Raw genomic sequence first — 115,343 nt, 5'->3', positions numbered from 1 at the left:
GTAATAAAAAAGCATCAACGGCACAAATTCCAATTGCTAATGGTCCATGTAATTCGGGTTCTTCATTTTTCACAAAATGAAGCTCATAAGGAATATCAGCAAAATCACATTTAAGTTCAGAATATAATTGCGAATTTTTATAATCTAATATATCCGACACGATTTGATAAGCCGGCGCTAAATTTTTGAAAATTGATGCTGCTTTGTCTGCATCATTAATATCTTTTAAGACTTTTTGTTTAATTTCTGGGGTGTCATCTTGTACACTTGGATCAAAAATAGGATCCATTTTTTCGATGGTATATTTGTGATGAACAGGTATGTCATAACCAGCATAAGCACCGCCAACTAAGAATTGAGCCGTAGATACTGTTCTTTGAAGGCTATTTGCATAAACATATATATCAGGATTCTCTGGTGAGAGCTTAATATTTCGTTGCTCTAGCCATTGTGATAGATAATGTCCAAAAAACGTTTCTAAAACGGCCCCTCGTGTTGTTAGATAACCATAAGTATGATCCCAAATTGGCCATTTAAAAGGGCTTGATTTTTCTAAGAACGCTATCGTGTTTTCTAATGGAGTACGTATGCCATGGCGACTTAGTATAACGACTTTGTCTAACTGATATTGAGTGTTGTTCATTTAGTTATCCATCCTTGTTCATGCAAATAAGTTAAAATGAAATCTCTTTGCCCTTTGATAATTGTTTCAGCAATTTTATCACTCCAACCACTTGCTTTTTGATTTGTCTGTCGATGACTATAGTATTCACTCATTTGAGTATCGTATTTTGCTAATAGTTGATCATCTATTGGTTGATAGTTATTTTCAAAAAACACTAATTCTTTCGGTAATCTTGGTTTTATTTCTGGATTTTGATCAGGATGACCGATACAAAGCCCAAATAAAGGAAGGACATATTTAGGTAATGCTAGTAATTCGGTAACTTTCGAAATATTATTGCGTAATCCACCAATGAAAACTGTCCCTAAACCTAATGACTGTGCTGCAATAACGGCGTTTTGCGCCATAAGTGCCGTATCGATACAGCCAACTAAAAGCTGCTCAGCTTTTTCAAGTGGAATAGTTGAATCAATTTGAAAGTGGCGATTAAAATCGGCACAGAATACCCAAAATTCAGAAGCTTGATTAATATAACTTTGCTCTCCTGAATAATGTGCTAGCTTTGAACGATTATCGCTGTCTGTAATTCGGATAATTGTGGTGCATTGTAGAAAATTAGAGCTCGGAGCCGATTGTGCCGCTTGAAAAATTGATTCCAACTGTTCATTAGTCAGTGGTGTTGATTTGTAAGACCGAATTGAGCGGCGCTGACAAATTAAATCGATTGTTTCATTTTGCATATTGGCTCCTAGGCACCATTATTTTTTTATAAATTGCAAATCCCAAACACCATGCCCTAGATTTTGCCCACGTTTTTCAAATTTGGTAATAGGTCTGTCATCAGGTCTCGGGATATAGTCATTTGTTGTAGATAAATTTTTAAACCCATCAGCTTGACTTAATACTTCAAGCATATGCTCAGCATAATGTTGCCAGTCAGTAGCTAAATGTAATACACCATTAACTTTTAATTTTTCATGAATTAATTTAACAAATTCAGGTTGAATAATTCTGCGTTTATTGTGCCTTGCTTTATGCCAAGGGTCAGGGAAGAAAATTTGAACTTTATCTAATGATTCATTAGGTATCATATTTTCTAATACTTCAACTGCATCATGACACATTACTTTTAAATTGGTTAATTTATTTTCTTCGATTGCCATTAAGCAAGCGCCTACGCCAGGTCGATGGACTTCAATACCTATAAAATTTTTGTCTGGCGAGGATTTTGCCATCTCAATCAATGATGCACCCATACCGAAACCGATTTCTAGAAGCAGCGGTTTGTCATTTTCGAAAGTGATTTGTGAGTGTGCATTATATTCAATGCCATATATAGGCCATAAATGAGTTAAAGCCTGTTGCTGCCCTTTAGTTAAGCGGCCTTGTCTCAATACAAAACTACGTATTGTTCGTTTAGATTCTGTCTCTTGATTATTCGTTTTTAATTGTTCACTCATTGTGTGTCTGCTGTTAGTATTAAATGATTTATCAAGGTAATTATTCACCTTTGTGGTACAGTATTTTAACCGATTTTTAATCTACTTCAAAAAAACATCATATTAACTTATATTTCTATATATTATTGTGATAGATATAAAATATTTGTAATAATTTTTTATAATCTAGTTGAGGATGATCTGTAAATGATTATATAATTATCACTCCGATTTAACCGATTACGTTTTATGTAATCATGATTACATGCTTGAGGATTTCTCGTGCCTGATATGAAGCTTTTTGCTGGTAACGCCACACCCGAACTAGCAAAACGTATAGCTAATCGTCTTTATACTTCTCTTGGTGATATTATTGTTAGCCGTTTTAGTGATGGTGAAGTCAATGTCCAAATTAATGAAAATGTCCGTGGTGAAGATGTTTTTATTATCCAATCAACTTGTGCGCCTACAAATGACAATTTAATGGAATTATTAGTGATGATTGATGCGATGCGTCGAGCATCTGCCGGTCGTATTACTGCTGTTATTCCTTATTTTGGTTATGCAAGACAAGATCGTCGAGTGCGTTCAGCCCGTGTACCTATTACAGCTAAAGTTGTTGCAGACTTTTTATCAACTGTTGGTGTAGATAGGGTTTTAACGGTTGATCTTCATGCTGAACAAATTCAAGGCTTTTTTGATGTACCTGTTGATAACGTATTTGGTAGCCCTGTAATTTTAGAAGATATGTTACAACGTGATTTTGAACGCCCAATCGTGGTATCACCAGATATTGGTGGTGTTGTTCGTGCACGTGCAATTGCAAAACTTTTAAATGATACTGACATGGCCATTATTGATAAACGTCGTCAACGTGCAAATGAAGCAGAAGTGATGAATATTATTGGTGATGTAGCCGACAGAGATTGTATTTTAGTTGATGATATGATTGATACTGCCGGAACACTTTGTAAAGCGGCTGATGCATTGAAAGCTCGTGGTGCAAAACGTGTTTTCGCTTATGCAACTCACCCTATTTTCTCAGGAAAAGCGGTAACTAACATTAAAGATTCTGCCATTGATGAAATTGTAGTTTGTGACACAATTCCATTAACAGCAGAAGTGAAAGCATTGAAAAATGTACGCCAACTTACATTATCAGGTATGCTTGCTGAAGCAATTCGACGTATTAGTAACGAAGAATCAATTTCAGCAATGTTCCATCAATAATCTTTTTTTCTGAATTAGATAAATGCCCCTTCTAGGGGCTTTTTTGCTAATAATAATTGACGACAGACTATTATGACAACAATTAAACTTATTGTAGGTTTAGCTAATCCAGGTAACGAATATGCTGCAACTCGCCATAATGCAGGAGCTTGGTATGTAGATCTTCTTGCTGAACGTTATAACCAACCGCTAAAAATTGATCCTAAATTTTTTGGATATAGCTCACGGATTAATATTCATGGTCATGATGTCCGTTTGTTAGTACCAACTACCTTTATGAATTTAAGTGGTAAAGCTGTTCAAGCAATGGCTTCTTTTTATCAAATTCAGCCCGATGAGATATTAGTTGCTCATGATGAGTTAGATCTTAATCCAGGTATTGCTAAATTAAAATTTGGTGGTAGTCATGGCGGTCATAATGGATTGAAAGATATTGCAAATAAACTTGGCAATAATTTGAATTTTTATCGGTTAAGAATTGGTATTGGACACCCTGGTGATAAGAATAAAGTCGTTGGTTATGTATTAAATAAACCATCTAAACCAGAACAAGATTTAATTGATAAAGCAATCGATGAATCAGTATATTGCACAGATATCTTACTGAAAGATGGAGTAGAAAGTGCAATGAATCGTTTGCATTCATTCAAAGCTTAAATTTGCTAAGATTAATATTTTCTGTATTCAACTAAATTAAAAAAAATCCACCTGATTAACAGGTGGATGACAAATCACGTATTCATTCCAGACTAAGAAAATAAGTGAGTAACGTTACCACCTTTTTCAGCAATTTTCTTCATAACTTCTTTAATCAACCATGTATTCATTGCTGCTGTATCGTCTGTACTACCGGTATAATTAAGTTCAGTTGCTAATTTTTTACGTGCATCTAAACTGTTATCAATACCTAATAATTTCAATAAATCAACAATTGATGTCTTCCAGTTAAGTTTTTCAGGAAATTTTTTAGCTAAATTATCTAAAATTGACATCACATCGATTTCAGAAATTGGGTTTTTATTTTCTGATGTATTTTGTTGATTTTGTTCAGTATTACTATTTGTGTTGTTACTTGATGTGTTGCCTTTAACGGTGTCAGTGATTTTATCAACTTGCTCTTTCACTGCATCTTTTGCATGACCTACAGCGGCTTGTGCGCTTGGAAATATTTTAGAAAAAATATTATTTAAGATACCCATTTTACACCCCTTATGTTTAAACTGCTTATTAAAAAACTGCTTAACGATATAGATGTAGAAAATATCCCCTAAAGTATAGCTGTTAAATATAAATTGTGTCAAAGCAACAATGAACCAATAGCATTTTTTGTAATAATACTATTAGGGTTTTAGAAATATATTTTTATTCAATAGCTCATATTTTCAAATTAATTAAAGCTATCGACAATCAAAAAACTTATTATACCAATTTGAGAAAGTATTGTGATATACATCACAAATTCAATAAATAACTCAATACAGCGACTAAAAATAATAGTAGTATTTGGTTCACCAATTATTGGTTATATTTTATTTGAATAAATAATTGGATAGACAGTAAAATTTCTTTCTTTAATATGATGTTTTTTAAGCAGTGCTTATTCGGCTATCTTTTTGGTGTTGCTTTAAATAAAAAATATCGATAATAAATATTTAAAATCATGATTTTAAATAAAGACATTCTAACTATATAAGAACAATAGCGTGTATATCACGCTATTTTTATGTTCAAATTAAAAAAGCCCAATATTATGGGCTTTTCTAGTCAAAGGCGATTAGTCTTTATTCAAAAAATGCACGTCTAATCGCATATTCAACGCCGCGAATTTCTGCCAAACCTCTTAAGCGTCCTATTGCAGAATAACCTGGATTGGTTTTCTTTTTAAGATCGTCAAGCATTTGGTGACCATGATCAGGACGAACTGGTATTAAACGTTTGATTCCAGCTTTTTTACGTCGTTCTTCTTCAGCAATAAGCACTTTAATTACGCCATACATATCAACATCACCTGCTAAGTGATCACCTTCGTGGAAAGATAATGGATTATCTTCACGAACTGTTGCGCGCAAATGAATAAAGTGAACTCTATCAGCAAATTTTTCAGCCATTGTAACTAAATCATTATCGCTACGAACGCCATAAGAACCAGTACAGAAGCAGAATCCGTTATGAATGCTATCAACTGTTTCTTTTATCCACTGCATATCTTCAATAGTTGAAACAATGCGTGGTAAACCTAAAATAGGTCTAGGAGGATCATCAGGATGAACGGTCAGAACAACGCCAACTTCTTCGGCAACTGGAACGATAGCTTTCAAGAAATAAGCATAATTCTCACGTAATTTAGCTTTATCAATACCGTCATATGTTGCAAGATGCGCTCGAAATTGATCTAGTGAGTAACCTTCTTCGGCACCTGGTAACCCAGCAATAATATTTCCAACAAGTTTATCTTTATCGGTTTGCGTCATATTTTCAAAATATTTTTTTGCTGAAATCTGATCTTCCTGTGAATAATCTTTTTCGGCATTAGGTCGTTTTAAAATATGAATATCAAATGCAGCAAAAGCAATTTGATCGAAACGTAGAGCTCTTGAACCGTCTGATAATTCATAACCTAGATCGGTGCGAGTCCAGTCTAATACTGGCATAAAATTGTAACAAACAGTATCAATACCACAAGCGGCTAAATTACGAATTGATTGTTGATAATTGGCAATATGTTGTTCAACGTTGCCAGAATGGGTTTTAATTTCTTCGTGAACAGGAATACTTTCAACAACTGACCAAGTTAGACCTTTGTCTTCAATCATTTTTTTTCGTTTTTTAATTTCGTCGATTGTCCAGATTTCACCATTGGGAATATGATGTAAAGCTGTAACAATTCCTGTTGCCCCTGATTGTCTAATATCGTCCAATGATACAGGGTCGTTAGGTCCAAACCAACGCATTGTTTGTTCCATTTAAATTCTCCTCAAAGATACTTCATTTACAAAATTATTCTAAAATGAAGATCCATAAACAATGCATATTTGTTTCTATTGGTTAACGATAGTGACCGGTATAGAGTCAAATAAATAACCATCAAAATTTGGATCTTCACTGTCAGAAACAGTCATTAATGTTTGTTTAACATTTTCTAAGTGCTGCCACATAGCATGGCGTGCAGCCATTGCATCTTTCAACTGTAATGCCTGTAGAATTTTTTCATGATCATATAACCATTTTTTTCGATAACTATGATCGGTTATTCTACTTTGTAGTTGGTCCCACATTTTACTTGATGAACGTTTTGTCCATAGATCTTCTAATAACCGCTCAAGTATTGAGTTCTTTGTGGCTCGAGCTATTGCAATATGAAACATTTCATCAGCACTATAGTCATCAAGTACATCTTGTTCTAAAATTTGACGTTCTTGTTCTAATATAGCTCTTAACTCTACAATATCAGCTTTTACAATTTGTGAGGCAGCAAAAGCGGCAATATTACTTTCAATTAATTGTCTCGCTTGTAATAATTCAAAAGGACCAAAATCCTCTTCTTCTATTTCCCTGTCTTTTTCAGACAAGAACTCGCTTGGTAAACTAATTACATAAACACCAGAGCCTTTTTTTACTTCAACTAATTTTTCAAGCTCTAACATAATTAATGCTTCTCGAACTACCGTTCTGCTAACATCAAAGGTCTCAGCAATATCTCTTTCTGGTGGTAGACGGTCACCAATTTTAAAAGTTCCACTTTTTAATAACAATTTTAACTCATTACCAATTTCTTGATAGAGTCGTTTGCCTCTTGGCATAATCTATAATCCTCAGAATACTATTAAGTTTATCGAAGATGATTATACGCTAATTATTAAACTCCTCTAAGTTAATAATAAAAGAAATCCATTACATCTTTAAATTGGTTTACCAATATTGTCGGCCATTATAAAGATTTTAGCAAACATCCCTATAAAATAAACCAAAAAATGTGACGTGAATCACAAAAATTGAAAAATAAAGATGAAAATTTTGTCAACAAATGAAAATATGTCTAACCAATAAATATTGCAGTTAGTTAATTACGGTGTATAAAATGTTGAATTTATTAGAAATACCACAATCAATCAAAAATAAACCTTTATACAATAGGGAGAAAATGACCGCTCGTATTGTACATATAGGTTTTGGTGCATTTCACAGAGCACATCAGGCACTATTTACTGATCGTTTATTGAATAAAGGTAATAGTGATTGGGCTATCTGTGAGGTAAATATTGTTGGTGGTGAAGAGTTAATCAATGATATTAGAAAACAAGATCATCTATATACAGTGCTTGAAAAAGGCGCGACATCTAAACAAGCCTATATTATTGGAAGTGTAAAAGAATCATTACTAGCACCAACAGACGGTATTGAAACAATTTTAGAAAAAATGGCTGATCCTATTGTCGAAATTGTTTCATTAACGGTAACTGAAAAAGGTTACTGTATGTTGCCTGGTGGGACTGGTTTGGATTTGAATAATGAATTAATCAAAGCAGATTTAGCTTCTCCAAGTAAACCTATGTCAGCACCAGGTGTTATTGTTGAAGCTTTATATAGAAGAATGCAAAGAGGATTGAAATCATTTACGGCCTTATCATGCGATAACATGCCAGAAAATGGTTTAGTTTTGAGGAAAGCTATTTTAGATTTAGCAAATGCTCGCGATCCAGAGCTTGCTAAATGGATTGAAAGTAATACAACTTTCCCTTGTACAATGGTTGACCGTATTGTTCCTGCTGCAACATCTGAAACCTTAGAAGAAATTCAAGATGTATTAGGTGGAATGTATGATCCGTGTGGTATTGCTTGTGAGCCATTTATTCAATGGGTTATTGAAGATAATTTTGTCACTTCACGACCTAATTGGAACGAAGCTGGTGCTGAATTTGTTGATAATGTAGTGCCATATGAAGAAATGAAACTTCGAATGCTAAATGGTAGCCATTCATTTTTAGCCTATTTAGGTTATTTAGCTGGTTATGAGCACATTAATGATTGTATGAATGACGAAAATTATAAAAAAGCGACTTTATCGTTAATGATGCAACAGCAAGCACCAACCTTAAATGTTCCACCGCATGTTAATTTACAACAATATGCTGAAAAACTTATTGAAAGATTTAGTAACCCATCCCTAAAACATAGAACATGGCAAATCGCTATGGATGGTACACAAAAACTACCGCAACGCATACTTGATTCTATCCGTTGGCATATTAAACATAATTCTGATTTTTCATTACTAGCTTTAGGGGTAGCTGGTTGGATGCGATATGTTGGTGGTATTGATGACCATAAACAAGTAATCGATATTCGCGATCCAATGGTTGATGAGTTGAAAAAACTTGTTGCTGAGAGTGATGATGGGGTAGAAAGAGTTAACTCGTTATTAAGTTTAGAAGCTGTTTTTGGATCAGATTTACCAGCCAATTCATTATTCAGAGAAAAAATAGCAGAGCATTATCTTTCTTTAATGAAAAAAGGTGCCAAACAGACTATTAAGGATTTAGCTTTATAAATTGGAAAGAAAAACAATGAAAAAATTCTTAGATGATAACTTTTTGTTACAAACTGATGCGGCACAAAAGCTTTATTTTGATTACGCTGAAGATCAACCTATATACGATTATCATTGCCATTTACCACCAAAAGATATCGCTGAAAATAAAAATTTCCGTAATTTAGCTGAAATTTGGTTAGCTGGTGATCATTACAAATGGCGAGTGTTACGGACAGCTGGAATTGATGAAAAATATATCACAGGTGATGCATCTGACTATGAAAAATATCTTACTTGGGCAAAAGTTGTTCCTTTAACGCTTGGAAACCCGATTTACCATTGGACTCATCTAGAGTTAAAAAGACCATTTGGTATAAAAAATATTCTTCTTAACGAAAAAACAGCTGACAAAATTTGGTCTGAGGCTAATGATAAATTAGCGACTGCTGAATTTTCAACCAGAGGTATTTTGACACAAATGAATGTCAAAGCAGTAGGAACAACTGATGACCCTATTGATTCACTTGAATATCACAAACAAATCGCTTTAGATGCTTCATTTAATACTAAAGTAAGACCAAGTTGGCGACCAGACAGAGTTTTTAAAATAGAACTAACAGGCTTTGTTGATTATATTGTTGAATTAGGAAAAGTAACTGATATTGAAATTAATAGTTTTGAAAAATTACTTTGTGCGTTAACCAAACGATTAGATCATTTTGAACAACATGGTTGTGAAGCTGCAGATCATGGCATCGAAATTCTCCGTTATGCTGATATTCCTTCGGAAAAACAGCTTGATCAAATAATAGTAAAACGTCTTGCTAATCAGTCCCTTTCTGAACTGGAAATTGCACAATTTAGTACAGCAGTACTTGTTTGGTTAGGTAAGCAATATCATAAACGAAATTGGGTTATGCAATTACATTTAGGAGCTTTGCGTAATAATAATCAACGAATGTTTAAAATACTTGGTCCTGATGCTGGGTTTGACTCGATTGGCGATAGCCCCATTGCTGAACCACTTTCTTCATTATTAGGTATTTTGGACTTAACTGATGAACTGCCTAAAACTATTTTATATTGTCTAAACCCTCGTGATAATGAGGTCTTAGCGACTATGGCTGGTAACTTTCAAGGTTCAAATATTGCAGGAAAAATTCAATTTGGTTCAGGCTGGTGGTTCAATGACCAAAAAGATGGAATGGAACGTCAGATAATGCAACTTTCTCAAATGGGATTATTAAGTCAATTTGTCGGTATGTTAACTGATTCCCGTAGTTTTTTATCATTTACAAGACATGAATATTTTAGACGAATTCTTTGTAATATGGTGGGGAATTGGATGGAAAATGGAGAAATTCCTGAAGATTTTGACTTAGTTGGCAACATGATTAGAAATATTTGTTTTAACAATGCAAATCATTATTTTTCTAAATAACACGAATCAACAATAAATAAGATGAAGGAAATAAAATGAGAACAATTCCAAAATTTCGGTGGTACATGATTTTACTTGTCTGTGCTATTACAATAATCAATTATCTTGATCGAACGGCATTAGGAGTTGCCGCGCCGACAATTTTAGAAACCACAGGTATTACTAAAGAGCAATATTCTTGGATTGTTAGCGCATTCCAGTTAGCGTATACGATAGGTCAACCTATCATGGGCTTTTTTATTGATACTATAGGTCTAAGACTTGGGTTTGCTATCTGTGCGGTAATTTGGGGATTAGCAACCATGGGTCATGCATTGACAGGTACATGGCAAGGTTTAGCTTTCATGCGCGGTGTAATGGGCTTTAGTGAAGCATCAGCTATCCCAGCAGGAATAAAAACTGCCTCTATATGGTTCCCTGCAAAAGAAAGAGGGATCGCATCAGGTGTGTTTAATATGGGGACATCTTTTGGTGCTATGTTAGCTCCCCCTCTAATCGCTTGGTGTATTTTATTCCAAGGTTGGGAATTTGCTTTCGTTGTTTCTGGTTCGTTAGCATTAATTGCTGCTCTTGCTTGGTTTATTTTTTATCGTGACCCTAAAGATTCAAAAATATTGTCTCCTGAAGAAAGAGAATATATTGAAGCAGGTCAAGAAAAATATTTAGACAATGATAAAGAAAAAGTATCTTTAAAAACGATCCTTACTCAGCGTAATTTCTGGGGTATTGGTATTGCACGTTTTCTTGCAGATCCAGCTTGGGGGACAATCAATTTTTGGGTGCCAATTTTCTTCGTTGAAACATTACACTTTAGTTTAAAAGAAATTGCTATGTTTGTTTGGCTACCGTTTTTGATGGCTGATCTAGGCTGTTTAGCAAGTGGTTTTGTTGCGAAGTTTTTTAATGACCGTGGAATATCATTAATCAATTCAAGATTGATCACCTTTACCATCGGCGCTGTGTTAATGATGACCATTGGTTTTGTTAGTATTGTTGAAAACCCATACTTAGCGGTATTTTTAATCAGCCTTGGTGGTTTTTCACATCAATTGTTATCTACTGTTGCATCAACTTTAGGCGGCGATTTATTTAAGAAAAATCAGGTTGCTACAGCAGTTGGGATGGCCGGTGCTTGTGCTTGGACAGGTCAATTAATATTTAACCTTTTCATTGGTGCATTTGTAGGCATAATTGGTTTTGGTCCTTTCTTTATTGCATTAGCTTTCTTTGATGTAATCGGTGCAATTGTGCTTTGGACATTTATTCGCGAGAACCAAGTTAATCAAAGTACCACTAATTAATCATAACTAGATAACTAACAAATAATTAATAATAGCTAACATAGGTAGGATCAAAATTTTTGATTCTACCTATTTTTTTGAAATTGAATAATTATTTTAATTAGCCTTATTATTTATTTCATTTTTAATAGTTCAAATAATGTGTAAATATTATTTTTTTACACGACTTTTTTGAATAGATCAGGTAAATTATTGAGTATTGAGTTATTTATATTAAAAATAGATTTGTTTTAATTTTAGCAAGAACTAAGGATGAGCCTAATTCATGCGTGATAATGAGCCAAAAATGTTGACCAGCCTTTTGTCACAAGGGGCTCTATTATCCCAAATAAAAGAAAGGACATTAGCACTGAGTCAATTAACGAAGGTTATTGATGAATTGCTTCCAGCACCGTTGAATCAGCAATATAGAGTTGCAAATTATCGTCAAGGTATTCTTATTCTTGAGATCAGTTCTGCTAATTGGCTTACACGAATAAAATACGAACAAAGTAATTTGATTTCAGGTATACGTCAAAAAATCTTACCTTCGTTATCCTCTATTCAATATAAGATTAATCCCACTATTGCGACAAATAACTCACAATTAGTTAATTTTTCAAATAAGAATGCTAAAATTAATAATGTGATTACGATTCAAACAGCAATATATTTAAATGCTTTGGCAGAGCAAGCACCTGAAAAACTAAAAAAACAATTGATAAAACTTGCTAACCATGCAAAATAAGCTAAACAATATTTAGAAATAATAAATGAAAAGATACAGGAGTGAAATATGGATAAAAGTATGATGACCTATATTATCATCGGCCTAATAATTGGTTTTATTGTGGGTATAATTTTCATCAATTTTGTTTCTCAAAAAGGACGTAAATATGCCAAAGTTAAACGCGAATTGGAACAAGCCCAAGAAGAATTAGCATCTCAAAAACAGATGATGGTTAAACATTTTTCTCATAGTGCTGAAATATTGGATAATATGGCCAAAGATTTTCGTCGCTTATATCAACATATTGCTGAAACTTCTGGGCAATTTGTAACTTCTGATGATATGCCTATGATTGATTTAGAAGCTGTCAATAATGATATCAGTGTCAAAAATGAATTAACACTTGAAAAGCAGCCTAAAGACTATTCTGATAATCCTTCAGGATTATTCAAAAATGATGAAGTGAAATCTTAATTAATTTTCAACATTTCTTAGTTTTATTAGGCTATTTATGTTTTAAATATCAAATTTCTTAAATAAGAGAGTTTTATGATGAGTCATTCTTTACGAAAACCAAAAAAATTATTAAGTATAATTGCATTAAGTTTAGGTTTAAGTTTAGCTACATTATCTAATGCCAATGCGGCATTCCCATTTTTACCAACGGATAATAACCAACAACAACCATCGTTGGCACCAATGTTGGAAACCGTTTTACCTTCGGTAGTAAGTATTAAAGTTGAAGGTACTGCTCAAATGCAAAATAATATGCCGGAAGAATTTAGACGATTTTTCGGCTATCCGGATAGTCAATCTAGGCCTTTTTCGGGATTAGGTTCTGGTGTCATTATTGATGCTGAAAAAGGTTATATTGTTACCAATAATCATGTAATTGATAGTGCCGATAAAATTACGGTAGTAATAAATGACGGTCATGAATATCAAGCAAAACTAATTGGTAAAGATCCACAAAGTGATATTGCTTTATTAAAAGTGGATAATGCAAAAAAATTAACCTCAATCAAACTTGCTGACTCAGATAAAACGCGAGTTGGTGATTACGTTGTTGCGATTGGTAATCCATTCGGTATCGGTCAAACTGTTACTTCAGGTATCATTTCTGCGTTAGCTCGTAGTGGGTTAAGTATGGATGGCTTTGAAAATTTCATTCAAACTGACGCGTCAATTAACCAAGGTAATTCCGGTGGTGCTTTAGTTAACTTAAATGGTGAACTAGTTGGGATAAACACTGCTATTATTGCGCCAAGTGGGGGTAATGTAGGAATTGGTTTCGCTATACCTAGTAATATGGTTAGAAGTTTGACGTCTCAACTTATTGAGTATGGTGAAGTTAAACGAGGTGTTTTAGGTATAAAAGGTAATGAATTAACATCAGATATTGCTAAAGCTTTTGACCTTGAAGTACAAAAAGGTGCTTTTGTTAGTGAAGTTATAGATGATTCTGCTGCAAAAGAGGCAGGAATTAAATCTGGTGATGTCATCATTTCTATGGACGGTAAACCGGTTGATAGTTTTGCAGAGTTACGCGCAAAAATCGCGACAACTGGAGCTGGTCGTACAGTTAAATTAGGTTTGATTCGAGATGGCAAAGAGATTTCTGTTGAGGTTAAATTGAAAAACGGTGATGCATCCAGTACCGAAGCAAAATCTTTACATCCAGCACTTGAAGGTGCAACACTTGTTAATGGTGATATAAAAGGACAAAAAGGTGTATTAATTGAGAGTATTGTTAAAAACTCTCCTGCTTCACGTTTAAGTTTACAAGAAGGTGATCTTATCACAGGGGTCAATAAGTCTAGAGTTAATAGTATTTCTGAACTACGTAAAGTGATTGATAGCAATCCTTCTGCAATCGCTTTAAATATTGTCCGAGGAGATAGCCGTCTATATCTTATCTTACGCTAAGTAATTATATAGCTAAAAATCGTCGATGCTTTGCATCGACGAAAACTTCATTTTAACCATCAGTTAGATATGATAGAATCCTATCAACTATTCTCATCTTTATAATAATAATTATGCTTAAAAAGTTTCTTTGGCCAATATTAATTGGTGGTGTGTTAGCGATAGTATTACTCATTATTTTCCCTTCTTTAAGAAATGGAACACAATCAGATTTTTCCAGATCTATTTTTAATGAAGAACCTATGAGTTATTCTGACGCGGTTAAGATTGCTGCTCCAGCAGTAGTAAATATCTACAGTCGATCGATTAATTCTGTTCCAAAACAATCACAAGATGGCCCAATTACACCGCTAGGTTCTGGTGTAATTATGAGTGAGTATGGCTATATCATTACCAATTATCATGTTGTTGATGGAGCTGAACAAATTATTGTTGCCTTGCAAGATGGTCGAATTTTTGAAGCATTACCTGTAGGTTCCGATAAGTTGGTTGATATTGCAGTGCTTAAAATAGAGGCAACTAATATCCCGGTCATACCTATTAATTCTAAACGAGACCCCAAAATTGGTGATGTTGTTTTAGCTATTGGTAATCCATACAACATCGGTCAAACGATTACCCAAGGTATTATTAGTGCGACAGGGCGTGACGGATTAAGCCCATATCGTCGACAAAACTTTATTCAAACTGATGCATCAATTAATCATGGTAATTCAGGTGGAGCTTTAGTAAATACTAAAGGTGAGTTGGTAGGCATTAATACATTAACATTTGCTAAAAATCTAGGTAATGATGTTCCTGAAGGAATTGGTTTTGCCATCCCAACAGCATTAGCCGTTAAAATAATGGATAAATTAATTCAAGATGGGAAAGTAATTCGAGGTTATATTGGCATTGATGGGTTAGAATTCGCCCCAACGCAAAATCCTAGTGATTTACCGAAGGTATTAGGTATATTAGTTACCAATGCTGAAGGACCTTCATTACAGGCCGGCGTTGAAGCAAATGATATATTAATTATGGTTGATAATAAACCAGTAAAATCCATAGTAGAAACTATGGATCAAATTGCAGAGTTGAAACCAGGAACAATCGTCCCCATATTAGTTTTGCGAAATGGAGAAAAGATTGAACTTCAAGTAACTATCGGGCAATTACCGGTTTAGATTGGTCGATTATTACTTGATTATCTTTCATATAGGACGTATAATTCGCACCCTTATCATGTTATTTAACACTCGTATGGTGTATAGATTTTGCGATTAAGCCGTTTATATAGCGATACGAACAAACTTTAGAGGTTTATTATGAAAGAAGGTATCCATCCAGAATACACTGCAATTACAGCAACTTGTTCTTGTGGTAACACAATTAAAACTCATTCAACTATTGGTCATGATATTCATCTTGACGTATGTGGTGAATGTCACCCGTTTTATACTGGTAAACAACGTGATGTTGCAACTGGCGGACGTGTTGATAAATTCAAACAACGTTTTGCAATGGTTGGTGGTAAAAAATAGTTTTACTAAACTAACGTTGTCAAAAAGGCGCTTTAAGCGCCTTTTTTGTATCTATTATTTTATTTTAATTCAATCATTCGTCGATTAAATCCGGATCGATGCCTAAATCTCTCATCATTTTTTGTGCTTGTTGTGGAATTCCATCATCACGATCTTTCTGAAGATCTTCATCACAAGGGAGTGGTTGACCAGTATAAGCGTGTAAAAAGGCTTCACATAATAATTCACTATTCGTTGCATGACGTAAATTATTGACTTGTCGCCTTGTTCGCTCATCAGTTAATATTTTAAGTACTTTCAACGGAATTGAGACTGTAATTTTTTTTACTTGTTCACTTTTTTTACCATGTTCAGCATAAGGGCTGATATAATCGCCGTTCCATTCCATCATATTTTTCACCAAATCACATCACAAATAATGTGGGTAATTTTAGCGTTTTTTTTATTTAGCTGCAATCTATACACCAAGATAGTTAGACGTCTAGACATGTTGACGTCTTTTTTTATTGTGCTATTCTTATACAATTATTAGATATATAAAATGCTTGGTAGGAAGGTTGTTATGGCTAGTGATTCTAAAAATCTAAGACAAGGTACTAATTTTAGCCAAGGCACGATAGCTGTTCGTGGTGGAATTAATACAGATGATCAATTTGGTAGCGTAGTTCCTGTTATTACGCCTTCAACATGTTATCGTTATGAAGAGTTTGCAACACCGAGGAAGTTTGATTATGGTCGCAAATCCAATCCAAGTAGACGATTAGTCGAAGAAACCGTTGCTAAATTAGAAGGTGGGGCGGATGCTATTTTAACTAATTGCGGTATGTCTGCAATACATCTAATTAGCGTTGCCTTACTTAGTCCAAATGATGTTGTTGTTGCGCCTCATGACTGTTATGGCGGTAGTTATCGATTATTTAATAGCTTGAGTCAAAAAGGCTATTTTAAAACAAAATTTGTTGACCAATCTGATTCTGTTGCTTTGAAAGAAGCACTTAGCTTAAAACCTAAATTAGTCTTAATTGAATCACCAAGTAACCCTTTGTTACGAGTTGTCGATATAGAAGCGATCACTCGACAAGCTCATGAGGTTGGTGCTTTGGTTTTAGTCGATAACACTTTTATGACACCAATTTTACAAAAACCATTGGAGCTTGGTTCTGATATTGTTAGCCATTCTTGTACTAAGTTTTTAAATGGCCATTCAGATTTACTCGCTGGAATATTGGTGTTTAAAGATCAACAATTAGCAACGGATGTACTATGGTGGGCCAATAATATCGGAACATCTACTTCGTCATTTGATAGTTATTTGTTATTGCGTGGTTTAAGAACGCTAGCAGCAAGAGTTAAATTACAGCAAGAAAATGCGCAAAAAGTGGTAGAATTTTTAGAAAATCACCCTAAAATTGCAAAAGTTTTTCATCCATCATTACCTTCAAATCTTGGACATGATATTGCGAAAAGACAACAAAAAGGTTTTGGTTCACTGCTAAGTTTTGAATTAGCAGGTGATGCTAATGTTATGCCGAAATTTTTAAATGCTCTCAATATATTTACATTAGCCCAATCACTTGGTGGTGTGGAAAGTTTAATCTGTCATCCTGCAACTATGACTCATTCAGGAATTAGTGCTGAAGCACGTAAAACCGCAGGTATATCCGATCAATTATTACGTATTTCGGTTGGTCTTGAAGATATCAGTGATCTTCTTAATGATTTAGAACAAGCACTAGCTCAAATCTAAATTTTATCTGCTAATCAATAGGATTGAGAAATAATTGATTTTATCAATCCTATTTTCCTTTACTTTCATAATAATGCACTATTTTACTTTTTGACTAACTAAAGTGGTTAAATTAGTGTTTATATTTGCCTCAAAAACCCCGTTCCTCAACTCAAAAATTCAATATCACTCCATATCTATAAATCATCTAATTTACATTAAAACTGAATTATTATCAGGCTAATACAGTGATGTAGTTCATATTTGAAGTTATGACAAGAGATTAGGCAAACAATTATTTCCAGTATAGCTGTTTGTTTCAACAACTATCATGATGGGCTTTTTTAAAGCCCATCCCTGTTTTTAATCTTTAATACCATTATCTTTGATGACTTGCTGATACCAATAAAAACTATCTTTTTTAATTCGATTAAGTGTTTTTAAGTCATGATCATCTCGATCAACATAAACAAAGCCATAACGTTTTTTGAAACCTTGATGAGAACTTAGTAAATCAATTACTGACCATGGACAATATCCAAATAGTTCAACCCCATCTTCAATTGCATCATGACAAGCTAATATGTGCGATTTGATATAATCAATTCGATAATCATCATGTACTTTATTGTCAGCAGTTAATGTATCTGGAGTACCTAATCCATTTTCAGTAATAATTAATGGTAAATGATATTGACGATAATATTCATTTAATACTAGTCTTAACCCCATCGGGTCAATTTGTGCACCATAAGTAGATGCGGTTAAATTTGGGTTTTTCTCAATTTTGAAATAACCATATAGATCGAAATCAATATCTTTTTCTTTAGTGCCAAATGGATGAGCATCATCTTCCGGTAAATAGCTTGCGACTAATGTTCGATAATAATTTACGGCAATAAAATCAGGTTTAGCTTTTTTTAATATTTCGGCATCTTCTGGTTGTGTAATAGGGTAGATACCACAACGTTGCAAATAATGTTTGTAGTATCCCGGATAATCACCAAAACAGTACATATCTAGGGCATAATTAGTTTTAAAATTATCATTCATTTTAGCTGCCCAAACATCCATTGGTTTATTACTTGCAGGATAGGTCATGGTGGATGATACCGCTGGTCCTACTTTGCTTCCAGTAATTAGTTCATGACAATCATTTGTTGCCATCGCATGAGCAACAAACATGTGATAATCCATTTGAGCTCTCACTTTTTCTGTGTCGGCTGGTGCGACTTTGTACATGTTCATTCGTTCATTAACACGAATCATCAAATTTTGTTCATTATTGATTTGCCAGTTTTTTACCCGATCACCAAATGCTTTATAGCAGACCTGAGCATAGCGTCTAAACGCATCGACACAACGGCGGTCTTGCCAACCATTATATTTATCAACTAAGGCAAATGGTAAATCAAAGTGATAAAGAGTAATAAATGGAATGATATTATTTTTGATTAATTCGTTAATTACTTGATTATAAAAATCAATTCCAGCTTGATTTATTTCACCGTCCCCATCAGGAATAATACGTGCCCATGATATTGAAAAACGATAAGTTTTTAATCCCAATTCTTTAAACAAAGCAATATCACTCTCTACATGATGATAGAAATCACTGGCAACTTTGCTATCGGCTTGCACTGCAGAGCGTTGAAATGAGTTATAATCAGCAACGGTCATCCCTTTTCCATCAGTATCCCATCCACCTTCAATTTGAAAAGCAGAAGATGATGCTCCCCACCAAAAATCCTTAGCAAAAGCTTTCATATATTAACCTCTAAACTTGAATAAATAATAAATTGTCTTTTTTATTGACGTGACCTTTTTGACAATATTCTATATTTTTATATTGATCTGAATTAGCAACAATAATCGAAGTCGTTAAATCGAATTCTTTTATTTTATCAATATCAAATGAAACTATTTTGGTTCCTTTTGTAATGTGTTGACCTGCTTGTACATAGGATTGAAAATATTTACCTTGTAATTTAACGGTATCAATTCCAATGTGAATCAACAGTTCAATACCATTATCTAATGTTAGACCAATAGCATGTAAAGTAGGGTAGAGTACTGATACTGTACAATCCGCTGGTGCAACTATTTCTCCTACCTTAGGATAAACCGCGATCCCTTTGCCCATCGCTCCTGAAGCAAATACTTCATCTTTGACTTGATTTAAGGCAATGACCTCACCCTCAACAGGCGATAGAATAGTTGTATCAGTGGTTAATGGAGTTTGAATTGTTTTTGATTCTTTTTCGTTTGGTATGTCATTAAATCCAACAATCATTGTCATAATGCATGAACCAAAAAATGCAAAGCCTATACCAATTAAATAGCATAAGAACGCTTTTGTACCTGCTTCCGCATAAACAGGTATTGTTAATACCCCTTGGTTGGCAAAGGCTGTACCATAAGATCCTCCCCAACCCATTAATCCTCCAGCAAGTGCACCACACACAACCGCACAAATCATTGGTTTTTTCAATCTTAAGTTAGCGCCATAAATCGCGGGTTCGGTAATGCCGAACAAGGCTGTGATTGTTGCCGATGCGGCAACGGTTTTTAAATTTTTATTTTTGGTTTTGAAAAATACACCTAATGCGGCTCCAGCTTGTGAAAAGTTTGCCGCTCCAGCGAAAGCAAGTAAGTTCTGGCGTCCAGTTTGAGCTACGTCATTAATGCCGATTGGTACAATAGCACGATGTGCGCCAAAGATGACTAAAATACACCATATACCACCAATAAATGCACCTAATAAAATAGGGCTAACACCCATAATGTAGTAATAGATCCAGTTTATAAATTCGCCAATATAGATGCCAATAGGACCGAAAATAAGTAAAGTAGCTGGTATCATGATAAGTAATGAAAAAGTTGGCACCATGATAATTTTTAATACTTCAGGGATAATATATTCCAAAAATCTTTGTACATAACTTAAAATAAATACCGCTAATATAATTGGGATAACGCTAGACGTGTAACTTGCTTTGGTTAATTCAATGGTAAACAGAGTGACTTCAGTTTTACTAGCCATTAAATTGACAATTGATGGATAACATAATGTTGCACCAATTATCATTGATATAAATTCATGAGCTTTAAATACTTTAGCAGCGGTATAGCCAAGTATTATTGGCATGAAGTAGAAAACTGCATCTGATGCCGCATGTAAAATCGTGTAGGTGTTATAAGTTTTGATATCAGTTTGATAGTAATAATTACCTATCATAACCGCTATAGCTAAAATTCCCTTTAACATACCTGATGCTGCAATAGCTGGGATGATTGGTGTAAAAATAGCTGCAAAAGCATTAAGTATTTTTACCCCTAATGAAACTTTAGGTTCCGTTTGATTTCTTTGTTCTAACTCGCCAATTAGAGGGAGGAGTTGCTCATAAATTTTGGTGACTTTATTGCCTAATACTACTTGGTATTGTCCACTACTTTCAACAACGGAAATCACACCTTCTGTCTGTAATAATTTTTCGCGATTAGCTTTTTTACTGTCATTTAATTGAAACCGTAAGCGAGTAAAGCAGTGTGTTAAGTTGATAATATTCTCTTTACCGCCGACTAATTCGAGTATTTGCTGTGCAATTTTTTGATAGTCCATTATTTTCTCCATTACTTAAAGAATGGTTATTCATTGATAAAAAAGCTTAATACACTAAAAATTATCATTATTATATAAATCATAAAGTTAAGATATTTGAATTATGAATTTAGTAAGATCAATTTTTATCACTTTTTAATTCACTTCAAGCTAGCATACTTTAAAAAATTAGACAAGTTTGTCATAATTATTGCTAAATAATTTATTTAGATATATTTTTAGAGCAAAAAATTATCAGTATTAAAATTGTGGATAAATGAAGTCAGCCAAGAAGAAGTCTTATTTATTGTTGTGTATTGTGTTTTTTTTCTGGTATGCACAATATATCTATATTCCTTATCAAACCCCTTATCTTGCAGCGATAAATATATCGACTACTATGATCGGAATGGTGGTTAGTGCTTATGGGTTTTCGCAATTATTCTTAAGATTGCCGGTTGGTTTATTAGCCAATGTAAAAGAGAAACATAAAATTTTTATTGTATTAGGCACCTTTTTTGCCGGAATTGCATCGGTGATTCGTATTATTGAACCGAATGGAACTGGTTTTCTCGTTGGTAATATAATTTCAGGTTTCGCCAGTGCAATGTGGATCTCTTTTATGGTGCTCTTTTTAGGTTTTTATCCCAAATCTAAAAAAGGGTATGCAACTAGTTTAATTATAATGGTTAATAATCTAGGTGTGTTTTTAGCCTTTTTAACAAGTGCATTATTGTATGATTATATTCATATGGTAGGAATTTGTGTGCTTAGTTGCTTTAGTGGGTTATTGGCTTTTATTTTAGCAATAAAGCTAAAATATCCGGAAAAGATCCATCATGATTTTAACTATCATCTTTTGTTTAGCGCATTATGTAATCGAAAATTATTGTTTTTCTCATTTCTTGCTTTAATTCAACAAGGCATTCAAATGTCTACCACAATGTCTTTTACTAATCAGATATTGAGTGATTTAGGGGGAAATGCCTTTTTAATTGGCATTTCTTCAATTGTCTATATGTTATCTTCAGTTCTATTTGCTAAATTGGGGGCGACTAAGTGGATTAATCTGATGAGAATTTCAAGCTGGGTAATTTTATCTTTTCTATTACTAGCACTTTATTGTATTTTAGTACCTCAGGTCTCTTCTGTTTATATTATTCTTCTATTGCAAATTATCCCTGGTATAGGGACGGGTATACTATTTTCGTTTTTAAATTTTGAAGCGATGATAGATGTGCCATCATATGCTCGTTCTGCTGCCATGGGATTATTTCAAGCTATTTATGCACTAGGTATGACGCTATTTCCAATTATTGTTGGAATAATTAGTTTGAAATGGTCGATGATAATCGCCTATTTTGCCTTAGCCGGTATAGCAATAATAGGCGCAATTTTATCAATGATTTACTGGTTAAAATTTAGAAAGCAGGCCACTTAAAATTTTATATAGTGAGCACACTATCTTATTAGTTAAATGGTTTTACTATTGAAATTAAGCCTAATAATCATTAGGTGATGCTTGTGCAAGTACTTCGCGATTACCATTATGACTTGGCGCACTTATAATCCCTTCAACTTCCATTTGTTCTACTATTCGAGCAGCGCGATTGTAACCAATTCTAAATTTGCGTTGGACGCTTGATATTGATGCTCGACGGGTTTCAACCACAAATGCTACTACTTGATCGAAAAGTGGATCGAGTTCTTCGTCGGTCATATCGAAGCTATTACCTTCATTATCATCAGTTGAAACTGTTACATTCTCGATATATTTAGGTGTGCCACGCGCTTTCCAATCTTGCACAACTGCATGAACCTCTTCATCACGAACAAATGCGCCATGAACACGTATAGGAATTGAGCTGTTTGGTGCTAAATAGAGCATGTCACCCATACCTAGAAGTGATTCAGCCCCCATTTGATCTAAGATTGTACGTGAATCAATCTTGCTTGAAACAGTAAATGCTATTCGAGTTGGTATGTTGGCTTTGATTAAACCAGTAATCACATCAACTGATGGGCGTTGAGTCGCAAGTACTAAGTGAATACCAGCTGCTCGAGCTTTTTGTGCAAGTCGTGCAATGAGCTCTTCGACTTTTTTTCCAACGGCCATAATTAAGTCGGCGAATTCATCCACCATAACCACAATATATGGAAGTTTTTCAAGCGTTGGCATTTCAAGATCCATACTATCAGTGGGTTTCCAAAGAGGATCTGGAATTGGTCGTCCCATTTCTTCGGCAAGTTTGATTTTTTCGTTAAAACCAGCAATGTTACGAACGCCCAATGCTGACATCAATCGATAGCGACGCTCCATTTCATTAACACACCAGTTAAGAGCATTAGCCGCATCTTTCATATCAGTTACTACTTGAGTCAATAGATGAGGAATCCCTTCATAGATAGATAGTTCTAACATTTTAGGATCAATCATTATAAACCTAACATCTTCAGGTTGTGATTTGTATAAAATGCTTAATATCATGGCATTAACACCTACTGATTTACCTGAACCGGTCGTTCCTGCAACCAATAAATGTGGCATTTTAGCTAAATCTGCAACCACTGATTGTCCTGCGATATCTTTTCCTAATACAATTGTTAAAGGAGATTGTGCATTTTTAAATTGTGGACTATCTAATACTTCTCTGAAATAAACAGTTTGTCGATTTTTATTTGGTAATTCAATTCCGACATACGGTTTACCTGGAATAACCTCGACCACCCGTACTGAAGGCATTGATAATGAGCGAGCTAAATCTCGGTCAAGTGTCGAAATTCTTGCTGCCTTAATGCCTGGTGCAAGTTCAATTTCGAAGCGAGTAATAACGGGGCCAGGTAAATAATCGACAACTCTAGCTTTTACTCGATAATCAGAGAGGCTTTTTTCGATTTGCTCTGACATTGCATTTAATGCCGCGTGATCAACTTCAATTCGAGTTGTTGGTGGTGGCGTTAATAAATTTAACGAAGGTAACGGTGTTGTTGGTTTAGGTAAAGGCTTATCATTGCGTTTTAGCAAAGGATGAATAAGGCTTTCTTCCTCATCCTCATCCTCGTCCGTAACTTCTTTTATTTCATTTTTAGTTTGTTGTTCATTTGATTCGTTTACTACCTCATTTTGATATATGTCATCAATGAGAGGGTTTTCTTCTTTAAGAAGTGATATATCAACATCTTCGGGTATCTCAAATTCGGCTGGAATATCATTAGTATTATGATATTCAGGTGTAATACTTGGTGATGTTTCCGCTAAAGGTTCGATTACAATTGGATCAACTGAATCTTGAGATGCAATATGATTTAGATTAATTTTTGGCTCATTATGCTCCATAGTGAATAAAGGTTTACTTGGTGCATCGGCAATAGCGTATTTATCTTCTTCAAAAGGTTCTAAGGCCTCACGACTATTAATTTCTCCATCAGATTCTGTTGAACTCATATCACTCGTGGTGCTTTCATTCATATTTTTCAAAATAGTTTCCATTCGCGCTAAAATCGCGTCAGGATCCATTTCTTTTTTAGATATATCTTTAGTCGGTTGGTTAGTTTCGTTAGGAGATGTATTTGCCTCAATAGATTGCAATAATTGAGCAGCAGTTTTTATAAATACTTCATCATCTTTTAATGAAATAGGTTTAGTTGTACTAATATCTGATTCTGTCGCCAATTTGGTTGAGTCAATATTATCACTACTATCAACATCAATAGGTAGATCAAATTGAGGCTGTTTTTCTGTTGTTAATTTGTCTTCTTGCTTCGAATCAGCTGGTTGTGAAACTTTATCCGGAGTAAATAACCATTTTATTGGTGACAGGATGAACATAACTAAAGCACCAATTTTTTCAAACAGATAAAGCCAAGAGAAACCAGTTAAAAGCGTAATACATGCTAGTGTTGTTGCAAGCAAAGCTAGAGAGGTAGCTAAGCTACTCATAACAGGTAGAAGGCTTTCAATTACTATCGAACCTAAATAACCACCTGCTTGGAATTGTTCTGGATCGCGAATATTAAGAGCAAAAAAACCACAACAACTAAGTACAAAAGCTAAAATGCCGATAATTCGGAAAGAAACACTAAAATAGTTAATAGGATCACTGGCATGGCGGTAAAAGTAACCCATTAATTGTAAACAAAAAAAGATAATAATAACCGGTAAACTATAGGCGATTAATCCAAAAAACTGAAATAAGATATCAGAAATATATGCACCAATATAACCGCCTAAGTTGCTAATAGGATAGTGCCAAGCTGTACGTGACCAGCCAGGATCTGATGGGTTGTAAGTAAACAGTGATAAAAATAAGTAAACAGACAGGCCTATTAATGATAATAGAATTAATTGTGCAACAATCTGTCTTCTTGTAATTTTAGATTTTTTCAAACACGTACCTAAAAACTATCTTAATTAAAAATTTTGAGTATTTTATCATAAATTGAACCTACTCATAGCGTGAAAGGTGTATAAAAACTAATTTATTAGCAACTATTAATTCGATAGCGTTAAGGTTTGATTAAATCTTTTTGCATTCAACACGTAATGTTGAGCATTTTTAATATTTGCTTGAATTTCTTCATCTGTGAGTTTACGAATAATTTTAGCTGGAGATCCCATAATCATACAACCTTCCTCATAAGGTAGACTATGTGTAACTAGTGAGTTTGCACCTACTAGGCAGTTTTTGGCAATTCTAGCATTGTTTAAAATAGTACTTCCCATACCAATTAAACTATTATCCTCAATATTACAACTATGCAAAATAACATTATGGCCAACGGTGACATTCTCACCAACAATACAGGGAATGTCAGTTTCTGTATGAATAGTACTGTTATCTTGAACATTACTATTTTTACCAATATGAATAGTTGCGATATCACCTCGCAAAACTGCGTTAAACCATATAGATACGCCTTCTTCTAAAATAACATCACCAATGATGTCTGCTGATTTAGCAATAAAACACTTAGAATTAATTTGTGGTTTTAGATTTTCTAATTGATAAATCATGGTTAATTCCTTTTTATATTTTTGACACTCAAAAACAATCCAGCCGCAAAAAAGTTACAGATAACCATTGAGCCAACCATTAGCCATTCTGTTAAATTATTCGTAACAGTTGCTGTATTATGAGTTGAAACGAGTGTTGAAAGTAAGACTCCGATAGCGCCAGCGACGGCAAAGCGGATGGTGCCTGCAAGCGAGGAGGCTGTGCCTGCTATATGAGAATAATAATCGAGTATTACAGCCATGCAATTACCACCTATGGTTGAAATACAACCGATATAACCAGCAATACATGCCACTAAAAAGACAAAACCTAAGTCAAATATACTCACTGTAGCCATACCTATGGCTGTAATAAATTGGAGGAGTAAGCCTAACTGAATCATCTTAATAGAACCAACCCGTTTTACAATACGGCTATTGAGTGTATTCATTGAAACCATGACCATAACATTAATAGCAAAGTAATAGCCGAAATTGGTTGATGCAACACCATGTAAGTTCATATAGACAAATGGTCCTAAACTTAGAAATGAAAATAATCCGGCTCCGGAAAATGCACCAATCATCATGTAAGTAAACACTTGTCTATGTCTAAATAGGGCAATGAAGTTGCTTAAAATTCGAATTATACTGAATTTATCACGTTTGGATTTGGCTAATGTCTCAGGGATATTGATTGTTACTAATGCAAAACAAATAATCGCCATTAAGCAAAGTGCATAGAAGTTAGCTTGCCAATTGAACCAATAAAGAATAAAACCACCAATAATCGGTGCGAGTAATGGGGCAACATTCGATATCAATGTTACAAAAGACATCATTTTAGAAAAATCATCACGATCGCGATAGATATCTTTCATTAATGCATTAATAACAATAGTGGTTGCTGATGCTGCTATTCCATGAAAAAATCGGGCTGTGATTAACTGATTTATATTAGCAGCAAGACCACAACATAATGCTGCAATTATGAAAATAATTAGTCCAGCAGTTAAAACTTTTCTTCGTCCGTAACTATCGGTGAGTGGACCAAACAAAAGCTGACCTAATGAAAATCCTAATAAATAGAAACTGATTGTCAACTGCACAGTTGAATCGGCGACATTAAATTTGTTCGCAATAGTTGGCATACTTGGTAAATACATATCAATAGATAATGGCATTAACATTGAAATGAAACCAAGAATAAAGATAAGTGCTTGTTTAGAAACTTTAATTTCTACTTGTGGTTCTTGTGTTTGCACGTTGTCATTCCTTTGGATACAAAGTTACTAAGTTTTAACTATAAAACCTAGTAAAAGAAAACATTAGTTAAGAATCAAACGGCTAATTTAACGAATTGATCTCATCTTGAGTAAGAGGGCGGTATTCGCCCTCAGGTATATCAAGAATAATATTGCCAATCTGTTTACGATGCAACTGGGTGACATGGTTATTTACAGCTGCAAACATTCGTTTCACTTGGTGATATCGACCTTCACTTATTGTAAGTTCTGCATGGTAATCATCAAGGATAACTAATTTAGCTGGTTGAGTAAGTGTTTTTTCACTTTTTAGCTGAATACCTTGTTTAAATATCTCAATAAGATCATTATTAAGAGGTTGCTCAACGGTTACCTGATAAACTTTTTCACAATGATGTTTAGGAGAAGTAATGCGATGTGACCACTTACCATCATCAGTTAATAAAACTAGCCCAGTGGTGTCTAAATCCAGTCGACCTGCTGAATGCAGCTTTTCAGACATAGGTTCATCAATAAAATAGAGGATAGTTGGGTGATCAGGATCATCAGTAGAACAAACATAACCTTGTGGTTTATTGAGCATGAAATAACGATTTTCGGTAATAGGTATAATTTCGAAACCATCATATTCTACAATTTGATCATCTGAGATATGGTAAGCACCTGATTTTACAACAGCTCCATTAACAGTTACCTTTTGGGCTTTCAGTTCTTTATTGACTATTGTTCGGCTTACCCCTAGATGGTGAGCTAGAAATTTATCCAGTCGCATATTCAAATACTATTCCTATAAACATGGTGTGTAAATATCAAAACGATGATTTTTAGTTTTAATTTCCGCCGTTGGTTTTTGATTGGCTAAAAATGGTGCATAATCAGGGCGTTTAACCACAACGCGTTTTTTAGCTAATCGTCTTGCGGGTTCAAGTAGGCTTTCTGCATCGAGATCGTTACCAACTAATTGTTGAAAAATTCGCATCTCTTTTTTCACTAATGCACTTTTTTGTCGATGCGGAAACATCGGATCAAGATAAACAACGTCAGGTTTTTCTTGATGTGAATTGAGCCCAAGTAAACTTGAATTATAAATTAAATGTAACAGCTTTTGTAATTGCTGACCAATGATTGGATCTTGATAAGCACGATTAAGCCCATCTTCTAACAAGGCAGCAACAACAGGATGTCGCTCAAACATAGTAACATGGCAACCAATAGAAGTTAATACGAATGCATCTCGTCCTAATCCAGCTGTTGCATCAATAATAGTGGGTAAATAATTACCTTTAACGCCAACAGCTTTAGCTATCGCTTCACCACGACCACCACCAAATTGACGACGATGAGCCATCGCACCAGACACAAAATTAACCGCGATTGCACCTAATTTAGGTTCATCAGTTTTTTGTAACTCAAGTTGATTGTTTTGATTAACGAGAGTAAATGGAAGATCAGGATGCTCGAATAACCACTGCTCAGCTAACTTTTTGAGCTGAGCAGTGTTAACTTTAGTGGATACCATAGTGACGAAGTAATGCCTCAAGTTGCGGTTCACGACCACGGAAATTTTTGAATAATGTCATTGGTTCATCACTGCCACCTTGAGATAATATATTATCCAGGAAAGCATTACCTGTATTTGCATTGAAGATGCCTTCTTCTTCAAAGCGAGAAAACGCATCAGCAGATAAAACTTCAGCCCATAGATAACTGTAATAACCCGCGGCATAACCTCCTGCAAAAATATGACTAAATGCGTGAGGGAATCGACCCCAATCTACGGTTGGTACTACTGCAACTTGTTCTCTGACTTGTTTTAAAGTTTCTAAAATATCAGGTGTTTTTTCGCTATGTAATTTAAAATCAAATAAACCAAATTCTAACTGACGCAGAATAAATAATGCAGCTTGGAAGTTTTTGCTATCAAGCATTTTTTCTAGCATTTCTTGTGGTAATGGTTCGCCAGTTTGATAATGACCTGAAATAAATTCTAAAGCTTCAGGCTGCCAGCACCAATTTTCTAAGAATTGACTCGGTAATTCAACGGCATCCCATGGAACACCATTAATACCAGCCACTGATGACACATCAATTTCAGTTAACATATGATGTAGTCCATGACCAAATTCATGGAATAATGTGGTTACCTCATTATGAGTAAATAATGCTGGTTTATCACCGATTGGTCGATTGAAATTACAAGTTAAATAGGCAACAGGTTTTTGGATATGGCCATCAGCAAAACGCATTTTACCAATACAATCATCCATCCAAGCACCACCTCGTTTATGTTCACGAGCATATAAATCAAGATAAAAGCTACCTTTTAATTCACCATTGGCATTATATAAATCGTAAAATTTTACCTCAGGTGCCCAAACTTCAACATCATTACGCTGTTTTGCAGTAATGCCAAAAATACGACGAACGACTTCAAATAATCCACTAATAACTCGCTCCTCTGGAAAATATGGACGAAGTTCTTCATCATTGATGGTATAAAGATGTTGCTTTTGTTTTTCGCTGTAATAAGCGATATCCCATGGTTTGATATCACTTGCACCAAAATACTCATAAGCATATCTTTTAAGTTCGGTTAATTCTTTTTCACCTTGTGGTTTAGCTTTGGTTGCTAAATCGGTTAAAAATGCGGTAACTTGCGTTACAGTTTCAGCCATTTTAGTTGCTAATGACTTATCGGCATATGTGTCAAAACCAAGTAACTGAGCAAGTTCAGCTCGAAGCGATATAATTTGTTTAATGATTTCTGTATTATCCCACTTACCGGCATTAGGTCCTTGGTCAGACGCTCGAGTATTGTATGCTTGATAGAGTTCAAATCGTAAATCTCGATTATCGCAATAAGTCATTACCGGTAAATAACTTGGAATATCGAGCGTTAATAACCAACCATCTTGCTCTTTTGCCTTAGCTTGCTCTTTAGCTGCGGCTAAGGCACTTTCAGGCATTCCGGATAAATCTTCAATATTCGTGATTAATTTTGACCAGCCCATAGTGGCATCTAATACATTATTACTATATTGAGATGATAATTCTGAAAGTTTGGCAACAATTTCACCATAACGTTTTTGCTTATCATCCGCCAATCCAATACCCGATAATTCAAAATCCCGCAATGCATTGTTGATTACTTTTTTTTGTGCTTTGCTTAAATTTTCGAAGTGGTTGCTATCTTTAAGTTGTTTATAGGCGTTATATAGTGGTTTATGTTGTCCTACCCAAGTACTGTATTGAGATAGCAAAGGTAAGCAAGCCTCATATGCTTCACGTAGTTCTGGGCTATTTTTTACTGAATTAAGATGACTAACCGGCGACCATGCTCGGCTAAATTTTTCATCCATTTCATCAATGGGTTGAACAAGATTATCCCAAGTGTATTCACTATTTTGTTCAAGCACAGATTCAATCGTTTTACGACAATTGTTTAATGTCTCTTTAATCGCTGGTAAAACATGCTCAGGTTTGATTTGTGAAAATAGGGGTAATGATGAATTACTTAATAGTGGGTTAGTCATTCTGGAATACCTTATGCAATGATTATGTTTATTTATAAAACATGTGGCTAAAAAAACTTTATTCAAGTTTCTATGTTCATGGAGGGTGATTATAAACCCATTAATTTTCGCTCACGTTGCCATTCAGTTGGTGTATAGGTTTTGATTGATAATGCATGGATTCGATTATCATTAATAAATTCCGCTAATGGTGCATAAATAGCTTGTTGTTTTTTTACACGACTTAATTCAGCAAACATTTCACCAACGGCAATAACTTGAAAATGGTTACCGTCATTTGTCATTACATGCACATCGTCAAGGTTAAGTGAATTTTTTAATTTAGCTATAATTTCTTGTTTATCCATTATTTAAACTCAGTATTAACTATTTTATAAAAAAAAGTTGAGGAACGGGGTTTTTGAGCTCTCAAATTGCATCATTTTTAATGATTAATCACTGTTTGCAAATCATAAAGCTCAATTAGTGTTTGTAATTGTGGGCTGATCCCAGTCAATTTTACATTATATTGATTACAAAAATAGACAAGCGTCGCGAGTCCAGAGGAGTCAACCCGTGTTACTTTAGATACATCAATATGGCTTACATTGCTTAATAGTGTATCTTGAGCAATCCATAAATCATTTAAAGAGTGAAAATCAAGTTCACCGATTAAATTAAGTGCATTTTGTTGTTTTTCTGCTTGGATTCGCGACATAATGAACTAACCTTTTTGTTTAGCGTTTGGATCAATTTTGCGATTGGATAGATCATTTAATTGTTTGGTTAATGCATCTATTCCATTTTGGCGAAGAATAGCTGCCCATTCGTTTTGTTTAGTTGTAACCATGCTTACTCCTTCAGCTGTTAAGTCATAAGCTTTCCATTCACCTGTTACTGTATTTTTTCGCCATTGAAAATCGATACGAATAGGTTGTTGATTTTTATCTGGCTGATTTAAAAGCACGCGAATTGAAATAAGTGATTTGTTAGTTAAATCTTTTGGTGCCTCAACTTGGTAAGTTTGACCGTTGTACATAGAAAGTGCTTGAGCAAAAGCTTGAACTAAATAGTTTTCAAAAGCTTTGAAATAAGCTGTTCGTTGTGCGTCAGTTGCTGATTTATAAGCATCACCTAAAATTAATGCGCCTGCATATTTAACTTGGACATAAGGCAATAAATCCGCTCTTACAATATCTTTAAGTTTATTTGGATTTGACTTAATTGATGCTGATTGAGCTTTCATCGTACTAAATATTTTGTCAGCAGCAACTTGCATATCGTTATAAGGATCGTTTGCAAATGCTGAAGAACTTATTACTAATGCAAGTACTAAAAAAAGGGCTTGTTTAAATTTGGTTAACATAGTTACTCCTTACTATCATTGGTATCTTGTTTTTTATCTGATGATCCGCCTGTGCTATATAAAAATTGTCCAATCAAGTCTTCGATCACCATGGCTGGTTTAGTATTGTTAATGACATAACCATCTATAAGATAAGCTGGTTTATTATTACTATTACTCGTTGTTGTAGTGGTATCAGAGTCTAATGAATCAAGTTCGTGTTCAATGCTTTGATCTAACCCAAAATTGATATCAATAAATTGTTCACCTAATAGGCCAGAAGTTTTGATTGAAAGTGAGCTAGAACTTGGAATTCTATTATATTGAGCATCTAAATCCATAGTGACATAAGGTTTATACGTTGCACCTTTTTCTGATTTAAGACTAATATTACTTACACGACCAATCACTACACCGCCAATTTTAATTGGTGATCTTACTTTTAATCCACCAATGTTATCAAATACAGCATAAACACGGTAGGAGTTATGACGAGCGAAAGACGTTGGATCGGTAACTCTAAAACATAAAAATAGCACTGAGCAGATAACCAGCACCATAAATAACCCTACTGTAATTTCAACTTTACGACTCATGTTTAATGACCTCAATTACTAAACATTAATGCGGTTAAAATAAAATCTAACCCCAAAATAACTAATGATGAATAGACAACGGTGTTCGTTGTTGCCCGACTGATTCCTTCTGATGTTGGCACACAATCATAGCCATTAAATAGGGCAATCCAAGTACTAGCGATTGCAAATGCAAAGCTTTTAATAAAACAATTGCCTAAATCGTGCCACCAATCGACATTACTTTGAATGGATGACCAAAAAAATCCTGCATCAATACCTTTCCAATCAACACCTACTAATACACCACCTAAAATGCCAACAGCGACAAAAATTGCTGTTAGAAACGGCATACAAAAAAATCCAGCCCAAAATCGTGGCGCGATAATTCGTCTTAATGGGTCGATCGCCATCATTTCCATGCTTGATAATTGTTCGGTGGCTTTCATTAGACCAATTTCAGCAGTTAACGCTGAGCCGGCACGGCCTGCAAATAGTAATCCTGCTACTACAGGCCCAAGTTCTCTCAACAGCGCAAGTGCGACTAGCATCCCCAAACTGGCTTCAGCACCAAAGGTGGTTAAAATGAAGTAACCTTGTAGTGCTAGTACCATTCCTATGAAAAGACCGGATACGATAATAATTGATAGCGATTGTACACCGACAAAGTAAAATTGTTTAACAAGTAATGGGAATTGTTTGCTAAATTGAGGTTTACCGATAAGTGCACCAAATAGCATTACGCCTGAGCGACCTAGCATCGCGATAATATTGATTATTGATCGCCCAAGTTTTGCAATTAAGTTTAACATTAGTTTGCACCTCTACTTAGGTCTAATTTGTAATCATCCGCAGGATAATGAAATGGTACTGGGCCATCGGCTAATCCTTCAAGGAATTGTTTTACTCGTAAATCATCATTATTGCGTAATTCTTCAGATGTACCGCCAGCAATAATATGTTGTTCAGCAACAATATAGGCATAATCGGCAATACTTAATACTTCACTAACATCATGGCTAACAACAATACAGGTTAATCCAAGTGATTGGTTAATTTCAGATATAAGTTTGACAATTACGCCCATGGATATAGGATCTTGCCCAGCAAAAGGTTCATCAAACATGATTAAATCAGGATCGAGTGCTATTGCTCTGGCTAATGCTGCCCGCCGTGCCATTCCACCAGATAGTTCTGAAGGCATCATGTTAGCTGCACCACGAAGTCCTACTGATTGTAATTTCATTAATACCAAATTATGTAAAATAGGTTTTGGTAAATTAAAATGTTCTCTTAATGGATAAGCAACATTATCAAATACTGATAAATCAGTAAATAGAGCCCCAGATTGGAATAACATACTCATTCTTTTACGGACTTCATATAACCTTGAACGAGTCATACTAGGTATATCTTCACCATCAAATAGAATTTGACCTGATTGTGGCTTAAGTTGCCCGCCAATCAGTCTTAATAGTGTAGTTTTACCTATTCCCGATGGCCCCATAATTGCGGTAACTTTGCCTTTGGGAACCGTCAAGTTCATATTTTTATAAATTGGACGAGTCCCACGATAAAAAGACATATCGTGTATTTCGACCAGATTTTGTTGTAATGTGTTGGTCACAATGAGTTCCTACACTACCATAATTAAATGTCGGTTATTTTACTTGATTATTACAAATAAACAAATGTATTAACCAAGTAGCTGATTTAGTGATGGTAATCATAAAATATGCTGAATTTATTTGTTCGTCATTTTATGCTAAAACTTTTTTAATATTTTAACTATATGAGAATATTGAATTATATTTATTGATTTTTTGTGGTAAATAGTGGCGTTTTGAAATAAACGCCAGTATAAAGTGTTGCAATAGGGTTTTATTATTTGGGATCATTCGTGTCTTGCCTTGCGTGCCAAATAATTACCAATGCTTTGTACAATTTGTATTGCAATAACTAAGATCACAACACAGATATAAATGACGGTATCATCAAAACGTTGATAACCTTGCGAATAGGCGACATCTCCAATCCCACCTGCGCCAATAGCCCCTGCCATTGCTGTTGCCCCAATCAAACCAATTGTGGCGGTTGTGAAAGTTAAAATCAATGAACTAAATGCTTCTGGTAGCATAAAGTGCCAAATAATTTGTACTGGCGTTGCGCCCATCGATTCAGCTGCTTCAATAATACCACTTTTTACCTCTAATAATGAGTTTTCAACAAGCCGAGCAATATAAGGAGCAACATAAAAAGTTAAGGGCACAATTGCTGCTGTCGTACCGATTGATGTGCGAACTATAAAGTAAGTAAATGAATGAAGTGAAAAGAGTAAAATAATAAAAGGTAATGAGCGAACAAAATTAATAATTGGGTTAATAATCTGATAAACCCGTTTATTTTCGAGTAAACCAGATGGTCGGGTGGTGACTAAGCATATCGCTAATGGAACGCCGATTAATGCGCCTAATATTAATGAAAAAACAACCATATATAATGTGTCTAATGATGCTTGTGCATATTGCTCAACGGTTACTCTGGTTAGAAAATTAGTATTTATATAATTGATAAAATCGTTGACTATTTCCATTAGTTGTTCTCCCAATGTTTGATTTCTGTAACGTTAACCCCATTTTCGCGAAGAAATTGCACCGATTGTTCTATATTATTATCACTTCCTTTTAATTGAACAAACATACTGCCTAATACCGTTTTTTCGATTTCAGACATATGGGCAAATAAAATATTCACTACTACTTTCTGCTGTAAGATCAATGCATTCATAACTGGCTCTGAGGCCGAACGACCTAAAAATTCAAGCTTAAACAACTTAATATTATGTTTATCACCCTCAATTTTTAACAGATTTTCAACAACACCTTCAGGGATTTGGTCATTAATAACTGAACTAACAAATTTTTGTGTGGTTTTATGCGTTGGATGACCAAAGACATCAAGTACATTGCCATGTTCGATAATTTTACCTTTTTCCATAACTGCTACTTTGTGACATATTTGCTGTATTACATGCATTTCATGGGTAATTAGAACGACAGTTATTTTATATTTATCATTAATTTTTTTTATTAATTCCAAAATAGCTTGAGTAGTTTGTGGATCGAGTGCCGATGTGGCTTCATCACAAAGCAAAATATCGGGATCGTTCGCCAAGGCCCGAGCAATTCCAATACGTTGCTTTTGCCCACCTGATAGCTCTTTAGGATAGCTATTAGCTTTATCGCTTAATCCAACAAATTCGAGCAGTTCATGAACTTTCTGTTTAATCGTTTGTTTATCTTTTTTGATGAGAACTAGAGGGATCGCAACATTTTCATATACGGTTTTGGATTCAAGTAAATTGAAATGTTGAAAAATCATGCCTATTTTACGGCGAACTTGGCGTAATTGAGAGTTTGATAACTGATTCAATGGTTGGTTTTGAATAACAACATTGCCTTGAGTTGGTTTTTCAAGAAAGTTTATCAGACGAACTAGCGTACTTTTTCCTGCACCACTATAACCAATAATGCCGTAGATATCGCCTTTTTGGATAGTTAAGTTGATGTTTTGTAATGCTTGGGTGGTAACTCCATTTCGTTCGTATTGTTTCGATACATTTTCAAATTTTATCATTATGTGATACCTATCAATGTTGTGCTACTTCAATTAATCCTTGCTTAGCGAGATTGGCTAAATAGTTGGCTGCTGGCATAATCATGTCAGTATTAACTAAAAATTTTGGATGATGTAAAGCATAAGGGCTTTGTGAACCAAGATTGATAAATGCGCCAGGTACATGATGCAAATAGTGGGCAAAATCTTCACCACCAAGTTGCGGTTGAAAATCAACAACGTCATAACCTTGTTGTTTGGCAATCTTTTGACAAAAATCGACCCACTTAGCAACATTTATGATTGATGGCGGGCCATCAAACCATCTCAACTCTGCTTTGGCTCCCATGCTAAGTGCAATATTTTCAACAATGCTTTTTAATTGTTGTTTGACTTTTAACCTTATATCAGGAGTTAGCGTTCTTACAGTGCCTTCCATCTCAACAATTTCAGGAATGACATTCCATGTGTTCCCTCCTAAGAATTTTGTAATGCTGACAACCACAGCATCAAGACCACTTATTGTACGACTTGATATTGTTTGGATAGCACTAATAATTTGTGAACCAATAACAATTGGATCAATACCTGACTCAGGTCTTGCCGCATGGGCTCCAACACCTTTTATTGTGATTTCAATTCGGTCAACGTTTGCTGAAAAGGGGCCAGCTCGTGAAGCCATTTGGTTAATGGTTAAATTAGGATTATTGTGCATTCCTAAAATAACATCAACGCCATTAAGCGCACCAATTTCTATGAAATGTAATGCACCACTAAAATTTTCTTCAGCGGGTTGAAAAAGTAATCGAACCGTTCCTTTCAAATGCTCTTCATTGGCTTTCAATAAGTAAGCTGCTCCCATTAAAACAGAAGTATGCAGATCATGACCGCAAGCATGCATTACTCCTTTTTGGGTTGAACGGTATTGGCAGTCTGATTGTTCAGAAATGGGTAAGGCGTCAATATCGGCTCTTAAGGCTAAGACTGGTGAGCCTGAACCAATTTCAGCAATAACACCAGTTTTTGCGCCTAGCTCTAATATGCGAATATTCGCTTTTTCTAAGTAATACCTTAATTTTTTGGTTGTTTCAAACTCCTGATTTGAAAGCTCTGGATTTTGATGTAAGTCGAGAAAAAGCTGCTCGATAATAGGTGCAATAGCTTTTGTCATGGTAAGTCCAATTGATAAAAATATTGATATTTTTAAAGTAGCACAGCTGATATTTTGGCTCTAATAATCGTTTTTTATAACTTATTCCAAAAAGTTATAAGATAGAATTACATGGAATAAATGAATTATTTTTTATGTGTTAGAGTAGTTTTAAAATTTACATTTCACTGAGGATAGTTCAAATGAAAATGAGGTTCATCAAGCAAAAATTAGTTAATAATGTTGTGGTGTTAGCTTTATTTAGTTCTCTTTTTTTAATTACAGCATGTGATAACTCATCATCGAAAACCGATAATCAAACTAAAAAAGAGATCAGTATGGGCGTTTCACCAGGACCGTACAATGATCTGTTTAATGATGCGGTTAAACCAATACTAGAATCAGAAGGCTATAAAGTTAAGTTAGTTAATTTTCCACATTTATTAGAATCAGATGTGGCATTAAGTGAAGGCAGTATTGATTTAACGGTAGCTCAACATACTGCATATATGGATGTGTTTAATAGTCAACGCAAAGCTCATTTAAAACCAGTGGTGCATGTACCTTCGGTTCCCGCTGCAATATTTTCGAATAAGTATACGTCGATAAAAAATGTTTTTCCGGGTGCTAAAATTGGAATTCCTCAAGATGCATCAAATGCAGCACGTTCTTACAACTTGTTGGAAAAAGCTGGTTGGATTAAGTTAAAACCAAATAGTAATCCAATTATTGTCGGCAAAAATGATATTGCCGAAAATATTGCGGGTGTTGATATTGTAGAAATGGATTCAGCCAATATTCCAAGAGTTTTAAATGAGTTAGATTTCGCCGTTATTCCTGGCAGTATCGTTTATTCCGCTAATATTGACTCGAAAAAAGCACTTTTGTCTGAAACAATTATTCCTGATTTAGAAATTATGGTTGTAGTTAATGAAGGTAATGAAAATAGTCAATGGGCAAAAGATATAAAGCGTATTTACCAATCACAACAATTTAAAGATTACATGCAAACACATAATCAAAATGGTTATTGGGTTATGCCACAAGAATAGTGATCATTTAGCCCGTTTAAATGCGGGCTTTTTAATATTTAGGCATACTGGTATCAACAGTTCTAGCCCAAGCGTCAATGCCACCAGTTAGATTGTAGAGAAAATCACAATCAAATCCATTTTCAACCAAGTAACTTGCAACGTTAAGACTTCTTACACCATGATGGCAATAAATAATAATATCAATTTCATCAGGGATTTTATCTAAATAAAGTGGTATGAGATTCATAGGAATATGTATTGCTCCCGCTATTGCACAAATTTCTACTTCATTAGGTTCGCGTACATCAAGTAAAAAAAGCGGTACGTTATTATCGATCTGTTGTTTTAGTTGTAAAGGTGTTATTTCTTTTATTATTGACATTATTCAAACTCATTCTATCTAAAAAAAGTTGAGGAACGGGGTTTTTGAACGCAATTTTATGTGTTTTTTATTAAAAATCCCATCTTGCTAACGAGTAACAAGATGGGATTTTATTATGCAGCTAAAGCCTTACTAATTTTTTCGTAAAGATCTTTAGATAAATTATTCAACTTCAATAAACTTTCTAAAGCGACTCTCATTTTTTTCTGACGATCTTTATTAAAACGTTTTAGACGGATAAGTGGATCAATGAGTCGTGATGCCACTTGTGGATTTTTTTGGTTTAACTCTGTTAATATTTCTACTAAGAAATGATAACCACTACCGTCTTCTGCATGGAAAGCGACAGGATTATTATTTACAAAAGCACCAATTAGGCTTCTAATCCGATTTGGATTATTCAGTGAAAATGAGCGGTGATTGAGTAGTTTTTTTACTGTTGATAATACATTTTGCTCAGGGCTTGTTGCATTCAAGGCTAACCATTTATCCATAACCAAACCATCTTGATGCCATTTATTATCAAAATCGACAAGTAAAGTATGACGGCAATCAAGCTGTGCTTTTACCGCTGCGGTAAGTGCAGCTAATGAATCTGTCATATTATTCGCTTGTTCATATTGTTTTTTGACTAAGGCATCTACTTGTTGTTTATCATTAGCATATGCCAATAATGACAAACAGCAGTTTTTCAGCATACGTTTGCCGATATCTGAATGTTCAATATGATATTGATCTGTTTGATTATGATGATAGACCGCTGTTAACTCATCATAAAGTTCATTAGCAAATACACCTAATAAGAATTGGCGTACTTGATAAATAGCAATCGGATCAACAACATCAAACAGATTTGCTAATTCATTCTCTGAAGGTAATGTTAATATTTGTGCAATAAGTGCAGGCTCAACAGAGTCTGATAATAGTATTCCTCTAAAAGCATCCAAAACAAGTTCAGAGAAAGTCATAGGTAGATTATGTTGATAATTACTGACATTTAAACGCACATATTTTGCTAATAGCATTTGCGCAGCATCGTAACGACTAAAAGCATTACTAGCATGTTGCATTAAGAATATAAGATCACCATCTTGGTAATCGTAATTGAGTTTTACCGGTGCTGAGAAATCACGCAATAAAGATATAATTGGTTTTTCACTAATATTATCAAATACAAATTGTTGTTTTGCTTGTGTTACATTTAATACATGATGTATAGATTTGTTTTGATATTGCAATCTAATCACTTCGCCATCATGTTGATAAAGTTCAATATCTAATGGAATATGTAGTGCTTGTTTTTGGCTTTGATCTTGCGTTGCTGGCGTATGTTGCTCAACAGTTAGGGTATATTGATGATTTTGAGGATCGTAACTGTCAGTTACTGTTAAAATTGGGGTGCCCGATTGGCTGTACCATAATTTGAATTGTGTTAAGTCAATGCCTGATGCATCTTGCATAGCAGCAACAAAATCATCACAGGTAGCAGCACTTCCATCATGTCGTTTGAAATAGAGTTTCATCCCTGCTTGAAAGTTTTCTTCACCTAATAATGTGTGCATCATACGTATAACTTCTGCACCTTTTTCATATACGGTAACAGTATAGAAATTATTCATTTCAATTACTTGTTCAGGGCGAATAGGATGAGACATAGGGCTGGCATCTTCAGCAAATTGTACGGTTCGTAGTAGTTTGACATCATTAATACGTTTTACTGATCTAAGTCCTTGGTCAGAAGTAAATTCTTGATCTCTAAATACAGTTAATCCTTCTTTTAAACTAAGTTGGAACCAGTCTCGACAAGTAACGCGATTACCAGTCCAGTTATGAAAATATTCGTGACCAATTACGGATTCAATTCCAATGTAATCGTCATCTGTCGCGGTTTCAGGTTTAGCTAAGACATATTTAGAATTGAAAATATTTAGTCCTTTATTTTCCATTGCGCCCATATTGAAGAAATCAACAGCCACAATCATGAAAATATCTAAGTCATATTCTAAATCGAAACGATTTTCATCCCAGCGCATGGCATTTTTTAAACTAGTCATAGCCCATTGAGAACGCTCTAAATTCCCTTTATCTACATAAATTTCTAGATCAATTTTTCGATTAGAACGGGTTATAAAGTGATCTTTTAATATATCAAAATCACCAGCTACTAATGCAAATAAATAGGCTGGTTTAGGAAATGGATCTTGCCATTGAACCCAATGTCTACCGTCGGCTAGTTCGCCTTGTGAAATGCGGTTTCCATTAGATAATAGAAAAGGATATTGTTTTTTATTGGCAGTAATTCGAGTTGAAAAACGAGCTAATACATCTGGTCTATCAAGGTAGTAAGTGATATGACGGAAACCTTCTGCTTCACATTGTGTACAAAGTGCATCACCTGAAACATATAGTCCTTCAAGTGCGGTATTATCAATTGGTTTGATTTCGTTGACGATGGTTAAAGTAAATTCAGATGGAACATTTTTGATGATTAATCCGGTTTTTGTGATTTGATAATCACTCCAAGGTTGCTCATCAATATTTATTGAAACTAATTTAAGTTCTTCACCGTCTAAAATTAAATCGTCAGCTTGAGGATTTTTATTAATAACATGACTACGAGCGATAACTGTAGTTGTTTCTGCAGCTAAATCAAAATCGAGGTCAATATCAGTAATCGTGAAGTCGGGTGTTTTATAGTCATGACGAAATTTAGCAATTGGTTGGATATCAGTTGTACTCATTTTTCTTTGCCTTCTAAAGTGATGCGCTGATCATGTATTTGAATTCATCAAAATAGGTCTTAATTACTTTCATTTATTAATCAGATAAAAGTAAATGAATTATCAATATTAATCATTTTGGAATAGATATGGATTAATTTATCAAAATATCTTTATTGGCTATTATAGCGTATTAAAAATAATCTTATTAGATAATTAATCTATATCTTAATTATTATTCTGCTATAATCTCCAGAATTTTCTTGAAAGAACTGATAATAGATAGACATGTTACCCGCAATAATTACATCAATATTAGATACTGATGCTTATAAATTGCATATGCAGCAAGCTGTTTTTCATCATTATCCTGATGTGACTGTGAATGCACAGTTCCGGTGTCGTAGTGATGATTTACTAGGTCAGTATGCTGATGAAATTGCTCACCAAGTTAAATTAATGGAGTCTCTAGCTCTTACTGAAGATGAGTTCGCCTATTTGTCGCATATTTCTTTTTTTAAACCAGATTATTTAAATTGGCTAAAAAATTGGCATTTTAATAGTCAATTGTTAACGATTAAAAATGAAGATGGTCAGCTAGTTATTCAAATTGAAGGTAAATGGGTTGATGTGATTTTGTGGGAAGTACCATTGCTTGCAGTAATTAGTGAGATTGTTCATAAAGATCGTTCTCCTAATATTGGTGTTGATCAAGCACTGGTAAGACTTAAAGATAAATTAGCAATATTTGATACTAATGATATCGATATATCTGGTTTCAATTTGATGGATTTTGGCACACGAAGACGTTACTCTTTTGCTGTACAAGAAGCCGTTGTTAGTTATTTGCAAAACCATTTTAGCAATTTTAATAGTACTAGTAATTATTTATTGGCATATCGTTTAGGATTGACACCAGTTGGTACTCAAGCACATGAATGGTTTCAAGCTCATCAGCGTTTAAGTACCAATTTACAAGACTGCCAGAAGACGGCACTACAAGTTTGGTTAGATGAGTATCCACATGATTTGGGTGTTGCATTAACTGATTGTATTACGATGGATGCATTTTTACGGGATTTTGATTATTATTTAGCCTCTCATTATCAAGGATTACGCCATGATTCAGGCGATCCGATAGAGTGGGGCGAAAAAGCGATTCGTCATTATCAGCAATTAGGAATTGATCCTAAAACAAAATTACTGGTTTTTTCTGATAGTCTAAACTTTGATAAAGCGCTTAAAATTTATAAACACTTCAATAATCGAGTAGAATTATCATTTGGTATAGGCGGTTTTTTAGCTTGTGATATCCCGTCTACAGAGTTTAATACCAAATCGTTGAATATTGTGTTAAAACTGACTGAATGCAATAATCAACCTGTAGCTAAATTATCAGATAGTCCTGGTAAAACGATTTCGAAAGATTTGGCCTATATTGATGAATTGAAAAGAACGTTCAAAGTCAATCATTAATAATAAAAGTAGATTATTAATGCTAAAAATTAAATAAGTAAAATATCATTAACCGGTATTATTAATCATAAAGGAAATTTTTATGATTAGTCATTTTAAACTTATATTACTTTTAATAATATTAACTATATAGATAATAAAATAGAGATGGATAATTAAAATGAATTCAGTTGCTCCTATTGTTGACGTGTTACAAGGCAAAATTGCTGTTGGTAGCACTATTTCTGTTCAAGGCTGGGTACGAACTCGCCGTGATTCGAAAGCCGGTATTTCATTTCTGGCTGTTTATGATGGCTCATGCTTTGATCCTATTCAAGCTGTTATAGAAAAAGATCTACCAAATTATGAACAGGATATTTTACGTTTAACTACTGGCTGTTCAGTAAAAGTAACAGGAAAAGTAGTTGAATCTCCTGGTCAAGGTCAAAAATATGAGTTGCAAGCAACAAATGTTGAAGTTTATGGTTTTGTTGACGATCCTGAAACTTATCCTATGGCTGCTAAACGTCACTCAATTGAATATCTTCGTGAGGTTGCACATTTACGTGCTAGAACCAATATTGTTGGAGCAATCACTCGCGTGCGACATACATTAGCCCAAGCTATTCACCAATTTTTTGATGAACGTGGATTCTTCTGGTTATCAACACCAATTATCACTGCATCAGATACTGAAGGTGCGGGGGAAATGTTTCGAGTTTCAACTCTTGATATGTTAAATCTACCTAGAACAGATAATGGAAAAATTGACTTTGATAAAGACTTTTTTGGTAAAGAAGCCTTTTTAACCGTTTCAGGTCAACTCAATGCAGAAACTTATGCTTGTGCACTTTCTAAAGTTTATACTTTTGGTCCAACATTTAGAGCTGAAAACTCAAACACTACTCGCCATTTAGCCGAATTTTGGATGATGGAGCCGGAAGTTGCTTTTGCCGATCTTAACGATAATGCAAAACTCGCCGAAGATATGTTGAAATATGTTTTCAAGACGGTACTAGAGAAACGTGCTGATGATATGCAGTTTTTTGCTCAGCATATTGATAAAGAAGCAATCAATCGTTTAGAAAACTTTATTAATGCTGATTTTGCTCAAGTTAATTACACCGATGCCATTTCTATTTTACAAAACTGTGATGCAAAATTTGAAAATCCTGTCAGTTGGGGAATTGATTTAGCCTCAGAACATGAACGGTATTTGGCTGAACAACATTTTAAAGCGCCTGTTGTTGTTAAAAATTATCCTAAGGATATCAAAGCATTTTATATGCGTATGAATGATGATGGTAAAACTGTTGCAGCAATGGATGTATTAGCGCCAGGAATCGGCGAGATCATTGGTGGTTCGCAACGTGAAGAACGCTTAGATATGTTAGATAAACGTATGGATGAGTTAGGTCTTAAAAAAGAAGACTACTGGTGGTATCGTGATTTACGTCGTTATGGAACTGTACCACATTCAGGTTTTGGACTTGGTTTTGAACGATTGATAGTGTATGTCACTGGAGTACAAAATGTTCGTGATGTGATCCCATTCCCAAGAACACCTCGTAATGCAAATTTCTAAAATTTGCTCAAATTATCAACTGACTTTTTGTCAGTTGATATAAAAATCAATATAAATAAAACACAAAAATTGTATAAAAATTAATCAAACGGATGCAATTTTAAGCTTAGACACTAAGTTTTAGGAAAAGTTCACTTGATTTTAATAAATTTTTATACATAATTTACAGTACTGTGAAAATTGAGATAAAAATAATAGTTATAAACATTAGTTAAAAAACATTATTTTTGGATGAATAATCATTGTAACAAAATTGACACAACCCAAAAGACGTGTCTTTTAAGAAAAATAACCATGAGGGTAAGAAATGAAACGTAATCTATTAGCAATCGCTATCCCTGCTCTTTTAGTAGCAGCAGGTGCAAATGCTTCTATCGAAGTATGGAATAAAGATGGTAACAAAGTAGACTTTTACGGACGAGTAAAAGCTGCTAACAACATCACTGACCGTGGACAAGTAGGTGAAGGTGATGATACTTCAGCTCGTTTAGGTATGTCTGGTCAAACACAAATCACTGACGGCATCACTGGTTACGGTCGTTGGGAATATGAAGCTAAAGCAGGAAAAAATTCTGATAATGAAGTGCGTTATGCATTCGCTGGTTTAAATTTCGGTGATTTAGGTTCATTCGATTATGGTCGTAATGACGGTGTGTTAAAAGCAATCACTGCATATACTGACGTATTACCACAATTTGGTGGTGATGCAGCAAACAACGATTGGAACGTTCTTTCAGCTCGTACTAAAGCTGTTGCAACTTATCGTAACAACAACTTCTTTGGCTTAACTGACGATTTAAGTTTTGCATTACAATATGCTGATAATGGCGATAACTCAAATAAATTCAAACAAGATGCAATCAGAGGTGAATCTCGTGAAGCTTGGGGTGCAAATGTTCAATGGAACATTTTTGACACTGGTTTAACTGCTGGTGCAGGTTATGCTCAAACTTCAACTAGTGATAATCGTCAAAGCACTTGGGCTAGCGGTATTAAATACGATAATTATAATCTATATTTAGCAGCTAACTACTTCCAATCTAAATTTAAAGATGTAATATCATATGGACCGACTCATAGAGGTACTTATAAATCTGCTGATATTAAAGTTAGAGGTTTTGAATTAGTCGCTCAATATGGTATTGATTTAGACGTGGGTCGTATTACTCCATCTTTAGCTTATGTTCAACATAAAGTTAAAGCTGATGGAGTGAATTTTGTCGAAGATAATATTCGTTACCACAGTAGCGGGTTCAGCTCACCTATGGCTAAATATGTATCTTTAGGTGCAACTTATGATCTAAATAAAAACTTTAGTGCGATTGTTGAATATAAATTCAATCTTCTTGATCGTGATGACATTGGGGCTGCTGAAAATACCAAAACTCAACGTGGTAAACATGCGAACAAACCAGGTACTAAAGACGTGTTAGGTGTTGGTTTAATTTACCAATTCTAATCTCTTAATATCCTTAAATATCTCAAAAAGGCACTTAGGTGCCTTTTTTTTCGTCTATTAAATGTCAAACCATACAAAAAAACATTTTATGCTTAAAAAAAATTAATTTTAAGTCTTAAAATGGTCCTAACTCGCAGAATTAAATGTGATAAACATTGTTAATCTACAGTGTTTCAATAAAAATCTAGTATTCAATAGTAGATATCCCAGTAATAATTTAGTTGCTATTTGAAAGCAACTATTTATTAAACCAAGAACAAATATTTTTGTATCTTTTTTAAATAATAAAATACCTAAGAGGGTAATTAAATGAAACGTAATCTATTAGCAATTGCTATTCCTGCACTATTAATTGCTGGAACAGCTAGCGCTTCTATTGAAGTGTGGAACAAAGATGGCAATAAAGTTGACTTTTATGGTCGAGTCTATGCTTTAAATTATCTTACTGATCGAAATAATCAAACTGGTGAAGGTGACAAAACGACAGCTCGTTTAGGTATGTCTGGTGAAACGCAAATTTCAGATAGTTTGAGTGGCTATGGTCGTTGGGAATATGAAGCAAAAACTGGATCAGATGCTGATAACGAAACTCGTTATGCATATGCTGGTTTAAATTTCGGTGATTTTGGTTCATTTGACTACGGTCGTAACGATGGCGTATTAAAAACTTTAACTTCTTATACTGATGTTTTACCTGAATTTGGTGGTGATGCTTCAAATAATGATATTTATGCATTAACGGCTAGAACAAAAGCTGTAGCGACTTACCGTAATTCAAACTTTTTTGGATTAGTTAACGGTTTACGTTTTGCAGTACAGTATGCAGATAATGGAGATAATAGTTCAACTCAATATCTAAATAAGCATGATCGTACTGACCATGATAGTGCAGAAGCATGGGGTTCTGTAATTGATTGGGATGTGCTTGATAGTGGTTTATCTATTGGTGCAGGTTATGCGCAAACTGGTGGACATAAAGATGCTAAAGCATGGTCAGCAGGTGCTAAATATAATAACGACAATCTTTATTTAGCTGCACTTTATATTCAAGGTAAACAAAAATATGGTTGGGAAAAAGCGTCAACCACAAGTAATACTGATGATTTGAAAACCAAAGGTTTTGAATTAGTTGCACAATATGGTATTGACTTTGAAGTTGGTCGTTTAACACCTTCTGTTGCTTATATTCAACATAAAGTACAAGATGCTTCTAGCTTCTCAAGAAGTGGTGATGCAGGCCTTAAAGGTAATGATTTAGTAAAATATGTTGATGTTGGCTTAACTTACGACTTCAATAAAAATTTATCAGCCATTGTTGATTATAAAATCAACTTGTTAGATAAGGATGATATTGGTGCACGTCGTGCTTTATATGAAGACGGTACATTTAGTAAATCTCAAATTAAAGCAACAGCTAAGGATACTGTTGCATTAGGATTAATTTATCAATTCTAATTATTTTATCTTTTGATTTGATGAAAGGCACTTCGGTGCCTTTTTTCTTGTCTTTCTGGATCAAATACTGCTTGCACTTTAATAGATAGTTTGTTAAAAAATACAAAAAATAATAAGGAATTAGGATTATTTGATGCTTTATACTACTCGAAAGCTATCAGCAAAGAAAAACATTGCATTGGTGGCACATGATCATTTGAAAGAAGCATTATTAAATTGGTGCAAAACAAATCGCGAAGAACTCTCTCATCATAATTTATGTGGAACAGGTACAACCGGTACATTAATTAAGAAAGAAACCGGATTAAATATTATGCCAATGCTTAGTGGTCCAATGGGGGGCGATCAGCAAATTGGTGCTTTAATCGCAGAAGGTAAAATTGATATTCTTATATTTTTCTGGGATCCTCTAAATGCCGTTCCTCATGATCCCGATGTAAAAGCACTGTTACGCTTATCAACGGTTTGGAACATTCCGGTTGCAACTAATCAAGCAACAGCTAACGCATTAATACAGTCCTCAATATTTACTCAAGAAGTGGAGATAGAGATCCCTGATTACCAAGGCTATTTAAATGAAAGAGTAAAATAGATGCCAATTCCTTCACAAGTTCGCAAAACAGGTAGATACATATTATTATTTGATAATTTGTTTATTGTATTGGGATTTTATGTCGTATTTCCGCTCGTTTCTACGCATTTTGTTAGCCAAGTAGGTTGGAGTGCACTATTTGTTGGTTTTGCTTTAGGATTTCGTCAATTTGTTCAACAAGGATTTGGCTTAATTGGTGGTGCTATAGCTGATCGATTTGGTGCAAAACCCATGATCATAACAGGTATGTTTTTGCGGTCGATTGGCTTTATTTCAATGGCTTTAGCAACTGAACACTGGTTATTACTTGTATCTTGCTTATTGTCTGCATTGGGTGGACTGTTATTTGATCCACCTCGAATGGGATTAACCATAAAATTTACTAGACCCCACGAACGAGGCAAATTTATATCTTTATTAATGATACAAGATAATGCAGGTGCAGTTATTGGTGCTCTTATTGGTGGTATCTTAATAGATTATGATTTCCAATTAGTTTGTTGGTGCGGCGCTTTTATCTTTTTCTTATGTGGCATTTTTAATCTGTTTTTTTTACCCTCTTATCATATTGCAATTGGTAAAGCTTCAATTATTAATGGTATGAAAATGGTTTTGAAAGATAAAAAGTTTACTCATTATGTGCTTACTTTAACTGGTTATTATGTGCTTGGGGTACAAGTCATGTTGATGCTACCTCTAACTATTACCAATATTTCAGGAAGTTCAAGCTATGTGAAATGGATGTACGTGATTGAAGCAATTATCTCACTAACTCTGCTTTATCCTATTGCTCGGTTTAGTGAAAAACATTTTAGATTAGATCAACGCCTTAAATTTGGATTACTATTGATGTCGTTTGCCTTTATAATAATCGGATTTACATCCCAATTATCTATTTTGTTATCACTCATAGCGCTTTTTTACCTTGGTGCAATTGTAGCAGAGCCGGCTAGAGAAACTTTAGCAACCGTGTTAACTAATCCAAAAGCCAAAGGTAGTTATATGGGATTTAGTCGATTAGGGCTTGCTTTAGGTGGGTTTGTTGGTTATACCGGTGCTGGTTGGCTTTATGAAATTGCAATCAAGATGGGTTTTCCGCATTTACCGTGGATTATTTTAACTTTAGTTGGTTTATTAACGTTAGGTTATTTACAATCTTTATTTAAAGATGAACCACCTTTTAATTTAGTCAAGATGAAAAAAATTGATTAATTTCACCATATTTAAATAAAATTGCTTCACCAGTGTTTAATTTATGCCAAGTTTCATTTGAGGTTAACGGCATAGTTGAAATAATAGTGACAATATCATTTGGTGTAGTATGCTTTTGAAAATCGATTTCAACATCTTCATCAATTAATTTTGCTTTACCAAATGGCGCTTTTCGGGTGATCCAATGAAGATTAGTCGAGCAATAGGCAAATACATATTCACCATCTGAAAGTAACATATTAAAAATACCAAGTTCGGTTAATTTAATCGCACACTCTCGAATATAATCAAAAAGTTCAATATCATCGGTAGGTTGTTTGGGATATTTTTTATGTAACTGATTAATTAAGTAACAAAAAGCATATTCACTGTCGGTTAATCCAACTGGTTGAAAAATTCCCATATGCAGTTTTTCGTAATCAGTTAATTGCCCATTGTGGGCAAAAGTCCAATTTTTTCCCCATAATTCGCGAGTAAAAGGATGGGTATTTTCTAGAGCTACTCCTCCTCGATTAGCTTGACGAATATGAGCAATTACTGCCGTTGATTTTATTGGGTATTGTTGAACTAATTTAGCTATAGGTGAAAAACTACAAGGTTCAGGATCTTTGAATGTACGACATCCTTTACCTTCATAAAATGTTATTCCCCAGCCATCTTTATGTGGACCTTTATCACCGCCACGTTTGATTAAACTGGTAAAACTAAAACAGATATCAGTCGGCACATTGGCACTCATACCCAATAATTCGCACATATTAAGCCATCTCTTTTTCAATGAGTAAAATCAAAATATGAATCACTTTTATATGGATTTCTTGCACTCTATCAGCATAACCAAAATGAGGTACACGAATGTCTACATCAGCCAAACCATTCATTTTTCCACCATCTTTACCGGTAAGCGTAATAATTTTCATACCTTTTTGTTTTGCTGCTTCAATCGCTTTAATAACATTAGTTGAGTTTCCTGAAGTTGAAATACCTAGTAGTACATCACCTTTTTGACCAACACCTTCTACATAGCGAGAAAAAATAGAATCGAAACCATAATCATTACCAACACAGGATATATGACTCACATCTGATATTGCAATAGCAGGATAGGATGGTCGGTTATCGCGAAAACGGCCAGTTAACTCTTCAGCAAAATGCATAGCGTCACAATGAGAACCTCCATTACCACATGAAAGTACTTTACCACCTTGTTTAAATGAGTTTGCGATTAAAATGGCCGCCTGTTGGATTTGTTTAAGATTTTCATTATTTGAAATGAAATTAGCTAATACGTCAATTGCTTGATTTAGCTCATCTCGAATAGTGTTAATGTACATCAATTTTACCTCTTTTGTAGAAAGCTTTTTTCTTACCATTGTAATTCGTTAATAACAGCTTGCAAGTAATAAAAATGAAATTTCTTATAGTAAGAAAAAACTTTGATGCAATTATTAAAAATTTATAAATCTTTGTTGAAGGAATGACAATTTATAAATGTAAAAATTACACTTTATAAACAGTAAATTTACAAACAATAACTTTCGAATAATCATACTTACTTATGCTTGTTATAAACATATTAATTCACCATTTTTGCTAATAGGATAACCCTTTAATCTGTGCTATAATTGGCTTATAAATTTTTCACTAAAAGTGATTATAAAATTGCATCTAGAATCTATCGATAAGGAATAAATATGCAAATAGTTAAAGGTAAAGTTGCTGCACCAAAAGCTAAAGTAGCCATTATCGTGGCACGTTTTAACCAATTTATTAACGAAAGTTTAGTTAATGGAGCAGTAGATGCATTAACTCGTATTGGTCAAGTTGAAGATAAAAACATTTCAGTTATTTGGGTACCAGGCGCTTACGAAATTCCTTTAGCAGCAAAAGTTGCTGCGCAATCAAAAAAATATGATGCCATTGTAGCATTAGGTACGGTAATTCGTGGCAGTACGGCTCATTTTGATTTCGTTGCTGGAGAATCAAGTTCAGGTTTATTGAATGCTAGTTTAGAGTATTCAATACCAGTTGGTTTTGGAATTTTAACCACCGAAAGTATTGAGCAGGCGATCGAACGAGCTGGAACTAAAGCGGGTAATAAAGGTGCTGAAGCAGCATTAACCGCACTTGAAATGTTAAATGTTATCAAAACAATTAAGGGGTAATTTAGTGGCGTTAGTTAATCCTCGTCGTCGAGCAAGAGAGTGTGCCGTTCAAGCCATTTACTCTTGGCAAATTTCTAAAAATGATCTTGCTGATGTTGAGAGCAGTTTTATAGCTGAACAAGATATGAAAGGTGTTGATAGTAAATATTTTAGGGAATTACTTCATGGTGTTGCCAAAAACACAGCAGAATTAGATGAAAAAATGGCACCTTACCTAACAGAAAGAACTGTTGATGAGTTAGGACAAATTGAATTAGCGGTACTACGAATTGCAACTTATGAATTAATGAAGAGACATGATGTCCCTTATAAAGTGGTTATCAATGAAGCAATTGATCTGGCGAAAACTTTTGGCGCAGAAGAAAGCCACAAATTTATAAATGGTGTATTGGATAAAGTTGCTCCAACTATTCGTACACGATAACTGTCTTAAATTGGGAATATTATGAACGACACGATCGAAAAAAGCAGGCCTTCAATTTTTTATGCCAAAAATAGTCAATCAAGTGTGAAATCTGTAAAAAACAAAGGCAATGATCATCGAAGTAAGCGTAAAAATGATAGTCTTCAGTCTAATTCAAAAGCAAAACATGATCGAATTGAAACATTTAAAGTAAAATCATCAAATAAAACTATAAAGTCATCTAAAGTAAACTTAAATTTATCAGATGAACATGATTCTCCCTGGCAAAAAAAAGTTAAAGATAACGATCAAACTCCAACATTTGGCTATGATGAGTATCGACAAAAAAAAGAAGAGACTTTAGTTTATAGTGAAAACAGTTGTAGAGCTGTATTTAAGCATCGACGCTCTGCTATAGTGAAATTATTTATTACTCAAGAAATGACTTACCAGTTTAAAGATTTAATTAATTGGTTAGTCAAACAACGACTAGGTTATGACGTTGTATCAACAGAACAAATTACTAAAATAACTCAAAACCTACATCATGGTGGAGTCTGTTTAATTGTTAAAAAACGGATACCGCTCTCTTTACTTGATTATTTACATGAACATGATGATAGAGTTCGTGATTGTATTCTTGCGATTGATGATGTTAATAACCCTCATAATTTAGGTGGATTAGTTCGTAGCGCTGCTTTTTTTGGCGTTAATGGTATCATTTTGCGTCAAACTAATTTGCTTGATAGTGGATCAGCAATGCGAGTCGCTGAAGGTGGTATTGAAGCGATTGAACCAATTAAAAGTGATGATTTTATTGTATCCATAGATATATTAAAAAAGAATGGTTATCAAATAATTGCCTTATTACCATGTCAGTCAAAATCCATTAAATCAACCGAATTATCACAACTTCAATTTAAAAAGAAAGTTGTATTAATTATATTTCAACAAATTAATACAAAGTTAATTAATTGTGCTGATAATGTTGTGCATTTGAGTGGTAATGATAATATGTCGGCATTAAATATTTCTGTTGCAGCAGGGATTGTTTTATCTACTATTAAATATCAATCTTAATTGATATTGTTCTAGTTATTTTTGAATATTTTGATGAAGTTAACACTTTTATCTTCTCATTATATTAAATAGCATCAATTGGTTAGAAAATGGTTGTTTTTTCTGTACATTGGTATCGAGTTTTTTAATGTATTGGTAATTATTATGTCATCTAAACATCGAGTTGGTTTAATTTTTGGTAAGTTCTATCCATTACACAGTGGTCACATTTATCTTATTGAAAAAGCGTTAACGCAAGTTGATGAATTACATGTAATGCTTGGTTGTGAAGCAACTCGCGATAAACAACTATTTGAGAAAAGTCGTTTACCTAGACAGCCACAAGTTAGTGATCGTTTTTCATGGTTAAAAGATACCTTCAAAGATAGACATAATATTCATATTTATATTTCTGATGAAACTGGAATTAACTATTATCCTAATGGTTGGAAAGAGTGGAGTGATAGTATTAAACATATATTATCAGAAAATAAAATTGAACCATCTGTTGTGTTTACTAGTGAACCACAAGATGTAACGGAGCATGAGCGCTATTTTGGTTGCCCTGTAGTTGTTATTGATGCTAATCGTGAATTCGTTAATATCAGTGCAACCAAAATTCGAGAAAATCCTTATCAAAATTGGTCTTTTATTGCCCAAGCAGCTAGACCTTTTTTTGTTAAAAAAGTCGCCATCATAGGACATGATAAATTTAATGAATTGCCCGTAAAATTAGCTAATATTTATAATACACAATATGTTTCAAATGGGTATATAAATTATATTCAACGAGAAATTTCCACTCTAGAAAATAAACGTTACTTAAGTGAAAATGATTATCTAAGAATTGCAATGTTACATGTAGAGAGAATGAGTAAATCATTAGAAAATGCTAATAAGCTTCTCTTTACTTCTATCGATTTTGGGACATTATCTAACTACTACGAGCAAATTTTTGGCAAATCTAATGAAGTCTTAATTGGACTAAAAAGTAGCTACCAATTTGATTTAATTATTCATGAAAATGAATTACCGGCGAATTCCACTCCATTACAGCATTTTGAAATTGTTTCTAAAATGGTTGAATCGTTATTGATTTAGCTCATCACATTTAGGTTAGCTTATGTTAAAATAAGCTAACTTTTTGTGATAGGTGAATTGTTATGTCTCAATCTTCTCAACCAAATGAAAATCAGGATAAAATTGATTTTGGTTACACCCAAGTTCCAAAACAAGATAAAGTAAAACGCGTAGCAGAGGTGTTTCATTCTGTTGCAGATAAATACGATATCATGAACGATCTAATGTCATTTGGTATTCACCGAATCTGGAAAAAAATAACTATTGAGTATAGTAGTGTTAGGAAAGGCCAAAAAGTCCTTGATCTAGCTGGTGGTACAGGTGATTTAACAGCTAAATTCTCACAAATAGTTGGAGATGATGGCTTAGTTGTATTAGCAGATATCAATGAGTCGATGCTTAAGGTTGGTAGAGATAAACTACGAGATAAAGGCTTATTTAAAAATATTGAATATGTACAAGCAAATGCAGAGGAGTTACCATTTGCAGATAACTATTTTGATTGTATCACTATCTCATTTGGTCTACGAAATGTGACTGATAAGCAAAAAGCGCTAGAATCTATGTGGCGAGTTTTAAAGCCAGGAGGGCGTTTATTGATTCTAGAATTCTCTAAACCACAATACCAAATTTTAAATAAAGCCTACGATCTTTACTCATTTACTATGTTGCCATTAATGGGAAAAATCGTAGCGAATGATTCAGATAGTTATCGATATTTAGCTGAATCTATCAGAATGCACCCAGATCAAAAAACACTGAAAAAAATGATGGAAGATGCTGGGTTTGTCGATGTTAAATATCACAATATGACAGGCGGTATTGTAGCCTTACATACTGGTTTTAAATTTTAATGTGATAAACAAATAATGACATTTTTTCGACTTTATAAAATATTAACCATATTTCGAGCTTATCGATTAGAAGAGCTATTACCAAAACACCGTGTCTCAAGGTGGTTACGAGTATTATTGTTTTGTTTGTTTTGGGTTAGACCTAAATCAAATCAACAAGAGATTGGTGAAAGGTTGCGTCAAGCCTTACAAGAGCTAGGCCCGGTATGGATAAAATTTGGGCAAATGGTTTCAACAAGACGCGATGTGTTGCCAAAACATCTTGTCGATGCTCTAGCCAAATTACAAGACCAAGTTACCCCTTTCGATGGAAAAATTGCAAAACAAATTATTGAAACTGCTCTAGGGTGTCCTATAGATTTTTATTTTTCAGATTTTAATGATCAACCATTAGCATCAGCATCCATCGCACAAGTTCATACAGCAACTTTAAAAAGTAGCCAAGCTGAAGTGGTAATCAAAGTTTTGCGACCAAATATTTTACCTATAATTAAATCTGACATTCGCTTAATGTATTGGATTGCTAACCAATTTACTAAACGGATAAAATTTGGTGAAAAGTTACGGGCTGTAGAAATTGTCAGTGATTATGAAAACACGCTTCTAAAAGAATTGGATCTTCAGAAAGAAGCCTATAACACAGCTCGTTTGCGCGACAATTTCATTAATAGTGAGATCCTTTATATTCCCTATGTGTACCAAGATTTGTGCCGAAAAAATGTTTTAGTTGAAGAGCGAATTTACGGTACTCCGATAGCTAATGTTGATGAATTAAAAAGAAATAATGTCAATATGAAGTTATTAGCAGAGCGTGGTGTTCAAGCTTTCTTTACCCAAGTATTTAGGGATAATTTTTTTCATGCAGATATGCACCCGGGCAATATCTTTGTGGATATAAGCGAACCCCAAAATCCTCGTTACATTGGGATAGATTGTGCAATTGTAGGTATTTTGACTGAAGATGATCAACGCTATTTGGCTGAAAATTTTCTTGCATTTTTTAACCAAGATTATCGAAAAATTGCACAAATTTATATCAAATCTGGTTGGGTTCCTGAAACAACGGATGTTGCCGCATTAGAAATGGCTATGCGCAATGTTTGCGAACCTGCATTTGCTAAACCACTTGGTGAGCTCTCCTTTTCGCAAATTTTATTATCACTATTTCAAGTTGCACGTCAATTTGAGATGGATATTCAACCTCAATTAACCTTACTTGAAAAAACGTTATTTTATATAGAAGGGTTAGGGCGTCAACTCTATCCAGAACTTGACTTGTGGCAAACGGCTAAACCATTTTTAGAAAATTGGTATGAAGATAAATACAGTGCTAAAAAGTTATTACATCAAGTTTGGACTTCCTTACCAGAATGGAAAAACCTTGTTGTTGAGCTACCGGAAAAGTTGAATGATCAGGCTCGGATGACTAAGCTGATGCATGTTCAGTTAAAACAGATTAATCAACAACTTCAACGTAGTAAAAGAAACCAACAAAGATTAATGTTTGCAATTAGTATTCTTAGTCTTTTATGTATTGCTTTACTTGTCGGGCATTAAGCGAGTTATTTTTTGGAATCTCACCATTTAAGTGTATAATTTTACTATTTTAAGCTATTGGAGACTTATCATATGCCAAGTTTGCCCAAATTACTCATATTTGTAGCGGTTATCGTTCTATTATTTGGAACAAAAAAATTGCGTTCATTGGGCTCTGATCTTGGGGCTTCCATTAAAGGTTTTAAGAAAGCTATGAATGACGACGATGATCAAAAAGAGACAGATGATTCACAAAAAGTGGAACGTCTTAACTCATCTGATGATAACCACACCAATAAAGAGTAACTTGTGTTTGATATTAGCTTTGGTCAGCTACTATTAGTCTTAATTATCGGGTTGGTCGTATTAGGGCCAGAGCGTCTACCTATTGCAATTAAAACTGTTGCAAGCTGGATAAAAGTACTCCGCCGTATGTCTGCAACTGTTCAGTTAGAATTGAATAAAGAGCTTAAATTACAAGAGTTACAAGATAGTTTAAAAAAAGCAGAACAAAGTGGGCTAAATACCCTAACACCGGAAATTCAAGAATCCATTGATGAATTAAAACGCGTAACCGAAACACTACAAAAAGAGATCGATTCCGCCTCTCAAATAGATACAACAATTCATTCAGATAAAGATAAATTATGACAGACGACGCAACGCAACCACTTATTGGTCATCTAGTAGAACTAAGAACACGGCTTTTACGATGTATCATCTGTATATTAATTGTATTAACGTGTTTACTCTATTTCTCGAATGATATTTATCATATTGTTGCTAATCCGCTTATTAGTCAATTGCCAAAAGGTAGTAGCATGATTGCAACTGACATTGCAGCACCATTTTTTACTCCTATTAAACTGACTGCTGTTGTTTCAATATTTATTTCGATTCCTTATATTTTGTATCAAGTATGGGGATTTATTGCACCTGCATTATATCAACATGAAAAACGTCTAATTATGCCATTGATAATTTCAAGTACGGTACTTTTTTATATTGGTATTGCGTTTGCTTATTTTGCGGTATTTCCTCTCGCTTTTTACTTCTTTATTCACACTGCTCCAGTTGATGTTGCGATAAATACCGATATAACTAAATATCTTGATTTTGTCATGACATTATTTATAGTCTTTGGTTTTGCATTTGAAGTCCCTGTTGCAATAATATTGCTGTGCTGGACAGGAGTAACAACCCCTAAAAATCTACGTAAAAAAAGACCTTATATTATTGTAGCAGTATTTGCTGTAGCTATGTTTGTTACACCACCAGACGTATTTTCACAAATTTTATTAGCTGTACCTATCTGTTTATTATTTGAAGTTGGGACATTCTTTGCCCGGTTTTATCAACCAAGAAAAAAAATCATACAAGATGATGATAAAAATATAGACGATGAATAATAGATTGATAATTGATCCAATGAATACGAGTAAAGGATAACTAAATGAAAACATCTCTTCCTGAGTTTAATCTGGCAAATGTTCTTGTTGTTGGCGATATTATGTTAGATCGCTATTGGTATGGCGGTACCAATCGCATATCACCAGAAGCGCCTGTACCAATTGTTAAAATTGATTCTCTTGAAGAACGTCCTGGCGGTGCAGCTAATGTTGCACTCAATATTACCTCCCTCGGAGGTAAAGCGCGTTTAATTGGTCTTACAGGAATGGATGAACCTGCTAAGGTACTTGATGAGCAACTTACTAATCGACATGTTCATTGCGATTTTGTATCTGTCTCAACACATCCAACTATTACTAAATTAAGAGTGTTATCAAGAAATCAACAATTAATAAGGATTGATTTTGAGGAAGGTTTTAATAATGTGGATCATACTCCTATTTTAGAGCGTATTGATACCGCACTTACAACTTCTAAAGTAATGGTTCTATCGGATTATGCCAAAGGTGCATTAACTGCTGTACAAGAAATGATAAAACAAGCACGAAAAGTTAATGTACCAATATTGGTTGATCCTAAAGGTACTGATTTTGAGCGTTATCGTGGTGTAACATTACTGACACCAAATATGTCTGAATTTGAAGCTGTAGTTGGAACATGTAAAACAGAAGAAGAGATCATTGAAAAAGGTTCTCAACTTATTAAGCAATATGATCTTAAAGCCTTGCTTGTTACTCGTAGTGAAAAAGGCATGACGTTAATACAATTAGATAAACCAGTTTACCATCTGCCAACTCAAGCTAAAGAGGTATTTGATGTTACCGGTGCGGGTGATACTGTAATCGCAACTTTAGCAGCTTCATTAGCTGCAGGGCAATCACTTGAAGAAAGCTGTTATTTAGCAAACGCTGCAGCCGGTGTAGTTGTCGGTAAATTGGGAACATCAACTGTTTCGCAAGTTGAATTAAGTAATGCTATTCGGGCTCGCGCAGATGATGGTTTTGGGGTGATGACTGAAGATGAATTAAAAGAAGAAATTCGTAAAGCACGATTACGTGGTGAAAAAATTGTCATGACTAATGGCTGTTTTGACATTTTACACGCTGGGCATGTTTCATATCTTGCTAATGCTCGCAAGCTTGGTGACCGTTTGATTGTAGCAGTAAATAGTGATACCTCAGTAAAACAATTGAAAGGGGAATCCCGACCAATAAATCCATTAATGCAAAGAATGATAGTATTAGGTGCACTTGATTCAGTTGACTGGGTTGTTCCTTTTGAAGAAGAGACTCCACAAAGGTTGATTGCCAGTATTTTACCTGATGTATTAGTAAAAGGTGGTGACTATAAACCTGAAGATATCGCTGGTGGAAAAGAAGTTATAGAAGCAGGTGGAGTAGTTAAAGTCCTTAATTTTGAAGATGGTTGTTCGACCACAAACATCATTGATAAGATTAAACGGAAATAAATAATATAATAATTAGCTATTTATTTAAGTAGCTAATTAGTCAATTATCGAATAATTTAGGTTTGGGTATATTTTAAAACCAATCAATAGGTATTAACTATCGTTAAATTTCATAATTAATACTTTTTTTATTATCTGCTTTATGCAAACCTATCAACTACCAAATGCTAATTTATTTAAAGGATTTCTTTTATGACTAAACACTATGACTATATTGCTATCGGTGGTGGTAGTGGGGGTATTGCTTCAATTAATCGAGCGGCATCTTACGGTAAAAAGTGCGCTATTATTGAAGCTAAATTATTAGGCGGAACTTGTGTCAATGTTGGGTGTGTTCCCAAAAAAATTATGTGGTATGGTGCACAAATTGCTGAGGCGATTAATCATTATGGCCCTGATTATGGTTTTGATACGACAATTAATCATTTTGATTGGGATAAACTAATCGCTAGCCGAACAGCTTATATTGATCGTGTTCATCAATCTTATGATCGAGTATTAAACAATAATAATGTCGATGTTATTCATGGATATGCTAAATTTATTGATAGCAAAACGCTTGATGTCAATGGTGTGCATTATTGTGCCGATCATATTCTTATTGCTGTCGGTGGTAAGCCAAGTATACCCAATATTCCCGGAGCGCAATATGGAATTACTTCAGATGGATTCTTTGAATTAAAAGCATTACCAAAAAGAGTGGCCGTTGTTGGTGCAGGCTATATAGCTTGTGAAATTGCCAGTGTTTTACACTCGCTAGGTGCTGAAACTCATCAATTTGTTCGGCAAGGCACACCTTTACGTGCTTTCGATCCATTAATTGTTGAAACATTAATGGAAGTTATAACTAATGATGGTCAGCATTTGCATACTTTTGCAATTCCATCTTCTGTCACTAAAAATGTTGATGAATCATTAACGTTAACATTAGAAGATGGTAAAAATTATACTGTTGATTGTTTAATTTGGGCAATAGGACGAGAACCTGCAACTAAAGAAATGAATTTATCTGCAGCTGGCATTAAAGTTGACAGTAATGGGTTTATTATTGTTGATGAGTATCAAAATACTAATGTAGCAGGAATTTATTCTGTTGGCGATGATACTGGAGCAGCGGCATTAACACCAGTTGCAGTTGCTGCTGGTCGACGCTTATCTGAACGACTTTTCAACAATAAACCAAATGAACATCTAGATTATACTAATATTCCAACGGTGGTATTTACCCATCCACCGATCGGGACAGTTGGGTTAACAGAACCACAAGCAATGTTACAATATGGGCCTGAAAACGTGAAGGTCTATAAATCTACGTTTACTGCTATGTATACTGCCGTAACTTCTCATCGTCAACCGTGTAAAATGAAATTAGTTTGTATTGGTGAACAAGAAAAAATAGTCGGCATTCATGGTATAGGCTATGGTATGGACGAAATTTTACAAGGTTTTGCTGTCGCATTAAAAATGGGTGCAACAAAAAAAGACTTTGATAACACCATCGCCATTCACCCAACAGCGGCAGAAGAGTTTGTTACAATGCGCTAATGTATTGAAAATTTATTATATCTTGTTAAAAAAAACAGGGCTTTAGCCCTGTTTTTATATGGTGTTAAGTGATTAATTATCTAATCTATTTTGCCAACCCTTTTGAGCTAATGATGAAAAACCAACTAAAACAGCAAGTAAAGCCACTGCTGAGATGTAAATACCTGCTCCCAGATAACTGTATTCACCTAATATATGATCGGGACTTAATAAGTAGATAGTTAAAGTCGGCGTTATTGCACTAAACAATGCATAGGCTAAATTGTAAGATAATGATAGACCAGAATAGCGAATGGCTGGTGGAAAGGTTCTAGTTCCTATAATTGGTGTCATAGCGATTGCTCCGATAAATAAGCCAAATATCGCCCAAATCGAATATAGTTTAGCTAATGACATATCTGGCGTTAGTGAACTATAGAAATAGATGCTTACCACAGCCAATCCACCCCAAGTTATGACGACTGTTTTTGCTGTACCTAATTTATCATCTAACCAACCAGAAATAACACAGCCAATTGATAATGTTAAGGCAGCAATACATCCACCAATACGCCAATCCAGATTAGCAAAATGATACATACCGCCAACGATACGGCCAGGAGTAATTAAAATACCAACCATAATTGCTGTTGATAATGACCAAGTTAACAAAGCGACTATCAAACAAGCTGTCTTATGTTTTTTTAGTACGGTAACAACAGGAATGCTTTTTTCTAATGCTTTACGTGCAGCTAATTCCTTGAAGATTGGCGTTTCAGATAAAAATTTTCGTAAGTAGACTGAAATCACACCAAAAATTCCACCAATAATAAACGGTATACGCCAAGCATAATCTAAAATATTTTGGCTAGTAAAATAGAGATCAACAATAATTGTAACGAAAAATCCAAGTAAAATTCCGCCTGTAATACCTGATGTTAACGTACCAACGCCCAAACCATAGCGTTGTTTTGGTGTATGTTCTGCGATAAATACCCATGCACCAGGCATTTCTCCACCAATAGCTGCGCCTTGTAACATACGCATCAACAACAATAATAATGGTGCTACAATACCAATTGCTTCATAGGTCGGTAAAATACCGATAATAAAAGTAGGTAAAGCCATCATTGCTACACTTAAGGTAAACATCCGTTTTCGGCCAACTTTATCTCCAAAGTGGGCCATAATAATTCCGCCAACAGGACGAACTAAATAACCAGCAGCAAAAATCCCCCATGCAAATAAATCTAAGGTTAATGGTGACAAGGTATGTGGTAAAAATAGTGGCTTGACAATGGTATCAATATATAGCGCATAGATAACAAAGTCATAAAATTCAAGCGTTCCGCCTAAAGATGACAATATTAATGTTTTAAAATCCTTACTATTCAATGGTCGGGCGACCGGTTGCCATTCAGCGTTAATTTCAGATTGACTCATGAAAAAACCTTATTTTTATTATTAAATGAATATAGCCAGTAAAGGAAATGACTATTCTTTGATAAATTTTAATTTTGAAAAGGCATTCTGCCATAAAAAGTAGTCTTTTGTTTAATCATAAAAAAATTTAATCAACAATAACGATATGTTTGTTTGATTTATAATATGTATAAAAAATGATATTAAGCTAAAATTCTATCTATATATCGCATATAATAATTTTAAAATATTTGGATAAAAATATGGCAAAACGATGCAGTTGGGTTACAAAAGACCCGTTATATATAAATTATCATGATAATGAATGGGGTTATCCACAATATGATAGCCTTAAACTATTTGAAAAAATTTGTCTTGAAGGACAACAAGCTGGATTATCTTGGATTACCGTACTAAAAAAAAGAGAAGAATATCGTCGATGTTTTTTTAATTTTGACCCAGAAAAAATTATTCAATTAAACGCTATTGATATAGAGTCATTAATCAAAAATAAAGGATTAATTCGAAATCGTTTAAAACTTAAAAGCATTGTAAAAAATGCCCATGCCTATTTAGCTATGCAAAATAATAATGAGGACTTTTCACAATTTATTTGGTCATTCGTTGATGGTAAGCCAATAGTCAATCACTACAAAGATAAAAGTGAGGTTCCTGTTAGTACAGAAATATCCGATAAAATGTCAAAAGCACTGAAAAAGAAAGGATTTTCATTTGTAGGATCAACAATTTGTTATGCATTTATGCAATCGATGGGCTTAGTTAATGACCATTTCGAAGATTGCTTTAAAAAATGAGGAGAAATTGATGACAATCATGAAATTAATAAAATATTGCCTAACATTAATATTAGTTTATTTCATCGTTTGTAATATCATTATTTTTATTTACGCTAATCAAAAGCCATCAACTAATGCTGATACTTTAGTCGTATTAGGATCACAAGTGGTTGGAACACCAGCTGAAGCGCCACTTACCTTACAAAATCGTTTAGATACAGCATTTAATTATTTGCAGAGTAATCCAAATACCAAAGTAATTGTTTGTGGTGGGCAAGGAAGCGATGAATCTGCAACTGAAGCAAGTGTGATGGCTGATTACCTAATTAAAAAAGGTATTAATTCCTCAAGAGTATATCTTGAAGACAGATCAAGGCGAACGGCTCAACAGTTTGTTTATGCTAATCAAATTTTACCACTAGGCAAAACAGTTGTTGTGACCAATGATTTTCATATTCTTCGTTCAATTATGCTAGCTAAACGCTCGGGTATTAGTGATATTACTGGTTTACCTGCACCGTTAGCTTATACCAATATTGATAAATATATAGCAATGATAAGAGAGCCATTAGCTTTACTTAATTCATGGCTGTTTGACCATCCATTAGATTATGTTGAAAATAATAATTAGCCATTCTAATTAAGTTAGATAGCTTGCCTTTACAGATTTTTAATGATAGTCATGGTATGATTAATCATTGCTATTTTTAATTACAATTAATAAATATGAATTCAGACACAATTGTTGCACAGGCAACACCACCTGGTCGTGGTGGTGTTGGCATATTGCGTATTTCTGGTCCTAAAGCACAAGAGGTTGCCAAAGCAGTTTTAGGTATCTTACCTAAACCGCGATATGCTCATTATCTACCGTTTTTAGCCGCTGATGGAACAACGTTAGATGAGGGCATTGCTTTATTCTTTCCCAATCCAAACTCGTTCACAGGTGAAGATGTGCTTGAACTACAGGGCCATGGTGGACCCGTTATTTTAGATCTACTGCTAAAACGTATATTAGAAATATCTGGTGTGCGTATAGCAAGACCAGGTGAATTTTCAGAGCGAGCTTTCTTAAATGATAAATTAGATCTTGCGCAAGCTGAAGCCATTGCAGATTTAATTGATGCAAGTTCAGAGCAAGCGGCCAAATCTGCTTTGTTCTCTTTACAAGGCGTGTTTTCCAAGAAGATTAATGAATTAGTTGAATCGCTTATTCATTTGCGTATTTTTACTGAAGCAGCTATTGATTTTCCTGAAGAAGAAATAGACTTTTTATCTGACGGAAAAATAGAAGCAGAGCTTGACCAAGTTATTCAACGATTAAATGAAGTTCGTCATGAAGCCAAACAAGGTTCATTACTGCGGGAAGGCATGAAAGTTGTCATTGCCGGTCGACCTAATGCGGGTAAATCAAGTTTACTTAACGCATTAGCCGGTCGTGAGGCGGCTATTGTTACTGACATAGCAGGGACAACACGTGACGTTTTGCGTGAACATATTCATATCGATGGTATGCCTTTGCATATCATTGACACTGCCGGACTACGCGAAGCCAGCGATGAAGTAGAACGAATCGGGATTGAACGGGCATGGCAAGAAATTGACCAAGCGGATCGGGTGTTATTTATGGTTGATAGCACAACAACCAATGAGGCCAATCCAGAAAAACTTTGGCCAGAATTTATTGAACGCTTACCTAAAAATATGCCAGTAACCGTTATTCGAAACAAAGCAGACTTAACTGGTGAACGATTAGGCTATAGTGAGCAAAATGGTTATTGCCTTATCCAACTATCAGCACGAACTGGAGAAGGTATTACCTTATTACGTGATCATCTTAAACAGGTAATGGGCTTTACTAGTAGTACAGAAGGGGGCTTTTTAGCTCGTCGACGACACTTACAAGCACTTGAAAAAGCTGCAGAGCATTTAAATAATGGTAAATACCAGCTCACAACATTTCATGCTGGCGAATTATTAGCGGAAGAACTCAGATTAGCTCAAGAATCTCTGAGTGAAATCACTGGTCAATTTACATCTGATGACTTATTAGGAAGAATATTCAGTTCATTTTGTATTGGTAAATAATTCAAGTTTTACAGTTAACGAGCTAATACTTGTCAAAAACCAGAATTCAGTTGTTTTGGTTTTTGAACATAAAGACATAGAAGAGTTGAACTACTGTAATGTCTGGAATAATTCAGTGTTATTCAAAAAAAGATAAAAAATATACTCAGTAAATACGAGAGATAATCGTTTAGGTATGGATTCTAAGGTATTAAATTTACATAATTTTCAATGTATTGTTTAAAAACTTTCACTCTGTTTGGCATATAATTTCTATCCTTGAATATTAAAGAGATCGGTCGAATGCTACCGATCCAATTAGGTAACACTTGCACTAACTCTCCATTAACTAAACTTTTTTGAACAAACTGAGATGGAACAAAACATATCCCCATTCCTGCTTTGGTTGCGTCAATTATTAGTTCAGTATCATCCATAATTAAATAAGGATTTGCTTGTACCTCATAATATTCTTTATTTGTGGTATTAGTAAGTGACCAGCTTAGGTTATGGCTTATATTAATTAAATTTTTGTCGAGTAAATCAATGGGATGTGTACATATAGGTATTTGTTCTAAATAATTTTTGGATGAACACAATATATTTTTCGACAATAGTATTCGTTTTGCTATCCAATCACTATCGGTCAAATCTCCCACGCGTATAGCAATATCTATATTCATATCAGCTAAATTAACTATCTGATTCGTAGCCATTAAATCTATTTTTATATCAGGGTATGTTTTCATAAATGAAAACACACAGTTTCCAAACCATTGATGTGTTAGGCTTAATGGTGCAGTTATTCTTATTGTTCCGGATAACTTTTGGTTAAAATCATACAAATCTTCAGCTTTTTCAACAAACTCCTCAACTAAGGTAGTAAATTTAGCAATATACATTTGTCCTAATGTCGTTAGGGTGATCTTCCTACTGCTTCTATGCATCAAAAGACCGCCAATAGCTTCTTCTAATTGAGTTAGACGTCTGCTTATAGTTGGTGAAGGTATACAAAGTTTATGCGATGCCTTAACAATACTACCTTCTTTAATTACATTAATGAAAATGACCAAATCATCTAATGATAATTTCATTTTTGAAATTTAACCTTCTTTTTTTGTTTATTGTATTATAAATGGATTATTCATAAAATCAAAATCTATCAGTTATTGACCTACCTTAAGCAACGAGGACTAACTTGATATCATCAGATGCCTTTTTATGAATAAAATAGAGATTAAAATGAAAAAAAAAATTACAATTTTACTTGTTACACTATCAACCTTTTTTTGGGGAACTAATTTTAATGCAGGTTCAATAGTTGTCTCTTCCGTATCGCCACTTACAGCAGCTTCTGAACGTTTTATTATTGCAACATTAGCTATTTTTGTTTTTATGATCATTAAAGATAAAGGCAACATCAATGCATTTAAATTAAATTGGAAACCATTAATTTTACTTGGATTATGTGGCATTACAGGCTTCAATTTAGCCTTTTTTATCGGATTACAAACTACATCCGCTTTAAATGGTGCACTTATTATGGCTACATCGCCAGTGACAACCATATTAATATCATCAATTATAGAAAAACACCGTGTTTCATTGCCACAAACTGTAGGGATGTTGATCAGCTTGATTGGTGTAATTTTAGTGATAAGCCATGGTGATATAAATAATATACTTAAATTACATTTTACTCGTGGTGATTTGATTATTTTATTGGGAAATCTGGCTTGGGCAACCTACACTGTTGGATGTCGTAGATTTATATCCGATTCGACACCATTACAAACAACAGCTTTTACGATGTTATTTGGTACTATAGGAATAGTTGTATTTTCTTTTTATCAAAGTGACTTAATAAAAGAGATTGAAGAAATTTCAACATACAATCAAATTATTCTTATTTATATGGGACTTGTTGGTTCAGTATTAGCATATTTATTTTGGAATGTTGGGATAAAAGAACTCGGTGCAGCTAATACTTCATTGTTTTTCAATTTCGTACCTGTTTTTACTTTATTACTTGCTTTTATTATGGGCACAATACCCAATTTATTACAGTTAGCTGGAGCTCTTTTAGTTATAAGTGGAGTGATATATGCGACAGGATCTTATCAAATATTAAAGATGAATCGTTAAATAGTCTTAATATCACATACAATTCAATAATCATTATTTGACATAATTAGCCATAAGTTCGAGAGGTATTTTGTTTGAAGAATTTTTGAATAACATGTCATTTAATGTTTTGTGCAATGACGGTTAAGTAGATTTGTGATCGTTATGGCTATTCCCTCATTCAATTATTAGTACGAAAAGGATAAGCTATTACCCTATTATGTGATCATATCAAATAGGTAATGTGTTTTCTTGTAGCTCAGAATGAGACTTTTTGGCTTATTACTGACATTTATAAGTACTTAAAAAGCAGCAGAGCATTTAAATAATGGTAAATATCAGCTCACAACATTTCATGCTGGTGAACTATTAGAAGAACAACTTAGACTTGCGCAAGAGTCATTGAGTGAAATCACTGGCGAATTTACCTCCAATGATCTACTAGGGCGCATATTCAGCTCATTTTGCATTGGTAAATAAGCTGAACATAATGTTGGTTAGAAATATAGGGATATAAATAAAAAGTCATATCCCTATGAAGTGTTTTAAGAATTAAAAATTAACTTAAGCTATTTATTTTTGCCGGCATTATTTGGAACTAAAAATAAAATTGAAATAAAACATAACAGACAAAATCCGACATTAATCCATAATCCAATTGCTGCGCCAGTTGCTATACTTTGACCACTGGCAATAACTGCAGCATAAATTGATGCTGAAATGGCGACACCAAAAGCACCGCCTAATGAACTTGCCATTTTATATATTCCTGATGCAATACCAACTTTATCTTCAGGGGCGCTAGAAATTGCTGTGTCAATCGAAGGTGTCGCATAAAAACCTAAACCAAGACCAAATAAAATGTAGCCACCTAATACTGAAATAATATAAAGCATATCTGGTAAAAATGTCAGCGTCATCAATGCAATTCCGGAACCAGTAATTAACGGTCCCATTAACATTGGTTTTTTCGCACCTACCTTTTGTAAGATTTTTTCACCAACACGAATCATACATAAAACCGAAACTAAATAACCAATAGTTAATAATCCATTTTGGAAAGAGGTAAACCCTCGCCCCTGTTGGGTATAAGTGCTGGCCACAATTAACGTGCCTGCAACAGCATTTAGCATAAAGTTGGATAAGGTAGCACCACGGTAAGGGATATTTTTAAATAATGCAAAATCAATGAAAGCGCCACTCGCTTTACTTTTTTCAATAACAAAAAATAAAATCATAAAAACAAAACAAACGGTAGCCAACGATAATGTTGCTACACTAGTCCATCCAAAAGTAGAACCTTTGGTTATCACAAGATTTAATGAAACTAACGTAATAACAAAAACAAATAGCCCTACATAATCAAATTTTGGCAGACTCGAAGGATCTTCAATTTTGGTTTCAGGAGTTCCTTTCAACAAAAGCATACCTAATACAGCACAGATAATAGAGATTATAAAGATCCATTGCCAACCTAAATAAGTCGCTATTGCACCGCCAGCAAGCACACAAGTGCCCGAGCCGCCCCAAGATCCAATCGACCAAAAACTCAATGCACGCTGACGATCTTTACCTTGATAATAGGTTTTCACTAATGCTAAAGTCGATGGCATAATACAAGCTGCAGATAAGCCTTGAATAATGCGTCCAAAGGTAAATAATATTTCTCCTTGGGCGAAAATCAAACAAAGACAACCAATAATACTTAAAATAAAACCAAAGTAAGTAAAACGAACTCGTCCAAAGCGATCAGCTAAACCACCAGCAACCACAATAAAGCAGCCAGAGAAAAGTGCAGTCAAACTTACTGCTAAATTAAAAGAGGCTGGAGTGATACCAACAGTATGCTGAACAGCCGGTCCAACATTGACTATTGATTGAGCAAACAGCCAAAAAGTAATAACCCCTAATACAATGCCTAATGTTAACCGGTTATAACTTTTAAATTGCGCGGTACTAGAACTCTTTGAAGTTGACATATTTAAACCAGACATAGAAGCGATTTATCCTTATTTACTTAAATATGTTTCAGTTAATGCAACCCAATATGACGCAGCAGGAACAATACATTTATCATTAAAATCATAACCAGGATTATGAACACTACAAAATCCTGGTTCGTCTCCATTGCCGATAATCATATAACAACCATTTGGATTGCTCTCTAACATAAAAGCAAAATCTTCACTGCCCATAAAAGGATGGCAATTATCATGAACACGATCTTTACCGACTAATTTCCGAGCAACTTCTAATGCAAATTTTGTTGCATTAGCACCATTATGTAAAACAGGGCTACCATTGATATGTTCGATTTTAACTGAGGCGCCAAAACTTTCCGCCTGCGAAGTGGCAATTTCGGTAATACGCTTGAGCAATAAAGTCCGGGTATTATTATCTAATGCTCTGACGGTTAGCTTCATCAATGCATCGCTATTGACCACATTGGGGGCTTCGCCAGATTGAATACAACCAATCGTGATAACAGCTTTCTCAAAGGGTGAAACATTGCGGGAAACAATACTTTGTAAAGCAATGCCAATATAACAAGCAACAAGCGTCGCATCAATTCCTCGCTCAGGCATGGCTCCATGAGCACCTTTCCCATTGATGGTGATATGAATCGTATCGGATGAAGCCATAAGAGCACCGTTTTTAAAATAAAAATGGCCTTCCTTAAATCCGGGCATATTGTGAATACCGAAAATCACATCACAAGGAAATTGTTTAAATAAACCCTCATCGACCATCACTTTCCCACCATATAACAACTCTTCAGCTGGTTGAAAAATGACATGTAAAGTCCCATCAAAGTTGCGTGTTTCGGCAAGATATTTAGCTGCACATAGCAAAATAGTGGTATGCCCATCATGACCACAACCGTGGAATTTACCATGGCTAACACTGCTCCAAGGTTTACCCGAAGCTTCAACAATAGGTAATGCATCCATGTCAGCTCTAATACCTATTTTCTTATTACTAGCGCCATTTTTCAAAACACCAACGACGCCAGTTTTTGCTAGACCACGATGAACCTCATAGCCCCATTCAGATAGCTTATTTGCAACTAAATCACTGGTTTTTTTCTCTTCAAAACCTAACTCAGGATGTTTATGAATCTGATGTCGAATATCAACAAATTCTTGTTCTGTTTTTCTAATCGTTTCCATAATATGCTGCATTTTAGGCTCCTAATTAACCTGAATATCGTTTATGAGAAAAAATAAAAATGGAACTATACATCTAAGTTAAAATTATATTTAAAAACAAAAACTATCTTTATTATCAAAACCACATAGATGAATAAATATACAATCTAATTTTGTATAAGTCGATTATTTCTGTTATTCAATTTTTATTCTTGAAGGATAACCTTGCTTATTTTTCTTGGCACCATGGTTTATTTGAGTATAAAGGAGCAGAAACGCTCAATCATTACGTTTTATTAATAACAGATATAAATCTTATAAATTTTCACTATTCTGAGGTGTTTTTTTTGTAGGCTTATTGGCGTAATATAATCACTATACTTTATATGACAGACAAATTTATTTTAATTATAGATGTTCCAACGTTGCACTAGATGAATTATAGATAACAAAAGGGGATAATGATGAAATTAATCGTCGATAATATGAGTTGTCAACATTGTGTTAAAACCATTACTAAAGCAATTAATGATATTGATCCTAAAGCTAAAGTGACCGTTGATTTAGCGAAGCATGAGGTTGATATAGAAGGTGGTACTATCTCACAAGAAGCTGCAATTCAAGCCGTTAATCAAGCGGGGTTTGAGTTTGTGGGTATTTCGTATTAAGGCAATACTATTTACAATTTCTCATTTTAAACGATTAAGACAATCGCTTAAATACTAGATAATACAAATATCCAATAGCCTCTATTTGATTAGATAATGCACTAAAAAAGTTTTCATATACTTCATTGGCACGGATTGTCGATGAAGTATATAGCTGTTGAAAATAGCGTTTGCCGAAAATACTACATTTAGCTTTCTAGCCTTTTCCTGCGGTGTCCCACCATTGATAAAAATGGTGAGTAGGTCCAATTCCTTTACCAATTTTCAAATTATCTGCATTTTCAATGGCACCTTGTAGGTATTTTTTTGCTTGTTTAACGGCTTCTTCTAACTCATATTTTGGTAGTAATGCTGAAATAGCTGCCGATAATGTGCAACCTGTACCATGAGTGTTTTTAGTTTGGATACGTGGTGATGCCATTCTGATGATCTTTGTTGGCGTGATTAAATAATCCGGACTTTCTTGACTTGGCAAATGTCCCCCTTTCATTAATACTGCCTGACAGCCTAATTTGAGTAGCTCATAACCCTGTTGTTGCATTTCATCTTCGTTTTGTGCCTCATGACAATCAAGTAATGCTGCTGCTTCTGGAAGGTTAGGGGTGATGATGGTGGCTAATGGTAATAGCAATTCTCGAATAGCGGTAATGGCATCATTTCTCAATAAAGGATGCCCCCCTTTGGCTATCATTACCGTATCAAGAACAATATTGGCAATAGGATTATTGCTTAATAGATGATTAACCGTGGTTACAATCTCTTTATTCATCAGCATACCGATTTTAACGCTATCAATATGGATATCTTGATAAAGTGTGTTAAATTGAGCCTTAACAAATTCGGGTGGCACTTGGTATATGCTATTAACACCTTGTGTACTTTGTGCGGTTAAAGCAGTAATGACTGACATCCCATAAGCGCCAAGCGCTGAAAAGGCCTTTAAATCGGCCTGAATACCTGCACCGCCACTAGGATCGCTACCCGCTATAGTTAATGAAACTGTTGTCATGGTTTAATTTCCTATCTTGCTTGTCTTATTTTTCTAATCAAATCAGATGTGGCCTTAGCAATATCTCCTTGCCCGCAAATTGCGGATACAACGGCAATACCTTCAATGCCAGTTTGAATCACTTCAGTTAAATTGTTTACACCGATACCACCGATCGCAACGGCAGGGCATTGTTTTGCTTTAACAAGTTCAGTCAATTGGGCGATGCCTATTGCTTCTGCTGCATCTTTTTTGGTGGGGGTTGGATAGATAGGGCCAATACCTAGATAATCGACTAGTTGCCAAGGAACGCGCTCAAGTTGCGAATAATTAGAGACTGAAAGCCCTATCCATTTATCTTCTCCAATTAATCGTCGTGCAACTTCGACAGGTAGATCGCTTTGTCCAACATGAACACCATCGGCATCGACAGCTAAAGCTATATCAATATGATCATTAATCAATAGTGGAACTTGAGTGTCGATTAATACTTCTTTTAAAGCTTGGGCGGCTTTATACCAATTTCTACCTGAATATTCTTGTTCTGAACGTAATTGAACGGCAGTAACACCATTTTCAACTGCAAACTTAGTGGTATTAACCATACCATTTATGCCATCACAAAGTACTGGGTCAAGTACTAAATAGAGTGTTAAATCAAGTTGCTTCTTCATCAAAAATCCTTATTTGTGGTGAAAAGAGAAAGTTGGTCAATAATTGACATAGCAAAAGTACCTAGCCCTTGCTGTTTATTAGCGAGTTCACCCGCTTTTTTCATCATAAAGCAGGCTGAAGCAGTAGCCTTTAAATGATCTTCAGAACTTGCAATCAATGCTGCCACAATCGCAGATAATGAACAACCAGTACCAGTTACTTGTGTTAGCGCGATATCACCCCCAACAATGCTATAAACCTGCTCACCATCTGTGACATAATCGGTCTCACCTGTTATTGCAACAATGGTTTGATATTTCTTGGCTAATAGCATTGCCGCATCTAATGCAGAATCAGTAGAATCCAGCCCATCAGGCCCTTTTGATGATGATTGTTGACCACTTAATGCTAGAATTTCTGAAGCATTTCCTCGAATAACTGTCGGTTTAAATGTTAATAATTGCTTAGCAATTTCAGTACGATATTTCAATGCTGCTCCAACTGCGACAGGATCTAATACCCAAGGAGTTTGATTAGCTTTTGCGGCGGCTAGTAACATGCTTTTAGCGCTGTGACTATTGATCGTGCCAATATTAATTAACAAACCATTTGCAATGGCAACAAAGTCCTCAACTTCTTGCTCAGCTACCACCATCGCTGGTGAAGCCCCAATCGCCAAAAGAACGTTAGCAGTGTAATTTTGTACCACATCATTGGTAATACAATGGATTAAAGGTCGCTTCTGATGAACTTGCCCAATAAAAGGAATGGCATCCTGATTTGAAAATAATTTAATGACCGACATATTCTTTCCTTATCTAATAAATAATATTAAGGGAAGAATGTGTCAAAAGCGGTAATTAAGACAGAGACTTCCCTACGCTGGCATGATCCAGATCAGGTTCAACGGGTAAATTCTCAGTTTTTTGCTCTAACAAAAAACACCCCGAGTCTAAATAACAAATTTGGATAAAATTGAATCTATTATGAACTGAGTTTAAAAATTAAACAAGTTATTGTAATAATCTTTCTATATCACTAATGGCTCGTCTATCCGGTAAGAAAATTATTAAATGATCGCCATCTTCAATCATTAAATCCGTATTTACTATAATTACATCTTCACCACGAACCACGGCACCAATCGTAGCACCTGAAGGTAATTTTAAACTGTTAATATTTTTACCGACTAATTTTGAATTTTCCGCTTCACCACGAGCAACTACTTCGACAATTTCCGATTCACCTTGGCGTAATGAGACAACTTTAACTACACCCGTTTGCCTAACATGGCTTAGTAGTTCTGAAATAGTGGCATGTTGTGGTGAAATCGCGATATCAATAACACTATCGTTAATCAATTCTAAGTAGGCTTGTCGCTGGATAAGAACGATGACTTTTTTTGCCCCCATTCTTTTTGCCAGCATAGATGACATAATATTGGCTTCATCATCGCTAGTGACCGCCACAAACAGATCGGTTAACTCGACTTGCTCTTGTGATAATAATTCTTGGTCTGATGATTCACCATGTAACACGGTGGTATTAACTAACTGCTCAGCTATTAATTCAGCTTTTTCTGCATTACGTTCAATCAACTTAACTTGATAATCATTCTCTAAACGTTTAGCTAAAGCAATGGCAACGCCACCACCACCGCTAATAATAATACGTTTATAAGGTTTTTCTAGCCGTTGTAGTTCACTGGTTACAGCTTTAATGTTAAGAGGAGGGGTAATAAAATAAACCATGTCTCCAGCTTCAATTAAAGTCGAACCTATTGGGCGAATAAAACGATTTTGACGATAAATAGCAACAACACGCGCTTCGACATGTGGTAAATGCTCTTTAAGTTCGGATAGTTCGCTCCCCACTAACGCACCACCGTAATAAGCGGTTACAGCAACCAAACAGACACGATTATCATAAAACGAAGCAAACTGTAGAGCACCAGGATATTGAACTAATTGGCTAATATGATTTGTAATTAAGTTTTCAGGAGCAATAATATGATCGATGTTGATACAATCTTTATTGAAGAATGGGTATCTTTCATCGTTATATTCAGGAGCACGGATTCTAGCAACTTTTTGTGGAATATTAAACATCACATGCCCAATCTGACAAGCCATCATATTTACTTCATCAGAATTGGTAACGGCAACTAACATATCGGCTGATTCCGCGCCAGCACTCTCTAATACTTGTGGGTAAGATGATTTACCGCAAATGACTTGTAAATCAAAACGCTCTTGCAAAGATTGCAATTTATCATGATCTTCATCAACGACAGTCACATCGTTCTGCTTTTCAGTTACTAAATATTCAGCAAGTGCACTACCAGTTTGGCCTGCACCAAGAATGATAATTTTCATAATAAACCTATTATAATCAAAAGGCCTCAACCTAACTCATTATTAGAACAATAGAGCTCATATCAATTAAAGCCGTTTGATATTGTTTAGTAATAATCGCAATCTTATTTTAGATTATACAAAACCGATTGCATCATAAACCTTCTTCAACGTAGGCTCTGCTTTAGCGCGAGCTTTTTGTGCTCCTTCTTGCATAATTGAAAGAAGATAATTTTCATCATCTCGATATTGATGATATTTTGCTTGTAAACCGGTTAACATCTCGATAACTTGATTCGCCACCTCGGTTTTTAGATGACCATACATTTTGCCTTCAAACTCTTTTTCAAGTTCAGCAATCGGCTTACCTGTAATACCTGTCAAAATATCTAACAGATTTGAAACACCGGCTTTGTTTTTTGAATCATAACGTACAACAGGTGGTTCGTCTGAATCGGTCATTGCCCGTTTAATCTTCTTCTCGACATCTTTCGGATTCTCAAGTAAACCAATAACATTGTTACGATTCTCATCTGATTTAGACATCTTTTTGGTTGGATCTTGTAAAGACATCACACGAGCACCTACTTTAGAAATAAACGGCTCAGGAACAGTAAAAATATCGCCATAAAGTGCATTAAAACGCATAGCGATATCACGTGATAACTCGAGATGTTGTTTCTGGTCATCACCTACAGGAACTAAATTAGCTTGATATAACAAAATATCAGCAGCCATTAATACTGGATAATCAAATAGCCCGGCGTTAATATTTTCAGAGTGACGAGATGACTTATCTTTAAACTGCGTCATACGGCTCAGTTCACCAAAATAAGTATAACAGTTCAACGCCCAACCTAATTCAGCGTGAGCTGGTACTTGTGATTGAACAAAAATAGTACTTTTTTGTGGATCGATACCACAGGCCAAATAAAGCGCTAACGTATCAAGTGTTGCTTTTCGCAACTTATTAGGATCTTGACGGACCGTGATCGCATGTTGATTGACAATACAATAAACGCAATCATATTCATTTTGCAAAGACACCCAATTCTTCAAAGCCCCTAAATAGTTGCCTAATGTTAGTTCTCCTGATGGCTGAGCGCCACTAAATACAATTGGTTTACTCATAATTTATTCCTAATTTATACTCATTATTTTTTTGCATCAGCCTTTGGCTGAGGTAATAAGGTTAAAATATCTTTAAAATCATCAAATAAAAAATCAGGCTTGCTAGATGCAATCGACACCCCATAATTATAACCATAACTTAATGCTACAGTCGGGCAATTAGCATTTTTAGCAGCAGTAATATCATTCTTTGAATCACCAACAAACAGCAACTGATCACTAAACAATCCAAAGGTTGCCATGACTTGATAAAGTGGGGCAGGGTGTGGTTTCAACTTAATCACATCACCACCACCAAGTACCAATGAAAAGTATTCTTTAATACCTAATGACGTCAATAAAGCAGGTAAAAATTGTGCAGGTTTATTGGTAACTAAAGCTAAGGGATAATGATTTTCATAAAGCGTTTTTAAGGTTTCTTTAACATGCGGGAATAGCGTTGTTTGCTCATCCATAACCTTATCATAATGATGATTAAACAACTGTTTCGCTTTATTGAAATCCTCTTTAGACGGATTGCGACCAATCACGTTGAATACGCGTTCGAGCATGACATCAATGCCATTACCGACCATGTTTTTTACTTGCTCATTAGTAACGGTGGGTAACTCCAAATCTGCTAACATCTTTTGTGCAGCTAAGGCAAGGCCAGGCACACTATCGACTAAAGTTCCATCTAAATCGAAAGCAATAGCTTGAATATCATTTAACTTAGCCATGGTTAACACCTTCTAATTCTTTACGCATTGCATCAATTACGGCTTTATAATCCGGTTGACCAAATATTGCCGAACCAGCAACAAACATATCAGCACCCGCTCTGGCAATTTCAGCGATATTATCAACTTTAACACCACCATCAATTTCTAAACGAATCTTTCTGTCAGACTCAATAATGCGCTGTTTAACTTGTTGCAATTTTTTTAGAGTACTTGGTATAAATGATTGTCCACCAAAACCTGGATTAACGCTCATTAATAAAATAATGTCGACTTTATCCATCACATAATCCAAATAATCTAACGGCGTTGCAGGATTAAGTACAATTCCTGCACTGCAACCATGATCTTTAATTAATTGCAAAGAACGGTCAAGGTGAATAGTAGCTTCAGGGTGAATAGAGATATTAGTTGCGCCAGCTTTGGCAAATGAGGTAATTAAATCTTCAACCGGCGAAACCATCAAATGAACATCAATCGGAGCCTTAATACCATAATCACGAAGAGCCTTACAAAACATACTACCCATCGTCAAATTTGGTACAAAATGGTTATCCATTACATCAAAATGGACAACATCGGCACCAGCGTCTAATACTTTCTGCGTATCTTCTCCAAGACGAGCAAAATCAGCGGATAATATTGATGGTGCAATAATAAACTCTTTCATAACATACCTCTACTAATAAAACCTTATACATAAAATAGGTTATTTTTGGTACAAGGCTAATATTTCATCAATTTTTTTGCGTCCTTCGCCAGCACAGCTAATTGAGCGTCGCATTTCTGCACGGTAAAGATGGCGCGCTTTACTATATAACGTTCTGGTATACTCTGTATCGTGATTTGATAGTAGTACAGGAATATTTTTTTTATAAGCAATTTTTTCTGCTAATTGTGACAATCGCTTATGTTCTTCAAAACCAAAATTATTGGAATAATAAGCCGTAAAACCGATAGATTCATTTGGAGAAAGATAAGGCGGATCACAATAAATGACAGAATTGCGTTTTGCCATTTTCATTGCTTCATGATAAGGAGTACAGATAAACTCAGCTTTTTGTGCTTTTTGAGCAAAATAGTAGAGCTCCTTCTCAGGAAAATAGATAGTTTTGTAACGTCCAAAAGGTACATTAAAAAGCCCGCTATTATTATAGCGACATAAACCGTTATAACAGTGGCGATTCAAATAGACAAACAAAAGCGATCGTAGATATTGATCTTTACTATAATTAAAGACATCTCGTAGCTGATAAAAAGCCTCAGCTTGATTATTCTGATGATTAAATAATAGCTTAAGATCATTAATAAACTTATCAGGATTGGATTGTAATAACCTAAATAACGCAATTAGATCATGATTGATATCAGCTAAAATATAACTTTTAAAGTTTGTGTTTAAAAAAACAGAACCAGCGCCTACAAAGGGCTCAATGAGTTGGTCCCCTTCTGGTAGATATTGTTTAATTGTGTCCACAAGCTCATATTTTCCTCCAGCCCATTTTAAAAAGGCTCGTTGCTTCTTCAACGGAAACTCCTATTTTGCTGATTTTTCTTTATTAATTGTTTCACCAGATTTAATCCAAGGCTTATCTTTTTGTAGTGCACTTGGTAAAGATTTGATCGCTTTTCTGGCTTCGTCAGCAGAATCATATGTACCTTTAACTAATATATACCATTTAACATTATTTCGTTTGGTTTCATAAATTTGGTAATTAGTGAGATTATGTTCTTTAACCAATCTTTTCAAACCATCAACTGAACTAGAAGAACTAAGTTGAATTGAAAACTGATCATTCTTAATTTTGGCAATCGAAGTTGAATTATTACCTGTTATTACACTATTATTTGAGTTAGAAACAGTAGGATTGCCTCTATCTGGATTTATTGGTTTATTTAAATTAGTTGATGAACCACTAGTATTTTGAGTTGTACTGTTACCCGTTGGTTGCAGCTCTGGTCTAGAACCCGATGTTGACTGTGTTGATGCTGGAGGTTGACTAACCCCATTATCGTGCTCATTAACATTACTATTAATTGGGGCTGGTGGCACAGGTGCAGAATTTTGTTGACCTTGCGCTAACGCCCCACTATCGCCACTGATTGTTGAATCAGGCGTTTGCGTCGACGAAACACCATTGACTTCAGGAGGAGTCAGTATGGTTGTTTTTTTTGAAGGACGAGATATCACAAAGCAAACCAACAAGACAATAATAGCTAAAGCTAATCCCATAATAATCAATTTTTTCTTCGAATAATGCTGAAAAAAAGTTGATATACTAAAAGAAGGCGTAGAAGACTTACTTGATTGTTCTGGTATATAACGATCATCTTTATCTACACGCATATTAACTCCTTTCAAATGGTTTATTGCCTCATGGCCAGCCGAATTTAAAAAATTGAAATTTTAAATTTGTTCTATTTTTTCAATAATATATCCAGCAACACCTTTGGCACTTTGCTCATCAGTTTTAATCGTAATATCAGCGATCTCTTCGTAAAGTGGATCACGCTCTTCGGCTAATTCTTCGTAAAGTTCACGGGGAGTATTGCCACCTTGTAATAAAGGACGACGCTTATCTTTCTGGGTTCTTGCCATCTGTTTTTCTATTGTAGTTTCTAAATAAACTACAATACCGCGAGCTGATAAACGGTTACGTGTCTCTTTAGATAAAATCGAACCACCACCAGTAGCAAGAACTATACCTTGTTTTTCAGTCAACTCATTAATGACTTTCTCTTCTCTGGCTCGGAATCCGTCTTCACCTTCTAAGTCAAAAATCCATGCAATATCAGCACCTGTACGTTTCTCGATCTCTTGGTCAGAATCAAAAAATTCCATACCTAACTGTTGTGCAATTTGTCGGCCTATTGTGCTTTTTCCTGCCCCCATAGGGCCAATTAGAAAGATATTTCGCTTTTCTGCCATTGTAGTTTCATCATCTATTAATTTTGGTTAAAATTTACAACACAATATCAATTTATAATGACTTAAATAACTCATCATTTCGGTATTGAATTGTGTAACTTACTTGGATCTCCGTCTAACGACAAAAATTTAGGTCGGTAATTATCTCAATAGATAGCCCCATTTTGCAACAGGTATTTATTAATCGATTAACTAATACCTGCTTGATGCAGATCATGAATATTCAGCGCACCAACCAATTCGCCGTGATTATTTACCACAGGTGCAGCAGTAATATTATGATCATTAAATGATTTTAAAGCTTCGACCGCTTTCCAAGTTTCAGGTATTTGATGGCCTGGACTTGTCATTACATCGACAATGTTATCTTGTAATGTACCATGTTTTAGTAACAAACGACGTAAATCGCCATCTGTAAAAACGCCAACTATTTTATTATCATCTTGGCATATTGCAACTAACCCCACACCAGTACGACTTAATTCTAACATGGCATCAAGAACTGTTGCAGATTGTGGTACTCTAGGAATTAAATCACCCTTACGCATAATATCTTTTACATGATTTAATAGTTTAGCGCCTAAACTGCCAGCTGGATGTGAACGAGCAAAATCTTCTTCCTTAAATCCACGAGCTCGCATAACGGCAATTGCCAGCGCATCGCCCATCATTAACGTATTAGTTGAGCTTGAGGTTGGAGCTAATCCCATTGGACACGCTTCCTTTTCGATTGAAATATCCAGTACTGCTTGCGCAGCTAATGCTAATGGGGAATCAAGTCCACCTGTTATGGCAATAACTGGAATATTCATTGCTGCAAGAATGGGTAAAATAAATTGAAATTCCTTAGCTCGTCCTGAATAAGAAATCAAAATCACGACATCATTCTCGGTCACCATTCCTAAATCACCGTGTAATGCTTCAGATGGATGCATAAAAAATGCTGGGCTACCAGTACTGGCTAATGATGCTGCGATCTTTTTACCAATATGACCAGATTTACCAATGCCTGACACTACAACTTTGCCTTTTGTTGACAAAATTAACTGACAAGCCTTAACAAAACTCTCACCAAGCCGAGCTGGCAGCTTTTGTGCCTCATGAAGCTCAAGTTCAAGTAATTCTCGACCATATTGTAATAATTTGTCCATTTTTAGCCACTCATCAAATTAAAACTAAAAAATATATATTGATTAAATTATTAATAGTCTAGCAATTAACTATTCAATATTCAAAAGCCTTTTAGAATAAAAAGATAAGAAATAATTGAGGAGCGCACTTTTTGGAATAAAAAATGTTGAGGAACGGGGTTTTTAAAGCTTTAGAATCCCAATCCAACTTTAACTCCAAGCACGATTAATATCACGCCTAACAACTTATCAATAATCAACTGTAACTTAAAATAACGACGTTGGACAATTTGGGTTTGGAAGACGAATACAACCATCGGCCACCAAATTGCAGCTTCAAGCCAGATTATAAAAGCAACTACCAGTTTATCTACCATCGTTGAGCTGGCATTAAGTAGTTGAGTAAAGATAGCTAGAAAAAACAGCGTGGCTTTTGGATTAAGTAAATTACACAATAGCCCTTGCATAAACGCAGCTTTGGCTGTGACATTCAGTTCCAGCGCTTGTTTGGAAACATAGGCGGTGCCACTGCTTTTGGCTAGTAACGCTTTAACTCCAATCCATAACAAATAAGCGGCTCCGGCATAACGTAATGCATTATAGAGCCAAGGGGTGGCGGTGATTAATACAGCAATGCCTGCCACACAGTAACTCATATGAATGGCGATAGCACTAATTACTCCTAAACAGGTCATTAATGCTATTTTTCGGTTATAGCTTAAACTATTTTTTAAGACCAGAAAAAAATCTGGCCCGGGTGATATCATGCCTAAACAACTAATGGTTATGACCAAAATTAAGGTATCGACTGTCATTTTTGCTCTTGTGCTGCATTGTTTAACGTGGCGATGTTTGATTTATGTTGTTCGATAAATTGCTTTTTATCGAAATTTTCACCAATTAAGTAATCAGTTAAGAATTTTGCATTCGTTTTAATTTGTGCACCATTCAAAATCATTCTTGGTAAGTCGATTTGGTAAATGGTTTGGTTGGATGATTTTTGTAAATCATCACTATTCGCATTGGTTAATAAGTACAATTTGCGTTCTTTTTCCGACAATTTTTTAACGGTTTCGGTACCCGCACCCATCATTAAATGGTCAGGGAAGATATAAAATACGGTGTTGTCTAGTAAACCTTGCTCTTTTAGGTGGTTAATAAATTGCCCTAAATTGTAATCGAGAGATGCGGCTACAAAAGACATGTTGTCATGCTTTGGGCTAATAACAGAGGTCATGCGTTCATCGTTAAAGCCATTTGGTGCATGGGTTGAGACGGTCGAAACAAATAGCGCAAATGGTTTGTCATTATTTTTCATCTCTTGTATTTGCTGTTCGGCGATGTCTAATATATCTTTATCATATAACCCAAATGGCGCATTTGGGTATTTGCCTGGATAGTTTTTTTCAGATACCACTTGCATTCCAACTACTTCTGCTGTGTGGCCAATGCTCGCAAATTCAGGACCAGCCATAACGTAACGAGTTTGGTAGCCCGCTTGTTTTAACACATCGCCTAATGTGACTAATTTAGTCGAGTTAGCGTTTTTTAAAGGGGATGTTGAATGTTCACCAATTAAAAATGGTACACCGGTCATATAAGTGTACATTGAGGCGGTTGTCCAGGTACTACCTGCACTCATTGGCATATTTGGATAAAAGGTATATTGTTGCTTTAGCTGTCTTAAATTAGGCGTAATATCAGCAAAATCTAAAAATCCTTGCTCGAAAGATTCTAACGATAACACAATAATATTTTTGCCTTTTTGACTGTTTAACTGTGATTTTGCAACATAATCATTCATATTGAGCGTTTGTAATGCCTGTTCAAAGGTTGCTTTTGGCGCACAGGTGACTTGATAGATTTCATAGAGGCGACTAATTGGACCATTATGATAACTAATTGAAGCAATTGCGATGACAGCAAACGATAAGCGCCATAACAATCGGCATTTATTACGAAATAAGTTGGCTAATTTACTGATTATAAAAACTAATCCTAAAAAGACCACAATCACTAATACAGCCTGTAACTTGAAGATAAATAATCCTTCAATAATATCATTCACATTTAAATTCACGTAAAACTGATAATCAATAAATCCACCACTAAAATAGATAGAGGTGAGTTCCATAACAATGATGACGGTCATTAAGACAATGGTGAGCAGTTGCCATTTTTTTTGTTTAAAAAAAGAAGCTAAGGTAATAGTTAATATAAAAAGTGGTAATACGATTAAAGTCGAAAACGGCATAGTTAATGATACTCAGATTTTCTTAAAACGGGAATATTGCATCAGTATATACGTTTTAATCAGAAAAATAAAAATCGTAGATTGCAAGGTAATATTAATGCGTTGATTTTATTATATGTAACAAGCTTAATGATAATTATTATTGTTTGTTGTTGATAATTGAAAGCATTAGCAATAAGATAGCAACAATTATTTTATTTCCTAAAGCTGAAAGGTTTACGCTATGTTGTTACGTAGATTTGCCATTGTTTTGCTATTATCTTGTTTTTCTTATAGCTATGCTGATGTCACTTTACCGGCCCCACAAAAGAAAGAGGGTATGGGATTATTTGATAGTCTTAAAAAGCGTGCTTCAACGCCGGGTGGAGGATTTCCAACAGGTATGGTGTCTGACGATGAGCTTTCAAGTGTACTTTGGGCAGCCAGTGGCTTAAATCGAGGTAAAAACGGTTGGACAGTACCAATGGCAAGTGGTAAACCGCCTTATGTTCGCCTGTATGTTGCAAGTGAAAAAGGAACCTTTATATACGAGTGGGAAGGGCACTATCTTCGTGAGATCAATAATCAAGATATTCGTGGCGACATCGGTAAACAAAGTTTTACTAAACGTGCACCTTATATTTTTATTTTTGTGTCTGATGGTGACAATCTTAAAGATTATGATACCCAACAAGCCAATGATTTTAGTCAAATTGCTGTTGGCGCAATGAGCCAAAATGTTTATTTGTCGGCGACAGCATTAAAACTCAGCACACGTTATATCCATTCAATCAATCCTGAATTTATTAGTCAATCATTACAATTGCCAGAAAACAGCAAACCAATAGGGATTATGTTGTTAGGAAAATAAAGGAGTAGGAAGTGAAAAGGTATTTAACTTTAGTTGTTCTACTAATTGCAAGTTTAGCTGTTTTTAGTTCCCCTTCTTATGCAGCCGAAAAGAAATATGAAAGCTGGAATGCAATTATTGATGAGATGGATATCATTTTGAATGATGCCTACAACATCTATTTTATGAAAGACGTCGAAGGTGCTAAAGCCCGTGTTAACAATGCTTACTTTGGATTTTACGAAAAGCATGGCGTTGAGCGCGCAGTGATGTCTTATATTTCAGGTAAGCGCGGTACTGATACTGAATACCAGTTTGCAAAAATTAAACGATTAATGACACAAAATGCGCCGAATAAAACGGTGCGAGCAGAAATTGACGTTATTTTAAAAATGCTCCATGAAGATGCCAACGAGTTAGATGGTAAAAAAGAGAGTGGTTGGAGTGTCTTTTTGGCGTCGTTTATCATCATTTTCCGAGAAGGGTTAGAAGCGATATTGGTTATCGCGGCTATCTCTGCCTATCTTGTTCGCTCAAATAATAAACCGATGCTTAAAGTCGTTTATCTTAGTAGTTTGTTTGCGGTGTTCGCTAGTATTTTAGCGGCGATAGCGTTACATACAATTGTGGGATTAAGTGGTGCCAACCAAGAAATTATGGAAGGTTGCGCCATGTTATTGGCAACGGTAATGCTGTTCTTTATTAGTAATTGGATGCTGTCTAAGTCAGAATCCATAGCATGGAAAAACTATGTGGAAGGTAAGGTCCAAAATGCGGTTTCTACAGGCAGTAGTTTTGCTTTAGGATTTGCTGCCTTTTTAGCAGTATTTCGTGAAGGCGCAGAAACTATCATCTTCTATCAAGCCATGTTAGCAGATGCTAATGAGCATATGGATATGGTGTGGTATGGTTTGGGCGTGGGAATGATTGTATTAGCGTTTGTGTTTGTTATTATTCGCTTTGGTACGGTTAAATTGCCACTTAAACCGTTCTTTATTTGTACCAGTGCCTTAATGTATCTGATGGCGATTGCGTTTGCTGGTGGTGGTGTAAAAGAGTTGCAAGAAGCTGATATTATTCAGGTTACACCGGTCGATTTTGTTCATTCGGTTGAGATATTGGGTATCTATCCAACAGTTGAAACATTACTACCACAGTTGTTCATGGTAGTGGCAGTGATAGGGTCGATTATCTATTCCACAAAATATAAAAAGAAATAATTAATATAAAACATTAAAAACGATTAATGATTAGTGATAAATCGTAAATACATTGGTAGTAAATTGTTATTGACTAGTCATGATTTTATTGATTAGTGATCAAAAGTGAAAAACAAAATTAAGGAGTTTTCAATGAAAAAACTATTAGTCTCTGCTGGTATTTCATCAATACTTGCACTTTCTTCAATGGCTTATGCTGCTGCACCTGCACCAGGTGAAGAAAAAGGCTTCGAAGAGTTTCCAATTGGTGATGAAGTAACTGTTGGTCCTTTACACATCGGTGCAGTTTATTTCCAACCTGTTGATATGGAACCAGCTGGTATGGGTGGTTTACCTGCTTCAAAATCTGATATGCATATTGAAGCTGATATTTCAGCGGCTGAAGGTAATAACTTAGGTTTTGGTACTGGTGATTTCGTGCCTTACTTAACTGTAAAATATAAAATCCAAAAAGAAGGCAGTGATAAAGCTATCGAAGGTACTTTTATGCCTATGAATGCTTCAGATGGTCCTCACTATGGTAACAATATTAAGTTAGATGGTGCAGGCAAATATAAAGTAACCTTTACTATCGAAAACCCTGAAAAACAAGGTTATTTATTACATGTTGATAAAGAAACTGGTGTTGAAGGTCGTTTCTGGACTAAACCAATTGAAGTTTCATGGGACTTTAACTTCATCCCACGTGCATGGTAATTATTATTTTTAATTAAATTTAATTTTCAATAATTAGTTGTACTATCGGCGAGTGTCAAAACTCGCCTATATACGTTGTAATTTTTAGGCAATCATTATGCTCCAATACCTTATCAATGTTACTGATAATACTTTTGTACCTGTGATTATGTTGGCACTACTTAGTGCTGTATTTGTTCAATCAAGTAAAAAATACCTTATCACGGGATTTGTATTGGGGATGTTGTCGGCTCTTATTTATGCAATATTAAAACGAAATACGGGTTTTGCTGTTCGTGAGTTTTATGATCTTGGTGTGATTGTTACTTGGTGCATTATTGTTGTTCCATTGCTGATCTGCTTATCTTTTAGAAATTTTCTAGTTTTCATCATAGTATCTATTGCAATTGGACTTATTACAGCACAATGTTTACCGAATATTTTACTTTATCCATTTGAATTTGATGTTGGCATGGAGTCAATTTTCAATAATGATTATCTGTTTAAATGGATTGGTTACAGTTTCGCTTTATTAGTTTGTATTTTAATTGGATTGTTTATCTATCGGCTTTGCCAAAGGTTTTCAACTCGATTTATTACTGTTATTACTTCATTAGCGATTATTATTTTTACTACACAGAATATAATTAATTTTCTACAAATTTTGATTGTGCGGCGGTTTATCTCACCACAAGAATGGATGATGGAATTAGTTATTTTTGTTTTAGCTCATGTCAATTTATTTACTTTCATCTTTATGGCATTGGTGTTACTACTTACTATTTTATTATACACCAAATCCAAAACTACCTCATTAGTAGGTAGTAATCCTGCCCAAGTGCGTAAACTCAAAGCAAGTTTACGACGTGATCGCCGTACCTCATTATTATTAATGGCAGGTATTGCCATAACGGCTTATACCGTTACTCGCGCACGCTATATTCTCCAAAAAGGTGTGGAGTTATCACCCGCTGAGCCAGTTAAACCTAATGCGGATGGTTTGATTGTGATTCCATTAGATAAAATAAATGACGGCAATTTACACCGTTATGGTTATCAAGCAGTAGATGGCACCTTAATTAGATTTATTGTCATTAAGAAAAGCGAAAATGCATATGGTGTAGGTTTTGACGCTTGTGATATCTGTGGTGCAAGTGGTTATTATCAACGAGGTAATCAAGTTGTCTGTATTTTGTGTGATGTGGTAATGAATATTGCAACAATTGGTTTTTCAGGCGGTTGTAATCCAGTACCGCTTAAATATGAAATTTTAGATGGCAATATGATTATTCGTCCAGCTCATCTTGAAGCTGAAAAAAGTCGCTTTAAGTAAAGGTGTGAAAAGGAAGAAAATATGTTTCGAAGAATGTTACTTAGTGTGTTAGTTCGCCAAAAAAAGAAGCTATTTTTAATTGCCTTAACCGTTGCTTTAGGGGTTTCGCTAGCGACAGCCATGTTAAATGTGATGTTTGATGTTGGTGATAAAGTTAATCAAGAATTAAAAGCCTATGGTGCTAACTTAAATATTGTGCCCAAAAGTGCAGCGATGGTAAATGAGTTATATCAACTCGATGACAAACAAAACGCAACTCAATATATTAAGCAAGATGATTTAGTCAAGATTAAAATGATTTTCTGGGCATATAACATTGTTGATTTTGCCCCCTATTTAACGACCCAAGTGACCGTTAATGATAGACCTATTACACTAGTGGGAACATGGTTTAATAAGCATCTGACTATTCCAACTGGTGATGAAGTTGACACAGGAATGTTAGCCATGAAGTCGTGGTGGTCGATAGAAGGCAAGCCAATGAAAGATGATAACTTGCAAGGTGCCATGGTGGGTGAAACACTTGCCAAGCAATTAAATCTTAAATTAGGCGATAGTATTGAGCTAACTTCCCCAAAAATGACGCTAATTGTAAATAATATCTTTCATAGTGGTGGTCTTGAAGATAACGAGCTTTATGTATCGCTACCAGTTGCTCAAATGTTAGCGAATAAACAAGGTCTAGTTGAACGGGTTGAAGTGAGCGCTCTTACCACACCTGAAAACGATTTAGCTCGCAAAGCGGCGCAAGATCCCAATAGTTTATCGCGTGCCGAATGGGATCGATGGTACTGCACCGCTTATATCAGTTCGATTGCCTATCAGTTGGAAGAATTAATGCCCGATGTTCGGGTTAAAGCGATAATGCAAGTTGCCGACTCAGAAGGCTCTATTTTACAAAAAACACAATTATTGATGTTATTACTGACAGTGTTATCTTTGATCTGTTCGGCTTTGGCGATATCTAACTTAGTTACTGCTAACGTGATTGAACGTAGTACTGAAATTGGTTTATTAAAAGCACTAGGGGCAACTAATACCTCGGTAGCGATGTTAATTCTTAGTGAAATACTAATCATTGCTTTATTCGGTGGTATGGTCGGCTATTTTATTGGTCTTGGCTTTGCCCAAATTATTGGACAGACGGTATTTGGTTCATTTGTTGAGCCTAAAATGATTATTATCCCAATGGTATTAATTATGGTAAGTCTCATTACCTTATTAGGAAGCTTGCCGGCATTACGTATTATGATGTTCTTACGTCCAACGGATGTATTACATGGTCGGTAAGCGAGGTTAAGTGATGATAAATAAAAACCAACGCTTTATTTTAAAAACGATATTTAGCTCATTAATTCGCCGTCGTTCTCGGATTGCAATTGCCTTACTTGGTGTTGCGATTGGGGCCACAGTGTTACTAGGTATGGTGACGCTTTGTTATGATATTCCAAGACAAATGGGACAAGAGTTTCGTTCTTATGGAGCTAACTTATTGTTAATGCCAGCTAATAATCAACCGACTATATCAATAGTTGAGGTAGAAAAAGCTATTAGCGTATTACCGAAAGACAAAGTATTAGGTGTTACACCATTTCGTTATAATTCTATCCGCAGTAACCAACAGCCTTATACCATCGTTGGCACCCAATTTGATCAGGTTATTAAAACTAGTCCATATTGGAAGATAGAAGGTGAACTACCAAAAAATCCGAACGAAATTATAATTGGTACGGATATTGCCCAGTTTGCTAAACTTAGTATTGGAAGTACCATGCCAATTTCAGGAAAATCTAAAGAAAATTCTCGCTTTGATGAGGACTTAACTGTTACTGGCATCGTCAAGACAGGTCGTGCAGAAGATAATTTTATATTTATCGATCTGAACGATCTTGAAAACCTACTTGAAGAAAGCAATCAGGCCGAAGTGGTCGAAATTAGTATCACTGCAACCAAAGATGAATTGCAACACTATATTCAAACCATTAAAGATCACTCAACCACAATCGAACCGCATCTTATAAAATGGGTGACACAGTCCGAAGCATCAGTGCTCGGTAAACTGTCATCTTTACTCTACTTAGTAACCTTAGTCGTGTTAATTTTGACTATGATCTGTGTGGCCACAACCATGATGACGGTAGTAATGGAGCGTCGCAAAGAGATAGGGCTGAAAAAAGCTATTGGTGCAACCAATAAAAGTATTGCCAAAGAATTTTTAGCCGAAGGGATGATTTTAGGTATTATTGGTGGGGTGATTGGGGTTATTTGTGGTTTAATTTTTGCTCAAGTAATCAGCGCCAATGTATTTGGGCGCTCAATTGTCATTGAATTTTATTTGATACCAACAACGATTGTCATTTCGGCTGTGGTAACCATCATTGCGTGTTTGATTCCGGTAAAACGTGCACTTGAAGTTGAACCAGCATTAGTTTTACGTGGCGAATAGGATAGTAAAGTATGAATATGCTAGAAGTTAATAATGTTTCAAAGATCTATGGCTCTTTACATGCCTTGTCAGAAGTTAACTTAACCGTTGAAGAAGGTAAATGGCTATCCATTATGGGACCTTCAGGCAGTGGTAAAACCACGTTAATGAATATTATTGGTTGTATGGATAAACCGTCGCTGGGTTCAGTAATTCTAGATGGACAAGATATTACCCAACTTTCATTACCCCAACTAACGGAAATTCGGCGTGATAAAATCGGCTTAATCTTTCAACAATTTCACCTTGTATCTTATTTAACCGCATTAGAAAACGTGATGGTGGCACAATATTATCATAGCATGGTAGATGAAAAAGAAGCCTTACAAGCATTAGAGCGTGTGGGGCTTGCAGCGCGGGCCAAACATTTACCGCGTCAATTATCGGGGGGTGAACAACAACGCGTTTGTATTGCTAGGGCATTAATCAATTACCCAAAACTGATTTTAGCTGACGAGCCAACCGGTAATTTAGATGAAAGCAATGAAGCAATGGTCATGAACTTACTACATCAACTTCACGAAGAAGGAAGCACAATCATCGTTGTTACGCATTCACCGGAAGTATCAAAACATGCGCAAACAACGGTAGTTCTTGAACATGGTAAAGTAGCAAGTATTATCAATAATTAATGATTATAAGGTCTATATTTATGAAAAATCGCATTGTTTCATCTATACTATTTATCTTAATCGGAGCGTTACTTATTCTATTCCCGCTTTATATTTTACCCGTCTGCCCACTGCCGGATGTGCAATCTATGCCAGCCGATGCTATGCATTCTGCACCAATGGATGGGCACATGCACAATGCGGGTGGCAAAATCATGAAATGTTTTTGGACATCAAGGGCGGAAATTGGTATTGGTAGTTTAGTGATAGCCATTGGTGCCTTGGTATTACTTAGCCGTTCGTTATTTGTACGTATGGGATTAAGTATGGCTATAGCTTGTACTGCGGTCTTAGCAGCAGCGATTCCAACTATTTTAATTGGTGTATGTGGTAATGAAATGATGCGTTGCAATATGGGAGCTAAACCAGCATTGATATTATTGTCAGTAGTATTAGCGATTGTTGCTATTATCAATGTGATATATTTAAATAAACAAGCTAACCGCTAGTAACGGTTAGCAACTGATAAAAAGCATTAGTCAGCCTTAACACCAATTATAGAGAACTCAAACATGCAAGAAATAACTATAGCGAATTTAGCATGGCGAAATATCCAACGACGACCTTTTCGAAGTTGTTGCTTGATTATCATCATTATGCTTTTTTCCGCTACGCTATTTGGTGGTAGTGTATTGATGAAAAACCTAAGCTTAGGAATTTCAGGCATGGCTAATCGGTTAGGTGCGGACATTCTTATTGTACCTTATGGTTATGAAAAAAATCTTGAAGTCGCCTTATTACGTGGCGAACCAAGTAGCTTTTATCTAAAAGCTGACTTAATTGATAAAATCAAAGATATCAAAGGAATCGAAGCGGTCTCACCACAACTATTCATTGCTTCGTTAAGTGCTGGTTGTTGTACTTCTAAAGTTCAATTAATTGGTTTTGATCAGCAAAGTGATTTTGTAATCAAACCTTGGCTACAAACTCAGTTAGAGCAACCATTGCAAGACAATCAGGTCGTGGTAGGCAGCAAAATTACCTCAAATGTAGGTGATGAAATTAAATTTTTCAATCATCCCTTTAAAATTGCCGCTAAAATGGATAGCACAGGAATGGGCTTTGACACCTCAGTTTTTATGACCATTCCTGCTGCTCATTCGCTTATGAAAGAAGCCAATTTAATTGAAGGCGATACTGACCACTTTGCTAACTATGTGTCATCGATTTTTGTTAAAGTCGACCCTGACTATCAGTCTAAAGATATTGTTAATCAAATCATGCCCAAATATGCTATCGATTACAATATTGATTTTGTGATGACCAAAGGTATGTTAAGTAATATATCTAAATGGTTAAATGGCTTCTCAACTATTGTCTATAGCTTATCGGCAATATTTTGGGTGTTAGCGATTATTGTGATCTTTGTAATATTTTCCTCATCTCTTAATGAACGAAAACGCGAAATCAGCTTATTACGTATTCTAGGTGCATCGCGCAGTGATCTGGTTAAAATGTTACTGCGAGAATCCCTTATCATTAGTGCTTTAGGTGGCCTTGCTGGTATAGTGGTTGCTGGCGTATTAATTTATGCCTTCAGCTTATTGATATGCCAAACGATAGGTTTGCCATGTATGAATATTTCAATTACCGATGGATTAATTTATGCCTTCATCGTATTTTTGCTGACATTAATTATTGGTCCGCTGTCTAGTATTTATTCAGCATTATCATTAACTAAGTTTGATACTTATCAAACATTAAGAGAGGGTGAATAATGTTATTGGATATCAAAAACCTTCGCAAAGATTACAAGCGCGGATCACAACACTTTTCAGCGGTGAATAATGTTAGTTTTTCAATGGCACAAAGTGACTTTATCAGCATTATGGGTAAATCAGGTAGTGGTAAAACGACGCTGCTTAATATGATTGCTGGGTTGTTAACGCCTACTCAAGGTAAAATCACGATTAACGGCACCAATTTATTCGATCTTGATGACAAACAAGTATCAGCATTTCGTAATCAAAATATTGGTTACATTCCACAAGGCAGCAGTTTATTACCTAATTTAACTGCTCTGGAAAATATTCGCTTACCGTTTTCTTTAACGAAACGTGAAAACCAATCGAGCTTAAATTCTGCAATGGAACTGCTAGAAAAAGCCCAAATTAGTTATTTAAAAGATGCTTATCCAGCCAACATGTCAGGTGGTGAAATGCGTCGAATAGCTATTTTACGTGCACTAATTTGCCAGCCACAAATAGTCATTGCCGACGAACCCACCAGCGATCTTGACGATGAAAGTTCAACACAAATTATGGCATTATTAGCCGATATTCATCAACAAGGCACAGGACTCTTGATTGTTACTCATGATAATGATGTAGCAAGTTATAGCCAAAAAACGCTGAAAATGTCAGCGGGACGGTTAATCGATTAAATTCGGCTCTGTCATTACCATCAATTATAAAAACAGCGGATTACAGCCCATATCAATCATAATTTTATTTAACTTTATTAGCGGTAATCCGACTAAAGAATTTATATCATCGCCTTCAAGCTTATCGAAAAGAGTAATCCCTAACTCATCACATTTAAAACTGCCAGCACATTGTAGTGGCATCTCTTTAGCGATATAAGCGTCAATTTCGGCATCAGTTAACTGACGAAAGGTGACTTTAAACGGTTCACAAATCGTTTGCGATTGGCCTGTGTGAGTATTAATGACGGTCATTCCTGTATAAAAGTAAAACGCTTTGCCACTGCTATTTTTTAATTGTTGCTGGGCGTTTTCAATAGTGAGGGGTTTACATACAATCTTTCCATCTAAAACACCTACTTGGTCGGAACCAATAATTAAACTATCAGGATTGCTTGCCACCAATGACTGCGCTTTAGCATTAGCCAATCGTACCACCAGCTGCTGTGCACTTTCATTTGGTAGAGGTGTTTCATCACAAATCGGTGCCACACAATCGAAAGGAATAGCTAATTTTTCAAGTACTTTTTTACGTGAAAGTGATGTTGATGCTAGGATAATTTTCATTTTAACTGTTCTTGTAAAATCCATGCGGAAGGATGAGCATTAAAACCAATATGACCATAATAATCGACTGCTTGAGGTGCTGCAAGCAAAGTAATTGCACATTGATTATCGGTATGAATTTGAATCTCTTTTATCAACTGTTTACCAATACCTGATTTTTGATAAGCTTCATCAACGGCTAAATCAGCTAAATAAGTTATGTAGACAAAGTCAGTTAAACAGCGGGCAATACCGACAAGTTTCTGATCATGCCATGCGGTAATGACTAAATTAGCATTATCTAACATTGCTTGAAAACGAGGTTTATCACTTATTGGTCGACGTTCCGCCAATGAGCAGCGAGAATATAATAATGTCGCTTGTTCTATACTGGGTTTGATATCATGGCGATAAATAATATTATCCATAGTTGATCTCCATCATGATTTTGCAAAAAAGTTATTTCAATATTTTAAATTAGCGTTAGGATAACAATATTAGATTTAATTTAAAATTAGTACCATCTTAAATTAATTAAAAAAGATAAGTTTAAATGAGGAGGCGGTATGTACAAAAAAATATTAGTTCCGATTGATGTCCTTGAAGATGAACTCACTCAAAAAGTGATCCCCCATGTTGAGTGTTTAGCGAAGTTATCCAATGCGCAAGTTATCTTTTTTCATACCTTACCGGTTGCATCGGCTATTGTAAATGCTTACTCATTTGGTTTTGATGAGTTTAAAGATCAAGCAACAGTACAAACAGAGCAATGGCTACATCGCTTGATTGACTCAATTAATTTACCAAGAGAAAATTTATCTTTTTCAATTGCGTTTGGTAATCCACGAGATGAGATCTTACATCTAGCAGAAGAGATCGAGCCCGATCTAATCATCATAGGATCTAGACGCCCAAATATCTCAACACATCTACTTGGATCAAATGCTTCTGGTGTAGTGAGAGGTGCACAAACATCAGTGCTAGTAGTACGTTAATTTTTATTTTTCTGATGTCCTCCAAAAGGACATCAGTTTTTGCTCAAAATCTTCAACCTTTTTTGATTTTAAAAAAGCTTTTAAGCTCCAATATATTCACAAAAAGTAAGTGCTGGAAACGATAATAAAGAATTTATTTACTCCAAATAAGATTGTTGTGCAAAAGGTTGTCTTTTTATAAATTAGAGATAATTAATGGCATAATCTAGTGTACGCGAAGATGGAATGATGGAGTAGGGGTGTTATGCCGTCATGATTTCTCGTGGGGCTTTCCTAAAAAATTGAACATCAGAGCTAAGCTAAGATTATACCGCCTTTCGGCGGTATTTTATTATTGATGTTTAACCAGAAAACAGCAGTGGATCTGTTTATTGCGTCTGAAATCGAGCGATAAGGTTTTGTCGGTGATGTCTTGAAACGTCAGACCTAATTTTTGCATACCGTCGGCATCCATTTTGAAGCCTCGTTTGTTATTAGAAAAGACAATTACACCGTTTGGTCTTAATAATCGTTTTAAATCACTCATTAATTTAAGATGATCGCGCTGAACATCAAAAGTATCGTTCATCCGTTTAGAGTTGGAAAATGTTGGAGGATCGATAAAAATTAAATCAAACTGCTCATCAGCTTGAGATAAATAGAGCAAGCAGTCAGCCTGTATTAATCGATGATTTTTACCGGTTAAGCCATTTTGTTTTAGATTACGATCGGCCCACTCTAAATAGGTGCGTGACATATCAACTGTCGTGGTCGATTTTGCTCCACCAAGACCTGCGTAGACGGTTGCACTACCCGTGTAGGCAAATAGATTTAAAAAGTCTTTGCCTGCACTCATTTGTCCGATCATTTTTCTGGCTAAGCGGTGATCTAAAAATAAACCAGTATCCAAATAATCCACCACATTAACCCAAAACTGCGTTTTTTTGTGATTAATTGGATATTCATGGACTAAAAAATAATCCTGTTTTTGCCCAAGTTTTTGATATTGTTGTTTTCCCTTTTGCTTTTCACGGGTTTTTAGTACCAATTGATCGGCGGTTAATTTCAATACCGACATGGTAGCATTAATAATATCAAACAGTCGTTGTCGCGTTTTTTGTGGATCAATATTTTTAGGTGCAGCGTATTCTTGTACCACAATTTTATCTTTGTAACGATCGATAGCCACATTATATTCAGGCAAATCAGCATCATAAAGACGGTAACATTCAAGTTGTTCTTGGCTGGCCCATTTTTCTAATTTTTGACAATTTTTACGTAAACGATTGGCAAAGTCGGTAGCTGGTAAATTTGTTGATATGACCGCCTGATCCACTTGACGATCCGCAATCGAATAATTTTTTTGTAGACAATCTAACGGGCCATTTTTGGCTTTAAATTGTTTGTCAGCACGCATTTGTAAACAATCTAAAAGTTGTGGCGCGCCACTAAATAACGATAATCTCCACCCACCAAATTGTTGTTTAATTTGGCGACCAAGTGCTGAGTGTAAAGCTACAAGGGCTGGTTCACTTTCTAACCGTTCACCGTAAGGTGGATTGCTGATGATCATGCCATGTATATGGTGATCAAGTGGATTGGTCAATTGTGTCACATCCTGCAATGCAAACGTAATTAAATCACCAACTCCAGCTTGGACCGCATTTTGTTTGGCTCGCTCCAGTACTGTTGGGTTATTATCATAACCGATAAAAATGGTGTTAGTTTTTTTTACATTATGCTTAGCGCTGAACAGTAAGTCATTCCAAAGTGTTGGGTTAAATTCTTTCCAAGCAAAAAATCCCCATTGTTTGCGTAGCAGTCCTGGCGGGATATTAGACGCCATCATCGCAGCTTCAATCAATAACGTTCCTGAACCACACATTGGATCGATAAGTGGCTCATCAAACCGCCAGCCAGAACGGAGAATAATAGCCGCGGCTAGACTCTCTTTTAACGGTGCTTGCCCTGTTTGTTGGCGATAACCACGTTGATGTAAGCTTTCACTGCTAAGATCTAATGATAGTGTAACTCGATTTTTGCTAAGATAAGCATGTAAACGAACATCAGGATTTTGCTTTGCAACATTTGGGCGCTGATTGGTTTGTCGCATAAAGTGATCAACAATGGCATCTTTGATCTTTAGCGCACCATATTGGCTGTTACGAATAAAGTCATTAACACCAACAAAGTTGATAACAAATGAGTTATCTACCGCGAAGATATCGGTCCATTTGATATTCATCACACATGAATAAAGATCTAAATCACTATAGATGTCAAACTCGGCAATTGGCAATAAAATACGAGAGGCTAAACGAGACCACAATAACGATTGGTATATAGTTGACTCATTAGCATCAAAATAGACACCCCCCTGCGCCACCCGACAATGATTCGCCCCAATATTTTCTAACTCTTTTTTTAATAACTCTTCAAGCCCGCGTGATGTGCTGGCAAATAGCGTTTTCATGCATAATCCACTTAACAATAAAATTGCAGGCATTATACCGACTAATAACCAGAGTGGGAAATGATTGCCCTAAACAATAGCCAATCTAACCAAAAAGCAATCAAAAAAAGTTGAGGAGCGGGGTTTTTGAGCTTCAAAATCGCCCAATTTTTGACTATTCACTTAATATCCTTTTTATATTAATACTTAAAATTCATCTCTATAAATTAATATTACTCAGGGAAATAATCAATTTTCTGTTTATTTACGATACGTAAGGTTAAATCTGTAATGGCGATGATCAACGCTGAGCGGATCATTTGTTGATAACGGTTTTGGTACATGGATGATTTTAAGGTATCGACAATGCCGTTCTCTTGCGGGTTATTTAATGGAGAGTTAGGGGGAAGGATCATGTCGTGCAGTAAGCTGATTGGACCTAGGATTTCGTCATCCAGATAGGTGTAATTTTTATCGTCTTGTTCTAGCTCATCTAAAATTGCCATTAACAATTCAATATCTTCATAATCTTCACGCGTGATGATGCCTAGTGCATAAAGTAATTTCAAACAGACTGAGGTGTCATTAAGTGGGCCATTTTTGCCCACCAATGATGGAATAACAAACTTGATAGCATGAGGCTCTTTACGAAAAACCTTTAGAATCAATTGATTGACACTGTCATTAATCAAATTGATCGCAACTTTCAGCAAGCTGTGTATATCAGCTTGCTGATTGAGTTTTTCGAGGATGGTGTCTTCTGCTAATGTTTGCATTGTCACTTAAAATTGATAATTTTGCATAGCAGTATAAAGTTGTTCGATTTGGCTAACAACTGGATTATCACTTTCAATACCAGAAATATCGCAAAATGCTTGTTTTAAACCCTTGTTAGCAATTTGATTTGCCAGTTCGATTGCTTGTTCGTCGTCATCATTACGATAGTTAAGCGCAGCTGCAATACCGATAAGCAGATTTTGATTGCTAAGTTTATATTCAAATGTGCCAAGTAATGGTTTGATCAAACGATCGCCAGGACCTAGTTTGCGTATTGGTTGACGTCCTACTCGTGCGGTATCATCATGTAGATAAGGATTCTCAAATCGAGTTAGGATTTTTTCAATATAGGCTTGATGTTTGGCTGGATCAAAATCATAGCGTTTGATCAGTACTTGTCCACTTTCTTCCATGGCTCCACGTACAATTTTACGAATTTTATCGTTTAAAATCGCATCCCGAATGGTCGCAATATTGTTATAAAAACCGAGATAGGCTGTAATAGCATGTCCGGTATTTAAAGTAAATAGTTTACGCTCCACAAAGGCCATTAGGTTATCAACGGGCTCCATACCTTTGATTTGAGGGATTGTGCCAATAAATTGAGTTTTATCGACAATCCATTCAGAGAATGTTTCAACCGTCACCTCTAAAATATCACCTGTTTTAGAAGTTGCCGGTGGCACAATGCGGTCAACCGCAGAATCAACAAAACCAATATGTTCATTAACCCATTGGTGAAGATTTTCTGGTAGATACTTTACGATTTCCTGTTTGAACTGGCTCGTGCCACGTACCATGTTTTCACAAGCAATAATATTGAGTGGAGCGTTATTACCTTGAGCATGTCGAGCAATAATGCCTTGTGCCACACTTTGCGCAATGCGCGCTAAAATTTGAGGACCGACCGCAGTGGTAACTAGATCAACTTTCGCGATGTAATCAGCGACTTTAGGTGAAGTACTGTTGATGGCATCAACATTCTTCACTGTTTCGGTAACCGATTGCTCACCAACCACATTGACTGGATATTGATGGCGGCTAGCAAGTTCATCAATAACTTGTTGATTAACATCTGCAAAAGTGACGTGGACACCGGCATCAGATAATAATTTACCAATAAAACCACGACCAATATTGCCGGCGCCAAAATGTAATGCTTGCATAATAATAATCCTTAATTTTGAATCATTTTTAATCTGTTAAAACACTTCCTACCTTCGTAGGAAAGTTAGCTTAATATTGCTAGGACTTCTTCAATATCATTAGTGGTAGTCAGTTTTGCAATAATCTTTTCGTCATCAAGTGCATTGGTTAACTTGGCGATAACATCAAGATGTTCATTGTTACGAGCAGCAATTCCAATTACGATTTTTGCTTTATCTTGCTCTTCTTCGCCAAACTGTACACCTGCTGGATATTGGCAAAATACGATACCTGTATTAATCACATCATCTTTAGATTCAATTGTGCCGTGAGGTACAGCAATCGATTCGCCTAAATAGGTGGATGTTAATCGTTCACGTTCTAACATGGCATCAATATAAGCTGTTTTTACGTAACCATTTTCGACTAGTTTTTGGCCAGCAAAACGGATGGCTTCTTCTTTAGTTTGCGCCGTTAAACCTAAAAAAACATTTTTTGCATTCAACTTAAACAGCGGTTGGTGGGTAGGTGTTGGTTGTACAACTTGTTGACCACCTTTTGCTTTGACTAAATCATTCACTAATTGAGTATATAAATCACTATCTAAAAAGTTAGTTAATGAAATATGATAAGCGTTTGGTGCATATTGTTTTGCTCGTGCGGTTAAATCTTTATGTGTGATGATGATATCCGCATCAGTTGGCAAGTTATTAATTGCTAAATTGGTAACACTGATATCTAAATGAGCATCTTCTGCTTTTTTACGTAAAACACCCGCACCCATAGCACTTGAGCCCATACCTGCATCACAAGCAACGATTATTTTTTTCACTTTAGCAAGATCAAGTTTACTATTTTCGCTTACTCCTTTGGCTTCGCTTTTCATTGCAGTGACATCAGACATGGCTTCGTCTAAACTTTTGCCATTATCTTTTGTTGTTTTTAATAAAATAGCCGACACAATAAATGATACTGTAGTTGCTGCAAGCACAGATAACGTTACACCTAAATATGAACCTTTTGCCATACTCATTACCGCAAAAATAGATCCTGGTGATGCGGGTGCTGTTAAACCTGCATTAAATAAAGTTAAAGTAAATACACCAGTCATGCCACCTAAAATTACAGCAATGATGAGTCGAGGATTCATTAAAACATAAGGGAAATAAATTTCATGGATACCACCAAAGAAGTGAATAATTGCAGCTCCACTTGCTGATCCTTTTGCCGCACCTTTACCAAAGAACATATAAGCAAGTAATAAACCTAAACCTGGACCAGGGTTTGCTTCAATCAAGAAGAAGATAGACTTACCTGTTTCTGCTACTTGTGTTACACCTAGTGAAGTAAATACACCATGATTGATAGCATTATTAAGGAATAGTATTTTTGCTGGTTCAACCAGAATTGAAGTAAGTGGTAATAAACCATGATCAACCATGAATTGTACTGCAACAATAAGTACATTAGTTAACGAAGCAACAGCCGGACCGATTCCAAAATAAGCGATAAGCGCAAGAATCATACCAATAATGCCAGCTGAAAAGTTATTAACTAACATTTCAAAGCCACTTTTGATTTTACCATCAATGAATTTATCGAACTGTTTAATGCACCATCCACCTAAAGGTCCAGATATCATTGCGCCTAAAAACATTGGAATCGATACGCCAACAATTACCCCAATTGTAGTGACCGCACCAACTACACCACCACGATCACCGTAAACCAATTTACCACCAGTATAACCAATTAATAATGGAAGTAGATAAGTGATCATTGGTCCGATAAAAGCCGTTGATACGCCTTCATTTGGAAACCATCCTCCAGCAGATGGATCGTTAGCATTATATAAAAAAATTGCAGTAATAAAGCCCCAAGCAATAAATGCGCCGATATTGGGCATCACCATATTACTTAGAAATCGCCCAAAATTTTGGACTTTAAGTTTAATGTTTGATGTTGTCATACAAATCTTTCCTTATTGATTGATATAATCATTATGCTGTTATTGTAGAAGCATTTAGTTACTGGATTCATCCAAAATAATCAAAAAATGTGACATATATCACACTGTTAAAAGTGGGGTATTTTTAGGTTTTGTGATCTAGATCACACTAATGCGGTGATAGGAAACTTTTAAGCTAAATTTTTCTATATTTATTTGGTGGTTTTGAGTTTTGGTGAGGTAATTTTTTGTCAGAAAACGATTAAATCGTAAACTTTAAGATAGGGATAATTTAAGCTCTTATGAGCTTAAATTATTTTATCACTTAATTATAGAATTTTATTTCTTCTTGCTTCTAATAAGAAATGAGTAAAAGAAGAAGACATTGCAGCTTTAATTGCTTCGCTGTCAGAAGTCATAGTTTTTGGCGCTAATTGATGTTCTTGTGTTGAAAATCTCATAATTTCTACGCCATTTTTAGTAATAGTGTAAGTAATATCGAGATAAAAATCGACTTCTACAAAGCCTATCCAGTCATATAAAAACTTATCAATAGTGAGGTTAATTTGTAGATTAGATAAATTATTAAGATCGTATCCAGCGGCGATTAGTTCTTTTTTGAAAGATTCTCTAACTAATGTATCAACGTTTACTGATGTGTAAACTGTTCCAATAGCTCCTTTTGCTTTTTGAATTTCATTCGCCTTTACTTTTCCATTTATGAAAGGTTGATATTTAACTTCATTAATAGATACTTTTTCAGTACCTTTAATTGAAGGGGCAGGAATATAATTAACCGGTAGGCTAGTTGAACATCCAAATAAGCTAAATGCTAGTAATGCGAAAATAATTTTTTTCATCATAATCCTTTACAGTTTTGAATTGTTGAAATTGAAATATTAAATAGTTTTGTTTTTAAAATCAGATTGATATGCTACATCTTCATACCTTTTTTGGCAATATAGTAAATTAAATACTTAAATTCACGAGAATTAGCGAAATGGCTGGAAAACATAGAGTATTACATAATGCGCTAGCTCGGAAATTTTTGATAATTTAATCAAAATGGCATTATTTATTAACCACACAAATGTTATTAGAATTTATAAATAACCACATATGTTTTTTAAGTTTTTGATAAGAACGGTTAGTTAATTTAAAGAGGTGGCTCGTCAATATGCTTAATACCATGATTTTTCAATTATATTTAATTTACTTTTATTAACAATTTGATATCATACTGGTGCTTATGGAAAATAATTATTTAAGTAAGTAAATAAATATTTAAAACGGATTCAATGAAGGATCATTATTTTACATTGAGGTAAAAATGAAAGCTCTATCTATTATAGCGTTAATTTTCGCTATCATTTCTATTTTTGTACCGGTTGTTGGATTATTTATTGCTATGGGTTGTAGTGTTTTAGCTTTAATTAGTTTTCGTGGACAACCTACCATTTCTGGCATTACTTTTGGTGTTAATATCATCAGTACTGCATTTTTATCACCATCGTTGGTAATAGCATCTAGTGCTCAAGGTGCAAACGGTGTTGGTACTTATGGTTTTTATGTTGGTTTTCATGTTGTTGCAATGTTAATTGCATTTATTTATTTTATTATCATGAAAAAAAGACAAAAAGCTGCATAAAAAGCTAAAAAATAGAAATTATAATAACCCAATGAATCTAATCAGTTCATTGGGTTATTTTATATTGTTAATTAATGACTAATTTTTCATATATTTGATGATTTGACCTATCAAGTGATAAGCCAAATGTTCAGTTTTCTACTCCACAGTCACAGATTTTGCCAAATTACGAGGCTGATCGACGTCTGTGCCTTTGATTAAAGCTACATGGTAAGCAAGCAATTGGGTTGGTATCGTGTAGTAGATTGGCGCTGTAAGTTCTTCAATATGAGGTAAGTTGATGATATGCATTGTGTCATCACTCACAAAGCCTGCATCTTGCTCAGCAAATACATAAAGTTGTCCACCACGGGCACGAACTTCTTCAATATTAGCTTTAAGTTTTTCGAGTAGGTCATTGGTCGGAGCCATAACAATAACTGGCATATCTGCATCGATAAGCGCTAAAGGACCATGTTTTAATTCACCTGCGGCATACGCTTCTGCATGAATGTAGGAGATCTCTTTAAGTTTTAATGACGCTTCCATTGCGATTGGATATTCATCGCCACGGCCTAAAAATAGGGCGTGATGTTTATCGACAAAGTGTCCAGCAAGTTTTTTGATTTCTGGCTCGGCCATTAACACTTGCTCAATGCGATTTGGCAAAGTTTGTAAGGCATGGACGATCGCTTGTTCAGTGATTTCAGCCATGTCATTAAGTCGGCCTAATTTGGCAACTAAAAGCAATAATACGGTTAATTGCGTGGTAAAGGCTTTAGTTGAAGCAACGCCAATTTCAACGCCAGCTTTGGTTAGTAACACCAAATCAGCTTCACGAACTAAGGTAGAGGCAGCCACATTACAAACGGCAAGAGTGCTTAAGTAATTATTCTCTTTTGCTAAGCGTAATGCTGCAAGCGTATCTGCCGTTTCACCTGATTGTGATAGGGTGATGAATAAACTGTTTTTACGGCGAGCGGGTTTTCGATAGCGAAATTCCGAAGCGATCTCCACATCACAAGGAATACCAGCTAATGCCTCAAACCAATAACGAGCAACCATTCCGGCATTATAGGCGGTACCACAAGCAACAATTTGCACATGTTCAACTTGCTTAAGAATATTTTCCGCATTATCGCCAAGTTCAGATAAATCCACTTTGCCATGAGCCATTCGTCCTTCAAGGGTATTTTTTATAGCATTAGGTTGTTCGTAAATCTCTTTTTGCATGTAGTGATTAAAGCCAGCTTTACTGCCTGCGTTATATTTCGCATCAGATTCGATGCATGGACGGTTAACTTCTTGATGGTTTTTATCAAAAATATTCACAGTGCGATGGGTGATTAGTGCAATATCACCCTCTTCTAAGAAGATAAATTGACGAGTAACCGGTAATAAAGCTAATTGATCTGAAGCAATAAAGTTTTCACCAACGCCACAACCAATCACTAGTGGACTACCTGAACGTGCCGCGACGAGAATATCGGGATTACGCGTATCCATTACAACGGTGCCATAAGCACCTCGTAATTGTGGGATTGCTTTTTGTACTGCTTCAAAAAGTGAGCAATCTTCGGTTGAGATAATATCGTGAATTAAGTGGGCAATAACTTCGGTATCGGTTTCTGAACGGAATTGATATCCTTTTGCGATGAGTGTTTCACGCAGAGGCTCAAAATTTTCAATAATACCATTGTGCACAACGGCAATAAAACCCGATATATGAGGGTGTGCATTGTGTTCGACCGGTTCGCCGTGCGTCGCCCAACGAGTGTGAGCAATCCCAGTTGAACCTTTGATTGGATGCTCATCTACCGCATCTTTAAGCGCTTTTACTTTTCCGACACGTCTTACTCGCTGTAATTCACCTGTTGGAGAGATAATAGCAAGCCCAGCAGAATCATAACCACGATATTCTAATCGTTTTAAACCTTCTAATAATATTTCTGCCACATCACGTTTGGCGATCGCGCCCACAATACCACACATTGTTTATTCCTCTTTCAATTTAGTTGGTCTTTTCCAACCTGCAAGTTGTTTCTGTTTTACCCGGCTAACCACAAGCTCATTGTCATTGACATCATTGGTTACCGTTGTTCCAGCTGCAATGGTTGCACCTTTACCAATTTTAACTGGTGCAATTAGTTGAGTATCGGAACCCACAAATACATCATCCTCGATCACGGTTTTAAATTTGTTCGCACCATCATAGTTACAAGTAATTGTGCCTGCGCCAATGTTGACGTTACAGCCTATTTCGCTATCACCTAAATAACTTAAATGTCCTGCTTTGGTGGCATGACCAAGATGAGCTTTTTTCAATTCGACAAAGTTACCAACATGGGCATGATCATCCAGTTGGCTACCAGGTCTTATTCGAGCAAAAGGTCCGATAGTACAGTGTTTGGCAATGATTGAATCTTCAATTACTGAGAAAGGGCTAATTACGCTATCATCAGCGATGGTGCAGTTTTTTAAAATACAACCTGAACCGATAACGACATTGTTACCCAATGTAACATCACCTTGAATAATCACATTTGTATCAATAGTGACATCCTTGCCATGAGTCAATTTACCACGTAAATCAAAACGCGCAGGGTCAAGCAACGTGACACCGGCAAGTAAAAGTTGCTCAGCTTGATGCTGTTGATAATGCCGTTCTAAAGTTGCAAGTTGCAAGCGATTATTGACGCCTTCAACTTCGAATTTTTTAACTGGGTGAGACGTTAAAATGTCGTAACCATCTTGGTGGGCAAAGGCGATAATATCGGTCAAATAATACTCTTTTTGCGCATTATTATTGGTTAAACGAGATAGCCACTTTTTAAGTAACTTGCCGGTAACCAGCATAATACCGGTATTAATTTCGTTAATTTTTTGTTGTTCAACATTGGCATCTTTTTGTTCAACGATCGCTACCACTTTACCGTCTTTGCGTTCGATTCGCCCATAGCCAGTAGGATCATCTAAAATCACTGTCAATAAGGCAATGCCTTCATGTGGTTTACTGGCAATTAAATTCTGCAAGGTTTCAATTGAGATAAGAGGTGTATCACCATATAAAATCAAGATATCTTCATCATCTTCAATAAAAGGAATAGCTTGTTGAACAGCATGTCCTGTACCCAACTGTTCTGCTTGATAAACAAGTTGCACAGGTTGATCTTGTAACGATTTTTCTAACTCGCTTTTGCCATGACCATAAACAATATTGATGCGATCAGTATTAAGTTGTTGAACTGTATCAATAACATGTTGTAACATCGGCTTACCGCCGATTTTATGTAAAACTTTAGGTAGGTTGGAATACATCCGTGTGCCTTTTCCTGCCGCCAAAATAATTGCACTACGTTTTGGAGGTGAAATTGCCATAATCAGTTCCGGTCTGGTTAAATAAGGCTAATACTATAATCAAAGTTTTCCACGAAATCATCCCGTAATTGTTAATTTTTATCCTAAAAAAAGAATTATTGAAATTTACCAAGTGTTTTAATAAAAGGAAGCATTGTTATGAATAGCATTACCAAGGTCTTATTGCTTTACACCACTCACGAAAAGCAAACCCTTAAAATTATGCAACGAATAAAAACACATCTTGAGGGTAAATGTGATTGTGATTTGATTGAGTTATTGCCCGATACCAAGATTGATCTTGGTAACTACAAAGCCGTATTAATTGGTTGTTCAATTCGATATGGTTTTTACAGTAAAACCATGAAGAAGTTTATTGATGCCAATTATCAGCAATTAAATGCGTTAAAAACTGGTTTTTTTGGGGTAAATGTGGTGGCTAGAAAACCAAATAAAAATACACCTGAAACTAACCTATATACTAAAAAATTCCTTGCCAAAATTGCCTGGCAACCGACTATCAAAGCGGTATTTGCTGGTGCGCTTTATTATCCTAAATATAACTGGTTTGATCGTAATATGATTCGATTTATTATGTGGTTAGGTAAGGGTGATACAGATGTGACAAAAGAAGTAATAGAGTACACAAATTGGACAAAAGTGGATGAATTTGCCGAGCAATTTGTGGAACTTATTGATAATTAGTCTTAGTTATCTTGATAAAATAAGTCACTATTTTCGTTAAATATCAAGTCTTAAAGTTGTTTTGAAGAAACTTTGTGATATAGATCAACTTTTTTACTAAAAAGGTGTACAATATTGCGCCTAAAGAATCTGTCTCCTAACTGGGATTTTAATTGTGATTGAAAATTTAAGAAATATAGCCATTATTGCTCACGTTGACCATGGTAAAACAACCTTGGTTGATAAACTATTAAAACAATCAGGCACGCTTGATAATTTGCGTGGTGATGACAATGAAAGAATAATGGACTCAAATGCGCTTGAAAAAGAGCGTGGTATTACTATTTTAGCTAAAAATACGGCTATCGATTGGAATGGTTACCGAATTAATATCGTTGATACTCCAGGCCATGCCGATTTTGGTGGTGAAGTAGAACGTGTAATGTCAATGGTTGACTCTGTACTACTGCTTGTTGACGCAATGGACGGACCAATGCCACAAACACGTTTTGTGACTCAAAAAGCATTCGCTCATGGTTTAAAACCAATTGTGGTTATTAATAAAGTTGACCGTCCGGGTGCGCGCCCAGATTGGGTTGTGGATCAAGTATTCGACTTATTCGTTAACCTTGGTGCAACTGATGAACAACTTGATTTCCCAATCGTTTATGCATCAGCATTAATGGGAATTGCAGGTCTTGATCATGAAGATATGGCACAAGACATGACACCACTATTTGAAGCAATTGTTGAACATGTAGAACCACCTAAAGTCGATTTAGATGGTCCATTCCAAATGCAAATTTCTCAACTTGATTACAACAATTATGTTGGTGTTATTGGGATTGGTCGTATTAAACGCGGTCGCGTTAAACCAAATCAACAAGTTACTATTGTCGATAGCGAAGGTAACAAACGTACTGGCAAAGTCGGACAAGTATTAGGTCACCTAGGCTTACAACGTTATGAAGCTGAAGTTGCAGAAGCAGGGGATATCATTGCTATCACTGGATTAGGTGAACTTGGTATTTCTGACACAATTTGTGATAACAGCTGTGTTGAAGCTCTGCCAGCACTAAGCGTTGATGAACCAACAGTTACCATGTTCTTTAATGTAAATAGTTCACCATTTGCAGGTAAAGAAGGTAAATATGTAACTTCTCGTCAAATTCTTGAACGTCTAAATAAAGAACTTGTACATAACGTGGCTCTTCGTGTTGAAGAAACCCCAGATCCGGATGCATTCAAAGTTTCTGGTCGTGGTGAATTGCACTTATCTGTTCTTATTGAAAATATGCGTCGTGAAGGTTATGAACTTGGGGTATCTCGTCCTAAAGTTATCTACAGAGAAATCGATGGCAAAAAACAAGAGCCTTTCGAACAAGTTACTTTAGATATCGAAGAACAACACCAAGGTTCAGTGATGGAAGCCTTAGGTTTACGTAAAGGTGATTTGACCAATATGTTACCTGATGGTAAAGGACGTGTACGTCTAGATTATGTGATTCCTAGCCGTGGTCTTATTGGATTTAGAACTGAATTTATGACCATGACATCAGGTACTGGTTTACTTTACTCAACATTTAGCCATTACGATGATGTGCGTCCGGGTGAAATCGGCCAACGTAATAATGGGGTAATGATTTCAAACGGTACTGGTAAAGCTTTGGCTTATGCGCTTTATAGCTTGCAAGATCGTGGTAAATTATTCCTTGGTCATGGTGCTGAAGTTTATGAAGGGCAAATTATTGGTATCCATACTCGCTCAAATGATTTAACCGTTAACTGCTTAACGGGTAAAAAATTAACTAACATGCGAGCATCAGGTACTGATGAAGCGACGACCTTATCACCACCAGTAAAAATGTCGTTAGAACAAGCGTTAGAATTTATTGATGATGATGAATTAGTTGAAGTAACACCATTATCTGTTCGTCTACGTAAACGTCATCTAACTGAAAACGATCGTAAGCGTGCATTTAGAAGTAATAAAGAATAATGTGAATTATGATTTTAATAATCAAACTACAAAACCTCGCTAATTAGCGAGGTTTTTTTTAGCTCTAACGCGAGCAATAGCATCGGCAATCGATTGTTTACGATCTTTCTGAGTAGTCGCACTGCTTGCAGGCATCGACCTAGGAAATAAAATAGTCGGCGGAACCAATTGATTACGATTTAAGCGTTGTTGTTTCTTCTCAGTTAACAGCAACTCTTCTTGCTCACTTAATTCAACGCCAAGAGTGCTTAAGGTAATACAATCAGTTGGACAGGTATTAATACAATTACTACACGCAGTACAAAATTGCGGTAATACCGTATGTAACACCTGTTTACTACCAACAATAGCATCAGTAGGGCAAACACGGATACATTTACCACAACCAATACAATTTTCTTCATCAATAAAGGCTTTATATTGCATAATAAAATTTAAATTAACTTAAACCAACAATATTACCATCTTTGTCAATATCAATATGTCGATAAGCTGGATTCGTGCCAAGCCCTGGCATTGTCATCACATTACCGGCATAAACTCGAATAAAACCAGCACCGGCTGAAATGGCTAAATGGCTGATATCAACATCAAAGTCAGTTGGTACATTCTTTAAATTAGCATCAGCGCTAATCGACATCGGCGTCTTGGCAATACAAAGTGGTAAGTGATCAAGTTTTAACGCTTCAATCTCTTTAATGTTCTTAAGCGCGGTTTCTGACAAGTTCGCTTTATTGGCACCGTACTTTTTAACCATAGTTTGGATTTTATCCATCAATGGCATACTGTCAGGATAAGGTAATTTGATTTCACTTGGCATATCACATGCCTCAATAACATGTTTAGCAAGTTTTTCAGCACCTTTACCACCTTGAGTGAACACTTCGCTCACTTCGCAAGCAAAAGCACCATGTTCAACGGCATATTTTTGTAAAAACGCCAACTCTTCTTCACTATCATGTGGGAATCGATTGATCGCAACAATTACTTGTAAACCATAGCTCTTGGCATTCTTAATATGCCAAGCTAAATTGGCCGCACCAATTTCAAGTAACTCCACATTTGATTCTGAAATCTCTTTAGGGATAGCTTGTCCTGGTTTGATATTATATTTACCACTATTAGATTTTAAGCTACGAACCGTTGCCACTAAAACCACGCAAGAAGCCTTAATACCAGCTTGACGATATTTAATATTAAAGAATTTCTCCATACCCATGTCAGAACCAAAACCTGCTTCGGTTATCACATAATCGGCTAAATTCATTGCAATGCGATCAGCGATAACTGATGAATTACCATGAGCAATATTAGCAAATGGTCCAGCATGGATTAGTACAGGCGTATTCTCAACGGTTTGCATCAAGTTAGGATTAATCGCATTTTTAAGAAGTACTGTCATCGCGCCTGCAACTTCGAGCTGTTCAGCTGTGATTGGCTCGCCTTGCGTATTATAGGCCAAAATAATACGACCAATACGCGCACGCATATCATGTAAATCAGAAGCCAAAGCCAAAATTGCCATTAGCTCAGACGCTGCCGTAATCTCAAATCCGTCACGGCGTTCAACACCATTCACACCGCCACCAACACCGACAGTGATATTACGCAGAGCGCGATCATTGTGATCAATAACCCGTTTCCAAACAATGCGATTAACATCAATATTTAAACGAGGTAAACCGGTTTGTGCGGTAAACTCATCGCCAAGACGATCTTCATGATAAAGACGAGAATCCAACGCGGCAGATGCTAAATCATGTGCAGCAGTTATTGCATGAATATCACCAGTAAGATGAAGATTTAGCGTCTCCATCGGCAAAACTTCTGCTTGCCCACCACCGGCTGCACCGCCTTTTACGCCAAAAACAGGTCCTAAGCTTGGTTGACGAATACAAGCGATAGCTGATTTACCTAGATAATTAAGGCCTTCACTTAGACCAATGGTATTAACGGTTTTACCCTCACCGAGTGGTGTTGGTGTAATAGCGGTAACTAAAACTAATTTACCATTAGCGCGATTTTCCTTCGCATTAAGGATTGATAAATCAATTTTGGCAACATATTTACCGTAAGGAAGCACGTATTGTTCAGGGATCTGACATTGTTTAGCGATTTCAGTTATTGGGCGTAGTGGCATTTTCATTCTCGTATAACAATAAATTAGGCTGTCAGTATAAAGAATTTAAAATGCCGAATAAAGCAACAATTTAATCTTTATTGATTTTCGGCACAATCTCTAATTATCTTGTTATAATAGCGAAAATTTTCAACTAAAGGATAATGATTAAATGAACTGGTTTTCGCAGTATTCTCTCTTCTTGGCTGAAACAGCAACGGTGGTTATTGCTATTTTAGCGGTATTAATTTTTATTTTAAGTCAACGCCGAAAATCATCAACAATTGCTGGACGTTTATCTGTCAAAGATATTAGCGAAGAATATGAACAAGTCAAAGATGACATGCTAACGTCGAGCATGGATGAAATCGAAGCTAAACAGTTTACAAAAGATCTCAAAAAACAAAAAAAACTTGAAAAGAAACAAGCTAAACAAGCGGCTAAAAAGAAAGATGATAATGCTAAATCATCAGATGCAAAGCCTAAATTATTTGTCTTATCGTTTAACGGCAGTATGGATGCACATGAAGTTGAAGAACTGCGTCAAGAAATCACTGCTGTACTAGCCATCATTAAACCAGAAGATCAAGTTGTCGTAAAACTTGAAAGCCCTGGTGGAGTAGTGCATGGATATGGCCTTGCTGCCTCACAACTATTACGCTTTAGAACGCGTAACATTCCATTTACTGCTGTAGTTGACAAAGTTGCAGCCAGTGGCGGTTATATGATGGCCTGCACTGCGAGCAAAATTGTCGCAGCGCCATTTGCAATTGTTGGTTCAATTGGTGTTGTTGCCCAAATTCCTAACTTCAACCGATTGCTAAAAAAACATGATGTCGATATTGAATTACAAACGGCAGGAGAATACAAACGAACCCTAACCATGTTTGGTGAAAACACGGATGAAGGTCGCCAAAAATTCAAACAAGAACTTGAACAAACGCATCTATTATTTAAAGACTTTGTAAAAGAATATCGACCAAATATCGATATAGATCAGGTTGCAACAGGCGAACACTGGTTTGCTACTCAAGCCAAAGAAATGGGACTGGTTGACGAAATTAGCACCAGTGATGATTTTATCTTATCACACCTAAAAACGCATAAAATCATTGCTGTTAACTATCAACGCAAACAAAAACTGTCCGAAAAACTCTCCAAAAATGTCGTGAAAGGCATGGAAAAGTTATTTTTTAGACAAGGAAACGGACTGTAAAAGGTTTAATCTAAAATCACTTTATTTGCATCTTTAAAACCCCGATTCCTCAAAAAAAGTTGAGGAGCGGGGTTTTTTAATCCTAAAATTTTGTCTGAAAATCTTAAATTTACTAAAACGTCTAATATCTAACACCAAACGATTTATCTTAAAAATGTGATCCTTAAAGAATTGTAAATGAACTGTTTTTTAATTAAACCGCATCTGCTCGGTTATTTTTGTTTTTTTAGATGTTTTTCTTTACAAAGATTAACGATCTAAAGTGAAAAATTGTTGCATCGTATTTTTTCAGTCACTATACTTTTACATCGTTTTATATAAGCGTTCCAAATTTAAGTAAAAACATAAATAGTAAATAAATCATAAATTTAGTTGACAGGGTTATGTAATATGCACTATAATTTTCAACAGGCAACAGGCAACAGGCAACCTGGCCAACCTATCTTTTAAATTCGTCAAAGTTAAGCTCTTATTTTTCATTTTCCACTAAAGTCTATTTTTTCACCAAGATCTATAAAATTACGCTAAATTTTGCGCGATCCTCACATAGATCAATATCATCCCGACAGATCCTATTACCTTTAGTACTTAGCATATTGTTAGCGTTTTCATTTACTAGTACAGCGTTAACATCCACAACATCCAATTTTATTCACGGTGAAGTGCCTTATTTTACGTTCGACGGTGGTAATACACGAGTAACGGATACCGAAGGTTTGCTCAGGATCCATCTTTCTAATGGTCAACAATACTCGCCATCAAATAATAATTCTAGTGCAACCAATCCTATCGAATTACCAACTATTGATGAAAGTTTTGCTGATATTAGCATGTTGGTGCCAGTTGATAGTAATACCGTTGATTTAAACACCATTGTCGCTGCACCTTATAATTATTGGGGCGATGATGATGGAGATAGTGAAGTCACTGCTACTGGCAGTATAAGCTTGTCTATTGTTGATAAAAACAATCAAACTGTATCACGAAATACCGTACCTATGTATTGTAAAGCGCCTTATAAAGCGACATTAACTAATACTGAAGGCACATTGACCACTCGTTATGGCGTTCCTAATAGCATTAAGTTCGGAGCAGGTAGTGTTACCTATTATTTTGAACCTAAAGAATCACCTGCGATTTGTTTTGCTAAACCAAATAATCTAGCGTATACCGCACCTCCCTATGTAGGTCCCGAAACTATCTGGAATTATGGTAAAGGCTTTCTAACTCAAACCGCGACGCCATCATCTTATGGTTTAAATTTCCCGACTACTGGCGCTAATGGTTTGTACTTTGATTTAGATATTAGCAATAATGATCAGGCATTAACGTGGGATCCGGTTTCTCATAGTGGAATTACTGCGACGATGACCAATTCAACAAATACTAGTGTCCGCGTTACATTAACGGGCCCTGCTGCAACCTTAGAACAATGGAATTCTAGTAATCCGGAAAAAGTAGCTAAACCGTCTTTACCCCAGACATTCGAGTTAGTCGGTCGTGACAGTAGTGGTAAGGCTGTCGTTAAATATGGATTTGAACTAAAGCAGTGGTTTGTCAATCGTGGAAACGTTATCGGAAATCACGACAACCAATTATCTTGGTGTACAAATATAGGTTATCACCTTCCTAATGTAAGGGATTTAACCAATGCGGTTTATCCATCAAATGACCAATTGATTACCGCTACACCTCCATCACCGGGTAATCATTACCAACGTACCATTGGGGCAGGTCTTATTACCGAGTGGGGCTTTCTGTTATATTACGCGAATACTAACTTTAATTTGTATTATTGGACTAATGACTCGTACTCCCATGATGGTGGTTACACGTATTACTTTTACGCACACGCCGACCACGGACTTATTCATTGGGTAGATCCTGCAACCTTCTACAACGGGGTTTGTGTTTCAGATCTCAACCCTTAATTCTTATTTTTTGAGGGAGAGATAGTAAAATAGCTTATATTTTTCTAATAAGTTATGGTGTCGAAACTTAAACCATCCGCCTCAATTGGGGCGGTTTTTTTGAGTTTTTTATCGCAAAAAAAGTTGAGGAGCGGGGTTTTTGGCGTTCAAAATTCTGCTTTGCAATATTGCCTCAAATAAATAATTGCGCTCAAACTGTGGCACTTTTTAGAAATCCTTTTTTCATCAAAAAAAGTTGAGGAACGGGGTTTTTGAGGTTTTAAATCTCATCTAAAAATTATTAAATGATCCAAATCACTAAATTTCTAATCCAGAGCCCAAAAATAAAATTTTTAAGGATCAATTGCTCTAATTTTAAAGATTTGTAATTACGATATATTTAATTAAAACAATGATTAATCGGTTGTAACTTAGATCCTTTTTAGATTTTATTTACAAAAGTTAACGTAAATGAGCGAAAAAAAGTGTTGCATCGTGTTTTTCCAATCACTATACTTTTTACACGGTTTTAGCTACTAGGCTAAAATTTAGCAGAAATAAAATTGTAAATTAATCAAAAAATTACTTGACAGGATTGTCGCATATGTTCTATAATTTTCAACAGGCAACAGGCAACAGGCAACTTGGTCAACCTATGTTTTAAATTCGTCTAAGTCCAGCACCCAGTTTAAATTTTTCACTGAAGCTTATTTTTCTACTCAATCAAGTGAAATTCAGCGAATTTTCGCGCGGTCGCTTCCGCGATCCTCTTCTCGATCCTTTTTCCGATCGTTTTCCGGATCCTCTTTCAGATCCTGTTTTCGATCTTTTTCCCAATTATCCCGTCAGATTGTTTTTTTCGTGGCTATTTTCCTTTCTTTTTCCAGTCATGCATTGACATCACAGACAACTAGGAATGCGATACAGGGTAGTGTACCTTATCTGACTTTCGACGGTGGTCGTACTCGTGCAGTTGATGCTAACGGTCTGCTTGGGATTACACTATCTAACGGAACTAATTACACGCCTTCTACCAATTTATCATCTACAACCCCAATCGTCTTGCCGGTTGAGGGGCAGAGTTTTGCTGATATTCGTATGTTCGTTCCTACTGATACTAATTCAGTCGATTTAAGTACTCTTATCGGTCCTCCTAATAATTATTGGGGGGATGATGATGGTGATTCAGACGTTACTGCTACAGGTTCTTTAAGTTTATCTATCGTCGATAAAAACGGTCAAACGGTATCACGTAATTCCGTGTTAACAATTTGTAACGCACCTTATAGGATTAAGTTATCCAGTACTAACGGTACATTATCAACTCGTTATGGCGTTCCTAATCGTAGTGATTTCAGTGCCCGTAGTGAGACTTATTACGTCAATCCAAAGGCTTCGCCTGTGGTTTGTTTCGTCAGACCTAATTTAATGTATGGTAAGCTTGGTGATGATCCTTATGACCCATCTTGGGATTTTGCTGGCCCAGCTTCGATGTGGGACCCTGATAGGGGGTTTCTCACTCAAAAAACAGACCCTCTCTATTACGGTCAAAACTTTCCTACTACAGGTCTTAATGGATTGTACTTTGATTTAGATATTAGTGGTAGTAGTCAGCCATTGTCTTGGTCTCCTGTTTCTCTGGGTGGTATCACAGTCACAATGTCTAAT

The 115,343-nt window shown here is 35.4% G+C and carries 107 protein-coding genes, 2 pseudogenes and 1 riboswitch (1 of these 110 running past the window's edge); of the genes and pseudogenes, 53 read left to right on the top strand and 56 right to left on the bottom strand.

The window, feature by feature from the left end; translation table 11 throughout:
• The 3 genes in view from A9G08_RS10420 to trmB are tightly spaced (at most 18 nt apart) and all read right to left on the bottom strand, a layout consistent with a single transcriptional unit that may run on beyond the window.
• Positions 1–643: the 5' portion of a histidine-type phosphatase gene (locus A9G08_RS10420; RefSeq protein WP_065563640.1), read on the bottom strand. 518 nt of this gene lie to the left of the window's left edge; only the first 643 of its 1,161 coding nucleotides appear in the window; it begins with the start codon at positions 641–643; its stop codon lies beyond the left edge, outside the window.
• The gene (gene nfsA / locus A9G08_RS10415) at positions 640–1,365 is read right to left on the bottom strand and encodes an oxygen-insensitive NADPH nitroreductase (protein ID WP_065563639.1); all 726 of its coding nucleotides are present in this window, start codon (positions 1,363–1,365) and stop codon (positions 640–642) included. Before nfsA ends, A9G08_RS10420 begins: the two co-directional genes overlap by 4 nt.
• 18 nt (positions 1,366–1,383) lie before the next feature.
• Positions 1,384–2,085 (bottom strand): tRNA (guanosine(46)-N7)-methyltransferase TrmB, encoded by a 702-nt coding sequence (gene trmB, locus A9G08_RS10410; protein WP_065563638.1) that lies wholly within the window; start codon positions 2,083–2,085, stop codon positions 1,384–1,386.
• A gap of 261 nt (positions 2,086–2,346) precedes the next feature.
• On the opposite strand from trmB, the gene A9G08_RS10405 reads away from it, so the two are divergent.
• Entirely contained in the window at positions 2,347–3,294 is a 948-nt protein-coding gene (locus tag A9G08_RS10405; protein ID WP_141673970.1) for a ribose-phosphate pyrophosphokinase, read from the top strand.
• 72 nt (positions 3,295–3,366) lie between these two features.
• Complete coding sequence (gene pth, locus A9G08_RS10400) at positions 3,367–3,951, top strand: aminoacyl-tRNA hydrolase (protein ID WP_065563637.1); 585 nt, start codon at positions 3,367–3,369, stop codon at positions 3,949–3,951.
• Positions 3,952–4,043: 92 nt separating this feature from the next.
• Here the strand turns inward: pth and A9G08_RS10395 are convergent, their stop codons facing one another.
• The 3 genes from A9G08_RS10395 to A9G08_RS10385 form a co-directional block, all read right to left on the bottom strand.
• Positions 4,044–4,493, bottom strand: coding sequence for a DUF3597 domain-containing protein (locus A9G08_RS10395; RefSeq protein WP_065563636.1), 450 nt, complete (start codon positions 4,491–4,493; stop codon positions 4,044–4,046).
• Positions 4,494–5,075: 582 nt separating this feature from the next.
• Positions 5,076–6,257 carry a mannonate dehydratase gene (uxuA, locus tag A9G08_RS10390; protein ID WP_065563635.1) on the bottom strand — a complete coding sequence of 394 codons (1,182 nt, stop codon included), beginning with the start codon at positions 6,255–6,257 and terminating at the stop codon, positions 5,076–5,078.
• A gap of 75 nt (positions 6,258–6,332) precedes the next feature.
• On the bottom strand, positions 6,333–7,094 hold the full coding sequence (locus A9G08_RS10385; RefSeq protein ID WP_065563634.1) for a GntR family transcriptional regulator: 762 nt from the start codon (positions 7,092–7,094) through the stop codon (positions 6,333–6,335).
• A gap of 278 nt (positions 7,095–7,372) precedes the next feature.
• Here A9G08_RS10385 and A9G08_RS10380 point away from each other — a divergent pair, with 278 nt between their 5' ends.
• From A9G08_RS10380 to rpmE, 8 genes are all read left to right on the top strand, one after another.
• Positions 7,373–8,842 carry a mannitol dehydrogenase family protein gene (locus A9G08_RS10380; RefSeq protein WP_065563633.1) on the top strand — a complete coding sequence of 490 codons (1,470 nt, stop codon included), beginning with the start codon at positions 7,373–7,375 and terminating at the stop codon, positions 8,840–8,842.
• A gap of 16 nt (positions 8,843–8,858) precedes the next feature.
• The gene (gene uxaC, locus A9G08_RS10375; RefSeq protein ID WP_065563632.1) at positions 8,859–10,265 is read left to right on the top strand and encodes a glucuronate isomerase; all 1,407 of its coding nucleotides are present in this window, start codon (positions 8,859–8,861) and stop codon (positions 10,263–10,265) included.
• 35 nt (positions 10,266–10,300) lie between these two features.
• Positions 10,301–11,566, top strand: a complete 1,266-nt coding sequence (locus A9G08_RS10370) for an MFS transporter (protein WP_065563631.1) — start codon at positions 10,301–10,303, stop codon at positions 11,564–11,566.
• A 265-nt stretch (positions 11,567–11,831) separates the two neighbouring features.
• Complete coding sequence (locus tag A9G08_RS10365) at positions 11,832–12,293, top strand: DUF721 domain-containing protein (RefSeq protein ID WP_065563630.1); 462 nt, start codon at positions 11,832–11,834, stop codon at positions 12,291–12,293.
• A gap of 48 nt (positions 12,294–12,341) precedes the next feature.
• On the top strand, positions 12,342–12,749 hold the full coding sequence (locus tag A9G08_RS10360) for a YhcB family protein (RefSeq protein ID WP_065563629.1): 408 nt from the start codon (positions 12,342–12,344) through the stop codon (positions 12,747–12,749).
• A 78-nt stretch (positions 12,750–12,827) separates the two neighbouring features.
• Complete coding sequence (locus A9G08_RS10355) at positions 12,828–14,201, top strand: Do family serine endopeptidase (protein ID WP_065563750.1); 1,374 nt, start codon at positions 12,828–12,830, stop codon at positions 14,199–14,201.
• 113 nt (positions 14,202–14,314) lie between these two features.
• Positions 14,315–15,367 (top strand): outer membrane-stress sensor serine endopeptidase DegS, encoded by a 1,053-nt coding sequence (gene degS, locus A9G08_RS10350; RefSeq protein ID WP_065563628.1) that lies wholly within the window; start codon positions 14,315–14,317, stop codon positions 15,365–15,367.
• A gap of 141 nt (positions 15,368–15,508) precedes the next feature.
• The gene (rpmE, locus tag A9G08_RS10345; protein ID WP_065563627.1) at positions 15,509–15,724 is read left to right on the top strand and encodes a 50S ribosomal protein L31; all 216 of its coding nucleotides are present in this window, start codon (positions 15,509–15,511) and stop codon (positions 15,722–15,724) included.
• Between the two features lie 73 nt (positions 15,725–15,797).
• Here rpmE and metJ read toward each other — a convergent pair whose 3' ends face one another.
• Positions 15,798–16,115, bottom strand: coding sequence for a met regulon transcriptional regulator MetJ (gene metJ, locus A9G08_RS10340; protein WP_065563626.1), 318 nt, complete (start codon positions 16,113–16,115; stop codon positions 15,798–15,800).
• Positions 16,116–16,286: 171 nt separating this feature from the next.
• Here metJ and metB point away from each other — a divergent pair, with 171 nt between their 5' ends.
• The gene (gene metB, locus A9G08_RS10335) at positions 16,287–17,471 is read left to right on the top strand and encodes a cystathionine gamma-synthase (protein ID WP_065563625.1); all 1,185 of its coding nucleotides are present in this window, start codon (positions 16,287–16,289) and stop codon (positions 17,469–17,471) included.
• Positions 17,472–17,813: 342 nt separating this feature from the next.
• Here the strand turns inward: metB and A9G08_RS10330 are convergent, their stop codons facing one another.
• Both A9G08_RS10330 and A9G08_RS10325 read right to left on the bottom strand, forming a co-directional pair.
• Positions 17,814–19,217: a glycoside hydrolase family 1 protein gene (locus A9G08_RS10330; protein WP_065563624.1), complete on the bottom strand. Its 1,404-nt coding sequence runs from the start codon at positions 19,215–19,217 to the stop codon at positions 17,814–17,816.
• A gap of 10 nt (positions 19,218–19,227) precedes the next feature.
• Positions 19,228–21,072 carry a beta-glucoside-specific PTS transporter subunit IIABC gene (locus tag A9G08_RS10325; protein ID WP_065563623.1) on the bottom strand — a complete coding sequence of 615 codons (1,845 nt, stop codon included), beginning with the start codon at positions 21,070–21,072 and terminating at the stop codon, positions 19,228–19,230.
• 256 nt (positions 21,073–21,328) lie between these two features.
• On the opposite strand from A9G08_RS10325, the gene A9G08_RS10320 reads away from it, so the two are divergent.
• On the top strand, positions 21,329–22,492 hold the full coding sequence (locus A9G08_RS10320; RefSeq protein WP_065563622.1) for an MFS transporter: 1,164 nt from the start codon (positions 21,329–21,331) through the stop codon (positions 22,490–22,492).
• Positions 22,493–22,552: 60 nt separating this feature from the next.
• Here the strand turns inward: A9G08_RS10320 and A9G08_RS11935 are convergent, their stop codons facing one another.
• The 15 genes from A9G08_RS11935 to A9G08_RS10245 all read right to left on the bottom strand — a co-directional run bounded on the left by A9G08_RS11935 (position 22,553) and on the right by A9G08_RS10245 (position 37,527).
• Entirely contained in the window at positions 22,553–25,438 is a 2,886-nt protein-coding gene (locus A9G08_RS11935) for a DNA translocase FtsK 4TM domain-containing protein (RefSeq protein WP_065563621.1), read from the bottom strand.
• A gap of 105 nt (positions 25,439–25,543) precedes the next feature.
• Positions 25,544–26,065 carry a gamma carbonic anhydrase family protein gene (locus A9G08_RS10310; protein WP_065563620.1) on the bottom strand — a complete coding sequence of 174 codons (522 nt, stop codon included), beginning with the start codon at positions 26,063–26,065 and terminating at the stop codon, positions 25,544–25,546.
• Positions 26,066–26,067: 2 nt separating this feature from the next.
• Positions 26,068–27,309 carry a Bcr/CflA family multidrug efflux MFS transporter gene (locus tag A9G08_RS10305; protein ID WP_218058474.1) on the bottom strand — a complete coding sequence of 414 codons (1,242 nt, stop codon included), beginning with the start codon at positions 27,307–27,309 and terminating at the stop codon, positions 26,068–26,070.
• A gap of 82 nt (positions 27,310–27,391) precedes the next feature.
• Positions 27,392–28,081 carry a 16S rRNA pseudouridine(516) synthase RsuA gene (gene rsuA, locus A9G08_RS10300; RefSeq protein ID WP_065563619.1) on the bottom strand — a complete coding sequence of 230 codons (690 nt, stop codon included), beginning with the start codon at positions 28,079–28,081 and terminating at the stop codon, positions 27,392–27,394.
• A 15-nt stretch (positions 28,082–28,096) separates the two neighbouring features.
• Entirely contained in the window at positions 28,097–28,828 is a 732-nt protein-coding gene (locus tag A9G08_RS10295) for a class I SAM-dependent methyltransferase (protein WP_065563618.1), read from the bottom strand.
• Entirely contained in the window at positions 28,815–30,842 is a 2,028-nt protein-coding gene (prlC, locus tag A9G08_RS10290) for an oligopeptidase A (protein ID WP_065563617.1), read from the bottom strand. Before prlC ends, A9G08_RS10295 begins: the two co-directional genes overlap by 14 nt.
• Before the next feature lie 89 nt (positions 30,843–30,931).
• Positions 30,932–31,189: a BolA family protein gene (locus A9G08_RS10285; protein ID WP_065563616.1), complete on the bottom strand. Its 258-nt coding sequence runs from the start codon at positions 31,187–31,189 to the stop codon at positions 30,932–30,934.
• A gap of 77 nt (positions 31,190–31,266) precedes the next feature.
• The gene (locus tag A9G08_RS10280) at positions 31,267–31,539 is read right to left on the bottom strand and encodes an STAS domain-containing protein (protein WP_065563615.1); all 273 of its coding nucleotides are present in this window, start codon (positions 31,537–31,539) and stop codon (positions 31,267–31,269) included.
• Between the two features lie 6 nt (positions 31,540–31,545).
• Positions 31,546–32,187: a phospholipid-binding protein MlaC gene (mlaC, locus tag A9G08_RS10275; protein WP_065563614.1), complete on the bottom strand. Its 642-nt coding sequence runs from the start codon at positions 32,185–32,187 to the stop codon at positions 31,546–31,548.
• A 2-nt stretch (positions 32,188–32,189) separates the two neighbouring features.
• Entirely contained in the window at positions 32,190–32,762 is a 573-nt protein-coding gene (mlaD, locus tag A9G08_RS10270) for an outer membrane lipid asymmetry maintenance protein MlaD (RefSeq protein ID WP_065563613.1), read from the bottom strand.
• A gap of 11 nt (positions 32,763–32,773) precedes the next feature.
• Positions 32,774–33,553, bottom strand: a complete 780-nt coding sequence (mlaE, locus tag A9G08_RS10265; RefSeq protein WP_065563612.1) for a lipid asymmetry maintenance ABC transporter permease subunit MlaE — start codon at positions 33,551–33,553, stop codon at positions 32,774–32,776.
• Positions 33,553–34,371 (bottom strand): phospholipid ABC transporter ATP-binding protein MlaF, encoded by an 819-nt coding sequence (gene mlaF / locus A9G08_RS10260; protein WP_081299570.1) that lies wholly within the window; start codon positions 34,369–34,371, stop codon positions 33,553–33,555. Before mlaF ends, mlaE begins: the two co-directional genes overlap by 1 nt.
• 264 nt (positions 34,372–34,635) lie before the next feature.
• On the bottom strand, positions 34,636–35,235 hold the full coding sequence (locus A9G08_RS10255; RefSeq protein ID WP_065563747.1) for a methionine ABC transporter permease: 600 nt from the start codon (positions 35,233–35,235) through the stop codon (positions 34,636–34,638).
• 98 nt (positions 35,236–35,333) lie between these two features.
• A complete protein-coding gene (locus A9G08_RS10250; RefSeq protein WP_065563611.1) occupies positions 35,334–36,377 on the bottom strand; it encodes a methionine ABC transporter ATP-binding protein in 1,044 nt (347 codons plus the stop codon).
• Positions 36,378–36,390: 13 nt separating this feature from the next.
• Entirely contained in the window at positions 36,391–37,527 is a 1,137-nt protein-coding gene (locus A9G08_RS10245; protein WP_065563610.1) for an amidohydrolase, read from the bottom strand.
• 182 nt (positions 37,528–37,709) lie between these two features.
• Here A9G08_RS10245 and A9G08_RS10240 point away from each other — a divergent pair, with 182 nt between their 5' ends.
• Positions 37,710–38,558 carry a MetQ/NlpA family ABC transporter substrate-binding protein gene (locus A9G08_RS10240; protein ID WP_218058473.1) on the top strand — a complete coding sequence of 283 codons (849 nt, stop codon included), beginning with the start codon at positions 37,710–37,712 and terminating at the stop codon, positions 38,556–38,558.
• Positions 38,559–38,589: 31 nt separating this feature from the next.
• Here A9G08_RS10240 and A9G08_RS10235 read toward each other — a convergent pair whose 3' ends face one another.
• Together A9G08_RS10235 and pepN are read right to left on the bottom strand one after the other, a co-directional pair.
• Positions 38,590–38,922 carry a rhodanese-like domain-containing protein gene (locus A9G08_RS10235; RefSeq protein WP_065563609.1) on the bottom strand — a complete coding sequence of 111 codons (333 nt, stop codon included), beginning with the start codon at positions 38,920–38,922 and terminating at the stop codon, positions 38,590–38,592.
• A gap of 113 nt (positions 38,923–39,035) precedes the next feature.
• Positions 39,036–41,663: an aminopeptidase N gene (gene pepN / locus A9G08_RS10230; RefSeq protein WP_065563608.1), complete on the bottom strand. Its 2,628-nt coding sequence runs from the start codon at positions 41,661–41,663 to the stop codon at positions 39,036–39,038.
• Between the two features lie 267 nt (positions 41,664–41,930).
• Between pepN and pncB the strand changes: the two genes are divergently transcribed.
• The 6 genes from pncB to mdtH all read left to right on the top strand — a co-directional run bounded on the left by pncB (position 41,931) and on the right by mdtH (position 49,400).
• The gene (gene pncB, locus A9G08_RS10225; RefSeq protein WP_065563607.1) at positions 41,931–43,118 is read left to right on the top strand and encodes a nicotinate phosphoribosyltransferase; all 1,188 of its coding nucleotides are present in this window, start codon (positions 41,931–41,933) and stop codon (positions 43,116–43,118) included.
• 160 nt (positions 43,119–43,278) lie between these two features.
• Entirely contained in the window at positions 43,279–44,682 is a 1,404-nt protein-coding gene (gene asnS / locus A9G08_RS10220; protein WP_065563606.1) for an asparagine--tRNA ligase, read from the top strand.
• A 307-nt stretch (positions 44,683–44,989) separates the two neighbouring features.
• A complete protein-coding gene (locus A9G08_RS10215; RefSeq protein ID WP_065563605.1) occupies positions 44,990–46,141 on the top strand; it encodes a porin in 1,152 nt (383 codons plus the stop codon).
• A gap of 309 nt (positions 46,142–46,450) precedes the next feature.
• A complete protein-coding gene (locus A9G08_RS10210) occupies positions 46,451–47,596 on the top strand; it encodes a porin (RefSeq protein WP_065563604.1) in 1,146 nt (381 codons plus the stop codon).
• A 133-nt stretch (positions 47,597–47,729) separates the two neighbouring features.
• Positions 47,730–48,188 carry a methylglyoxal synthase gene (locus tag A9G08_RS10205; protein WP_065563603.1) on the top strand — a complete coding sequence of 153 codons (459 nt, stop codon included), beginning with the start codon at positions 47,730–47,732 and terminating at the stop codon, positions 48,186–48,188.
• Complete coding sequence (gene mdtH / locus A9G08_RS10200; RefSeq protein WP_065563602.1) at positions 48,189–49,400, top strand: multidrug efflux MFS transporter MdtH; 1,212 nt, start codon at positions 48,189–48,191, stop codon at positions 49,398–49,400.
• Here the strand turns inward: mdtH and A9G08_RS10195 are convergent.
• Positions 49,378–50,157 (bottom strand): class II glutamine amidotransferase, encoded by a 780-nt coding sequence (locus A9G08_RS10195; RefSeq protein ID WP_065563601.1) that lies wholly within the window; start codon positions 50,155–50,157, stop codon positions 49,378–49,380. The genes mdtH and A9G08_RS10195 overlap by 23 nt on opposite strands.
• Before the next feature lies 1 nt (position 50,158).
• Positions 50,159–50,734 carry a D-sedoheptulose 7-phosphate isomerase gene (gene lpcA / locus A9G08_RS10190; RefSeq protein WP_065563600.1) on the bottom strand — a complete coding sequence of 192 codons (576 nt, stop codon included), beginning with the start codon at positions 50,732–50,734 and terminating at the stop codon, positions 50,159–50,161.
• Positions 50,735–51,094: 360 nt separating this feature from the next.
• Here lpcA and ribH point away from each other — a divergent pair, with 360 nt between their 5' ends.
• The 11 genes and pseudogenes from ribH (at position 51,095) to gorA (ending at position 60,920) form a co-directional block, all read left to right on the top strand.
• Complete coding sequence (gene ribH / locus A9G08_RS10185; RefSeq protein WP_065563599.1) at positions 51,095–51,565, top strand: 6,7-dimethyl-8-ribityllumazine synthase; 471 nt, start codon at positions 51,095–51,097, stop codon at positions 51,563–51,565.
• Between the two features lie 4 nt (positions 51,566–51,569).
• On the top strand, positions 51,570–51,989 hold the full coding sequence (gene nusB / locus A9G08_RS10180; protein WP_218058472.1) for a transcription antitermination factor NusB: 420 nt from the start codon (positions 51,570–51,572) through the stop codon (positions 51,987–51,989).
• A 21-nt stretch (positions 51,990–52,010) separates the two neighbouring features.
• Positions 52,011–53,048, top strand: coding sequence for a TrmH family RNA methyltransferase (locus tag A9G08_RS10175; protein ID WP_065563597.1), 1,038 nt, complete (start codon positions 52,011–52,013; stop codon positions 53,046–53,048).
• Positions 53,049–53,192: 144 nt separating this feature from the next.
• On the top strand, positions 53,193–54,128 hold the full coding sequence (gene nadR, locus A9G08_RS10170) for a multifunctional transcriptional regulator/nicotinamide-nucleotide adenylyltransferase/ribosylnicotinamide kinase NadR (RefSeq protein ID WP_065563596.1): 936 nt from the start codon (positions 53,193–53,195) through the stop codon (positions 54,126–54,128).
• Positions 54,129–54,190: 62 nt separating this feature from the next.
• Positions 54,191–54,961: a bifunctional demethylmenaquinone methyltransferase/2-methoxy-6-polyprenyl-1,4-benzoquinol methylase UbiE gene (ubiE, locus tag A9G08_RS10165; protein WP_065563595.1), complete on the top strand. Its 771-nt coding sequence runs from the start codon at positions 54,191–54,193 to the stop codon at positions 54,959–54,961.
• 15 nt (positions 54,962–54,976) lie between these two features.
• Positions 54,977–56,518: a ubiquinone biosynthesis regulatory protein kinase UbiB gene (gene ubiB, locus A9G08_RS10160; RefSeq protein ID WP_081299568.1), complete on the top strand. Its 1,542-nt coding sequence runs from the start codon at positions 54,977–54,979 to the stop codon at positions 56,516–56,518.
• Between the two features lie 72 nt (positions 56,519–56,590).
• Entirely contained in the window at positions 56,591–56,803 is a 213-nt protein-coding gene (gene tatA, locus A9G08_RS10155; protein ID WP_065563594.1) for a twin-arginine translocase TatA/TatE family subunit, read from the top strand.
• A gap of 3 nt (positions 56,804–56,806) precedes the next feature.
• A pseudogene (gene tatB / locus A9G08_RS10150) lies at positions 56,807–57,130 on the top strand (Sec-independent protein translocase protein TatB); the annotation flags it as partial.
• A gap of 14 nt (positions 57,131–57,144) precedes the next feature.
• Entirely contained in the window at positions 57,145–57,906 is a 762-nt protein-coding gene (gene tatC / locus A9G08_RS10145; protein ID WP_065563592.1) for a twin-arginine translocase subunit TatC, read from the top strand.
• Positions 57,907–57,950: 44 nt separating this feature from the next.
• On the top strand, positions 57,951–59,375 hold the full coding sequence (hldE, locus tag A9G08_RS10140; RefSeq protein WP_065563591.1) for a bifunctional D-glycero-beta-D-manno-heptose-7-phosphate kinase/D-glycero-beta-D-manno-heptose 1-phosphate adenylyltransferase HldE: 1,425 nt from the start codon (positions 57,951–57,953) through the stop codon (positions 59,373–59,375).
• A 192-nt stretch (positions 59,376–59,567) separates the two neighbouring features.
• Positions 59,568–60,920: a glutathione-disulfide reductase gene (gorA, locus tag A9G08_RS10135; protein WP_065563590.1), complete on the top strand. Its 1,353-nt coding sequence runs from the start codon at positions 59,568–59,570 to the stop codon at positions 60,918–60,920.
• Positions 60,921–60,992: 72 nt separating this feature from the next.
• Here gorA and A9G08_RS10130 read toward each other — a convergent pair whose 3' ends face one another.
• Entirely contained in the window at positions 60,993–62,342 is a 1,350-nt protein-coding gene (locus A9G08_RS10130; RefSeq protein ID WP_065563589.1) for an MFS transporter, read from the bottom strand.
• Positions 62,343–62,584: 242 nt separating this feature from the next.
• On the opposite strand from A9G08_RS10130, the gene A9G08_RS10125 reads away from it, so the two are divergent.
• From A9G08_RS10125 to mnmE, 3 genes are all read left to right on the top strand, one after another.
• The gene (locus tag A9G08_RS10125) at positions 62,585–63,136 is read left to right on the top strand and encodes a DNA-3-methyladenine glycosylase I (protein ID WP_065563588.1); all 552 of its coding nucleotides are present in this window, start codon (positions 62,585–62,587) and stop codon (positions 63,134–63,136) included.
• Between the two features lie 10 nt (positions 63,137–63,146).
• The gene (locus A9G08_RS10120; protein ID WP_176701546.1) at positions 63,147–63,749 is read left to right on the top strand and encodes a YdcF family protein; all 603 of its coding nucleotides are present in this window, start codon (positions 63,147–63,149) and stop codon (positions 63,747–63,749) included.
• Positions 63,750–63,844: 95 nt separating this feature from the next.
• Positions 63,845–65,206: a tRNA uridine-5-carboxymethylaminomethyl(34) synthesis GTPase MnmE gene (mnmE, locus tag A9G08_RS10115; RefSeq protein ID WP_065563587.1), complete on the top strand. Its 1,362-nt coding sequence runs from the start codon at positions 63,845–63,847 to the stop codon at positions 65,204–65,206.
• Positions 65,207–65,388: 182 nt separating this feature from the next.
• On the opposite strand, the gene A9G08_RS10110 is transcribed toward mnmE, so the two are convergent.
• On the bottom strand, positions 65,389–66,279 hold the full coding sequence (locus tag A9G08_RS10110; RefSeq protein ID WP_065563586.1) for a LysR family transcriptional regulator: 891 nt from the start codon (positions 66,277–66,279) through the stop codon (positions 65,389–65,391).
• A 148-nt stretch (positions 66,280–66,427) separates the two neighbouring features.
• On the opposite strand from A9G08_RS10110, the gene A9G08_RS10105 reads away from it, so the two are divergent.
• Together A9G08_RS10105 and A9G08_RS11565 are read left to right on the top strand one after the other, a co-directional pair.
• Complete coding sequence (locus A9G08_RS10105; RefSeq protein WP_065563744.1) at positions 66,428–67,330, top strand: DMT family transporter; 903 nt, start codon at positions 66,428–66,430, stop codon at positions 67,328–67,330.
• Positions 67,331–67,615: 285 nt separating this feature from the next.
• Positions 67,616–67,789, top strand: a pseudogene (locus A9G08_RS11565) (tRNA uridine-5-carboxymethylaminomethyl(34) synthesis GTPase MnmE); the annotation flags it as partial.
• Positions 67,790–67,878: 89 nt separating this feature from the next.
• Here A9G08_RS11565 and A9G08_RS10100 read toward each other — a convergent pair.
• Positions 67,879–69,303: an MFS transporter gene (locus A9G08_RS10100; protein WP_081299565.1), complete on the bottom strand. Its 1,425-nt coding sequence runs from the start codon at positions 69,301–69,303 to the stop codon at positions 67,879–67,881.
• Positions 69,304–69,318: 15 nt separating this feature from the next.
• Complete coding sequence (locus A9G08_RS10095; RefSeq protein ID WP_065563585.1) at positions 69,319–70,491, bottom strand: M20 aminoacylase family protein; 1,173 nt, start codon at positions 70,489–70,491, stop codon at positions 69,319–69,321.
• Between the two features lie 428 nt (positions 70,492–70,919).
• Here A9G08_RS10095 and A9G08_RS10090 point away from each other — a divergent pair, with 428 nt between their 5' ends.
• Positions 70,920–71,126 carry a heavy-metal-associated domain-containing protein gene (locus tag A9G08_RS10090; protein ID WP_065563584.1) on the top strand — a complete coding sequence of 69 codons (207 nt, stop codon included), beginning with the start codon at positions 70,920–70,922 and terminating at the stop codon, positions 71,124–71,126.
• Between the two features lie 196 nt (positions 71,127–71,322).
• Here A9G08_RS10090 and thiD read toward each other — a convergent pair whose 3' ends face one another.
• The 13 genes from thiD to A9G08_RS10025 all read right to left on the bottom strand — a co-directional run bounded on the left by thiD (position 71,323) and on the right by A9G08_RS10025 (position 83,285).
• On the bottom strand, positions 71,323–72,135 hold the full coding sequence (gene thiD, locus A9G08_RS10085) for a bifunctional hydroxymethylpyrimidine kinase/phosphomethylpyrimidine kinase (RefSeq protein ID WP_065563583.1): 813 nt from the start codon (positions 72,133–72,135) through the stop codon (positions 71,323–71,325).
• Positions 72,136–72,146: 11 nt separating this feature from the next.
• Entirely contained in the window at positions 72,147–72,788 is a 642-nt protein-coding gene (gene thiE, locus A9G08_RS10080; protein WP_065563582.1) for a thiamine phosphate synthase, read from the bottom strand.
• Positions 72,788–73,573 carry a hydroxyethylthiazole kinase gene (gene thiM / locus A9G08_RS10075; RefSeq protein WP_065563581.1) on the bottom strand — a complete coding sequence of 262 codons (786 nt, stop codon included), beginning with the start codon at positions 73,571–73,573 and terminating at the stop codon, positions 72,788–72,790. The genes thiE and thiM overlap by 1 nt, the downstream gene beginning before the upstream one ends.
• A 52-nt stretch (positions 73,574–73,625) precedes the next feature.
• Positions 73,626–73,727: riboswitch (TPP riboswitch) on the bottom strand.
• 54 nt (positions 73,728–73,781) lie between these two features.
• The gene (trkA, locus tag A9G08_RS10070; protein ID WP_065563580.1) at positions 73,782–75,143 is read right to left on the bottom strand and encodes a Trk system potassium transporter TrkA; all 1,362 of its coding nucleotides are present in this window, start codon (positions 75,141–75,143) and stop codon (positions 73,782–73,784) included.
• A 114-nt stretch (positions 75,144–75,257) separates the two neighbouring features.
• Positions 75,258–76,253 carry a tryptophan--tRNA ligase gene (gene trpS, locus A9G08_RS10065; RefSeq protein WP_065563579.1) on the bottom strand — a complete coding sequence of 332 codons (996 nt, stop codon included), beginning with the start codon at positions 76,251–76,253 and terminating at the stop codon, positions 75,258–75,260.
• A gap of 23 nt (positions 76,254–76,276) precedes the next feature.
• The gene (locus tag A9G08_RS10060; RefSeq protein WP_065563578.1) at positions 76,277–76,972 is read right to left on the bottom strand and encodes a phosphoglycolate phosphatase; all 696 of its coding nucleotides are present in this window, start codon (positions 76,970–76,972) and stop codon (positions 76,277–76,279) included.
• Complete coding sequence (gene rpe, locus A9G08_RS10055) at positions 76,965–77,642, bottom strand: ribulose-phosphate 3-epimerase (RefSeq protein ID WP_065563577.1); 678 nt, start codon at positions 77,640–77,642, stop codon at positions 76,965–76,967. The genes A9G08_RS10060 and rpe overlap by 8 nt, the downstream gene beginning before the upstream one ends.
• A gap of 39 nt (positions 77,643–77,681) precedes the next feature.
• Positions 77,682–78,500: a Dam family site-specific DNA-(adenine-N6)-methyltransferase gene (locus A9G08_RS10050; RefSeq protein WP_065563576.1), complete on the bottom strand. Its 819-nt coding sequence runs from the start codon at positions 78,498–78,500 to the stop codon at positions 77,682–77,684.
• 9 nt (positions 78,501–78,509) lie between these two features.
• On the bottom strand, positions 78,510–79,319 hold the full coding sequence (locus tag A9G08_RS10045; RefSeq protein WP_065563575.1) for an SPOR domain-containing protein: 810 nt from the start codon (positions 79,317–79,319) through the stop codon (positions 78,510–78,512).
• 60 nt (positions 79,320–79,379) lie between these two features.
• Positions 79,380–79,901 carry a shikimate kinase AroK gene (gene aroK, locus A9G08_RS10040; RefSeq protein ID WP_065563574.1) on the bottom strand — a complete coding sequence of 174 codons (522 nt, stop codon included), beginning with the start codon at positions 79,899–79,901 and terminating at the stop codon, positions 79,380–79,382.
• Positions 79,902–80,089: 188 nt separating this feature from the next.
• Complete coding sequence (gene gutQ / locus A9G08_RS10035) at positions 80,090–81,052, bottom strand: arabinose-5-phosphate isomerase GutQ (RefSeq protein WP_065563573.1); 963 nt, start codon at positions 81,050–81,052, stop codon at positions 80,090–80,092.
• Positions 81,053–81,222: 170 nt separating this feature from the next.
• On the bottom strand, positions 81,223–81,846 hold the full coding sequence (locus A9G08_RS10030) for a LysE family transporter (RefSeq protein ID WP_065563572.1): 624 nt from the start codon (positions 81,844–81,846) through the stop codon (positions 81,223–81,225).
• Entirely contained in the window at positions 81,843–83,285 is a 1,443-nt protein-coding gene (locus A9G08_RS10025) for an LTA synthase family protein (protein WP_065563571.1), read from the bottom strand. The genes A9G08_RS10030 and A9G08_RS10025 overlap by 4 nt, the downstream gene beginning before the upstream one ends.
• 223 nt (positions 83,286–83,508) lie before the next feature.
• Between A9G08_RS10025 and A9G08_RS10020 the strand changes: the two genes are divergently transcribed.
• The 10 genes from A9G08_RS10020 to A9G08_RS09975 all read left to right on the top strand — a co-directional run bounded on the left by A9G08_RS10020 (position 83,509) and on the right by A9G08_RS09975 (position 92,881).
• Positions 83,509–84,135 carry a nitroreductase family protein gene (locus tag A9G08_RS10020; RefSeq protein WP_065563570.1) on the top strand — a complete coding sequence of 209 codons (627 nt, stop codon included), beginning with the start codon at positions 83,509–83,511 and terminating at the stop codon, positions 84,133–84,135.
• An 11-nt stretch (positions 84,136–84,146) separates the two neighbouring features.
• A complete protein-coding gene (locus A9G08_RS10015; RefSeq protein ID WP_065563569.1) occupies positions 84,147–85,334 on the top strand; it encodes an FTR1 family iron permease in 1,188 nt (395 codons plus the stop codon).
• Between the two features lie 132 nt (positions 85,335–85,466).
• The gene (locus tag A9G08_RS10010; protein ID WP_065563568.1) at positions 85,467–86,030 is read left to right on the top strand and encodes an iron transporter; all 564 of its coding nucleotides are present in this window, start codon (positions 85,467–85,469) and stop codon (positions 86,028–86,030) included.
• 97 nt (positions 86,031–86,127) lie between these two features.
• Positions 86,128–87,342 (top strand): Fe-S-containing protein, encoded by a 1,215-nt coding sequence (locus A9G08_RS10005; protein ID WP_065563567.1) that lies wholly within the window; start codon positions 86,128–86,130, stop codon positions 87,340–87,342.
• A gap of 21 nt (positions 87,343–87,363) precedes the next feature.
• A complete protein-coding gene (locus A9G08_RS10000) occupies positions 87,364–88,632 on the top strand; it encodes an ABC transporter permease (RefSeq protein ID WP_065563566.1) in 1,269 nt (422 codons plus the stop codon).
• 13 nt (positions 88,633–88,645) lie between these two features.
• Entirely contained in the window at positions 88,646–89,788 is a 1,143-nt protein-coding gene (locus tag A9G08_RS09995; RefSeq protein WP_065563565.1) for an ABC transporter permease, read from the top strand.
• An 11-nt stretch (positions 89,789–89,799) separates the two neighbouring features.
• Positions 89,800–90,459: an ABC transporter ATP-binding protein gene (locus A9G08_RS09990; RefSeq protein ID WP_065563564.1), complete on the top strand. Its 660-nt coding sequence runs from the start codon at positions 89,800–89,802 to the stop codon at positions 90,457–90,459.
• Between the two features lie 20 nt (positions 90,460–90,479).
• Positions 90,480–90,947, top strand: coding sequence for a DUF4418 family protein (locus tag A9G08_RS09985; protein ID WP_065563563.1), 468 nt, complete (start codon positions 90,480–90,482; stop codon positions 90,945–90,947).
• Between the two features lie 63 nt (positions 90,948–91,010).
• On the top strand, positions 91,011–92,216 hold the full coding sequence (locus tag A9G08_RS09980; RefSeq protein ID WP_081299563.1) for an ABC transporter permease: 1,206 nt from the start codon (positions 91,011–91,013) through the stop codon (positions 92,214–92,216).
• Positions 92,216–92,881 (top strand): ABC transporter ATP-binding protein, encoded by a 666-nt coding sequence (locus A9G08_RS09975; RefSeq protein WP_065563561.1) that lies wholly within the window; start codon positions 92,216–92,218, stop codon positions 92,879–92,881. Before A9G08_RS09980 ends, A9G08_RS09975 begins: the two co-directional genes overlap by 1 nt.
• A 24-nt stretch (positions 92,882–92,905) precedes the next feature.
• On the opposite strand, the gene A9G08_RS09970 is transcribed toward A9G08_RS09975, so the two are convergent.
• Together A9G08_RS09970 and A9G08_RS09965 are read right to left on the bottom strand one after the other, a co-directional pair.
• Positions 92,906–93,487, bottom strand: a complete 582-nt coding sequence (locus A9G08_RS09970; protein WP_065563560.1) for a Maf family protein — start codon at positions 93,485–93,487, stop codon at positions 92,906–92,908.
• Entirely contained in the window at positions 93,484–93,894 is a 411-nt protein-coding gene (locus A9G08_RS09965; protein WP_065563559.1) for a GNAT family N-acetyltransferase, read from the bottom strand. The genes A9G08_RS09970 and A9G08_RS09965 overlap by 4 nt, the downstream gene beginning before the upstream one ends.
• Before the next feature lie 138 nt (positions 93,895–94,032).
• Between A9G08_RS09965 and A9G08_RS09960 the strand changes: the two genes are divergently transcribed.
• Positions 94,033–94,461, top strand: coding sequence for a universal stress protein (locus tag A9G08_RS09960; protein WP_065563558.1), 429 nt, complete (start codon positions 94,033–94,035; stop codon positions 94,459–94,461).
• Positions 94,462–94,792: 331 nt separating this feature from the next.
• Here the strand turns inward: A9G08_RS09960 and rlmKL are convergent, their stop codons facing one another.
• The 5 genes from rlmKL to A9G08_RS09935 form a co-directional block, all read right to left on the bottom strand.
• Positions 94,793–96,913, bottom strand: coding sequence for a bifunctional 23S rRNA (guanine(2069)-N(7))-methyltransferase RlmK/23S rRNA (guanine(2445)-N(2))-methyltransferase RlmL (rlmKL, locus tag A9G08_RS09955; RefSeq protein ID WP_065563557.1), 2,121 nt, complete (start codon positions 96,911–96,913; stop codon positions 94,793–94,795).
• Positions 96,914–97,125: 212 nt separating this feature from the next.
• A complete protein-coding gene (locus A9G08_RS09950) occupies positions 97,126–97,668 on the bottom strand; it encodes an MltR family transcriptional regulator (RefSeq protein ID WP_065563556.1) in 543 nt (180 codons plus the stop codon).
• A gap of 6 nt (positions 97,669–97,674) precedes the next feature.
• Complete coding sequence (locus A9G08_RS09945) at positions 97,675–98,835, bottom strand: mannitol-1-phosphate 5-dehydrogenase (protein ID WP_065563555.1); 1,161 nt, start codon at positions 98,833–98,835, stop codon at positions 97,675–97,677.
• A 65-nt stretch (positions 98,836–98,900) separates the two neighbouring features.
• A complete protein-coding gene (locus A9G08_RS09940; RefSeq protein ID WP_065563554.1) occupies positions 98,901–100,784 on the bottom strand; it encodes a PTS mannitol transporter subunit IICBA in 1,884 nt (627 codons plus the stop codon).
• Positions 100,785–101,092: 308 nt separating this feature from the next.
• Positions 101,093–101,626 carry a hypothetical protein gene (locus tag A9G08_RS09935; RefSeq protein ID WP_218058471.1) on the bottom strand — a complete coding sequence of 178 codons (534 nt, stop codon included), beginning with the start codon at positions 101,624–101,626 and terminating at the stop codon, positions 101,093–101,095.
• Between the two features lie 467 nt (positions 101,627–102,093).
• Between A9G08_RS09935 and A9G08_RS09930 the strand changes: the two genes are divergently transcribed.
• Positions 102,094–102,411, top strand: a complete 318-nt coding sequence (locus A9G08_RS09930) for a hypothetical protein (RefSeq protein ID WP_065563552.1) — start codon at positions 102,094–102,096, stop codon at positions 102,409–102,411.
• A gap of 138 nt (positions 102,412–102,549) precedes the next feature.
• Here the strand turns inward: A9G08_RS09930 and glmS are convergent, their stop codons facing one another.
• Positions 102,550–104,382, bottom strand: coding sequence for a glutamine--fructose-6-phosphate transaminase (isomerizing) (gene glmS / locus A9G08_RS09925; RefSeq protein WP_065563551.1), 1,833 nt, complete (start codon positions 104,380–104,382; stop codon positions 102,550–102,552).
• 3 nt (positions 104,383–104,385) lie between these two features.
• Entirely contained in the window at positions 104,386–105,762 is a 1,377-nt protein-coding gene (gene glmU, locus A9G08_RS09920) for a bifunctional UDP-N-acetylglucosamine diphosphorylase/glucosamine-1-phosphate N-acetyltransferase GlmU (protein ID WP_416379890.1), read from the bottom strand.
• A gap of 153 nt (positions 105,763–105,915) precedes the next feature.
• On the opposite strand from glmU, the gene hemG reads away from it, so the two are divergent.
• Both hemG and typA read left to right on the top strand, forming a co-directional pair.
• The gene (gene hemG / locus A9G08_RS09915; protein WP_081299578.1) at positions 105,916–106,452 is read left to right on the top strand and encodes a menaquinone-dependent protoporphyrinogen IX dehydrogenase; all 537 of its coding nucleotides are present in this window, start codon (positions 105,916–105,918) and stop codon (positions 106,450–106,452) included.
• Positions 106,453–106,606: 154 nt separating this feature from the next.
• Complete coding sequence (gene typA / locus A9G08_RS09910) at positions 106,607–108,430, top strand: ribosome-dependent GTPase TypA (protein ID WP_065563548.1); 1,824 nt, start codon at positions 106,607–106,609, stop codon at positions 108,428–108,430.
• A 39-nt stretch (positions 108,431–108,469) separates the two neighbouring features.
• Here the strand turns inward: typA and A9G08_RS09905 are convergent, their stop codons facing one another.
• Together A9G08_RS09905 and A9G08_RS09900 are read right to left on the bottom strand one after the other, a co-directional pair.
• Positions 108,470–108,856 carry an RnfABCDGE type electron transport complex subunit B gene (locus A9G08_RS09905; protein WP_065563547.1) on the bottom strand — a complete coding sequence of 129 codons (387 nt, stop codon included), beginning with the start codon at positions 108,854–108,856 and terminating at the stop codon, positions 108,470–108,472.
• 13 nt (positions 108,857–108,869) lie between these two features.
• Positions 108,870–110,576 (bottom strand): formate--tetrahydrofolate ligase, encoded by a 1,707-nt coding sequence (locus A9G08_RS09900; protein WP_065563546.1) that lies wholly within the window; start codon positions 110,574–110,576, stop codon positions 108,870–108,872.
• A 145-nt stretch (positions 110,577–110,721) separates the two neighbouring features.
• Between A9G08_RS09900 and sohB the strand changes: the two genes are divergently transcribed.
• The 3 genes from sohB to A9G08_RS09885 form a co-directional block, all read left to right on the top strand.
• Positions 110,722–111,765, top strand: a complete 1,044-nt coding sequence (gene sohB / locus A9G08_RS09895; protein WP_065563545.1) for a protease SohB — start codon at positions 110,722–110,724, stop codon at positions 111,763–111,765.
• A gap of 596 nt (positions 111,766–112,361) precedes the next feature.
• Positions 112,362–113,696, top strand: coding sequence for a hypothetical protein (locus A9G08_RS09890; RefSeq protein ID WP_141673969.1), 1,335 nt, complete (start codon positions 112,362–112,364; stop codon positions 113,694–113,696).
• An 840-nt stretch (positions 113,697–114,536) separates the two neighbouring features.
• Positions 114,537–115,343: hypothetical protein (locus A9G08_RS09885; protein WP_141673940.1), on the top strand; the 807-nt coding region annotated here is incomplete at its 3' end.

The organism is Gilliamella sp. wkB195, assembly GCF_001690445.1.
Lineage (GTDB): Bacteria > Pseudomonadota > Gammaproteobacteria > Enterobacterales > Orbaceae > Gilliamella > Gilliamella apicola_E.
The sequence above is the reverse complement of the archived record's forward strand: the minus strand, read 5'-3'. Positions and strand labels throughout refer to the sequence as shown.

Coding starts and splice junctions, on each gene's coding strand:
- A9G08_RS09960 (WP_065563558.1), top strand. CDS start 94,033: ATGTACAAAAAAATATTAGTTCCGATTGATGTCCTTGAAGATGAACTC.
- degS (WP_065563628.1), top strand. CDS start 14,315: ATGCTTAAAAAGTTTCTTTGGCCAATATTAATTGGTGGTGTGTTAGCG.
- A9G08_RS10090 (WP_065563584.1), top strand. CDS start 70,920: ATGATGAAATTAATCGTCGATAATATGAGTTGTCAACATTGTGTTAAA.
- A9G08_RS10020 (WP_065563570.1), top strand. CDS start 83,509: ATGTTGTTACGTAGATTTGCCATTGTTTTGCTATTATCTTGTTTTTCT.
- A9G08_RS10320 (WP_065563622.1), top strand. CDS start 21,329: ATGAAGTCAGCCAAGAAGAAGTCTTATTTATTGTTGTGTATTGTGTTT.
- A9G08_RS10330 (WP_065563624.1), bottom strand. CDS start 19,217: ATGAAAGCTTTTGCTAAGGATTTTTGGTGGGGAGCATCATCTTCTGCT.
- A9G08_RS10195 (WP_065563601.1), bottom strand. CDS start 50,157: ATGTGCGAATTATTGGGTATGAGTGCCAATGTGCCGACTGATATCTGT.
- A9G08_RS10215 (WP_065563605.1), top strand. CDS start 44,990: ATGAAACGTAATCTATTAGCAATCGCTATCCCTGCTCTTTTAGTAGCA.
- A9G08_RS10295 (WP_065563618.1), bottom strand. CDS start 28,828: ATGGTATCCACTAAAGTTAACACTGCTCAGCTCAAAAAGTTAGCTGAG.
- A9G08_RS09980 (WP_081299563.1), top strand. CDS start 91,011: ATGCAAGAAATAACTATAGCGAATTTAGCATGGCGAAATATCCAACGA.
- A9G08_RS10360 (WP_065563629.1), top strand. CDS start 12,342: ATGGATAAAAGTATGATGACCTATATTATCATCGGCCTAATAATTGGT.
- A9G08_RS09935 (WP_218058471.1), bottom strand. CDS start 101,626: ATGATGAAAAAAATTATTTTCGCATTACTAGCATTTAGCTTATTTGGA.
- mdtH (WP_065563602.1), top strand. CDS start 48,189: ATGCCAATTCCTTCACAAGTTCGCAAAACAGGTAGATACATATTATTA.
- mlaD (WP_065563613.1), bottom strand. CDS start 32,762: ATGAGTCGTAAAGTTGAAATTACAGTAGGGTTATTTATGGTGCTGGTT.
- A9G08_RS10210 (WP_065563604.1), top strand. CDS start 46,451: ATGAAACGTAATCTATTAGCAATTGCTATTCCTGCACTATTAATTGCT.
- A9G08_RS10010 (WP_065563568.1), top strand. CDS start 85,467: ATGAAAAAACTATTAGTCTCTGCTGGTATTTCATCAATACTTGCACTT.
- prlC (WP_065563617.1), bottom strand. CDS start 30,842: ATGACTAACCCACTATTAAGTAATTCATCATTACCCCTATTTTCACAA.
- A9G08_RS09900 (WP_065563546.1), bottom strand. CDS start 110,576: ATGAAAATGCCACTACGCCCAATAACTGAAATCGCTAAACAATGTCAG.
- pth (WP_065563637.1), top strand. CDS start 3,367: ATGACAACAATTAAACTTATTGTAGGTTTAGCTAATCCAGGTAACGAA.
- thiE (WP_065563582.1), bottom strand. CDS start 72,788: ATGAAGAAGCAACTTGATTTAACACTCTATTTAGTACTTGACCCAGTA.
- lpcA (WP_065563600.1), bottom strand. CDS start 50,734: ATGTACATTAACACTATTCGAGATGAGCTAAATCAAGCAATTGACGTA.
- mlaC (WP_065563614.1), bottom strand. CDS start 32,187: ATGTTAACCAAATTTAAACAAGCCCTTTTTTTAGTACTTGCATTAGTA.
- nfsA (WP_065563639.1), bottom strand. CDS start 1,365: ATGCAAAATGAAACAATCGATTTAATTTGTCAGCGCCGCTCAATTCGG.
- A9G08_RS10105 (WP_065563744.1), top strand. CDS start 66,428: ATGAAAAAAAAAATTACAATTTTACTTGTTACACTATCAACCTTTTTT.
- A9G08_RS10095 (WP_065563585.1), bottom strand. CDS start 70,491: ATGCAGCATATTATGGAAACGATTAGAAAAACAGAACAAGAATTTGTT.
- A9G08_RS10025 (WP_065563571.1), bottom strand. CDS start 83,285: ATGCCGTTTTCGACTTTAATCGTATTACCACTTTTTATATTAACTATT.
- glmS (WP_065563551.1), bottom strand. CDS start 104,382: ATGTGTGGTATTGTGGGCGCGATCGCCAAACGTGATGTGGCAGAAATA.
- A9G08_RS10175 (WP_065563597.1), top strand. CDS start 52,011: ATGAACGACACGATCGAAAAAAGCAGGCCTTCAATTTTTTATGCCAAA.
- A9G08_RS09975 (WP_065563561.1), top strand. CDS start 92,216: ATGTTATTGGATATCAAAAACCTTCGCAAAGATTACAAGCGCGGATCA.
- uxaC (WP_065563632.1), top strand. CDS start 8,859: ATGAAAAAATTCTTAGATGATAACTTTTTGTTACAAACTGATGCGGCA.
- trkA (WP_065563580.1), bottom strand. CDS start 75,143: ATGAAAATTATCATTCTTGGTGCAGGCCAAACTGGTAGTGCACTTGCT.
- mlaE (WP_065563612.1), bottom strand. CDS start 33,553: ATGTTAAACTTAATTGCAAAACTTGGGCGATCAATAATCAATATTATC.
- A9G08_RS09945 (WP_065563555.1), bottom strand. CDS start 98,835: ATGCAAGCATTACATTTTGGCGCCGGCAATATTGGTCGTGGTTTTATT.
- A9G08_RS10205 (WP_065563603.1), top strand. CDS start 47,730: ATGCTTTATACTACTCGAAAGCTATCAGCAAAGAAAAACATTGCATTG.
- A9G08_RS09995 (WP_065563565.1), top strand. CDS start 88,646: ATGATAAATAAAAACCAACGCTTTATTTTAAAAACGATATTTAGCTCA.
- aroK (WP_065563574.1), bottom strand. CDS start 79,901: ATGGCAGAAAAGCGAAATATCTTTCTAATTGGCCCTATGGGGGCAGGA.
- A9G08_RS10285 (WP_065563616.1), bottom strand. CDS start 31,189: ATGGATAAACAAGAAATTATAGCTAAATTAAAAAATTCACTTAACCTT.
- thiD (WP_065563583.1), bottom strand. CDS start 72,135: ATGACAACAGTTTCATTAACTATAGCGGGTAGCGATCCTAGTGGCGGT.
- A9G08_RS10245 (WP_065563610.1), bottom strand. CDS start 37,527: ATGACAAAAGCTATTGCACCTATTATCGAGCAGCTTTTTCTCGACTTA.
- A9G08_RS09970 (WP_065563560.1), bottom strand. CDS start 93,487: ATGAAAATTATCCTAGCATCAACATCACTTTCACGTAAAAAAGTACTT.
- ribH (WP_065563599.1), top strand. CDS start 51,095: ATGCAAATAGTTAAAGGTAAAGTTGCTGCACCAAAAGCTAAAGTAGCC.
- trmB (WP_065563638.1), bottom strand. CDS start 2,085: ATGAGTGAACAATTAAAAACGAATAATCAAGAGACAGAATCTAAACGA.
- rpmE (WP_065563627.1), top strand. CDS start 15,509: ATGAAAGAAGGTATCCATCCAGAATACACTGCAATTACAGCAACTTGT.
- A9G08_RS09965 (WP_065563559.1), bottom strand. CDS start 93,894: ATGGATAATATTATTTATCGCCATGATATCAAACCCAGTATAGAACAA.
- gorA (WP_065563590.1), top strand. CDS start 59,568: ATGACTAAACACTATGACTATATTGCTATCGGTGGTGGTAGTGGGGGT.
- rpe (WP_065563577.1), bottom strand. CDS start 77,642: ATGAAAGAGTTTATTATTGCACCATCAATATTATCCGCTGATTTTGCT.
- A9G08_RS10280 (WP_065563615.1), bottom strand. CDS start 31,539: ATGTCGCGAATCCAAGCAGAAAAACAACAAAATGCACTTAATTTAATC.
- A9G08_RS10370 (WP_065563631.1), top strand. CDS start 10,301: ATGAGAACAATTCCAAAATTTCGGTGGTACATGATTTTACTTGTCTGT.
- A9G08_RS10380 (WP_065563633.1), top strand. CDS start 7,373: ATGTTGAATTTATTAGAAATACCACAATCAATCAAAAATAAACCTTTA.
- hldE (WP_065563591.1), top strand. CDS start 57,951: ATGAAAACATCTCTTCCTGAGTTTAATCTGGCAAATGTTCTTGTTGTT.
- A9G08_RS09990 (WP_065563564.1), top strand. CDS start 89,800: ATGAATATGCTAGAAGTTAATAATGTTTCAAAGATCTATGGCTCTTTA.
- trpS (WP_065563579.1), bottom strand. CDS start 76,253: ATGAGTAAACCAATTGTATTTAGTGGCGCTCAGCCATCAGGAGAACTA.
- A9G08_RS10060 (WP_065563578.1), bottom strand. CDS start 76,972: ATGGCTAAGTTAAATGATATTCAAGCTATTGCTTTCGATTTAGATGGA.
- rsuA (WP_065563619.1), bottom strand. CDS start 28,081: ATGCGACTGGATAAATTTCTAGCTCACCATCTAGGGGTAAGCCGAACA.
- mnmE (WP_065563587.1), top strand. CDS start 63,845: ATGAATTCAGACACAATTGTTGCACAGGCAACACCACCTGGTCGTGGT.
- A9G08_RS10240 (WP_218058473.1), top strand. CDS start 37,710: ATGAAAATGAGGTTCATCAAGCAAAAATTAGTTAATAATGTTGTGGTG.
- A9G08_RS10005 (WP_065563567.1), top strand. CDS start 86,128: ATGCTCCAATACCTTATCAATGTTACTGATAATACTTTTGTACCTGTG.
- A9G08_RS09940 (WP_065563554.1), bottom strand. CDS start 100,784: ATGACAACATCAAACATTAAACTTAAAGTCCAAAATTTTGGGCGATTT.
- A9G08_RS10100 (WP_081299565.1), bottom strand. CDS start 69,303: ATGTCTGGTTTAAATATGTCAACTTCAAAGAGTTCTAGTACCGCGCAA.
- A9G08_RS10385 (WP_065563634.1), bottom strand. CDS start 7,094: ATGCCAAGAGGCAAACGACTCTATCAAGAAATTGGTAATGAGTTAAAA.
- A9G08_RS10355 (WP_065563750.1), top strand. CDS start 12,828: ATGAGTCATTCTTTACGAAAACCAAAAAAATTATTAAGTATAATTGCA.
- asnS (WP_065563606.1), top strand. CDS start 43,279: ATGAATTCAGTTGCTCCTATTGTTGACGTGTTACAAGGCAAAATTGCT.
- A9G08_RS09905 (WP_065563547.1), bottom strand. CDS start 108,856: ATGCAATATAAAGCCTTTATTGATGAAGAAAATTGTATTGGTTGTGGT.
- A9G08_RS10125 (WP_065563588.1), top strand. CDS start 62,585: ATGGCAAAACGATGCAGTTGGGTTACAAAAGACCCGTTATATATAAAT.
- A9G08_RS10365 (WP_065563630.1), top strand. CDS start 11,832: ATGCGTGATAATGAGCCAAAAATGTTGACCAGCCTTTTGTCACAAGGG.
- A9G08_RS10110 (WP_065563586.1), bottom strand. CDS start 66,279: ATGAAATTATCATTAGATGATTTGGTCATTTTCATTAATGTAATTAAA.
- rlmKL (WP_065563557.1), bottom strand. CDS start 96,913: ATGAAAACGCTATTTGCCAGCACATCACGCGGGCTTGAAGAGTTATTA.
- A9G08_RS10045 (WP_065563575.1), bottom strand. CDS start 79,319: ATGCGTGTAGATAAAGATGATCGTTATATACCAGAACAATCAAGTAAG.
- thiM (WP_065563581.1), bottom strand. CDS start 73,573: ATGTCGGTCATTAAATTATTTTCAAATCAGGATGCCATTCCTTTTATT.
- A9G08_RS10030 (WP_065563572.1), bottom strand. CDS start 81,846: ATGACAGTCGATACCTTAATTTTGGTCATAACCATTAGTTGTTTAGGC.
- gutQ (WP_065563573.1), bottom strand. CDS start 81,052: ATGGACAAATTATTACAATATGGTCGAGAATTACTTGAACTTGAGCTT.
- A9G08_RS09985 (WP_065563563.1), top strand. CDS start 90,480: ATGAAAAATCGCATTGTTTCATCTATACTATTTATCTTAATCGGAGCG.
- ubiB (WP_081299568.1), top strand. CDS start 54,977: ATGACATTTTTTCGACTTTATAAAATATTAACCATATTTCGAGCTTAT.
- pncB (WP_065563607.1), top strand. CDS start 41,931: ATGTTACCCGCAATAATTACATCAATATTAGATACTGATGCTTATAAA.
- A9G08_RS09950 (WP_065563556.1), bottom strand. CDS start 97,668: ATGCAAACATTAGCAGAAGACACCATCCTCGAAAAACTCAATCAGCAA.
- A9G08_RS10255 (WP_065563747.1), bottom strand. CDS start 35,235: ATGGTTGTTTTTTCATTAATATTAGGCGCATTAATCGGCGTTCCATTA.
- A9G08_RS10120 (WP_176701546.1), top strand. CDS start 63,147: ATGACAATCATGAAATTAATAAAATATTGCCTAACATTAATATTAGTT.
- A9G08_RS10000 (WP_065563566.1), top strand. CDS start 87,364: ATGTTTCGAAGAATGTTACTTAGTGTGTTAGTTCGCCAAAAAAAGAAG.
- A9G08_RS10250 (WP_065563611.1), bottom strand. CDS start 36,377: ATGATAAAATTTGAAAATGTATCGAAACAATACGAACGAAATGGAGTT.
- tatC (WP_065563592.1), top strand. CDS start 57,145: ATGACAGACGACGCAACGCAACCACTTATTGGTCATCTAGTAGAACTA.
- pepN (WP_065563608.1), bottom strand. CDS start 41,663: ATGAGTACAACTGATATCCAACCAATTGCTAAATTTCGTCATGACTAT.
- A9G08_RS10130 (WP_065563589.1), bottom strand. CDS start 62,342: ATGAGTCAATCTGAAATTAACGCTGAATGGCAACCGGTCGCCCGACCA.
- metB (WP_065563625.1), top strand. CDS start 16,287: ATGGCTAGTGATTCTAAAAATCTAAGACAAGGTACTAATTTTAGCCAA.
- ubiE (WP_065563595.1), top strand. CDS start 54,191: ATGTCTCAATCTTCTCAACCAAATGAAAATCAGGATAAAATTGATTTT.
- sohB (WP_065563545.1), top strand. CDS start 110,722: ATGAACTGGTTTTCGCAGTATTCTCTCTTCTTGGCTGAAACAGCAACG.
- A9G08_RS10325 (WP_065563623.1), bottom strand. CDS start 21,072: ATGGACTATCAAAAAATTGCACAGCAAATACTCGAATTAGTCGGCGGT.
- A9G08_RS10235 (WP_065563609.1), bottom strand. CDS start 38,922: ATGTCAATAATAAAAGAAATAACACCTTTACAACTAAAACAACAGATC.
- metJ (WP_065563626.1), bottom strand. CDS start 16,115: ATGATGGAATGGAACGGCGATTATATCAGCCCTTATGCTGAACATGGT.
- A9G08_RS10395 (WP_065563636.1), bottom strand. CDS start 4,493: ATGGGTATCTTAAATAATATTTTTTCTAAAATATTTCCAAGCGCACAA.
- A9G08_RS10310 (WP_065563620.1), bottom strand. CDS start 26,065: ATGATTTATCAATTAGAAAATCTAAAACCACAAATTAATTCTAAGTGT.
- nadR (WP_065563596.1), top strand. CDS start 53,193: ATGTCATCTAAACATCGAGTTGGTTTAATTTTTGGTAAGTTCTATCCA.
- A9G08_RS09930 (WP_065563552.1), top strand. CDS start 102,094: ATGAAAGCTCTATCTATTATAGCGTTAATTTTCGCTATCATTTCTATT.
- tatA (WP_065563594.1), top strand. CDS start 56,591: ATGCCAAGTTTGCCCAAATTACTCATATTTGTAGCGGTTATCGTTCTA.
- uxuA (WP_065563635.1), bottom strand. CDS start 6,257: ATGGAACAAACAATGCGTTGGTTTGGACCTAACGACCCTGTATCATTG.